General features: G+C 70.0%; 82 protein-coding genes and 2 pseudogenes. 49 read left to right on the forward strand and 35 right to left on the reverse strand.

Going from position 1 to position 113,099, the window contains the following annotated elements:
* The 4 genes from KY661_RS30490 to lspA (KY661_RS30505) all read right to left on the reverse strand — a co-directional run.
* Positions 1-936: hypothetical protein (locus tag KY661_RS30490; protein ID WP_225413544.1), on the reverse strand; the 936-nt coding region annotated here is incomplete at its 3' end.
* 41 nt (positions 937-977) lie between these two features.
* Positions 978-2,276, reverse strand: coding sequence for a prolipoprotein diacylglyceryl transferase (locus tag KY661_RS30495; protein WP_225413545.1), 1,299 nt, complete (start codon positions 2,274-2,276; stop codon positions 978-980).
* A 121-nt stretch (positions 2,277-2,397) separates the two neighbouring features.
* Positions 2,398-3,003 (reverse strand): signal peptidase II, encoded by a 606-nt coding sequence (lspA, locus tag KY661_RS30500; RefSeq protein ID WP_225413546.1) that lies wholly within the window; start codon positions 3,001-3,003, stop codon positions 2,398-2,400.
* Between the two features lie 33 nt (positions 3,004-3,036).
* Positions 3,037-3,666, reverse strand: a complete 630-nt coding sequence (gene lspA, locus KY661_RS30505) for a signal peptidase II (protein ID WP_225413547.1) — start codon at positions 3,664-3,666, stop codon at positions 3,037-3,039.
* Positions 3,667-3,800: 134 nt separating this feature from the next.
* Here lspA (KY661_RS30505) and KY661_RS30510 point away from each other — a divergent pair, with 134 nt between their 5' ends.
* Complete coding sequence (locus KY661_RS30510; protein ID WP_225413548.1) at positions 3,801-4,139, forward strand: hypothetical protein; 339 nt, start codon at positions 3,801-3,803, stop codon at positions 4,137-4,139.
* Here KY661_RS30510 and KY661_RS30515 read toward each other — a convergent pair.
* Positions 4,136-6,547, reverse strand: coding sequence for an endonuclease/exonuclease/phosphatase family protein (locus KY661_RS30515; protein WP_225413549.1), 2,412 nt, complete (start codon positions 6,545-6,547; stop codon positions 4,136-4,138). The genes KY661_RS30510 and KY661_RS30515 overlap by 4 nt on opposite strands.
* Positions 6,548-6,771: 224 nt before the next feature.
* Here KY661_RS30515 and KY661_RS30520 point away from each other — a divergent pair, with 224 nt between their 5' ends.
* From KY661_RS30520 to KY661_RS30530, 3 genes are all read left to right on the forward strand, one after another.
* Entirely contained in the window at positions 6,772-7,524 is a 753-nt protein-coding gene (locus KY661_RS30520) for a Mut7-C ubiquitin/RNAse domain-containing protein (protein ID WP_225413550.1), read from the forward strand.
* Positions 7,525-9,272: 1,748 nt separating this feature from the next.
* Positions 9,273-11,078, forward strand: coding sequence for an immunoglobulin-like domain-containing protein (locus tag KY661_RS37630; protein ID WP_225413551.1), 1,806 nt, complete (start codon positions 9,273-9,275; stop codon positions 11,076-11,078).
* Positions 11,079-11,173: 95 nt separating this feature from the next.
* Positions 11,174-12,853, forward strand: a complete 1,680-nt coding sequence (locus KY661_RS30530; RefSeq protein WP_225413552.1) for a hypothetical protein — start codon at positions 11,174-11,176, stop codon at positions 12,851-12,853.
* A 2-nt stretch (positions 12,854-12,855) separates the two neighbouring features.
* Here the strand turns inward: KY661_RS30530 and KY661_RS30535 are convergent, their stop codons facing one another.
* On the reverse strand, positions 12,856-15,246 hold the full coding sequence (locus KY661_RS30535; RefSeq protein ID WP_225413553.1) for a class I tRNA ligase family protein: 2,391 nt from the start codon (positions 15,244-15,246) through the stop codon (positions 12,856-12,858).
* 52 nt (positions 15,247-15,298) lie between these two features.
* Complete coding sequence (locus KY661_RS30540; protein WP_225413554.1) at positions 15,299-16,630, reverse strand: sigma 54-interacting transcriptional regulator; 1,332 nt, start codon at positions 16,628-16,630, stop codon at positions 15,299-15,301.
* Between the two features lie 177 nt (positions 16,631-16,807).
* Here KY661_RS30540 and KY661_RS30545 point away from each other — a divergent pair, with 177 nt between their 5' ends.
* The gene (locus KY661_RS30545) at positions 16,808-17,827 is read left to right on the forward strand and encodes an ATP-grasp domain-containing protein (RefSeq protein WP_075010115.1); all 1,020 of its coding nucleotides are present in this window, start codon (positions 16,808-16,810) and stop codon (positions 17,825-17,827) included.
* A gap of 119 nt (positions 17,828-17,946) precedes the next feature.
* On the forward strand, positions 17,947-18,624 hold the full coding sequence (locus KY661_RS30550) for a DsbA family oxidoreductase (RefSeq protein ID WP_225413555.1): 678 nt from the start codon (positions 17,947-17,949) through the stop codon (positions 18,622-18,624).
* A gap of 49 nt (positions 18,625-18,673) precedes the next feature.
* On the opposite strand, the gene KY661_RS30555 is transcribed toward KY661_RS30550, so the two are convergent.
* Positions 18,674-19,582, reverse strand: a complete 909-nt coding sequence (locus KY661_RS30555) for a hypothetical protein (protein ID WP_225413556.1) — start codon at positions 19,580-19,582, stop codon at positions 18,674-18,676.
* Positions 19,583-19,833: 251 nt separating this feature from the next.
* Between KY661_RS30555 and KY661_RS30560 the strand changes: the two genes are divergently transcribed.
* From KY661_RS30560 to KY661_RS37410, 3 genes are all read left to right on the forward strand, one after another.
* On the forward strand, positions 19,834-21,003 hold the full coding sequence (locus KY661_RS30560) for a hypothetical protein (protein ID WP_225413557.1): 1,170 nt from the start codon (positions 19,834-19,836) through the stop codon (positions 21,001-21,003).
* A gap of 79 nt (positions 21,004-21,082) precedes the next feature.
* Positions 21,083-21,940, forward strand: coding sequence for a carboxypeptidase regulatory-like domain-containing protein (locus tag KY661_RS30565; protein WP_225413558.1), 858 nt, complete (start codon positions 21,083-21,085; stop codon positions 21,938-21,940).
* 122 nt (positions 21,941-22,062) lie between these two features.
* Positions 22,063-24,033: a PAS domain-containing sensor histidine kinase gene (locus KY661_RS37410; protein ID WP_263437496.1), complete on the forward strand. Its 1,971-nt coding sequence runs from the start codon at positions 22,063-22,065 to the stop codon at positions 24,031-24,033.
* A gap of 6 nt (positions 24,034-24,039) precedes the next feature.
* On the opposite strand, the gene KY661_RS30580 is transcribed toward KY661_RS37410, so the two are convergent.
* Positions 24,040-25,137, reverse strand: coding sequence for a TolB family protein (locus KY661_RS30580; protein WP_225413559.1), 1,098 nt, complete (start codon positions 25,135-25,137; stop codon positions 24,040-24,042).
* Between the two features lie 9 nt (positions 25,138-25,146).
* Positions 25,147-26,751 carry a golvesin C-terminal-like domain-containing protein gene (locus tag KY661_RS30585; RefSeq protein ID WP_225413560.1) on the reverse strand — a complete coding sequence of 535 codons (1,605 nt, stop codon included), beginning with the start codon at positions 26,749-26,751 and terminating at the stop codon, positions 25,147-25,149.
* A 191-nt stretch (positions 26,752-26,942) separates the two neighbouring features.
* Between KY661_RS30585 and KY661_RS30590 the strand changes: the two genes are divergently transcribed.
* Positions 26,943-27,680, forward strand: a complete 738-nt coding sequence (locus KY661_RS30590; protein WP_225413561.1) for a metallophosphoesterase — start codon at positions 26,943-26,945, stop codon at positions 27,678-27,680.
* A 12-nt stretch (positions 27,681-27,692) separates the two neighbouring features.
* On the opposite strand, the gene KY661_RS30595 is transcribed toward KY661_RS30590, so the two are convergent.
* Together KY661_RS30595 and KY661_RS30600 are read right to left on the reverse strand one after the other, a co-directional pair.
* Complete coding sequence (locus KY661_RS30595) at positions 27,693-30,668, reverse strand: ATP-binding protein (protein ID WP_225413562.1); 2,976 nt, start codon at positions 30,666-30,668, stop codon at positions 27,693-27,695.
* The gene (locus tag KY661_RS30600) at positions 30,665-33,652 is read right to left on the reverse strand and encodes an ATP-binding protein (protein ID WP_225413563.1); all 2,988 of its coding nucleotides are present in this window, start codon (positions 33,650-33,652) and stop codon (positions 30,665-30,667) included. Before KY661_RS30600 ends, KY661_RS30595 begins: the two co-directional genes overlap by 4 nt.
* Before the next feature lie 242 nt (positions 33,653-33,894).
* On the opposite strand from KY661_RS30600, the gene KY661_RS30605 reads away from it, so the two are divergent.
* The gene (locus tag KY661_RS30605) at positions 33,895-34,467 is read left to right on the forward strand and encodes an imm11 family protein (protein ID WP_225413564.1); all 573 of its coding nucleotides are present in this window, start codon (positions 33,895-33,897) and stop codon (positions 34,465-34,467) included.
* A 19-nt stretch (positions 34,468-34,486) separates the two neighbouring features.
* On the opposite strand, the gene KY661_RS30610 is transcribed toward KY661_RS30605, so the two are convergent.
* From KY661_RS30610 to KY661_RS30630, 5 genes are all read right to left on the reverse strand, one after another.
* Positions 34,487-35,011: a hypothetical protein gene (locus tag KY661_RS30610; protein ID WP_225413565.1), complete on the reverse strand. Its 525-nt coding sequence runs from the start codon at positions 35,009-35,011 to the stop codon at positions 34,487-34,489.
* 133 nt (positions 35,012-35,144) lie between these two features.
* On the reverse strand, positions 35,145-35,675 hold the full coding sequence (locus KY661_RS30615) for a Wall-associated protein precursor (RefSeq protein WP_225413566.1): 531 nt from the start codon (positions 35,673-35,675) through the stop codon (positions 35,145-35,147).
* Positions 35,676-35,705: 30 nt separating this feature from the next.
* Positions 35,706-37,628 carry a potassium transporter Kup gene (locus tag KY661_RS30620; RefSeq protein ID WP_225413567.1) on the reverse strand — a complete coding sequence of 641 codons (1,923 nt, stop codon included), beginning with the start codon at positions 37,626-37,628 and terminating at the stop codon, positions 35,706-35,708.
* Positions 37,629-37,777: 149 nt separating this feature from the next.
* Positions 37,778-38,221, reverse strand: coding sequence for a group II truncated hemoglobin (locus KY661_RS30625; protein WP_225413568.1), 444 nt, complete (start codon positions 38,219-38,221; stop codon positions 37,778-37,780).
* Between the two features lie 37 nt (positions 38,222-38,258).
* Entirely contained in the window at positions 38,259-39,149 is an 891-nt protein-coding gene (locus KY661_RS30630; protein ID WP_225413569.1) for a 5'-3' exonuclease, read from the reverse strand.
* Positions 39,150-39,287: 138 nt separating this feature from the next.
* Here KY661_RS30630 and KY661_RS30635 point away from each other — a divergent pair, with 138 nt between their 5' ends.
* From KY661_RS30635 to KY661_RS30645, 3 genes are all read left to right on the forward strand, one after another.
* Positions 39,288-39,650, forward strand: coding sequence for a DUF4398 domain-containing protein (locus KY661_RS30635; RefSeq protein WP_225413570.1), 363 nt, complete (start codon positions 39,288-39,290; stop codon positions 39,648-39,650).
* A gap of 18 nt (positions 39,651-39,668) precedes the next feature.
* Positions 39,669-40,793 (forward strand): OmpA family protein, encoded by a 1,125-nt coding sequence (locus KY661_RS30640; RefSeq protein ID WP_225413571.1) that lies wholly within the window; start codon positions 39,669-39,671, stop codon positions 40,791-40,793.
* Positions 40,794-40,863: 70 nt separating this feature from the next.
* Positions 40,864-41,508 (forward strand): GNAT family N-acetyltransferase, encoded by a 645-nt coding sequence (locus KY661_RS30645; RefSeq protein WP_225413572.1) that lies wholly within the window; start codon positions 40,864-40,866, stop codon positions 41,506-41,508.
* Between the two features lie 3 nt (positions 41,509-41,511).
* On the opposite strand, the gene KY661_RS30650 is transcribed toward KY661_RS30645, so the two are convergent.
* Positions 41,512-42,264 (reverse strand): DUF1338 domain-containing protein, encoded by a 753-nt coding sequence (locus tag KY661_RS30650; protein ID WP_225413573.1) that lies wholly within the window; start codon positions 42,262-42,264, stop codon positions 41,512-41,514.
* 191 nt (positions 42,265-42,455) lie between these two features.
* Between KY661_RS30650 and KY661_RS30655 the strand changes: the two genes are divergently transcribed.
* The 6 genes from KY661_RS30655 (at position 42,456) to KY661_RS30680 (ending at position 47,465) form a co-directional block, all read left to right on the forward strand.
* Positions 42,456-42,710, forward strand: a complete 255-nt coding sequence (locus tag KY661_RS30655; RefSeq protein WP_225413574.1) for a hypothetical protein — start codon at positions 42,456-42,458, stop codon at positions 42,708-42,710.
* A 176-nt stretch (positions 42,711-42,886) separates the two neighbouring features.
* Positions 42,887-43,546, forward strand: a complete 660-nt coding sequence (locus KY661_RS30660) for a TetR/AcrR family transcriptional regulator (protein WP_225413575.1) — start codon at positions 42,887-42,889, stop codon at positions 43,544-43,546.
* Complete coding sequence (locus KY661_RS30665) at positions 43,543-44,343, forward strand: CoA transferase subunit A (RefSeq protein WP_225413576.1); 801 nt, start codon at positions 43,543-43,545, stop codon at positions 44,341-44,343. Before KY661_RS30660 ends, KY661_RS30665 begins: the two co-directional genes overlap by 4 nt.
* Positions 44,340-45,080 (forward strand): CoA-transferase subunit beta, encoded by a 741-nt coding sequence (locus KY661_RS30670; RefSeq protein ID WP_225413577.1) that lies wholly within the window; start codon positions 44,340-44,342, stop codon positions 45,078-45,080. Before KY661_RS30665 ends, KY661_RS30670 begins: the two co-directional genes overlap by 4 nt.
* 31 nt (positions 45,081-45,111) lie before the next feature.
* Entirely contained in the window at positions 45,112-46,152 is a 1,041-nt protein-coding gene (locus tag KY661_RS30675; RefSeq protein ID WP_093524571.1) for an alcohol dehydrogenase catalytic domain-containing protein, read from the forward strand.
* A gap of 53 nt (positions 46,153-46,205) precedes the next feature.
* Positions 46,206-47,465, forward strand: coding sequence for a hydroxymethylglutaryl-CoA synthase family protein (locus KY661_RS30680; protein ID WP_225413578.1), 1,260 nt, complete (start codon positions 46,206-46,208; stop codon positions 47,463-47,465).
* A 60-nt stretch (positions 47,466-47,525) separates the two neighbouring features.
* On the opposite strand, the gene KY661_RS30685 is transcribed toward KY661_RS30680, so the two are convergent.
* Positions 47,526-49,340 carry a hypothetical protein gene (locus KY661_RS30685; protein WP_225413579.1) on the reverse strand — a complete coding sequence of 605 codons (1,815 nt, stop codon included), beginning with the start codon at positions 49,338-49,340 and terminating at the stop codon, positions 47,526-47,528.
* A gap of 101 nt (positions 49,341-49,441) precedes the next feature.
* Between KY661_RS30685 and KY661_RS30690 the strand changes: the two genes are divergently transcribed.
* From KY661_RS30690 to KY661_RS37815, 4 genes and pseudogenes are all read left to right on the forward strand, one after another.
* Positions 49,442-50,032, forward strand: coding sequence for a hypothetical protein (locus tag KY661_RS30690; RefSeq protein ID WP_225413580.1), 591 nt, complete (start codon positions 49,442-49,444; stop codon positions 50,030-50,032).
* Complete coding sequence (locus tag KY661_RS30695; protein ID WP_225413581.1) at positions 50,029-51,891, forward strand: sulfatase-like hydrolase/transferase; 1,863 nt, start codon at positions 50,029-50,031, stop codon at positions 51,889-51,891. The genes KY661_RS30690 and KY661_RS30695 overlap by 4 nt, the downstream gene beginning before the upstream one ends.
* Positions 51,888-53,183 (forward strand): ATP-grasp domain-containing protein, encoded by a 1,296-nt coding sequence (locus KY661_RS30700; RefSeq protein WP_225413582.1) that lies wholly within the window; start codon positions 51,888-51,890, stop codon positions 53,181-53,183. Before KY661_RS30695 ends, KY661_RS30700 begins: the two co-directional genes overlap by 4 nt.
* A gap of 397 nt (positions 53,184-53,580) precedes the next feature.
* A pseudogene (locus KY661_RS37815) lies at positions 53,581-53,880 on the forward strand (transposase); the annotation flags it as partial.
* Positions 53,881-54,189: 309 nt separating this feature from the next.
* Here the strand turns inward: KY661_RS37815 and KY661_RS30710 are convergent.
* Both KY661_RS30710 and KY661_RS30715 read right to left on the reverse strand, forming a co-directional pair.
* Positions 54,190-54,660 carry a DUF3997 domain-containing protein gene (locus KY661_RS30710; RefSeq protein ID WP_225413583.1) on the reverse strand — a complete coding sequence of 157 codons (471 nt, stop codon included), beginning with the start codon at positions 54,658-54,660 and terminating at the stop codon, positions 54,190-54,192.
* A 17-nt stretch (positions 54,661-54,677) separates the two neighbouring features.
* Positions 54,678-55,322, reverse strand: a complete 645-nt coding sequence (locus tag KY661_RS30715; protein ID WP_225413584.1) for a hypothetical protein — start codon at positions 55,320-55,322, stop codon at positions 54,678-54,680.
* Positions 55,323-55,750: 428 nt separating this feature from the next.
* On the opposite strand from KY661_RS30715, the gene KY661_RS30720 reads away from it, so the two are divergent.
* Positions 55,751-57,118 (forward strand): B12-binding domain-containing radical SAM protein, encoded by a 1,368-nt coding sequence (locus KY661_RS30720; protein ID WP_225413585.1) that lies wholly within the window; start codon positions 55,751-55,753, stop codon positions 57,116-57,118.
* 200 nt (positions 57,119-57,318) lie between these two features.
* Here KY661_RS30720 and KY661_RS30725 read toward each other — a convergent pair whose 3' ends face one another.
* From KY661_RS30725 to bglX, 3 genes are all read right to left on the reverse strand, one after another.
* Positions 57,319-58,230: a quinone oxidoreductase family protein gene (locus tag KY661_RS30725; RefSeq protein WP_225413586.1), complete on the reverse strand. Its 912-nt coding sequence runs from the start codon at positions 58,228-58,230 to the stop codon at positions 57,319-57,321.
* A gap of 27 nt (positions 58,231-58,257) precedes the next feature.
* Positions 58,258-59,061: a GNAT family N-acetyltransferase gene (locus tag KY661_RS30730; RefSeq protein ID WP_225413587.1), complete on the reverse strand. Its 804-nt coding sequence runs from the start codon at positions 59,059-59,061 to the stop codon at positions 58,258-58,260.
* Between the two features lie 66 nt (positions 59,062-59,127).
* Positions 59,128-61,440, reverse strand: a complete 2,313-nt coding sequence (gene bglX, locus KY661_RS30735) for a beta-glucosidase BglX (protein WP_225413588.1) — start codon at positions 61,438-61,440, stop codon at positions 59,128-59,130.
* Positions 61,441-61,767: 327 nt separating this feature from the next.
* Here bglX and KY661_RS30740 point away from each other — a divergent pair, with 327 nt between their 5' ends.
* From KY661_RS30740 to KY661_RS30755, 4 genes are all read left to right on the forward strand, one after another.
* A complete protein-coding gene (locus KY661_RS30740) occupies positions 61,768-63,849 on the forward strand; it encodes a M20/M25/M40 family metallo-hydrolase (protein ID WP_225413589.1) in 2,082 nt (693 codons plus the stop codon).
* 764 nt (positions 63,850-64,613) lie between these two features.
* Entirely contained in the window at positions 64,614-65,402 is a 789-nt protein-coding gene (locus tag KY661_RS30745; protein WP_225413590.1) for a DUSAM domain-containing protein, read from the forward strand.
* An 87-nt stretch (positions 65,403-65,489) separates the two neighbouring features.
* A complete protein-coding gene (locus KY661_RS30750; protein WP_225413591.1) occupies positions 65,490-66,569 on the forward strand; it encodes an alpha/beta hydrolase-fold protein in 1,080 nt (359 codons plus the stop codon).
* 66 nt (positions 66,570-66,635) lie between these two features.
* Complete coding sequence (locus KY661_RS30755) at positions 66,636-70,058, forward strand: WD40 repeat domain-containing serine/threonine-protein kinase (protein WP_225413592.1); 3,423 nt, start codon at positions 66,636-66,638, stop codon at positions 70,056-70,058.
* Between the two features lie 60 nt (positions 70,059-70,118).
* Here the strand turns inward: KY661_RS30755 and KY661_RS30760 are convergent, their stop codons facing one another.
* Together KY661_RS30760 and KY661_RS30765 are read right to left on the reverse strand one after the other, a co-directional pair.
* Positions 70,119-72,989: a choice-of-anchor A family protein gene (locus KY661_RS30760; RefSeq protein ID WP_225413593.1), complete on the reverse strand. Its 2,871-nt coding sequence runs from the start codon at positions 72,987-72,989 to the stop codon at positions 70,119-70,121.
* Positions 72,990-73,071: 82 nt separating this feature from the next.
* Positions 73,072-74,976: a PEP/pyruvate-binding domain-containing protein gene (locus KY661_RS30765; protein ID WP_225413594.1), complete on the reverse strand. Its 1,905-nt coding sequence runs from the start codon at positions 74,974-74,976 to the stop codon at positions 73,072-73,074.
* A gap of 118 nt (positions 74,977-75,094) precedes the next feature.
* Between KY661_RS30765 and KY661_RS30770 the strand changes: the two genes are divergently transcribed.
* Together KY661_RS30770 and KY661_RS30775 are read left to right on the forward strand one after the other, a co-directional pair.
* On the forward strand, positions 75,095-75,532 hold the full coding sequence (locus KY661_RS30770; protein WP_225413595.1) for a DUF488 domain-containing protein: 438 nt from the start codon (positions 75,095-75,097) through the stop codon (positions 75,530-75,532).
* A 19-nt stretch (positions 75,533-75,551) separates the two neighbouring features.
* Positions 75,552-76,808 carry a DEAD/DEAH box helicase gene (locus KY661_RS30775; RefSeq protein ID WP_225413596.1) on the forward strand — a complete coding sequence of 419 codons (1,257 nt, stop codon included), beginning with the start codon at positions 75,552-75,554 and terminating at the stop codon, positions 76,806-76,808.
* A gap of 10 nt (positions 76,809-76,818) precedes the next feature.
* Here KY661_RS30775 and KY661_RS30780 read toward each other — a convergent pair whose 3' ends face one another.
* Complete coding sequence (locus KY661_RS30780; RefSeq protein WP_225413597.1) at positions 76,819-77,847, reverse strand: zinc-binding alcohol dehydrogenase family protein; 1,029 nt, start codon at positions 77,845-77,847, stop codon at positions 76,819-76,821.
* A 194-nt stretch (positions 77,848-78,041) separates the two neighbouring features.
* On the opposite strand from KY661_RS30780, the gene KY661_RS30785 reads away from it, so the two are divergent.
* The 3 genes from KY661_RS30785 to KY661_RS30795 are packed head-to-tail and all read left to right on the forward strand — an operon-like array spanning position 78,042 to position 81,442.
* Complete coding sequence (locus KY661_RS30785; RefSeq protein WP_225413598.1) at positions 78,042-78,407, forward strand: hypothetical protein; 366 nt, start codon at positions 78,042-78,044, stop codon at positions 78,405-78,407.
* The gene (locus tag KY661_RS30790; RefSeq protein WP_225413599.1) at positions 78,404-80,143 is read left to right on the forward strand and encodes a DUF885 domain-containing protein; all 1,740 of its coding nucleotides are present in this window, start codon (positions 78,404-78,406) and stop codon (positions 80,141-80,143) included. The genes KY661_RS30785 and KY661_RS30790 overlap by 4 nt, the downstream gene beginning before the upstream one ends.
* 45 nt (positions 80,144-80,188) lie before the next feature.
* Positions 80,189-81,442, forward strand: a complete 1,254-nt coding sequence (locus KY661_RS30795; protein WP_225413600.1) for a dipeptidase — start codon at positions 80,189-80,191, stop codon at positions 81,440-81,442.
* 11 nt (positions 81,443-81,453) lie between these two features.
* On the opposite strand, the gene KY661_RS30800 is transcribed toward KY661_RS30795, so the two are convergent.
* The 3 genes from KY661_RS30800 to KY661_RS30810 all read right to left on the reverse strand — a co-directional run bounded on the left by KY661_RS30800 (position 81,454) and on the right by KY661_RS30810 (position 87,045).
* On the reverse strand, positions 81,454-82,680 hold the full coding sequence (locus tag KY661_RS30800) for an imm11 family protein (RefSeq protein ID WP_225413601.1): 1,227 nt from the start codon (positions 82,678-82,680) through the stop codon (positions 81,454-81,456).
* 24 nt (positions 82,681-82,704) lie between these two features.
* Entirely contained in the window at positions 82,705-83,748 is a 1,044-nt protein-coding gene (locus KY661_RS30805; RefSeq protein ID WP_225413602.1) for a hypothetical protein, read from the reverse strand.
* A 1,110-nt stretch (positions 83,749-84,858) separates the two neighbouring features.
* Positions 84,859-87,045, reverse strand: coding sequence for a molybdopterin-dependent oxidoreductase (locus KY661_RS30810; protein WP_398577273.1), 2,187 nt, complete (start codon positions 87,043-87,045; stop codon positions 84,859-84,861).
* An 86-nt stretch (positions 87,046-87,131) separates the two neighbouring features.
* Here KY661_RS30810 and KY661_RS30815 point away from each other — a divergent pair, with 86 nt between their 5' ends.
* Positions 87,132-89,738 carry a right-handed parallel beta-helix repeat-containing protein gene (locus KY661_RS30815; protein ID WP_225413604.1) on the forward strand — a complete coding sequence of 869 codons (2,607 nt, stop codon included), beginning with the start codon at positions 87,132-87,134 and terminating at the stop codon, positions 89,736-89,738.
* A 30-nt stretch (positions 89,739-89,768) separates the two neighbouring features.
* On the opposite strand, the gene KY661_RS30820 is transcribed toward KY661_RS30815, so the two are convergent.
* Positions 89,769-91,706: a trehalase family glycosidase gene (locus KY661_RS30820; RefSeq protein WP_225413605.1), complete on the reverse strand. Its 1,938-nt coding sequence runs from the start codon at positions 91,704-91,706 to the stop codon at positions 89,769-89,771.
* Between the two features lie 126 nt (positions 91,707-91,832).
* The gene (locus KY661_RS30825) at positions 91,833-92,876 is read right to left on the reverse strand and encodes a glycoside hydrolase family 18 protein (protein WP_225413606.1); all 1,044 of its coding nucleotides are present in this window, start codon (positions 92,874-92,876) and stop codon (positions 91,833-91,835) included.
* A 148-nt stretch (positions 92,877-93,024) separates the two neighbouring features.
* Here KY661_RS30825 and KY661_RS30830 point away from each other — a divergent pair, with 148 nt between their 5' ends.
* The gene (locus KY661_RS30830) at positions 93,025-94,137 is read left to right on the forward strand and encodes an XdhC family protein (protein ID WP_225413607.1); all 1,113 of its coding nucleotides are present in this window, start codon (positions 93,025-93,027) and stop codon (positions 94,135-94,137) included.
* Entirely contained in the window at positions 94,134-94,721 is a 588-nt protein-coding gene (locus KY661_RS30835) for a nucleotidyltransferase family protein (protein ID WP_225413608.1), read from the forward strand. The genes KY661_RS30830 and KY661_RS30835 overlap by 4 nt, the downstream gene beginning before the upstream one ends.
* Here the strand turns inward: KY661_RS30835 and KY661_RS30840 are convergent.
* Both KY661_RS30840 and KY661_RS30845 read right to left on the reverse strand, forming a co-directional pair.
* The gene (locus tag KY661_RS30840; protein ID WP_225413609.1) at positions 94,699-95,157 is read right to left on the reverse strand and encodes a hypothetical protein; all 459 of its coding nucleotides are present in this window, start codon (positions 95,155-95,157) and stop codon (positions 94,699-94,701) included. The genes KY661_RS30835 and KY661_RS30840 overlap by 23 nt on opposite strands.
* 177 nt (positions 95,158-95,334) lie before the next feature.
* Positions 95,335-95,856, reverse strand: a complete 522-nt coding sequence (locus tag KY661_RS30845; RefSeq protein ID WP_075010692.1) for a hypothetical protein — start codon at positions 95,854-95,856, stop codon at positions 95,335-95,337.
* Positions 95,857-96,163: 307 nt separating this feature from the next.
* On the opposite strand from KY661_RS30845, the gene KY661_RS30850 reads away from it, so the two are divergent.
* The 3 genes from KY661_RS30850 to KY661_RS30860 all read left to right on the forward strand — a co-directional run bounded on the left by KY661_RS30850 (position 96,164) and on the right by KY661_RS30860 (position 98,746).
* Positions 96,164-96,697, forward strand: a complete 534-nt coding sequence (locus tag KY661_RS30850; RefSeq protein ID WP_225413610.1) for a phage tail protein — start codon at positions 96,164-96,166, stop codon at positions 96,695-96,697.
* A gap of 355 nt (positions 96,698-97,052) precedes the next feature.
* Entirely contained in the window at positions 97,053-98,114 is a 1,062-nt protein-coding gene (locus KY661_RS30855; RefSeq protein WP_398577274.1) for an AI-2E family transporter, read from the forward strand.
* A gap of 29 nt (positions 98,115-98,143) precedes the next feature.
* Complete coding sequence (locus tag KY661_RS30860; protein WP_225413612.1) at positions 98,144-98,746, forward strand: DedA family protein; 603 nt, start codon at positions 98,144-98,146, stop codon at positions 98,744-98,746.
* Here KY661_RS30860 and KY661_RS30865 read toward each other — a convergent pair.
* Entirely contained in the window at positions 98,706-99,482 is a 777-nt protein-coding gene (locus tag KY661_RS30865) for a transposase (protein WP_225413613.1), read from the reverse strand. The two genes, KY661_RS30860 and KY661_RS30865, sit on opposite strands and share 41 nt — an antisense overlap.
* A 209-nt stretch (positions 99,483-99,691) precedes the next feature.
* Between KY661_RS30865 and KY661_RS30870 the strand changes: the two genes are divergently transcribed.
* The 9 genes and pseudogenes from KY661_RS30870 to KY661_RS30910 form a co-directional block, all read left to right on the forward strand.
* Complete coding sequence (locus tag KY661_RS30870; RefSeq protein WP_225413614.1) at positions 99,692-100,510, forward strand: peptidoglycan recognition protein family protein; 819 nt, start codon at positions 99,692-99,694, stop codon at positions 100,508-100,510.
* 110 nt (positions 100,511-100,620) lie between these two features.
* Complete coding sequence (locus tag KY661_RS30875) at positions 100,621-100,950, forward strand: hypothetical protein (RefSeq protein WP_225413615.1); 330 nt, start codon at positions 100,621-100,623, stop codon at positions 100,948-100,950.
* Between the two features lie 119 nt (positions 100,951-101,069).
* Positions 101,070-102,311, forward strand: a complete 1,242-nt coding sequence (locus KY661_RS30880) for a TolC family protein (RefSeq protein WP_225413616.1) — start codon at positions 101,070-101,072, stop codon at positions 102,309-102,311.
* Complete coding sequence (locus KY661_RS30885) at positions 102,308-103,525, forward strand: efflux RND transporter periplasmic adaptor subunit (protein ID WP_225413617.1); 1,218 nt, start codon at positions 102,308-102,310, stop codon at positions 103,523-103,525. The genes KY661_RS30880 and KY661_RS30885 overlap by 4 nt, the downstream gene beginning before the upstream one ends.
* A 12-nt stretch (positions 103,526-103,537) precedes the next feature.
* Entirely contained in the window at positions 103,538-106,636 is a 3,099-nt protein-coding gene (locus KY661_RS30890; protein WP_225413618.1) for an efflux RND transporter permease subunit, read from the forward strand.
* A gap of 75 nt (positions 106,637-106,711) precedes the next feature.
* The gene (locus KY661_RS30895) at positions 106,712-108,985 is read left to right on the forward strand and encodes an NADP-dependent malic enzyme (RefSeq protein WP_225413619.1); all 2,274 of its coding nucleotides are present in this window, start codon (positions 106,712-106,714) and stop codon (positions 108,983-108,985) included.
* Between the two features lie 94 nt (positions 108,986-109,079).
* A complete protein-coding gene (locus tag KY661_RS30900) occupies positions 109,080-110,624 on the forward strand; it encodes a DEAD/DEAH box helicase (RefSeq protein WP_225413620.1) in 1,545 nt (514 codons plus the stop codon).
* Positions 110,621-112,000: a restriction endonuclease gene (locus tag KY661_RS30905; protein WP_225413621.1), complete on the forward strand. Its 1,380-nt coding sequence runs from the start codon at positions 110,621-110,623 to the stop codon at positions 111,998-112,000. The genes KY661_RS30900 and KY661_RS30905 overlap by 4 nt, the downstream gene beginning before the upstream one ends.
* A 199-nt stretch (positions 112,001-112,199) precedes the next feature.
* A pseudogene (locus KY661_RS30910) lies at positions 112,200-113,099 on the forward strand (hypothetical protein); the annotation flags it as partial.

A 113,099-nucleotide genomic window follows, 5' to 3' on the forward strand; every position in this document is an offset into this window, starting at 1 on the left:
TCCTCCCGGCGCCCCGGGGGCCGCGGGCCGCGCCGGTGTTGCGGGGGCCACGGCGGGGGGACGGGCCGCGCTTCCCGGAGCCGCGGCGGCCGGGGCCCTCACGGGCGCCACGGCGGGTGCCACCACCGGGGCCACCGAGGGCATGGACGGCACGGCGGGAACCACGGGGGCGATGCTGGGCGTGCCCCGGAAGGGCGTGCCCGCCGCGGGCGCCACGGCTGGAATGGAGGGCGCCACCACCGGGGCGATGCTGGGCGTGCCCCGGAAGGGCGTGCCCGCCATGGGCGCCACGGCCGGAATGGAGGGCACCGGCGCCACGGGCGCCATCGACGGAATGGAGGGCACCGGCGCCACGGCGGGCGCGCCCCGGAACGAGACGCCCCCGGCGGCGGGCTCCACCGGCTGGGGCACGAAGGCGGGCTTGGCCACCTTCGTGGGCAGCGGCTCGTTGGGGATGATGTCCGACACATCCTCCAGGTCCGCGTCGGACAGCTCCTCCGTCAGCTCATGGGCCTCCTTGCGGATGCCGGTGCTGGCGGACTTCTGCGCGCGGCGCTTGGCCTTGAGCAGGTCGCGCTTGTAGGTGCCCGCCTCGATTTCCTGGAGGGTGCGCATCCACAACCGCTCGTAGGTGAGGAACTTGTTCTGGAGCGAGTTGAGGCGGAACTTCGCGGCGGTGTTCCGCACGTTGCTGCCCTTGAGCTTCATCAACCGCTTCTTGAAGTCCTCATGGGCCCGGCTGGGCGGAAAGCGCTCGTTGCCGAGGAAGTACTGCTCGTAGGTGGCCCGCAGGGCCGCCAGCTCCTCCTCGAGCTCCGAGGTCTCCTGGAGGGCCAGCTCGCTGTTGGACTTCTTCTGCCCGGCCTTGTCGTCCCCCAGCAACTTGGAGGGGGCGGACTTGGCGGCGGACGAGGATTTTCCGGGCTCCGGTGGCATTCGGCCTCAGAGTGTCCCCAAGACGGGGCCCCTTATCAACCTCAGGCAGGGCTGGGCGTGGGCCCGAGCCCCGCCGCCGTGCTCCCCCGCCTGCTGCGCTGGTAGAGAAGAGTTGCGCCAAAGGTGAACATGCACAGGGAGATGAACTGGCTGGTGGACACGTTGTACCAGGCCTCCAGTGGCACCCAATGTGCGAGGGAAGGCGCATGCCCGGCCAGCAGCCCGTGCAGGGTGCCGCGCTCGGTGTCCCCGCGGAACAGCTCCACCGTGGAGCGCAGCACCGCGTAGGCCATGAGCCACAGGGAGAAAATCTGCCCGTGGAAGCGCCGGTGGCGGCGCAGGGCCAGCAGCGCCACGAAGAGCAGCGCCTGCCCCAGGGACTCGAAGAGCTGCGTGGGGTGCACCGGCAGGGTGGTGCCGTGCTGGGCCGCCCACTCGGAGATGCGCACCGCGCCGGGGGCCGCCTGGTGCAGCACCTCGCCGGTGGCCTCCACCACATAGCGCCCGTCCTTCACCTGGGAGTGGAAGGCGTTGCTGCCGTTGCCCGTCAAATGCCCGAACAGGTCCTGCGCCACGCGCGCGCCCGGAAAGCGCACCGCCAACGGGGCGTCCGCGCCCGCCGTACCGCCCCAACAGCACCCCGCGCAGAAGCAGCCCAGCCGCCCCAGCGCCTGGCCCAGGGAGACGGTGGGCAGGGCCACGTCCGCCAGCCGCAGGAAGTCCAGGCCGTGCACGCGCGCGAAGACGTAGGCCGCCCCCGCCGCGCCGATGAGGCCGCCGTAGAACACGAGCCCCCCGCCCAGGGAGAAGATGCTCGTCCAGTTGCTGGCGTAGTCCTTCCAGTTGACGAGGATGAAAAGCACGCGGCTGCCCACCAGGCCCCCCACGAGCACCCAGAGGGCCAAGTCCAGCACCTGCTCGCGCCGGCGCGGCCCCTCCACGTCCACGAAGCCCCGCCCCTCCACCCACGCCACCCGCCGCCACTCGTCCCGCGCCAGCCGGGCCGCCACGCTCACCGCGCAGGCGAAGCCCAGGGCGAGCAGCACCCCGTAGGTGTGCACCGGAATGCCGTCCCCCTTGCCGCCCGGAAAGGCGCTCGCGGGCAGCGCGTACTGGAGGCCATAGAAGGCCAGCGCCGCGCCGATGCCGCCAAAGAGCGCCGCGCGCTGCGCCCGGTCCGCGGCGGTGGGCGGAGGCCGGGGGCCTGGGCCCTTCCCCGCGCCGAGCGCGCCCCGCCACCCGTTGCGGGCGATGTAGCCCACCAGGGCCAGGGCCGCGGCGTACAGCAGCACCTGGGACCAGAGCGATTCGAACGAGAGGCGGAAGAGGATGGGGAGCATGGGTCCTGCCAGGGGGGACGGCGGCCCGGAGCCTACCGCCGGGCGAGGCCTTCGGAACGCCCCGGGCCCCCCGCCTGTTCCCGGCCGCCCCGGGAGGGGGCGGGCGGACGGCGCGGAAACCTCAGGTGCGCGCGGGCTCCGCCGGGCGCTCCTTGCGCACGAAGGCGTCGATGACGAGCAGGCCCACGCCCACGCAGATGGCCATGTCCGCGACGTTGAAGGAGGGCCAGTACGCCTTGTCCATCCAGTGCGCCTGGATGAAGTCCACCACGAAGCCGCGGGCCACGCGGTCGATGTAGTTGCCCAGCGCCCCGCCCAGCACGAGGCTCAGGCCCCACAGCGCCCACTTCTCCGCCGGGTCCGTGCCGGTCAGCTTGGTGAAGTAGTAGCCGATGAGCAGCACCGCCCCGATGCTCACCACGTGGAACAGCGGCCCCCGGGTGCTGGCCGGCAGGTTGCGGAACATGCCCCAGGCGGCGCCCGGGTTCTCCTCGTAGCGCAGGCGCAGGAAGGACTCGGACACGTCAATGAAGCGCTTGGAGCGGAAGTGCCGCCCATCCATGCCCAGCGGCGGGGGCTCGCCGTACATCGCCTTCAGGCGCTCGCCGGTGGTCTGCGCTCCGTCGAAGCGCGTGGTGAGCTCGCCCACGACGGCGTATTTCGTCCACTGGTCCAGGACGATGAGGACCAGCGTGACGACAAGGAGGATGAGGTATTTGCGCGGCACGGGGGGCGGCTTACACCACAAGCCCCCCGCCCGTCACGGATTGGGGCTCTGGGTGAGCGGCCGGGAGGGGGCCTCGGCCGGGCGGCGCAGGCTCAGCGAGTCCAGCAACATGAGCGCCACGCCCACACAGATGGCGGCATCCGCCACGTTGAAGGTCGGCCAGCGCATGCCCGGCTGGTTGCGCCAGTGCCAGTCGATGAAGTCGATGACGTAGCCGCGCAGCAGCCGGTCCAGGAAGTTGCCCAGGGCGCCGCCGGCCACCAGCGCCAGCGCCAGGCGCACCAGGCGCTGCGAGGGCTCCGAGCGCACATACATGACGAAGATGAAGGTGAGCGCCACCAGGCTCACCACGTGGAAGAAGATGCGGCGCACCGTCTCCGGCAGGTCTCCGAACATGCCCCAGGCGGCACCGGGGTTCTCCACGTAGCGGAAGTGCCAGTAGTCCTCGATGAAACGGTAGGGCCGGGTGGCCCGGTAGCGGCCCCCTTCGGTGGGCGGCTGGTTGTCCAGGTTCTGCTCCGAGACGAACCCCTGCAGCCGGGACACCCCGGTCCGGCCATCCAGGGCATCCGTCAGGCGGGCGACCGCGAGGTACTTGGTGACCTGATCGGCGGCGAGCACCGCGAAGGCCACGAGGATCAGGAAGCGCAGGGAGTTCTTCATCCTCCCTGACCTCTAACCTGCCCGCCCAAGTCCTGACAACCCAGGATGCCTGCCTGCTGTCCACCAGGGGGCCCCCGGTTTCCCGGCGCCCGGGGTTCGGGCATGGTGAGGCCATGTCTTCTGTTGAGCCTCCCGTGAAGCCTACCTCGACCGACACGGCCGCCTCTGCCCCGGCCCCCAAGCCCTCGCTGCTCACCCGCTTCAAGACGCTGGTGGTGGAGTACGGCCCGCTGGCCATCCTCCTCAACTTCGCCATCTTCTTTCTGACGGTGGGAGGCTTCTTCCTGGCCTTCAAGCTCGGGTTCCGGGCGGAGAGCACGGAGGCCACCGCGGGCACCCTGGCGGCGGCGTACGCGGCTTCCCAGGTGGTGAAGCCGTTCCGCCTGGCCGCCGTCTTCGCGCTCACGCCCCTGGTGGGGCGTGTGCCCTTCGTGGCGCGCTGGATTCAGCGCACCCGGCAGCCCAGCGCCTAGTTCAGCGGCACCAGGAAGTCCTTGATGACGCCCATGTGCTGCATGTTGGAGGCGGCACTGTCGCTCTGCTGAACCGGGGCGATCTCCGAGAGCGGCGTGTAGACGCGGCTGTCGAGCACCAGTCCGTTGGCGAAGCTGCTGGCACCAAGGACGGTCGCCGTCTGGTAGGCGCGCAGGTCCGCGTCCACCAGCACGTGGTCATACGGCTTGCTGCGGCCCGCGTTGGTGCCGTCCTTGCCGTTCTTGTCCACCGGGTGAGGGCCGTCGGTCACCACCACCTGCTTGAAGGTGCTGAAGCAGGACTCCGAGCGGCTGTCGGTGTTGAAGTCACCGCCGACGGCCAGGTAGTCCCCCGCCGGCACGTTCGCCTTGATCTTCTCGACGATCGAGACGGCCTCCGTGTTGCGGGTCGTCGCGTTGCGCGTGAGCAGGTGCACGCTCACCACCCAGAGATCCTTCGGCCCCGGGATGTCGATGCGCGCCCAGGCGAAGTCGCGGTTGTCGACCTCCGGATCCTTCCACTCGCCCGAGGCGATGATGGGGTAGCGGCTGATGATGCCGTTGGGGATCTGCGCGCCGGCCTCCTGGTAGTAATAGAAGCCGGGGCCGAAGGTGGTGTTCACCAGGTCGCTGATGGAGCCCGACTTGTAGTTGAACTCCTGGATCATCACGATGTCGGGATTCACGCCCTGCATCAACCGGATGCCAGGGGCCTCATAGGCCTGGTAGTTGCCACTGCTGATGTTGGCCGCCATGAGCCGGATGCGCGCGGTGCCCGCATCAGGCGTGCCCGCGTCCTGCGCGGGACCCGCGTCGATGCCCGAGTCCGGCGTGCCCGCATCCTCAGCAGGGCCCGCGTCCTGCGCGGGACCCGCGTCGATGCCCGAGTCCGGCGTGCCCGCATCCTCAGCAGGGCCCGCGTCCGGAGCAGGGCCCCCGTCGATGCCCGAGTCCGGCGTGCCCGCGTCCGTGCCCGCGTCCGGCGTACCCGTGTCCCCGCCCAGCGGCACCAGGAAGTCCTTGATGACACCCATGTGCTGCATGTTGGAGGCGGCGCTGTCGCTCTGCTGAACCGGAGCGATCTCCGAGAGCGGCGTGTAGACACGGCTGTCGAGCACCAGCCCGCTGGCGAAGCTGCTGGCGCCGATGACGGTCGCCGTCTGGTAGGCGCGCAGGTCCGCGTCCACCAGCACGTGGTCATACGGCTTGCCACGGCTCGCGTTCGTATTGGAGTTGCCGTTCTTGTCCGCCGGGTGGGGGCCGTCGATGTCCACCACCTGCTTGAAGGTGTTGAAGCAGGACTCCGAGCGGCTGTCGGTGTTGAAGTCACCGCCGATGGCCAGGTAGTCCCCCGCCGGCACGTTGGCCTTGATCTTCTCGACGATCGAGACCGCCTCCGTGTTGCGGGTCGTCGCGTTGCGCGTGAGCAGGTGCACGCTCACCACCCAGAGGTCCTTGGGCCCCGGGATGTCGATGCGTGCCCAGGCGAAGTCGCGGTTGTCGACCTCCGGATCCTTCCACTCGCCCGAGGCGATGATGGGGTAACGGCTGATGATGCCGTTGGGGATCTGCGCGCCGGCCTCCTGGTAGTAATAGAAGCCAGGGCCGAAGGTGGTGTTCACCAGGTCGCTGATGGAGCCCGACTTGTAGTTGAACTCCTGGATCATCACGATGTCGGGCTGGGCGCCCTGCATCAGCCGGATGCCGGGGGCCTCGTACGCCTGGTAGTTGCCGCTGCTGATGTTGGCCGCCATGAGCCGGATGCGCGCGGTGCCCGCATCGGGCGTGCCCGCGTCCGTGCCCGAATCCGGCGTGCCTGCGTCGATGCCCGAGTCCGGAGAGCCCGCGTCCGTGCCCGAATCCGGAGGGCCCGCGTCCGGAGCCGAGCCCCCGTCCGTGCCCGCGTCCGGCAGACCCGCGTCCGGAGCCGAACCCCCGTCCGTGCCCGAATCCGGCAGACCCGCGTCCTCCTCCTTGCCGCCATCCGTGCCAGGGCCCGCATCCGGCTCTTCCACGGGGCCCGGGCCACCGTCCGGACTCGTCCCCGGACCGCCATCGGAAGTCCCACCATCGGAGGCGCCCGCATCCGGCGGGGTGCACGCATCCTGGGGCAGGCAGAAGCCGCCGGTGCCTCCGTCCTCACCGTGCGGACAGCACGCGAGGGAAGGATCCGCGCAGCCGGTGGCCGGCTCGCAGGAGTCCACGCACAACGAGCGCTCATAGGCCTCGACGAACCGGCAGCTCTGGCCCACGCCACAGACACCCGCGTCCTGCTCGTCGCACTCGACCCACGTACCGCCATCCGCCAGCGGCGGCGGAGGGGGCGCGGGGTCCGAGCCACCGCACCCTTGCGCCACCAGCATCAGCGTCAGCCCCGCCCCCAGCATCCCCAGCAACGTCTTCTTCATAAGAACAGCCAATTCCTTGCTACCGGGGGAGAGCGGGCCGAACGCCGCGCCGGTACGCGGCCACCGGACGGATTATACGGAACGAGACATTCCTCGCCAGCCACCCCGTAAAATTCCGCTGAGAATGACTCAGCGTCCCAGATAGGCATGACACGACGTGACGCATACCCGTCCGGAAGGGCTGGCCCTTCTCAAGCCTTGAGAGGCTGGGAGAAACGGCGGCGATGATGCCAAAGCAGGTGACGGTGCGCCTCTACGGGGCGTTGAACGACTTCCTCCCGCCCGAGCGGCGAGGAGCCGAGTTCACCCACGCGTTCACGGGGAGCCCGTCGATCAAAGACTTGCTCGAGTCGCTGGGGCCACCGCACCCGGAGGTGGACCTCATTCTGGTGGACGGCCAGGCGGTGGACTTCGGGCACCGCGTCGAGCCGGGCACGCGTGTGGTGGCCTATCCCCCCTTTCATGCCCTGGACGTGACGGCGATGGCGCGGGTGGGGGTGCCCCTGCCCTCCGCGATGCGCTTCGTGCTCGACGTGGGGTTGGGGCGGCTCGCGGGCTTCCTGCGGATGCTCGGCTTCGACACGCTCTGGCGCAACGACGCCGGGGACTCCGAGCTCGCCCGGGTGTCTCACGAGGAGGAGCGCATCCTGCTCACCCGGGACCTGGGGCTGCTCAAGCGCACCGAGGTCCGGCACGGCTACTTCCCCCGCCACGCGGACCCGGGGCACCAGCTGGTGGAGGTGGTGCGCCGGTTTCAGCTCGCCTCCCGGATGCAACCCTTCACCCGGTGCATGGCGTGCAATGGCGTGCTCACGGTGGCCCGGCGGGACGACGTGCTGGAGCGCATTCCGCCCCGCGTGGCCGCCTCGCACACCGAGTTCCAGCAGTGCCCGTCGTGCCAGCGCGTCTACTGGGCTGGGACCCATTACCAACGAATGCAGGCCCTGGTCGAAAAGCTCCGCCAACTGGGCATTTGACTGTTCAGGCGCCACCAGCGTTCTGTTCCGTGGATTGCCTTCGTCTTGCGCCCTGGCGCCATACTCGCGCCAGGGGGGAACAAATGATCCATTCGCAGCGCTGCGCAGCGTGGGCCTTCGCGTGCCTGGGGCTCCTGGCTTGTACCGAAGCCATCGACACGAAACAGCTTGAGTTCCAAGAAACACCGCGGGCCGGGAGTGATGCCGCGCTCGAAGGAGGCGGGAGCGTCCACCTGGAGCCCAACGTCATCCGGGGCAAGGCACGGTTGACCAACCAGAATCCCGTGATCCTGGAGCTGCTCGCGACCGATCCCTGGCGAAAGGGCTACGTGCTCGCCACCAGCACAGCCCCCAAGGGCTTCACTGCGGAAGTCCCGCTCTTTCCCCTCACGAATCCCACGGAGTTCTCCTTCGAGCTGCTGGTGGAGGCTGGGGCGGGCGGTACATCCGGGGTGACCTACGACGTGACGGCGCGGCGCAGCGACGCGGTCAACTACCCAGAAATCGGGTACACCTTCCCCAAAGCAACGGGCGTGAAAATCCGCCCGAGGCACATCCAGCCCGAGGCCACAGACATCACCGTTGAAGGCTGCATCGGAATGGCCCAACTCCAATTTGGGACGGATGCGACATGCCAGACACCTGTCAACGTATCGAACATATCCCTGGCCAACCACTACTCAGCGTTCACCAAGAACGGACGAACCATCAGCTATCTTCCTGGGGGCTTGACACTGCCTTCAACCGTTCAATTCACGGTCAAGACCCCTCAGGGCGACTGGTTTCAACACAAGCAGCTCACCATGACGGCGGCCTGTGATGAAGTGGTCTCTTACTGCATTGTCCCGCAGCTTTCTCCGCCCCCCAAGGGAAGTCTGACGGGGCCAATCGACTTTTCCAGTGAAACCATCCGTTCAAGCACTCTCTATCTTGCCAGCCCCGGCGCCTACCGGAACTACCACCTCAATCCACCACGGGCACCTGTAGGGTCGCCTGACCTTTGGTGGAAATTAGAGGGCTTATTCGAGGGCGACTACCAACTGAGCTTGGCAGTGTGGCTGCGCTCAGGACGTGAATTCACCAACATTAGGCTGCCTCTTGAACTCACCAGCCGAATCATGGGGGGACAGACAGGGCACCTGACGGACCTGGTCAACGGAGAAGTCCGGTATCCCTTTGTCATTCACCCTCCCCACTTCGAGGGCAGCGTGCTGCTCTCGGATCCCTTTGTCCCACTCCATCCAGGCAGTTACAGCACACTCCAAACGCTCGTCTTTGCCGCAGACGAGGACAAGAACGGTGACGGGATTCCCGACAACCCCCATGTCAGCGCTGGAACCGCACAAGCAGCATCGGGTGCCAATGGGCGGCTTTTCTCACAAACGTCCTTCCCTGGCGTATTCAATCCGGGCACTGGAGAGCTGACCTCAACGTACCAACTCACTGTCGGTGATGCCTATGACCGCCATCAACAATGGAATTTATTTCCACTCCACCTTGCCTTTTCTCCCCAGGGGCTCTTGGTAAGCACCTGGCCTGGGAAGTATGATCCGGCTCGATTCCGCTACGGCACATTGGATGTGAAGCCCGCGAAACACTCAGCGACGCTGGGGCCTGGAGACAGATTCCGCGTCGACCATGAATACTGCTTCAGCGAAGTCCAGGTGCAATACGACACGGAGCTTGGGCGCCTTTACAACCCAGGTGCCGCCATCAGCGGCCAGTTCAAAGGAAAGGATTGGCGCAATGTGGACGTCAATTACGGTGTAGCGGGCACGTTCTGGGGCACGCCCGCCGTCTGGAATCCTCCCTCGACCATTGATCCACGGCAGTACGCGGAAACGAGCGGCTCGCTGACGATGGCCTTGCCTCAAGGCGCTTACACGATCAGTCCACAAGCCACGATGGTCAGCGACTCGGGCGAGTCCAACACGGCCCGCTTCGCCCCGCTGTCGGTCAATCTCGGCTGCGGGCAGCGCGTCAAGCTGGTGCCCCCGCTGTCCGTCATCGTCAACCCGCTGCCGGGGTGTGCCACGGGCGCCCAGGTCCCTGTCACGGGCGTGGTGAAGAGCCGGCCCGCGGCCGTGGATCGCATCTGGTACCAGTTGAACGGCGGCCCGGAGGTCACCCTCTGCACGAACTGTGGCCTGGATCCGGCCTTCTCCTTCCAGGCGGACCTCCAGTCCTGTGGCAACAACCTCCAGGTGTTCGCGCACAGCGCGGGGCTCAAGGAGCCCGCCTTTGGCTCGCTTCAAATCGTCTGGGACGACCCGGCGGATGGGCCGAGCTGCCCGGACACGTACTGCGTGAACCACCAGCCCAACGCGCGCTGCCGCAGCGTCACCGTCCCACTGGACGCCGCCTGCTCCCAAGGCACGGGCGCCATCGATGATGGCTCGTTCGACCCCGACGGCTGGGACACGGTGTCCTGTCAGCAGATGCCCGAGGGCCCCTTCCCGGCAGGCACCCACCGGGTGCGGCTGACCTGCACGGACACGCTCGGATTGTCGGACACGTGCGAGGCGGACATCACCGTGCGGGACATGACGCCCCCGCAAATCTCGTGTCCGGCGGCTCAGGAGTATCAATGCACGGACCGGGGCGCCGTGGCCTCCTCCACCGCCAGCGCCGTGGACAACTGCGGGGCTCCCCCGAGCGTGACGTGCGCGCCTGCCGCCGGTCAGCCTCTTCCCTTGGGCACCACGCACGTCACCTGCACCGCCTCGGACGCCGCGGGCAACCGGGCGAGCTGCGCCTTCCCCGCGAACGTCGCGGATACCCAAGCCCCCGTGCTCGCGTGGGCGGGCGCGGACCCGCTGGTGATGGGCTGTGGGGACTCCCCCACCACGGGCGTGACCGCCACGGATGCCTGCGAGGGAGACCTCTCCCACGCCGTGAAGGTGCTCGGCCTGAACCTGAATCAGCCCGGCACCTACTCCGTTCACTATGAGGTGAGCGACTCGGCCGGCCACACGGCCCAGGCCGGGCCTCGCACCGTGACGGTCCTCGACTCCAGCCAGCTCGTCCTCTCCCTCCACGGGAACCCCGAGCCGGTGCTCGAATGCGGCGTGGACACCTGGATGGATCCGGGCGCTTCCGCCACCGAGGGCTGCCTTCCCTTGGACGTCCACACCTACAACTCCGGAGACGATGACGGCGATGGGGTGCCCGGCTCGCAGGACCCGGATGACCATGGCCCAGGTCCGAACGTGGGCGCGGAGGGCCTCTACCCGGTGCAGTACATCGCCTGGAACGCGCAGGGCCACACCGTGAGCGCCCTTCGCTCCGTTCACGTCGAGGACCGGACCGCGCCCGTGCTCACCCTGAGGGGTGCCCTCCACCTCACGCACCCCTGTGGCAGTCCGTGGATCGACCCGGGCGTCGTGGCCACGGACGCCTGCTATGGCGACCTCTCCGCGTCCGTGACCCACACGGGCTACGTCAACGGATGGGCCGAGGGCCTCTACAAGGTGCGTTACGAGGCGCGCGACAGTGGAGGCAACGCGGCCCCCGTCTTGGAGCGCACCGTGGAGGTGACCGGCTGCCCCTGGTGAGCGCCGCCGGGCCCGAAGGATTTGGCGCGGGGAGGATGCCCCCCGTATCATCCCCGCCATCCAAGCAAATCATGCCTAAACAGCAAGGCCCTCGCATGCGCTTTCCTCCCCGTCCCGCCCCTTCGCGCTCACGTCCCCCGCTGCCGATGCTCCTCGCCCTGCTGGCCCTGGGGCCCGCCTGTGGCGAGGCCCTCCCGGGAGATTCCTCCGAGGAGGCCCTCCGGCCCAGCCCCGGCATCGCCGCGCTCGCCAGCGCCAACCTGTACGACTCCTTCACCCGCGCCAACAGCACCACCTCCCTCGGCAGCCTGGAGACGGGCAGCCAGGGCTGGAGCGTCACGCCCTCCACCGCGAAGTGGGGCATCCTCTCCAACCGGGCGTATCTCGCCACGGATGACGGCACCTGGAACGACCACTACGCCACCGTCCAGGGCACCGCCAACGGCCGCGTGCGCGTCACCCTGGCGGTGCTGGGCCAGTACTCGGGCCTCACCTTCCGCTTCATCGACCGGAGCAACTGCTGGAAGCTCGCCACGGACACCAGCGCGGGGAAGTACTTCCTCACGAAGTTCGTGGGCGGCACCCAGACCTTCCCGCTCCAGATTGCCCAGGCGCCCGCCGCCGGAGACGTGCTGGAAGTGCGCCTCTCCGGCACCCGCATCGACGTGTTCATCAACGGCGTGCTGAAGGGCGGCGTTGACGACGCGAGCCACCAGAGCGCCACCCGCGTGGGCCTGCTCGGCAGCCAGGACAACCTCGCCCGGTATGACGGCTTCACGGTCTACACGGCTGGCACCCGCGACGCCACGCTCCAGCCCTTCGTGTCGAGCTCCGTGTGGAACCTGCCCATCGGCACCGGCGCCACGTACGCGGACACCACCGACCCCGCCACGAAGGACTTCATCGCCACCAGCATCAACGGCATGACGATTCACACCTGGGCCAACTGGGATGTCTACTCCCACCCCATCTCTTTCGCCTCGTCCAGCGACCCCTGGGCCACGGTGACGGACACCAACGACTCCTGGCGCAGCGGGGCCTACTTCCTGCCCGCCACGGCCCCCATCGCCAGCGGCAGCGACAAGCACATGCACGTCATCAACCCGGCGCGCACGGTGATTGACGAGGCCTGGTCCGTCACCCGGGTGTCCCCCACCGCGTACAAGGCGGGGCGCCACCACACGATTGATCTCTTCGGCCACGGCATCGGGCCGCAGAACGGCGTGCGCGCGTATGGCGGCTCGGCGGTGGGCGGGCTCATCCGCGCCTGGGAGACCACGCCCACGCACCCGAAGTACACGGGCAAGATTCAGCACGCGCTCGCGGTCGCGGTCGACCGCGTGCAGCTCTTCTACCAGTGCTGCGGCAAGAGCGGCTACGACGCGAACGGCTACGGCACCGCGAAGGGCTACGTCTGGCCCGCCACCGAGCAGGACTGGGGCAGCGAGACCACCTACAAGGGCAACGTCCCCATGGGGGCCTACTTCGCCATTCCGCCCTCCGTGGACCTCAACACGCTGGGCCTCACGGCGGAGGGCAAGATGATCGCCCAGGCCCTCCAGGACTACGGGGCCTACGTCACGGACGCCACGGGCGCCACCGTCGCCTTCTATGTGGAGCCCACCGCCCCGTCCTCGTTCGTGAGCAACCTGCGCCGTGACTTGCCGCTCATCCGCTCGAAGATGCGGCGGGTGACGAACAACAGCGCCTCCACCCCGAACGGCCCGGGCACCCGGCGCGTGCCCCTGCTGCCGGAGCTCGCCCCCGCGCCCTGACCTTACGGAGCGGGCTCCGGAGCCACGGCCGGCTCCGGAAAGCCCGCGAGGAAGACGCTCTCCGCACGCGGGCCGGGCAGGGCCTGCCACACCGCTTCCGCCGTGAAGCTCAGCACCGGGGCCAGCAGCCGCACCAGCGTGGACACCACCGCGTACAGCATGGCCTGGGCGCTGCGCCGCGCCGGGCCCTCCTGGGACAGGGGCTCCCGGAGCGCCTCCAGGGACGCGGCGGACAGCGAGTCCTCGCAGAACGCCCTCACCGTCTCGATGACGAGGTGGAACGCGCCCTGCTCGTAGGCCTGGCGGATTTGCGCCACTCCTTCCGCCAGCCACTCGCGGATCCGCGCCTCCTGCGGCAGCACGGAGTCAGAGGCCCCTCCGGGCTCGAAGCCCTCCAGGTGGCTCAAGGCACGGTGCAGCGCCTCCCTCACCTTCGCGGCGTCCTGCCGCAGCCCTTCGAGGAGGCTGTCCGACAGGGGCACCTCCGCGTGATAGCTGTGGGTGGCCGCCCACAGCCGCAAGGTCTCCGCGCCGTAGACCTCAAGGGCCCGCTCCACCGGCAGCGTGCCGTCCGTGGCGCTGACGGCGCCGTGCGTGAAGCAGGCCCGCGAGGGCACCTGGCCCCGCGTCCCCGCCCACACCAGCCAGGAGCGGCGGAACGTCTCGCCCCGGGAATCGCTTCGCGCCACGCAGAGATCCGCGGGCCCGTGCGGGTGACGCGCCAGCACCGCCGGGAGCATGCACGCCGCGTCGAAGCCCGCGTCCAGGAGCTCCGTCTCCCGCCGGAACGTGCTCCCTCCGCACCCCGCGCACCGGACGCCCGCGCCCAGGAACGTTTCCACCGGCGTGCGGAACCAGACCTCCACGCCCTCCTGCGCCACGGCCGAGGCCACCCGCTCCATCACCTCGGGCGAGGCGATGGCCTCGCCGCACCCCTCGCAGAAGGCCACGGGCAGGGGAACGCCCCAGCGCCGCGGCTGGCCGAGGCTCCAGTCCTTCTGCCCTTCCAACCCGCGCCGCAGGCGGCCGAGCCCCTCCTCCGGCATCCACTGCACCCGGTCCACCGCCTCCAGCGCCTGCGCGCGGAGCGCCGGGTGCCCCTCCGGCGCCCGGTCCATCGAAAGCACCCACTGGGGCAGCGCCACGAGGAAGGCCGGCTGGAGGCAGGTCCGGCACCGGGGCGCCGGGTGCTCCACCGTGTCCGTCTTCGCGTTGAGCAGCGCGCCCCGCTCCTCCAACAGGTCAACGATGCGCGCGTCCGCTTCGAACACCTTCTGCCCCTGGAGCGCCGCGCCCACCGAGCCGTCGTAGCGCCCGTCCAGGCCCACGGGACTGGGGCGCCCCTCGCCGTCCTCACCGGCGGCAGGCGCGGTGGGCACCAGCCCCGTGCCCGCCTCGTCCGTCACATGCGGGCTCAGCACCACCCGGCCCGTCCGCTCCAGCCAGGGGTGCTGGTAGGTGAGGTGCTGCAAGTCCTCGCCGCTCGCGTAGGCGAGGATGCGCCGGAAGTCCTCGAAGCCCACCGTCTCCACATCCCCGCCGCGCAGGCGCGCCGTCTTCTTCACCAGCTCGTCGCCCTTCACCTCGGCCAGCACCTTCGCCAGCAGCGGCCGCGCGGCGCAGATGACCCGCTCGCCGAGCTGGTAGAAGACGTACTCGAAGTCCGCGTGCACCGAGAGCGTCTCGTGGACCGGCAGCGTCCACGGCGCGGCCGTCCAGCCCAGGAAGAAGACCTCCCGTCCCTCCAGCATCGGCATCCGCCCGGCCAGCTCCGGCCCCGCGCGGAAGGCCACATATAAGGAGGGGCTCTGGCGGGGCACCTCCTCCACCTCCTCCTCGGACAGCACCGTCTGGCAGTGCGCGCAGCCGTACGCCCAGCGGCGCCGCCGGGACAGCAGCCCCCGGCGCGCGAGCGTGGCCAGCTCCCGAAGCTCCTGGGCCGCGGCGGCCGGGTCCATCGTCCGGTAGGGCGCCTCCCAGTCCGCGAACACCCCCATCCGCTGGTACGCCGCCGTCTGAAGGCGGATGCCCTCCAGCGCCTGCGCGCGGCACCGCGCCTGGAAGTCCTCGCGGGACAGCGCCCCCGGGTCCACGCCTTCCGCCTGGAGCCGCTGCGCCACCGCCTGCTCCAGGGCCCGCCCGTGCGTGCTCCAGCCGGGGACCACGCGGCACGGGCGCCCGGAGAGGTTGCGGAACTTCGCGGCGATGTCCGTGAGCAGCCGGCCCAGCGCGGCGTCCAACGGCACGGGGCCTGCCACCTCCGAAGGCCCGTCCACCAGCACGAAGGGCTCGGCCCCGGCGTTCTTCTCCAGGAGCCGGGCCCCGATGCCGCGCTCGGCCCACCCACGGGCCAGCCGCGCTTCGCTCTCCAGCGGGTTCAGGGAGTCGCTCATGGGCCCGGGGCCGTAACACGCCCCCCGGGAGCCCCGCAACGGCGGGGGCCCCTCAGCGCGGCTTCATCCCCTTCGCGTCGAGCTGGTACTTCTTCACCAGCCGCTCGATGGACTTGCGGTGCAGCCCGCTCTCGCGCGCCGCGCGGGACAGGTTGCCCTCGCAGCGGCCCAGCACGCTGGTGATGTACTCGCGCTCGAAGTTCTCCAAGAGCTGCTCCTTCGCGTCCTTGAAGGCCAGGTGCTCGTTGAAGGGCAGCGGCCCCTCGCGGGCCTGGCCCCGCACGCGCGCGGGCAGGTGCGAGGGAAGAATCTCCTCCCCATCCGAGAAGGTGAGCACGTGCGAGAGCACGTTCATCAGCTCGCGCACGTTGCCCGGCCACGCGTAGGCCATGAGCAGGCCCAGCGCCTCGGAGGAGAAGCGCTTGCGGCCGTGGCGCTCCACCACCTCGGGCTCGGCCAGCGCCCGCTTGAGGATGAGCGGAATGTCATCCCGGCGCTGGCGCAGCGGCGGCAGCGGGATGTGGATGACGGAGAGGCGGAAGTACAGGTCCTCCCGGAAGTTGCCCGCGGCGATCTCCTTGAGCAGATCCCGGTTCGTGGCGGCGATGACGCGGCAGTCCACGCCAATCACGTCGTTGCCGCCCACGCGCCGCACCTCGCGGTTCTCCAGCGCGCGCAGCAGCTTGGGCTGCAAGTCCAGGCGCAGCTCGCCCAGCTCGTCCAGGAAGATGGTGCCCCCTTGCGCGCGCTCGAAGGCGCCGGGGCGGCTGTTCACCGCGCCGGTGAAGGCCCCCTTCTCGTGGCCGAACAGCTCGCTCTCGATGAGGTTGGGCGGAATGGCGCCGCAGTCGAGCACCACCATGGGGCCCTTGCGGCGCTCGGACAGCTCGTGGACGGCGCGCGCCACCAGCTCCTTCCCCGTGCCCGTCTCCCCCTGGATGATGACCGACACGTTCATCGGGGCGATGCGCTGGATGAGCCCGAAGATTTGCCGCATCTTCGCGCTCTGTCCCACCATGCCGCACAGCTTGCCCTCCTCCTCAGGCGAGCCTGAGGCCTCCTCCGTCACCGGGGTGAAGGTGACGACGCTGGAGCCGGCGCGGACCTGGGAGGCGGGTGAGAGGTAGGCCCGCTCGATGCGGCGGCCATCCAGGAAGGTGCCGTTGGTGGAGTCGAGATCCACCAGGAGGTAGCCGCGCTCGGTGAATTGGATTTCGAAGTGGTGGCGGCTCGCGGTGCGGTCCTCCACGAGGACCAGGTCATTGTCCGGGTGCGCGCCCACCGTGAGCCGCTCCTTGCCCGTCACCACGCAGCGGCCCTCGTCGGGCCCTGCCACCACGAGCAACCGGCACGTGTGGGGGCCCGTGCCCGGCGGGGGGTTCATCACCACCGTCTGTGAGGAAGGAGGGCCCAGGGCTTTGCCAGGGCCAGTGCTTCCGGAGGAGGGGGCCACCTCCCCCAGGGGGGGGTCTTGAGAAGTCATCCGGAGCGGAGGATACCAAACAGGAGCCTCAGAGCTGCTCGGTCCCTCCCTTGCCCGTGCTAGGCTCCCGCGCCCTGCATGCCCCCCTCCAAGGCGAAGAAGAAAAAGGTGCGAGCCCCCGCCCGCACCGAGGCCTCTCCCCGTGCCCTGGTGCCCCCGGCCCGTTCCCCGCGGCGCACGGCGAAGAAGACGGTGGTGCTCCTGTCGCGCAAGCGCTCGCTGTACTCCACCGGCCGGCTGGTGGAGGCCATCAAGAAGCGGGGCCACCGGCCGCTGGTGCTCGACACGCTGCGCTGCACCATGCTCCTGGCGAAGGACCAGCCGCGGATGATGTACCGGGGCGTGGAGATCCGCGGCGTGGACGTGGTGATTCCGCGCATCGGCGCCTCCATCACCGCCTACGGGCTGGCGGTGGTGACGCACTTCGAGATGATGCAGGTGCCGGTGGTGAACGAGGCCGGGTCCATCCTGCGCAGCCGCGACAAGCTGCGGTGCCTGCAGCACCTGTCGCGCGCGGGGCTGGACATCCCCCGCACGGTGATGGCGCATGACCGCAGCAACGTGCGCAAGCTGGTGGAGGAGGTGGGCGGCATGCCCCTCATCATCAAGCTCATCCGGGGCACGCAAGGGGTGGGCGTGATGATTGCCCACACGCTCACGGAGGTGCAGAGCATCGTGGACACCTTCTGGGACCTGGGCCAGGAAATCGTCCTCCAGGAGTTCGTCGCCGAGAGCAAGGGCAAGGACGTGCGCGCCCTGGTGGTGGGCAACCGGGTGGTGGGGGCGATGCGGCGCCAGGCGAAGAAGGGCGAGTTCCGCTCCAACATCCACCGGGGGGGCGAGGGCCAGCCCATCGAGCTGCCCCCTGCCTACGTGGAGGCTGCCGTCACCGCGGCGCGCATCACCGGGCTGGGCATCGCCGGGGTGGACATGCTGGAGGGGTATGCGGGACCCCGGCTGATGGAAATCAACTCGAGCCCGGGCTTCGAGGGGCTGGAGGCCGCCACGGGCCAGGACATCGCCGGGGCGATGGTGGACTACGCCCTGGAATTCGCGGAGACCAGGCGGGGAGGCGAGCGCGTCCGGCAGCCGTTGTGAACAGAGGTGCCGGGCATCCAAGCCCTCCACTTCGTGCGTCCTGCGGGAATGAGCGTCGGGGGCGGATGTCAGGAGGGGATTGGCAGTTGGAGGGCGCCCCTCTAATCTGGGCACCCTTGATGAAAACCCTGCTGCCCAAGACGCTGCAGATTACTGTGTACCAGGATGTGCTGTGCGCCTGGTGCTACATCGCCGACATGCGGTTGGAGACACTGCGCCACGAGTTTGGTGACGCCGTCCGCTGGCGTGTGAGGCCCTACCCGCTGCGCGTCCAGGACGCGCGCCCCACGGAACGCGAGCTGAGAGGCTTGTCCGAGGAGGTGAAGCGCGCCAGCAACGAGCCGGAGCCCGTGGCGCGGCTGCTCACCACGGACCTGTGGCTGGGAGGAGACCCTCCCCGCTCCAGCCTCCCGGGACTGGCGGCGCTGGAGGCCGCGCGGCTCCAGGGGCCCCAGGCGCGTGCGTTCATGGCCAAGGCCATGCAGCGCGCGGCGCTGGAGCAGGGCGTGAACGTGTCGCGCACGGACGTGGTGTTCGAGCTGGCCAGCCGCGTGGGCCTGGCGATGAACGACTTCTCCGCGGCGTTCCACTCGGAGGAGACGCGCCGGCTCATCCTCGACGAGCACCGCCTGGCCGCGAGCCGCGGCGTGCGCGGCGTGCCCACCGTCATCATCGGCGGGCGGTGGATGGTCTGTGGCCTGCGCGAGGTGGCCGAGTACCGCGAGCACATCCTCGCGTGCATGGGCAAGATCGCCACGCCCCGCCCGGGCAGCACGATCGAGCGGCTGGTGCACTGAAGGCCGCCGCGCGGCGAGGGCTCCTCCTTCCGGGGAGCCCTTGGCGCGCTCAGCCCCGCGGGGTGGCCCCGGAGCGCAGGGACAGGTAGAGCGCCGCGATCAGCAGGTAGCTCATCCCCATCGCCGGGAAGAAGCCCACACAGCACGCGAGCACGCCCACGAACAGCAGCACCATGTTCATGAGCCCGAAGCCCACGACGGCGAGCCGATGGCCGCGCATATAGGCGTAGCAGTTGCGGAGGGCCTGCATCGCCGAGGGGTGCTCCTCGTAGGCCAGCTCGGGCTGGAGCAGGTACAGCGGCAGGGTGAGGTAGACGAGCACGGGCACGAGCAGCCCCCCCACGCATACCGCGGCGACGAGGCGGGTCGAATCCCAGGTGATGTCCTCGAAGGAAGGCGGGAACGTGTCCAGGGGCACGGCGATCACGAACAGGATCGCGGCCATGAGGCCCATGAGGAGGGCGACCCCCAGGAAGACGATCAGCAGCGAGACGAGGTAGGCGCCGAGCTTGTGAAACTGGCTGAACAGCCGGCCGATGTCGGCGCGCCGTCCGTGGAGCACATCGAGCAGCATGCGCATCACGCCCAGCCCCAGCACGCCCTGCACCACGTTCTGCACGAAGAAGGAGACCACGGTCAGGCTCACCCCGAGGACCACGCTGTCCACCGCCTGGCCAATCATCGGCAGGACGTTGCCCACGAGCTGCACGATGAGGGTAATGCCCAGCACCACGAGCACCGAGACGGAGAGCATCACCCACTCCCGCTTGAAGATCGGGAAGCAGTAGTCCCACAGCCCGCTGAGGCTCCAGGTGTCGCGGGTGAAGGGGAACTCCTGGTCCCCCGTGCGCGCCCGGCAGGTGGGGCAGCTCGACTGAAAGCCGCCTCCCGTGCACGTGGCGCACATGAAGTTGCCGCACCGCGTGCAGGTGCCCTGGGCCGGCGCCTCCGGATGCAAGGCGCAATGCGCGCCTGCCTGGTGACCCCCACCCCAATCCATCTCCGGCATCGGCTCTCCCTCGCGGCCGGAAAGGGACCGTCCCCCCGGTAGCCCGCGCAAGTCCCCTATATCCCAGGGATTCGCGGGGCCTCCAGGGATTGAACGCCCGGGGCGGGGGAGGACTGAATTTCCGGGGCCCCCGTGCGTCTTTCGGGATGCCGTCGTAAGACAGAAGCGGACCGGAGGCCCTGGTCCGGGAGACTCCTCACATGCGTCGCCTCCTTGCCCTCGTCGTCCCGTTGGCCCTGCTGGCAGGCACCGGCTGCGTCGTCACGCCCTACCACAGCCACCGGAGCGCCTACCGCGCCGTGAGCGTGGTGGAGTACCGGTACGGCGGCGTGCACCCCATCCCGCACGCGGGCGGCTGGTGCAACGAATCCGCCTACCACGTGCACGACTACGAGCCGGAGCCCGAGTACTACGCCTACACGAACGACGTGTACACGTACCGGGGCCCCACGCTCGTGTGGTACCTGGATCTGCACCCCATCCCGAGCGGTGGGTACTGCCACCTGAGCGGGCGGCACCACCACGACTACCACGCGCGGCAGTACGACGGCTGGTCCCACTCGTGGGACCGCAAGCGCGAAGTCTACGTGTACAACTCGCCCCGCGGCAGGCATGGCGCCTCGCCCGCCCCGGGCTACCGGGCGCCGAGCCCCGTGCAGCACGCCCGCCCCACCCCTCCTCCGAGCAACGGCGACCGGTGGGGCCGCAACCCTCCGCCGGGCGGCGTGGGCCATGGCGGCTCGACGCCTCCGGGCGGCGGCTGGGGCACCCCGCGTCCTCCCTCGAACGGTGGCAACTACCCGCCCCCGTCCTCGCCTCCGCCCACGGGCGGCGGTAACGGCGGCGGCTACGGCAACGGCGGCGGCAACAACGGCGGCGGCCATGGCCACGGTGGCGACAACAACGGCGGCGGTAACAACGGCGGCGGCTACGGCAACGGCGGCGGCAACAGCGGCGGTGGCTCCGGCAACGGCGGCGGCAACAGCGGCGGTGGCTCCGGCAACGGCGGTGGCAACAGCGGCGGCGGCTCCGGCAACGGTGGCGGCAACAGCGGCGGCGGCAACAGCGGTGGCGGGTGGGGCCGTCCCGGCAGCGGCAGCGGCGGTGGCAACAGCGGCGGTGGCAACAGCGGCGGTGGCAACAGCGGCGGCGGCAACAGTGGCAACGGGGGCTATCAGCGCCCCGGAAGCAGCCAGGGCGGCCGTGGCGGCGAAGGCCGGGGCAGCAGCAGCGGCGGCAGCTGGGGCAGTGGTGGCAGCAGCGGCGGCAGCTCGCGCGGCAGCAGCTCCTCGCCTCCGCCGGGCCGTGGCTCCCAGGGCTCTGGCTCGGGCCGCAGCTCCTCCTCCGGAGGCAGCAGCGGCCGCTGGTAGCCCATTCGTTCGCCACGGGACGATTGACTCCGGGGTGGATTGCCACCCCTCCGGCCCGTGAAAATCTTGGCAAGCAGCCATGAAGCGTCCTTGTCTGCTTGCTCTCTGTTCTCTGCTGGGCTGGGGCCTTTCGGCCTGTGGTGACGGCACCAACCCGGACCCTGGCCTGCTCACCGAAGATGCCCAGCCGGTGGATCTGGATCACCTCCGCGTCACCGTGCGCGGCCAGGTGGAACTCTTCCCCGAGGCGGCCCAGCGGCTGGCCGTCCAGGGTGAGTCCCCGCCCTCGCTGGCGGGCCTCCCGGTACACATCGACGAGCCCCTGCGCGTGGCGGTGAATGATCCGGCGGCCTCCTTCGGCACGGGCCTCACCACCGAGGGCGGCGCGTTCGACATCTCCGGCGTGCCGGTGAAGGACATTCACACGAGCCTCGCCGCGAGCCTGGCGCACCCGGGCCTGGTGCCCACCTCCACCATCGTCTTCGACACGGCCTTCACGGGCTCCCGGCCGCGCACGGACATCGCCAACGCGCGCGCCTGGGCCGTGCCCGTGTCCTTCCAGGACGCGCTCACCCAGGCGGTGGGCGAGGGGGCCATCGGCACGCACTCCCAGGGCCTGGCGCGGACCCTGTGGGAGGCGGGCTTCATCCTCGGCCGCGTGGTGGATGCCCAGGGCCAGCCGGTCGCCGGCGCCCGCGTCCAGGCCGAGCCCGGAGAGCTGGCCGATCGCCTCTACTACCCGTCCGAGGACTTCACCCAGGCGGGCCAGGAGGGCACGAGCCGCCATGGCCTCTTCGTGTACGTGCACTCGGGCCTGGGCGCCGAAGCGTTCCGGCTCACCGTGCACGGCACCGAGGCCTACCCGTGGCGCACCGCGGGCGCCATGCCCGGACGGGCCCTGGTGCTCACCCTGCACCCGGGTGGCCGCGCGCCCTGAGCCGCGCCGCATCCCCCGCCCAACGTTTCCCGGAAAGAGGGGGTTTGGCCCTTGACGCTCTCCGTCAAGGGCGCAATCGTTTCCCCCCATAGAGGGCGCTGCATTCCTGGGGGGGATGCGCCATGTCCGCCGAGTCCGGTTCTCGCGACGTCCGCATTATCCAGAGCCTCGTGTGGGCCGCGTCACTGGGCGTGGCGTTGGTGGGGGTCCCCGTGCTGCTCGGCCACCCCAAGGCCCTGGTGCCCAGCCTCGGTGTCCCGGAAATCCACACCGCGCTGGGACTGCTCTGCGGTGGCTTCGCGCTCGGCCTGCTCCACCCCAAGGCCCCGGGGCGGCTGCGCTGGCTGCTGGGCATGGGCTGCGCGGGCCTCCTGTTCCTCCTGGGCGCCGCCACCCTCCTGCACCACTTCAGCGGCCTGGAGTCCCACGCGCTGCGCCTCGTTCCGTGGGGGCCCCGGGTCCCGGCGCGGGTGCCGGATGCGTCCGCCGCGGGCACCGCCTTCTGCTTCCTGCTGATCGGCGGCGCGCTGCTGCTGCTGGGCCGGGGCACCGAGGAGGCCGCGCGGTGGGCGGACCTCTTCATCCTGCCGGCCCTCATCACCACGCTGCTGGCCTTCAACGGCTACTTCCATGACGCGCTGCTGCTGCTGCCCCCGCACTTCCTGCAGCAGACGGGCATGGGGCTGCCCGCCTCGGCCGCGCTGGTGCTCCTGTGCCTGGGGCTGCTGTGCGCCCGGCCGGACCAGGGGCTGATGGTCCACATCACCCAGGACACCCTCGGGGGGTTCCTGGCCCGCAGGCTCGTGCCGGTGACGCTGCTGGGGCCGCCGCTGTTCGGCGCGCTGCTCAAGGTGCTCGACACGTACGGGCACCTGGACGCGTCGATGAAGATTCCGCTCTTCGCCACCATGGCGAGCGTGAGCGGCGTGGGGCTCGTGCTGCTGTCCACCACGGCCCTGGACCGCATCGACACCGAGCGCCGCCACGCCAGCGCCCGCGCCGACCACGAGCGCAACCTGCTGCGCACCGTGGTGGACAACGCCCCGGTGGGCATCCTCTTCGTGGATGCCGTGACGCAGGAGGTGCAGGCCAACTCCGCCTTCCAGTCCCTCGTGGGCCAGCCGCTGCGGCCCGGCGGAGGCCCGCGGCAGTTTCTCGGGCACCTGCGCCACCCGGACGGGCGGCCCGTGGCCACCGAGGAGTTCCCCACCTCCCGGGGGCTCCGCGGCCAGACGGTCTCCCCCGAGGAGTACGTCATCGTCCAGCCGGACCGGCAGCTGCCCGTGCTCACCTCGGCCGCGCCCGTGCACGAGCCCTCCGGCCACGTGCGCGGCGTCATCGTCACCCTGCAGGACATCACCGCCCGGCGCGAGCTGGAGCGCCTGCGCGAGGAGTACGTGGGGCTCATCTCGCACGACCTGCGCAACCCCCTGCAGCTCATCACCCTCCGGGCGAGCCTCCTGCAGCGCAAGCTCCAGGAGCGGGCGCTGCCCTCCGAGGCGGCCCTGGCCGAGGCCCTGCTGCAGAACACCCAGCAGATGAGCGGCATGGTGGAGGAGCTGCTCGAGAGCTGCCGGCTGGAGGCCCACCAGGTGGAGCTGCACCGGGAGCCCACGGACATCCGCCACTTCCTGGAGGCGGTGCTCGACCGGGACATCGCCCCGGATGCCCGCGAGCGCCTGCGCCTGGAGACAGCCGCCCCCGTCTCGCACATCCTCATGGACGTGCACCGCATGGAGCGCGTGATGGTGAACCTGCTGACCAACGCGCTCAAGTACAGCCGGCCCGCCACCCCCGTGGTGGTGCACCTGGAGCAGACGGGCCCCTGGGTGGAGGTCTCCGTGACGGACCAGGGCGTGGGCCTGTCCGCCGAGAGCGTCACCCACCTCTTCGAGAAGTACTACCGCACGCGCGAGGGCCGCAGCTCGGATGGCATGGGGCTGGGGCTGGGGCTCTACATCAGCAAGCTCATCGTCGAGGCGCACGGCGGCGCCATCCGCGTGGCGAGCACCCCGGGCCAGGGCACCACCTTCACCTTCACCCTGCCCCGGCTCGTGGGCGGCGCGGAGCCCGCGCAGCGCCCGGCCTCCTGAGGCCCCTCAGCGCGGCACGAACCAGCGCGGCAGCCAGTCGGGCCCCTTCGCCGTGGTCAGCCGCGTCTGCCCGCTGCCATCCGCGCGCATCAGCCACAGGTCCACATCCCCCTGCCGCTCCGCGACGAACACCAGGTGCTTGCCGTCCGGGCTCCACGCGGGCGCATCGTCCCGGCTCTGGCCGTCCGTGAGCGCCACCGGCGCGCCGCCCTCCACCGGGGCCACCCACAGGCGGCTCTTCGCCTCCGGCAGCCGCTCCACGAAGGCCACGTGCCGGCTGTCCGGGCTCCACGCCAGCTCGCGCTCGTCGAGCTTCGTGGCCTCGCCGGACACCGCGCGCAGGGACGTGCCGTCCGGGCGCACCACGTAGTAGCGCTCCCGGCCCTCGCGGTTGCTGATGAACGCGAGCCACTTTCCGTCCGGGCTCCAGCGCGGCTCCCGGTCCTCCTTGTGGAACACCGTGAGCCGGCGCTCGTCCGTGCCGTCCGCCTTCATCACGTAGATTTCCGGGTCTCCCTCCCGGCTGGAGACGAACGCCACCTCCGTGCCGTCCGGCGAGACGGCCGGCTCGAAGCAGCCCTCCTTCACCTGCGTCAGGGGCCGCTCCTCCGTGTCCGCCTTGGGCTCCAGGCGCACCAAGTCACTGAAGCTGCGCGCGTCCGACTCGGCCACCAGCCAGCGGCCATCCGGGGACCAGCTCGGGTTGCGCGCCCGGGCGCGGGGCGCATGCAGCGGCACCGGCGCCCCGCCCTCCAGCGGCTGCACGCGCAGCTGCTCCAGGTGGAACCCGTTCACCATGCGCGTGGCGATGACGAGCAGCGACTTGCCGTCCGGCGCGGGCGCCGCGGGGAAGTCATCCTCCTCGGGGCTCTTCGTGAGCTGCGTCTCCTCCCCGGAGGGCTTCACCAGCCAGATGTCCTTCTGGCCCGCCCGCTCGGAGATGAAGGCGATGGTGCCCGGAAGGGCCCGCCGCTCCTCCTCGGAGAGCGGACCCGGGCCGGACGCCGCGCGGCCACACGTGCCCGCGCGGCACCCCAGGCCCACCAGGGCGAGCACGGCGGCCCGCCGCGCCCACCCCCATTTGCCGCGTGTGCCCAGGTGCATGCCCATGGCCTAGCGCACGCGGATGGCGTCGGCGATGACAACCGAGGGACTGGCCGTCCAGCGGCTGACCTTCACCGTGTTCCACCCGGCCGGGAAGCTCCACGCGCCCAGCGTGTTCCACTGGCCGCCGCCCGTCTGCTGGTTCACGTTCACCGTGGCCAGCTGCGTGCCGCTGGCGTTGGAGATGACGAAGGGCGTGGAGGCGGAGCGGTTGGTGCCCGCGGTCCACCACGCGCTGATGCTCTTCGTGGCCGCGGCCGGCAGGTAGAAGGAGAACTCCGCCGCGTCGGAGACGTTCTGGATCGACGCGTAGGCGTAGTTGCCGCCGTAGGAGCCCGACGTGGAGGAGGTGACCGTCCAGTTCGCGGACGCCGTGAACTTCGCCGCCGAGGCGTTGTTGTTGGCGTTGTTGGAGTCCACGATGATGTCGGTGGCGCAGAGGTCCTGAACGCGCTTCAGGTACGCGTCCCACGGCCAGTTCTTGCCCGGATCCGTGCGGGTGGCCGGCTGGAGCTTGCCGTGCGCCACGATGTGGTAGCTGTCCCGCAGGATGCCCTGGTCGCGGGAGATGTCGCACGAGAGCTTCGCCGAGGCTTCAATCTGCCCCGCCGGGAAGCTCGTCTGGCTGGCGCTGCCGCCGTGCTCGATGCCCACCGAGAAGTGGTTCACCGAGACGGTGTTCAGGTTGCAATCCTGGCCGCTGTTGAGCGTGCAGTCATAGGAGGCGCCGATGTGCCAGCCGCGGCTCGCCTCGGTCACGAGCTGGGAGATCTCCGAGCCGTCCTCCTTCACCACGTAGTGCGCGCTCACCCCCGAGGCCGTGTTCGTCAGCCAGCTCCAGCAGCTCGTGTAGCTGCTCTCGCACGTGTGGATGATGATCATCGAGATGTCCGTGCCCGCGGGACGCGCGCCGAAGTTCTCGGATGGCCGCCACACGGCCGGGGCGTAGTCCGGCCCGGCCGCCAGGGCGCGCAGCGCGGGCAGGGCGAACTTCGCCTGCACCTCGGTGGGCATGAGGGAGGCCCTCACCGTGCCGTCCGCCGCCTCGGCCACCACGCCCTGGCGCAGCGTGGCGAACACGTCGTTGTGCACGTACTCGGCCTGCCCGTCCGTGCGGGAGATGCCGCTGAAGCGCGCCACCGCCGGCGCCCAGTCCCCCAGGTCCGCCCGGTCCACCTTCAGCGCCTCGGCGTCGGCCGACAGCAGCGCCGCGCCCGCGCGGATGTTCGCCCGCGCCTGCGTGCGCGCCGCCTCCACGGACACGCCCGCCAGGGCCGCCCCGCGCTCCAGCCGCTCGCCCCGCAGCGCCATCACCCCGTAGGCCGGCGCCAGCCCCTCGAACTCGCTCAGCCCCTCCCACATCTGCCAGCGCGTCTCCGAGAAGGAGATGGCCTTGAGCAGGTTCGCCGGCACGTTGAACTCGCGCGCGGCCTGCTCGAACAGCGGATCCAACCCCCCCGGCGTGCCCCGCCCGGCGGCCTCACGCGCCGCGTCAGCCACCGCGCTGCTGGAAGAGGGCTGCGCCGCCTCGGGGCCCTCGGGCGTCTGGGGGCCACAGGCCGCCAGGGCCAAGGCCGCGGCGGCGGCCGCGAACGGGTTGCGCATCGGGTTCATGAACACTCCGGGGGATACGGTGGGAGAGAGTCGCTACCCCAGTACGGCCCTTGGACGCCTTCGGCCTTCGCCCAGAAGCCCTGGATGTCACAACTGTACTGTTTCGATACAAGGGTGCGGTAAACAGATTTCAACTTCTCCCCCCGCGTGTCAATGCCGCCCGGAGGCAGGGGGCTTGGTATGAGGGGGCCATGCGTCTCTTCGCCATCGGCGACACCCACCTGCCCTCCACCCGGAACAAGGACATGCACCGCTTCGGGTGGGCGGAGCACCCCCTGCCCCTGCAGCGCGCGTGGGACGAGAAGGTGCGCCCCGAGGACATCGTCATCGTCGCGGGGGACATCTCCTGGGCCACGCGGCCGCCGGAGGTGCTGGAGGACCTGAAGTGGCTGAACGAGCGGCCCGGGCGCAAGGTGCTGGTACGCGGCAACCATGACTACTGGTGGGGGGACTCGGCCTCGAAGCTGCGCAAGCTGCTGGAGCCCTTCTCCACGCTGGAGGCCTTCCTGCAGAACTGCGCGGTGGTGATGGGGCCGTGGCTCATCGCCGGCACGCGCCTGTGGACCGCGCCCGAGGCCCCGCCCATGCCCGGCGGGGAGATGGGGGACGAGGCCGCGGACCTGAGCTACGTGGAGCGCGAGACGCGCCGGCTGAACACCTCCATTGAAGACGCGCTGAAGAAGGAGAAGCAGAGCCCCACGCCGCTGCGGCGCGTGGTGGCGGTGCACTTCCCGCCCGTCTACGCCAACGAGCGGCCCACCGCCTTCAGCGGCCCCATCGAGGCCTTCCAGCCCAAGGTGTGCGTCTACGGCCACCTGCACGCGGCGGGCATCGCCGCGGGCTTCACCGGCGAGCGCGCCGGGGTGCGCTACGTGCTGGCCTCGTGCGACGCGGCGGGCTTCTCCCCGGTGCTGCTCGACGAGGCGTGAGCCCCGTCTGCCTCACCTCTTGCCCGGCGGCTTGAGCGCCGGGGCATCCAGGGGCAGCTCCACCATGAACGTGGCGCCACCGCCGGGCGTGTCCGTCACGGTGATGGCGCCGCCATGGGCCTCCACCACCTGCCGGGAGACCCACAGCCCCAGCCCCAGCCCGCCGTAGTGGCGCACGGGCACCGCGCGCTCGAAGCGGTTGAAGATGCGCGCGCGGTTCTCGGGCGCCACGCCAATGCCGTGGTCCACCACCTCCAGGCGCGCGAAGGGGCCCACGTGCCACAACCGCACCTCTAAGGGCTTGCCCGCGCCGTACTTGATGGCGTTGGACAGGAGGTTCTGCACGAGCTGCCCCATGCGCATCGCATCCAGCCGCCCGGGCAGGCTCGCCTCCGACTCGAGCGTGAGCGAGCACCCCTGCCGGGCCATCTCCTCGCGCTGCTGGGCGACGCCGTCCGCCACGAGCGCGGCCAAATCCAGGGGCTCGGGCTTGAGCTGCAACCGGCCCGTGGCCACCAGGGAGATGTCGAGCATCGTCTCGATGAGGCCCGCGAGCCGCTGCGTCTGCCGGCGCACCGCGAAGAAGCGCTCGCCTACCTGCGCGCGCACCTCCGCGGGCAGGGTCCGCTCCAGCGCCTCGGTCTGCAGCCGCAGCGCCGCCAGGGGCGTCTTCAGCTCATGGCTCGCCACGGACAGGAAGTCGTCCCGGGCGTGCACCGCCTCCTGGAGGCTCAGCGCGTTGGCCTCGCGCACGGCGGCCTCCCGGCGCAGGCGGGCCATCTCCAGGTTGGAGCGCACCCGCGCCAGCAGCTCCCGGGCGCTGAAGGGCTTCACCAGGTAGTCGTCCGCGCCCGCCTCCAGCCCCTCCACGGAGGACTCCTCCCCGGCCCGGGCCGACAGCATGATGAAGGGCACCGCCTTCCACTCGGGCTTCGCCCGCACCTCATGCAAGAGGCCAAAGCCGCCCAGCCGCGGCAACATCACATCCGAGAGGATGAGCTCCGGCGTCCGCGCCCGGAGCGACTCCAGCGCCTCCATGCCGTCCGCCACGGCCACCACCTCGAACGAGGGCTGGAGCAGCCCCGTGATGTAGGCGCGCATGTCCGCGTTGTCGTCCACCACCAGGACCCGCGCGGCCAGCGGGGCCTCCCGGGGCAACGGGGCCGGGGCGGGGCCGGGCTCCTTCAGCCAGCCCAGGGCCTCCTCGAGGTAGGAAGCACCCTGTCCCGCGGGGGCGTTCCCGGGGCCTCCTGAGCGCACGTGCTCCCGGGGCAGGTGCTCCTTGCCGAGCGGCACGCGGACCGTGAAGGTGCTGCCCTGGCCCAGCACGCTGTGCACGGCGATGTGCCCCCCGTGCAGCTTCACCAGCTCCTGCACCAGGGCCAGGCCAATGCCGCTGCCCTCGTGGCTGCGCGCGCGGGCGCCCTCCACGCGGTGGAAGCGCTCGAACACGTGCGGCAGGGCCTCCTCCGCGATGCCGGTGCCAGTGTCCCGGACGGCCAGGACGGCATCGGCGCCCTCCGCGCGGAGGGACACGGTGATGCCCCCCTCGAAGGTGTACTTGAGCGCGTTGGACAGGAGGTTGAAGACGACCTTCTCCCAGGCCTCCCGGTCCACCCAGACGGGCCCGGGCAGCGCCGGCAGCGCCAGGGAGAGCTTGAGCCCGGCGCGCCGGATGGCCGACTCGAAGTGGCTCACCAGCTCGGCGGTGAAGTGCGGCAGGTCCGTGGCCTGATACACCGCCTTGGCCCGGCCCGCCTCCAGCCGTGAGAAGTCGAGCAGCGTGTTGACGAGCTTGAGCAGCCGCCCCCCGCTGCGGTGCACCAGCGAGAGCCGGTCGCGGTGGCGCGGCGGCAGGGCCTCCTCCCCGTCGGCCAGCGCATCCTCCAGCGGCCCCAGCATGAGCGTCAGGGGCGTGCGCAGCTCGTGGCTGATGTTGCTGAAGAAGGCCGTCTTCGCCTCATCCAACGTCTGCAGTTGCTCCGCGCGCCGCTTCTCCTCCTCGTAGGCGCGCACCCGGGCCACCTCCGCGGCCACCTGGCGCGCGAGCAGCTGCAGGAACTCCCGGTAGTCCTCATCCAGCGCGAGCCGGGGGCTCAAGCCCGCCACGAGCACCGCGGTGGTTTCCCCGCTGCGCTCCCAGGAGAGGGGGATCGCCAGCGCGCGGGAGACCGGCTCCGGCCAGGGCCCTACGTCGAGCGCGCCGAAGCGCTCGCCCAGGTCCTCCAGCAGCACCGGCTGGCCCGAGCGCACCACCTCCTGGACGGGCCAGACCGGGACGTCGGCGAGGTTCAGCCGCGCCGGGGCCGGGGCGCTTCCCGGCTCCAGCCCCGTGCAGGAGACGAGCCGGGCGCGGGGGGCGCCGTGGGACTCCACCTGGTAGAGCAGCGAGAAGGGCAGGTCCGCGCGGGGCTGCGCCAGCAGGGACTGCACGGCCTGGAAGACGCCCTCCACGCTCTTCTCCAGCGCGGTGCGGATGGACAGCTCGCGGATGGCGCGCATGCGCCGCTCGGCCAGCGTCTGCCGCGTCGTCTCGTTCGCGAGGATGAAGATGCCCGCGAAGTGGCCCGCCTCGTCCTGGGTCGGAATGTAGGACCAGGTGACGAAGCACTCCTCGGGAAAGCCCCGCCGCTCCAGGAAGAGGATCTGCTCCTGGGTGTACGACGCCTGCCGTGAGGTGCGGACCTGATCGAGCATGGGGCCGAGGACGTTCCACGACTCGCTCAGCACCTGCTCCGCGGCGGCCCCCAGGGCCGCGGGGTGCTTGGTGCCGAACACGGGACGGAACGCATCATTATAGAGCAGCACGTACGCCTCGCCCCAGAACAGGGCCGCGGGGTAGGGCGAGGCGAGCATGGTGCTCACCGAGGTGCGCAGCGCGGGGGGCCAGCCGGCCACGGGCCCCAGGGGCGTCTGGCTCCAGTCGAAGGTGCGCATGAACGCCCCCATCTCCCCGCCGCCCGCGAGGACGTGCGCCGTGCCGCTCATGGGGGGCCTCCCGCGCCGCTCGCGGCCACCGTGAGGGGCATGCGCACCGTGAACCGCGTCCCTTCCCCTTCCACGGACTTCACCTCCACGCGGCCCCCATGGGCCCTCACGATGTGGTCCACGATATAGAGCCCCAGTCCCACGCTGCGTCCCACGGTGTTGCGTTCCTTGTCCCCGCGCTGCATGGGCTGGAACAGCCGCGGCACCAGCTCCGCCGGAATCGGCGCCCCCTCGTTGTGGACCTCCAGCACCCCCTCCGTCCCCTCCTCGTCCGCCCGCACGTGCACGGGCGTGCCCGGGGGGCTGTAGTGCAGGGCGTTGCTGATGAGGTTGGTGAGCACCTGCGCCGTCCGGTCCCCATCCCAGAAGGCCCGCCCCGCCCCGCCCCGCTCCAGCGCGATGACCCGCTCGGGGTACGCCACCTGGAGCTCATCCACCACCTGCTGGCTCAGGGCATGGAAGTCGAGCACCTGCGGCTGGAGGGGGAGCCCCCCGCCCAGCCGGGCCTGCGTGAAGTCGAGCAGGTCGCGGATCATCCGGTTGGCGCGCTCCGCGGACGCGAAGATGCGGCCGATGGGCCGGCGCTGGCGCTCCTCCAGGTCCGTGCGGCGCAGGAGCGTCGCGGCCGACATGGTGATGGCGGCCAGGGGGTTGCGCAAGTCGTGGCTGACGATGCCGATGAGGTGCTGCTCGAAGTCGGCGCGCTCGCGGGCCAGGCGCTCCCGCGCGGCGCGCTCGCGGGCCAGGCGCAGGGCGCCCTCCACCCGGGCCAGCAGCTCCCGGGCGCTGAAGGGCTTCACGAGGTAGTCATCGGCCCCCGCCTGGAGCCCGCCCACCGTGGCCTCCTCGCCCGCGCGCGCGGACAGGAGGATGAAGGGCACGGCCGCGGTCCTCGGGTTCGCGCGGAACTCGCGCAAGAGCCCGAAGCCATCCAGCCCCGGCATCATCACATCCGAGAGCACCAGGTCCGGCACGCGGGCCCCGGCCGCCGTGAGCGCCGCCCGGCCTTCCGCCACCGCCTCGACGGTGAAGCGCGACTCCAGGAGCCGCCGCACGTAGTCGCGCATGTCCGCGTTGTCGTCGGCGAGCAGGATATGGCCCTGGGGCGCCTGGCTCCGGGCCCGGGGGACCTCGGGGGGCGGCACCGGGGCCTCCTCCGGCTCCGGCCGCGCGCTGCCCAGCCACCCGGTGGCCTCGTTGAGGAAGGGGGCCACCCGCGCGCTGGCGGGGGCCGCGGCGCGCGAGGCGGCGAGCCGCTCCCGCGGCAGGTGGGCGGAGCCGGCCGGCAGGGACACGGTGAAGGTGCTGCCCTGGCCCAGGGTGCTCTCGGCCCGGACGGTGCCGCCGTGCAGCCTCACCAGCTCCTGCACCAGGGACAGGCCGATGCCGCTGCCCTCGTGGCTGCGGCCCTTGGCGCCGTGGACGCGGTGGAAGCGCTCGAAGACGCGCGGCAGCTCCTCGGGGGGAATGCCCGTGCCGGTGTCCCACACGGACAGCTCCACGTGGTCCTCCCGCCACCGCAGCGCGACACCAATCTCTCCCTCGAAGGTGAACTTGAGCGCGTTGGAGACGAGGTTGAGAACAACCTTCTCCCACATCTCCGGATCCACCCACACGGGGGAGGGCAGCGGAGGACACTCCACCACGAGGCGCAGCCCGGCCTTGGCCACGGCGGAGTCGAACGCGCTGGCCAGGCCCACGGTGAGGGCGGCGAGGTCCGTGGGCTGGTAGCTGGCCTGCATGCGGCCTGCTTCCAGGCGGCTGAAGTCCAGCAGCGTGTTGACGAGCTTGAAGAGGCGCAGGCCGTTGCGGTGGACGCGCTCCAGCGCCTCGCGCTCCTCGCGCGCCAGCCGGTCCGAGGCGAGCACGTCCTCCACGGGGCCGAGCATGAGCGTGAGCGGGGTGCGGAACTCGTGGCTCACGTTGCTGAAGAAGACGGTCTTGGAGCGGTCCAGCTCGGCGAGCGTCTCCGCGCGGCGCTTCTCCTCCTCGTAGGCGCGCGCGTTGGCGATGGCCGTGGCGATGTGGCCGGCGACGAGCCTCATGAAGCCCCGGTACTGCGCGTCATACTCGAGGCGGATGCTCAGGCCCGCGATGAGAAAGCCCGGAGCGCCCCCCTCGGCCCCGCCCTCCAGGGGGAGCACCACCGCCTGGGTGGCGGCGCGCGGCGCCTCGGGCTGGAGCGCCAGGCCCAGGTGCTGAGACAGGGCCGCGAGCGCCAGGGGCTCACGCGACGAGAGCCCTCCGGCCAGGGGCCCGCCCTCCTTGAACAGCTCCAGGCCGAGCCGCCCGGGCGGGGGCGCGTGCCCGGCGGGGAGCCCGGTGGAGGCGGCCAGGGAGAGCTGCTTGCCATCCTGCTCGCACAGGTAGAGGAGCACGAAGGGCACGTCATTGGGGTTGTCGCCGAGCGCCCGGACCGCGCGCTGGGCCGCGTCCTCGACGCGCTTGGCCTGGAAGGAGCTGGCGGAGACTTGTTGGAGGGTGTGCAGGCGCCGCTCGCTGAGCACCTGGCTGGTGGTCTCCTGGGCGGTGACGAGCACGCCGCCATAGCGCCCGGAGCCCTCGGGGATGGGGCTGTACGAGAAGGTGAAGTAGGTCTCCTCGCTGAAGCCCTTGCGGTGCATGGGGAGGAAGAAGTGCTCGGCCCACTCGGAGGTGCCGTGGCGCAGGACGCGCTCGTGCAGGGGGCCCACGAAGCTCCAGATCTCCGGCCAGACCTTGGAGGCGGGGGCGCCCAGGAAGGCGGGGTGCTTGTCGCCGAGGATGGGGCGGTAGGCGTCGTTGTAGAGCTGGAGCAGGCGCTCGCCCCAGCGGATCGCCATGGGAAAGCGGTTGCTGAGCACCACGCCCACCATGGTGCGCAGCGCAGGGGGCCAGGTGTCCACGGGACCGAGCTCCGTCTTCGCCCAGTCGAAGGAGCGCATGAGGGCGCCCATCTCGCCACCCTCCGCGAAGACTTCCTCGGCTGTGCTACCGGAACTCATGCCTCCATCCTTCCGAGCTGGGCCGCGCGGGCATGCACGCACCGGCATACCAGGGCCCCCCTCCGGGGGGACTGAAAACTTGGGGCGCCCTCCGCCATCCGCACTGTTCCGAACGGCTCATCCCCCGAAGAGCACCCAGGCAGGCAGCCATGGGTATCGAGGGTGGGTAAGAGCAACCCCAACCGGGGAGTGTTCCGGTGACTCGCTGGTCACCCAAGGCGCACCGCGCTAGGAACTTCGCCATGCCAGAGCGGTACTTCCGGCTGACGGATGATGTCAGCATCCCCGGGCGGTGGGAGCTGGGGGGGCCCGTGGATCAGCAGGGGCGAGAGGTGGACGACCCGTGGATGTTCAAAACCGGGGTCCCGGTCCATCTGGATGGCCGCATCAGGGTGCCCGTCACGCTTCGCGGGAGTCCCCTCGACTTCTCCCTCGCGGGGATTGGCGCCACTCCGGTCATGCACCTCAAGGCAGCCTCGCTGCTGAAAGAGCTGGCCCCCCATCATGTTCAGCTTTTCCCAGTGGATATTGATGGGCAACCGGATCAGTTCGTCATCCTGAATGCCACCCGCGTGGCGAAGTGCATCGACGACGAAGCATCCGAGGAAGTGTCCTACTGGGCGCCGGAAGATGGACGGCCCGAAAAGGTGGGGCAGTACCAAGGGGTCCATGGGATGCGCGTCGATCCGTCAAAGATCGTCAAGGTCAAGATCTTCCGCACGTGGGGATGGACCATCGCGCTCATCGTCTCCGAGGAACTCAAGGCAGCCCTCGAACGAACCGGAGCCACAGGAACGAGATTCAAAGAGGTGTAATGCGTTGCTGCAGGCGCCATTACCCGCCGGAGGACAAACCGTGAGGCTCCCGGATGTACTCCTCCGTGGGAATCAGCGTCATATTCGTCCAGCTCTGACGTGTCACCAGCTCCGCGAAGCGCTCGGACACGAGGAGCACGCCGGGCAGGCCCCGCGCCCGGAACACGTCCTCGCCTGCCCAAGAGCCCGGCTCCAGCACGAAGCCATGAATGGTCTCCAGGTCCGCGAACCTGCATTCGGAGCACGTTCTGGCCTTCGCGTACCGCAGCCGGCTGCGCTGATCATCCAGATAGCCTCGTCCAAAGCAGGGGGTGACGACGCGATAAGCAGGCACCACGGCAGGCTTGAGGCCTTTGCGCATCCTGCGCACCCGCGTCACATCCACGGGATGGAAGCCCTCTAGCCCAGTCAAGCCCTCCGCTTGGAACACCGTGGCCATGCGCTCAGAGATCAAGAAGCTGTCGCCGGGCCCTCGGACGAAGTCTCCCAAGTGCTCGCCGTAGAGCTCCAACTCCACACGGTAGGGCGGCAACCACGTCAGCATCCCAAGGAAGCCTCCACATTTCGCGCATTGAGGAGCCTCTCCCAAGTTGTCAGGCCCTGCTGTATCGAATTGCGTGTCGTAAGGCCCGTGTAGTCCATCCTTCAGTACGAAAAAACTTGGACTGAAGGAACGCTCAGAAGCCATTTGGGAACCTCTCACGCATGTCCGGGCGGCTGTAGATCTCACGAAGACGCTGCTCGAATTGCTGCCGTGTCGCCCTCGTATTCTCCACGAGCCATTCAACAATCTCGCGATCTACAGCGCGGTGCCAGCTTTGGTAACCACAGTGCGCTTGCTCGTCCTTTGCCTTGGCGACGAACCGGCTATCCCGAGGCTTGTACAAACCTCGAAGGTTTGGGTGCCGGTCCAACTGCTTGGCGATGACACGGGAGATGACGTGGTGATTCTGGCCCTTGCAATCCGGGGGCTCCGGAGCACTGGCGGCAACCTCCGCTTCCGCGTTGGACGCCTGCGCGTCCCTCGACTCTTCCGCGGCTTTCAGTACCCGGTAGGCCCGCTCGGCCTCGGCCGCCTTCTTCGGATCCACCTGCCGAAGGGCCGCGCACGCACTCGCCATCCCTTGCTTGCACGAAGAGACCAGTGAGGTCTCCCCAGGCACTGCGGGGACCTGAGACGTCAGCAGCAGCAGGATCAACGCGAGCATTCACCGCCCCCTCGCAGGCACCGCTCGCCGCTACAGTTCCACCTGCGTACCCAGCTCCACCACGCGGTTGGGCGGAATGCGGAAGTAGGACGTGGCGCTGCGCGCGTTGCGGCTCATCCACGCGAAGAGCGCCTCGCGCCAGATCGCCATCCCCGGCTTCTTCGAGGGAATCAATGTCTCGCGTCCCAGGAAGAACGAGGTGCTCATCAGCTGGAACTGCAACCCCTGCTCCCGTCCCCGCTTGAGGATGTCCGGAATGCTCGGGTTCTCCATGAAGCCGTAGCGCGCAATCACTCGCACGAAGCCCTGCTCCAGCGGCTCCACCTCCACCCGCTCCGAGGGGGGCACGTGCGGCACCTCTTCCGAGAGGATGGTCAACAGCACCACCTGCTCGTGCAGCACCTTGTTGTGCTTCAGGTTGTGCAACAGCGCCGGCGGCGTGCCCTCGGGGTTGCCCGTCATGAACACCGCCGTGCCCTGCACCCGGTGCGGCGAATGGTCCCCGCTCAGGCTGTCCAGGAGCCCCTTCAGCTCCATGCTCGCCTCGCGCAGCTTGGCCGCCAGAATCTCCCGCCCGCGCTTCCACGTCGTCAGCAGCGTGAAGAGCAGCGCCGCCAGGAGCAGCGGGAACCAGCCCCCATCCGGAATCTTCACCGCGTTGGCGCAGAAGAACGACACATCCACCGCCAGGAACAGCCCCACCAGCGGCAGCGCCACCCGGCGCTTCCAGCCCCAGCGCTCCCGCGCCACCACGTACGCCAGCACCGTGGTGATGGTCGCCGTGCCCGCCACCGCGATGCCATACGCCGCCGCCAGCGCGCTGGAGGAGCGGAAGCCCAGCACCAGGCACACCACCCCGCCCAGCAGCAGGAAGTTCAGCCCCGGCAGGTAAATTTGCCCCATCTCCTCCGCCGAGGTGTGCACCACCTCCATGCGCGGGCAGTACCCCAGCTGCATCGCCTGCCGTGTCAGCGAGAAGACGCCCGAGATGAGCGCCTGCGAGGCGATGACCGCCGCCATCATCGCCAGCCCCACCAGCGGGTAGAGCGCCCACGAGGGCGCCAGCAGGTAGAACGGGTTGCGCGCCGCCTCCGGTGCCCGGAGGAGCAGCGCCCCCTGCCCCAGGTAGTTGAGCATCAGCGCCGGCAGCACCAGCGTGAACCACGCCATGCGGATGGGCTTGCGGCCGAAGTGCCCCATGTCCGCGTAGAGCGCCTCGCCGCCCGTCACCACCAGGAACACCGAGCCCAGCACCAGGAAACCGTGCGCCCCGTTGTGCAGGAAGAAGCGCACCCCGTGCACCGGCGACAGCGCCCCCAGCACCGCCAGGTTCTGCAGCAGCTCCTTCACGCCCAGCACCGCCAGCGTGACGAACCACAGCGTCATCACCGGCCCGAACAGGGCGCCAATGTCCGCCGTGCCCTTGCGCTGCAACACGAAGAGCCCCAGCAGGATGATGAGGCTGATGGGCAGCAGGTACGGCTGGAAGAGCGGCGTGGCCACGCTCAGGCCCTCCACCGCGCTCAGCACCGACATGGCCGGGGTGATGATGCCATCCCCATACAGCAGCGCCGCGCCGAACAGCCCCAGCGCCACCAGCACCGGCCGCGCCGGGTGCGGCGAGCGCACGCCCCGGGGCCGCTGCAGCACCAGCGCCATCAACGCCAGGATGCCGCCCTCGCCCCGGTTGTCCGCCCGCATCACGAACAGCAGGTACTTCATCGAGATGAGGAGGAACAACGACCAGAAGAGCAGCGAGAGCACCCCCATCACGTTCTCGGGCGTCGGGGCGATGCTGTGCGGCCCGCTGAAGCACTCTCGCAACGCGTACAGCGGACTCGTGCCGATGTCCCCGTAGACGATGCCCAGGGCCCCCAGGGCCAGCGTCGCCGTGCGTTTGAAGGTGTCCGGTGCCTCGGGAAGGGGCTCCGGCGCTGCTGTGGTCGCGTTCACCCACCCCGCTTTAGCCGAACCCACGCCCGGAGCAACCGGCAGACAGGCCAAAGCCCTCACATTCCAGCTTCAGCGGAATCCCGACCCCGCTTGTCCGTGAAATGGGGAACCTCTGGGGGCCTCGGCGCCCCATGGGCCCCCAGGAAAGCTCAGCCCTCGGTGTTGCGCAGGAAGTCGCCGGTGTGCTGGAAGCGCTCTTCCAGGAAGCGCCGCAGGCCCCCCGTCACGCCGCGCGCATCCATCGCCTTGCGCATGCAGCGCAGCCACGCATCGCGCATGGCGATGTCCACCGGCACGTGGCCATGGCGCATGCGCAGGCGCGGGTGGCCGTGGCGCTCCACGTAGTGCTGGGGGCCGCCCAGCCAGCCCACCAGGAACAGGCCGAAGCGCTCCCGCGTGCCCGCGTTCACCCGGCCGTGCGCATCGAGCGCGTGCAGCTTGGCGAGCGCCGGCTCGTCCGCGTCCATGGCGTCATAGAAGGCGCCCGCCAGCGCCATGACCTGCGCCTCGCCGCCGATGCGTTGGAAGGGGGTGTCCTCCAGCGAGGGAATCCAGTCGTCTTCGGTGGGGAGCGTCTTGAGCTGAGGAAGCATGGATGGTGTCAACCCGGCAGGAGCCGGGCGCATTCTCTCAGATGCCGCCCGTCTCCGCCCACCGTTTGGGACGGGCCTTGAGGGTGGTGAGCCCCAGCCGGTCGCACATCGCCTCGAAGGGGGCCCGGGGCACCCCCTTCCACGCGAGCGCCTCCAGGGACTCCTTCAGCGGCGCGTCCGTCACCAGCGTGGCGAGCCGGCGGTAGAGCAGGGCCTCCTCGCGGTGCTCCCGGAGCGTGGCCGCCAGCCGGTCCGCGCCGCGCGGGCGCACCGACCAGTCCGCCGCCTCGGCCGGGATGGCCTCCAGGTGGCCATAGGCCGTGAGCAACGCGGCGGCGCCCTTCCCGCCGAAGCCCGGCAGCCCGGGGATGCCGTCCGCGTCGTCCCCCACCAGCGCCAGCAGATCCGGCACGCTCGCCGGGGGCACGCCGAGCTTCGCGCGCACCCCTTCCGCGTCCAGTTCCTTCTCCTGGCGCCGGTCCACCTGCACCACGCGCTGGCCGCGCACGCACTGGCCCAGGTCCTTGTCCGGGGTGAGCAGCCGCACCTGCTCCACCTGATCCGCCCAGCGCGCCGCCGCGGTGGCGAGCGCGTCATCCGCCTCGTGGTCCTTCATGGACCAGGCGGTGACGCCCAGCGCGCGCACGGCCTCCTCGGCCAGGTCGAACTGCGCGAGCAGCTCCGGGGGCACGCCCTCCTCGGACTTGTAGCCCGCGAAGAGCGCGTTGCGGAACGAGCGGATGGGGTTGTCGAAGGCCACGGCCAGGTGCGTCACCGCCTCGGCCTTGTCGTGCAGGAGCGCGAGCAGCGAGGACATCAACCCCACGGTGGCCTTCACGTCCTGCCCATCCGGCGCCTCATGCCCCGGGCGGGGCGAGAAGTGCGCGCGAAACAGCTCATACGTTCCGTCAACCAGGTGCAGGCGCATGGGGGAGACCTTGGCAACCGGGCAGGCTGGAGAGCAAGCGTCCTCGCGCGAGGCGGGTTGCTGGCCTGTCCTTCCATCCCCACCTCATGGGCCATGGGGTGGCCCGGCATCCCGGGCGTTTTGCCCGGAGGGAAGACCATGCGCAACACGCTTCTGGCCGCGGTCCTGGCACTGGGCGCTTCGGCGTGTGCCACGGCCCAGGTGAAGTCCGAGGCCCCCACGGCCCGGCTGGCCGAGTCCACCGCGACGGTGCGCGCGGCGCGGGAGGCCGGGGCGGCCGGGGTGCCCGAGGCCGCCACCTACCTGGGGTTCGCCCAGCAGCAGGTGCTCCAGGCCGAGGCGCTGATGGCCCGGGGCGAGCACGAGGCGGCGGACCTTCAGTTGCGGCAGGCGGTGGCGGATGCGCGGCTGGCGTTCGCGCTGGCCCAGGCGGTGCCACTGGAAAACGAAGCGCGGCAACTGGCCGAACAGGCCGAGCGCCTGCGGCGCGGACTGCGCTGAAGCGAGGGGAGTCACGGCATGCAACGGTGGAAGCGATGGGTGTGGGGCTGTGCGGGGGCCGCCGGACTGATGTCGGGGTGCATGGCACACGGCCCGCCGCCACGGGAGCTCGTGGATGCCCGGACGGCCTACCAGCGCGTCTCGGTGAACCCCACGGTGCGCCAGCAGAGCGCGGAGCCGCTGACGGAGGCGTACCACGCGCTGCTCGCGGCCGAGCGCGAGTACGACCGCTCCAAGGACTCGGCGAAGACGCGCTCGCTGGCGTACGTGGCGCTGCGCAAGGCGCAGCTCGCGGAGACCCAGGCCAGCATCGCCGTGGCCCAGCACCAGCGGTCCGTGGCCGCCCAGGCGCTGCGGCAGACGCAGGAGGCGCAGCGCCGGCAGTCCCAGGCCCAGCTCGACGCGGCCCAGCAGCAGCTGCTGGAGGCCCGGCGGCTCCGGGATGAGGCGGCGCAGCTCGCCGAGGCGCGGCGCCTCCAGTCGCAGACCGCCCAGCTCCAGCAGGAGGCCCAGCGCCGCCAGGAGGAGATGGACCGGCTCGCCCAGGCCCAGCGCCAGCAGAGCGAGGCCTCCGCCCAATCCCAGCGCCTGGCCCAGGTGGAGCAGGAGCTGGAGGCGGAGCGGCGCGCGCGCGCCGAGGCCGAGGCCCGCGCCACCCAGGAGCGCGAGGCCCGGGCCCAGGCCGAGGCCCAGGCCGCCACGGCCCTGGAGAACCTCGCGCGCCAGGGCGAGGTGAAGGTGAGCGAGGACGCGCGCGGCACGGTGCTGACGCTCTCGGGCAGCGTGCTGTTCGCCTCGGGGGCCACGGACCTGCTGCCCTCCGCGCGAGACAGGCTCGTCGAGGTGGCCGAGGCCCTGAAGCCCACCGGCAACACCCTTACCATCGAGGGCCACACGGATGCCCAGGGCTCGGACCACACCAATGAAATGTTGTCCCTGCGCCGCGCGGAGCGCGTCCGGGACTTCCTCGTCACGCAGGGCGTGCCCGCCGGGCGCGTCGAGGTGCGCGGCATGGGCGAGTACCGCCCGGTGGCCAGCAACGGCACCGCCGAGGGGCGCGCCAACAACCGCCGCGTAGAAATCATCCTCCAGCGCGACGAGCCCACCGGCATCGGCGGCAGCGGTCCGGGGGTGCCACGCTGACCCCCACTTTCCGACATAACCGGAAAATCACGCTATCTCTCAAATTCTCTTTTCAGTTAGTCTCCGGGACATGGGTACGAATCGTCTCGTCCTGGAGGGGCCCCGGGGCTTCTCCCGCTCCGGCCCGGCCCATGAGTTCGGCCCGGTGGTGCTGGACACCGAGCGGCTGCGGCTCGTGATGCTGCCGCCGGATGCCGCCGGACGTGTGCTGGCCTACCACCAGGTGAACGAGAAGCACCTGGGCCCTGTCTCGCCCGCGCGCCCGCCCACGTTCTTCACGCTGATGTACTGGCGGACGCGGCTGGCGCAGGACCGGGAGGACTTCCGCAACGACATGGCGCTGCGGCTCTACCTGCTGCCGAAGGACGCGCCGGCGTCCACCGCCCCGGTGCTGGGCACGGTGAGCTTCACGAGCATCCGCCGCGGCCCCCTCCAGAACTGCGAGCTGGGGTACGGGCTGGACTTCCGGTACGAGGGCAAGGGGCTGATGACCGAGGCGCTCCGGGCCGCGTGCGCCTACGCCTTCGAGGCCCTGGGCCTGCACCGCATCCAGGCCACCCACCTGCCGGAGAACCTGCGCAGCGCGGCGGTGCTGCGCCGGCTGGGGTTCGCGGTGGACGGCTACGCGCGGGACTACCTGTTCATCAACGGGCGCTGGAGGGACCACATCCTCACCTCGCTCGTGGCCCCGCCCGCCACGTCCCCGGAGCCCTGAGCGTCAGCGGGCGCGCTGGGTCATCTCGAAGAGCGCGCGCGCCTGCGGCCCCAGGAAGCCGTCGAACCCGGCCGCGCGCTGGGCGATCTCGAAGTAGGCGTAGGGCCAGGCGCGCGGGCCCCCCTCCTGGAGCGCCACGCCGAGCGGCGCCGCGTGGGTGGCGGTCTGCCGCAGCACCCCGCCCCGCTCCCCCTCGATGGCCGCCTTCATCGGCACGCCCGCCTCCCGCATGCGCTGCTGCCACGCCTCCACGTCATCCACCGCGCCGGTGAAGTGGTTCACCTTGCGGCCGAACGCCAGCAGCCACGCGCCGTACTGGGACTCCTGCTCCAGCTCCAGCAGCGCGGCCTCCCGGGGCGGCGGCGGCGCCCCGAACCAGCCGGCCAGCGCCTCCACGTCCCCGGGCGGCGGCGGATCCTCGGGCAGCATGGCGAGCAGTTCCCGGGCGCGGGGCGACAGCTCCTCCGCCTTGAGCTCGGAGAGGAACACCCGGGGCAGCCCCTCCGGGTGGGCCATGTAGAGGGCGGACAGGTGCGTCTCCGGGAAGGTGTACTCCCCGGCGCGCTTCCAGCCCAGGCGCGCGAAAATCGCCTCGAAGCGGGCCATGCCTCCGCCCGGCCGGGCCAGGGAGCGGAAGGCCACGTGGTCATTCCGGAAGCTGCCGCCCGACAGCTCCACGAAGGTCCGCGCGAAGGGCACTTCGGCGGCGTAGCGGTTCCACAGCAACTCCAGGAGGCGCGAGGCGTCAGGGCTCATGGGGGTTGCAAAGACTGTCACAGCCCCAACGCCCACCGGCCACAAACTTCTGCCAGTGAGCCTCTCACCTACACAGGGGTCCAGAGGGGGGGGAGGGGGGGGCCTTGCGCGGCGGAGCCAATTGCTGGCTTATTCCGCCCTCGGTGAGGGACCGGATGCGCGGCCGACAGCGACGCACTTTAGATGATCTGTTGCGCGAAGCAGACCTTCGCGAGAACGATGGAATCTTCCTCAGGGCCACGGCCCTCTGGAAGTGGGCCCTGTGGCTCGAACCCAAGCGGACGGATCTCCACGAACGCCTGGCCAGTACCTACGAACGCATGGACCTGCGCATCGAAGCGCGGGAGCACCTGCGCAAGGCCGCCTCGCACTACACCATCATGGGCGATGTGGACCGGCTGGTGCGCACCATGGAGCGCCTCCAGGTGCTCTCCCCGGGCAAGTAACCCGCCCCTCGCCGCCCGCCCCGCCGCGGGCGGCTGATCCCCGCTTCTCCCCCCGCCAGCCCCTGTCTTGTCCTCGATTCACCGCGCGCCTGCGGTGTTGACCTTGTGCGTCAGCCTGTGTTACCGACCGGTCGGTAGGTCAATTCCGGCCGGGCCGCTCAGGTGGAGGACAATTCATGACACCCGTGGGACGCAAGCCGGATGACGGGGAGCGGTACCGGTTCATCCTGGAGACGGCCGCGCGGCTCATCTGCGAGCGCAGCTACGAGGGCACCTCCATGCAGGAGATCGCCGCGGCGTGCCGGATGACGAAGGCGGGGCTCTACCACCACATCCAGAACAAGGAGCAGCTGCTCTTCGCCATCATGAACTACGGCATGGACCTGTTCGAGGAGCAGGTCCTGGCAAAGGTGCGCGACATCGCGGACCCGGTGGAGCGGCTGCGCTCGTGCATGCGGCGCAACATCGAGCTGGTGACGCAAGGGGTGAGCAAGGAGGTCATCATCATCCTGCACGAGCACGCCACGCTCACGGGCGAGGCGCGCGAGTACATCGACGGGCGCAAGAAGCGCTACGTGCGCTTCATCGAGGACGCGTTCGCCGAGGCGGTGAAGGCCGGCCGCTTCCGCCCCATGGACCCCACCATCGTGGCCTTCTCGTTCCTGGGCATGGTGCTGTGGGTCTACAAGTGGTTCAAGCCGGACGGCCGGCTGACCGAGCAGCAGATCTCCGACGGCATGGTGGATCTGTTCTTCGTGGGGCTCGCGCCCGCGGGCACGGCGGCCCCGGGACTGTCGCTGCTCCCCCCCCCCGCTCCGAAAGAGGAGGCATCATGAAAACCCACGGCTGGCGGCCCCTGGCCGAGGCGGTTGCATCCATTCCGGACGGCGCGTGGCTCGCCCCCGGCGGCTTCATGCTCGGCCGGGCGCCCATGGCGCTGGTGCTGGAGCTGATCGCCCAGCAGCGCCGGGGCCTGCGCGTCCTGTCGCTGCCCAACCCCCTGCCCGCCGAGTTCCTCGTGGCCGGCGGGTGCCTGGCCCACGTGGAGCTGCCCTTCGGCGCGCTCAACCTGGAGGGCCGGGTGCGCCCCATGCCCTGCCTCAAGCGCGCCATCGAGCAGAACCGCCTGTCCTGGCGCGAGCACGATGGGTACCGCGTGGTGCAGCGGCTGCGCGCTGCGGCCATGGGGCTGCCGTTCCTGCCCGCCCCGGACACGGACGTGTCGGCGCTGGCCTCGGCCGAGCCCCCGCGCACGGTGGTGGACCCCTTCACCGGCCAGAGCCTCCCCGTCGAGCAGGCCTTCTACCCGGACGTGGCGCTGGTGCACGCGCAGGCCGCGGACGAGCGCGGCAACCTCTTCATCGAGGACCCCACCACGGACCTGCTCGTGGCGGGCGCCGCGCGCCGGGTCATCGCCACCGCCGAGACGCGCGTGCCCAAGCTGTCGCGCGTCACCGTGCCCGGCTTCCAGGTGGAGAGCGTGTCGCTTGTCCCGCGCGGCGCGCTGCCCACCGGGTGCCTGGGCCTGTACCCGCATGATGACGCCGCGCTCGCGCGCTACCTGGAGCTGGCGGAGGCCGGCCGCGAAGCCGAGTTCCTCGATGGCCTGCTGGCCGCCCGGAGGGCCGCATGAGCACCCCTGTTGAAGCCACCCCCGCCGAGACGGTCGTCGCCCTGCTCGCGCGCGAAATCGAGGATGGCGCCGTGGTCGCCACGGGCGTCGCCTCGCCCCTGGCCATCCTCGCCATCGCCGTGGCGCGCGCCACCCACGCGCCCCGCCTCACGTACCTGGCGTGCGTGGGCGCGTTGGATCCGGACCTGCCCACGCTGTTGCCCTCCTCGGAGGACCTGGGCTACCTGCTCGGGCGCTCGGCGGAGGTCACCATCGCGGACCTCTTCGACCACTCCCGGCGCGGCCGGGTGGACACCGTCTTCTTCGGCGCGGCCGAGGTGGATGCCCGGGGCCGCACGAACATGACGGCCGCGGGCAGCCTGGAGCGCCCCCGGGTGAAGTTCCCCGGCGTGGCCGGCGCCGCCACGCTCCGCCAGTGGGTGCGCAGGCCCGTCTTGATTGTCCCCCGGCAGTCGCGCCGCAACCTCGTGCCCGAGGTGCAGGTGGCCACCACGCAGGATCCGCGCCGCCCAGTGCGCCTCATCTCGGACCTGGGCGTCTTCGAGCTGGGCGCGGAAGGGGCGCGCCTGCACGCCCGCCACGCCTGGGCCACCCCCGCGGGCATCTCCGAGCGCACCGGCTTCAGCTTCTCGGTGGCCTCGCCGCTGCCCGTCACCCCTCCGCCGGATGCGCGCACGCTGGAGGCCATCCGCACCATCGATTCTCACGGCTTCCGCGACCAGCTCGTCGGGGCCTGACACCGCACCCCAACCCAGGGAGTCATCAGGAATGAAGGCTGTCGTTCTTCGAGAGTTTGGCGCCGCGAGCAACCTGCGGATGGAGAGCGTGCCCATGCCCCGTCCCGGCCGGGGCGAGCTGCTCGTCCGGGTGCGCGCCTGCGGGGTGTGCTACCACGACGTCATCAACCGCCGGGGCAACCTGCCGCGCACGCACGTGCCCGCCATCCTCGGCCACGAGGCGGCCGGCGAGGTGGTGGAAGTGGGCCCCGACACCCCGGGCTGGAAGGTGGGAGACCGGGTGGCCACGCTCCAGCGCATGTCCTGCGGGGACTGCGCGCTGTGCCGCACCGGCCGCAACAGCCTGTGCCGCAAGGACAACCGCTTCTTCGGCGAGGAGCTGCCCGGCGGCTACGCGCAGTACCTCGTGGCCCCCGTGCTCGGCGTGGGCCGGGTGCCGGAGAACATGCCCTGGGAGGTGGCCGCCACCGCGTGCTGCACCACCGGCACCGCGGTGCACACCGTGCGCACCCGCGGCCGGGTGCAGCCGGGCGAGACGGTGCTCATCACCGGCGCCAGCGGCGGCGTGGGGCTGTCCGCGGTGCAGCTGTGCAAAGCGGACGGGGCGCGCGTCATCGCCGTCACCTCCGGCGAGGCCAAGGCCCAGGCGCTGCACGAGGCCGGCGCCGCCGAGGTCATCATCTCCCGCGGACTCGACTTCGCCGCCGAGGTGCGCAAGCGCACCGGGGGCGAGGGCGTGAACATGGCCGTGGAAATCGTCGGCAGCGCCACCTTCGACCAGACGCTCAAGTCGCTGGCCCCCGGGGGCCGCCTGGTGGTGGTGGGCAACCTCGAGTCCGGCGTGGTCAACCTCAACCCCGGCCTCGTCATCGTGAAGGAGCTGGAAATCATCGGCGCCTACGCCACCACGAGCGCCGAGCTGGATGACGCGCTGAAGCTCACCGCCGCCGGCACCGTGCGCCCCTTCGTCTCCGAGGCCGTGCCCCTGGCCGACGCCGGCCGGGCCCACTTCCGCCTGGAAAACCGGGAAATCGCGGGACGCCTGGTTCTGATCCCCCCCGATTTACAGTGAAGTCAGATTAGATTACTATGACTGGACAGTCTCCGCCAGGAAGAGAACAGACGATGAAGAAACAGGTTGGAATCGAAGCGTTGGCCATCGCCGTCCCCCGCCGCTACGTGGACATCGAGGAGCTGGCGCGCGCCCGTGGGGTGGATCCTGCCAAGTACACCGCGGGGCTGGGCGCCAAGGAGATGGCGGTCGCGGACCCGGGCGAGGATGCGGTGGCGCTGGCGGCGTCGGCCGCGGCCCGGCTGATGCGCACCCACGCGGTGGACCCGGCCAAGCTGGGCATGCTGGTGGTGGGCACCGAGACGGGCGTGGACCACTCCAAGCCGGTGGCCTCCCACGTCCAGGGGCTCCTGAAGCTGCCCAGCAGCATGCGCGTGTATGACTCGCAGCACGCCTGCTACGGCGGCACCGCGGGCCTGATGGCGGCGGTGGAGTGGATTGCCTCGGGCGCGGCCGGCGGCCGCTCGGCGATGGTCATCTGCTCGGACATCGCCCGGTACGGGCTCAACACGCCCGGCGAGCCCACGCAGGGTGGCGGCGCGGTGGCGCTGCTCGTCTCCGAGCAGCCGGACCTGCTCGCCGTGGACGTGGGGCTCAACGGCGCGTGCAGCATGGACGTGTACGACTTCTGGCGCCCCATCGGCCGCCGCGAGGCGGTGGTGGACGGGCACTACTCCATCAAGTGCTACACGGACGCGCTCTCGGGGGCGTACCGCAACTGGCGCGAGCGGGCGCTGGCGCACGAGGTGGTGCGCTGGGGCGCGACGATGCCCGGCGAGCAGCTCGCGCGCATCCTCTACCACGTGCCGTTCTGCAAGATGGCGCGCAAGGCGCACACCCAGCTGCGGCTGTGCGACATCGAGGACGCGCCCAACGCCCCGGCCTCCACGCCCGAGGGGCGCGAGGAGCTGGCCAAGTCGAGCGCGAGCTACAACGCCCAGGTGGCCAGCTCGCTGGACCTGAACGCGCGCGTGGGCAACGTGTACACCGCCTCGCTGTACCTGGCGCTCGCGGGCCTGCTGAACACGGAGGGCGCGGCGCTCGCGGGCCAGCGCGTGGGCCTGCTGTCCTACGGCAGCGGCTGCGCCTCGGAGTTCTACTCCGGCGTGGTGGGCGACAAGGCGGCGAAGCGCATGGCGACCACCAACGTGGAGGCGGTCATGGCCAAGCGCGAGCGCGTCTCGGTGGCGGAGTACGAGCGCATCATGAACCTGTCCTACGAGACCCCCGAGCCCCTGCCGCCCCAGGCGGGCGAGTTCCGGCTCTCGGAGATCCGCGACCACAAGCGCCTCTACACCCAGGGCCCAGCCTAACGGTTTCACCCCGGGGCCCAGAGGCGCAGCGTTCGCCTCTGGGCCGTGGGTTCGCAGGGCCTACTTCTGCGGCGAGACGCCCTGGGTGCACTGGCGCAGGAGCTGCTCGGCGCCGAGCCGGTTGATGAGGTTGGAGAGGTTCTCCAGGGAGGCCTTGTCCACCTGCTCGTCGGCCTTGGGCACATCCAGCACGAGCCGCCGCTCCCGGGGCGCCACGCCCCCCTCCACCACCGGGAAGTCCAGGCGGGCCAAGAGCTCGCAGGGCTCCGTCACGAGTCCCCCCGAAGGCGGCTTCACCGTCTGCGTGGAGCGCAGGGACAGCGTGTACTGCTGCGTCACCTCGTCCCGGCTGACGCGGGCCTCCACGGGCACATCGCGCCCGCCGGGGCACTTCAGCACATCGGCCTGCACGGCCATCTCCCGCTGCCGGTCGATGGGGTTGCCCACGTCGTTGAGATCAAACGGCACCTCCCACTTCCAGCGCACCAGCGCCCCCGAGGGCTCGGGCGTGGGCACCAGCGAGGCGAACCGGGGCGTCCACTGGGGGTTGGGGTTCGACTGGAACTGGAGGTTCTCCGGGGTGAAGGACAGCGCCACGCGCTCCCCGCCCACGGTGATGGCCAAATCACTCGTGAGGGTGTAGCGAATGGCGGGCGGGCCGGAGGCGACGATGAAGCTGTTCTTCGGCATGCCCCGGACGACGAAGGTGCACTGCGGCACGCCCTGGGTGGTGTTCACCGAGGGCAGCCCCAGCACCGAGGGCAGGCCGTCGTAGAGCGCCGGGGTGACGCCGCTCACCTCCCAGCGCGCCAGACACATCGTGGAGGGAATCCCCGCCAGGGTGAAGCGGTGCTCGTGCACCTTGCCGCTGGTGAGCCGCTCGGGCGGCTCCAGCCCCGTGGGCGTGTAGAGGGTGCGGAACGCGGCCTGGATGGCCTTGGGGTCCTCCAGGGGCCGGAACGCGCTCTCATTCAAGGAAGGGATGAGCGTCTTGAAGCTCTCCTCGCTGTACTCGCTGCTGCCCTCGTAGCGCGAGGCCGAGGAGAGCCGGCCCGAGAGGACGCCCGTGCCCCCGCCCACGCTCGCGTCGATGCTGAGCTTCGTGCCGGTGGTCTGCGCCGCCGCGCCGAGCAGCACCGCGCCCTTGAAGGCCTTGAGCACATAGGCGGGGCCCGAGAGCAGCTCCGGCGAGCGCCGGTAGCGCTCCCACAGGAGCATCCGCGCGTAGACGGAGCGCGCGCCGCCGCCGTCCAGCATGTCCGCGAAGGGGGACTCGAAGAAGCCGGTGGCGAGGCTCGCGCGGCCTCCGGAGCTGAGCTGGGCATCAAGCGCCGACTGCACCGAGGCGAGCGGCAGGGAGATGCCGCCCCCGGAGTTGGCGCTCACGTACGTGGCACACGACTGCCGATAAAGGATGGCGTCGATGCCGGGCGTGCTGCGCGGAAGAATGTCGAAGGCCAGCTCCTCGGTGACGACGTCCTGCTCGGTGAGCAGGTGCTGCTCATTGAGGAGGGGCACGCCGGCGCGGGGCGCGGACGCATGGGCCATGTACGCCTGCCGCTCGTCCTCGGTGAACGGGTAGAGGAACAGGAGCGAGGAGTGCCAGGCCTGGGTGATGGGAATCACGTCCAGTTCCTGCTGGGTCATCGCGAAGTTGTTGGGCAGGAAGTTCCGGCCCTCGTAGTCCCCGGGCTTCACCTTCTCACTCGAGGGCACGACGCGGCACTGCTGCACCAACGTCTTGAAGCGGTGATTCAGGTGCTCTCCCATGGACCCCTGCACGTAGGTGACCTTCCGGAAGTGCTTGTCCATGAACCCACAGCCGCTGGCGCACAGCGCGCCCAGCAGGCTTACAGCCGCGACGTATCCCCTCACGTGGCCCTCCGATCGAGATGTTCCTCTCGGCTCACTGAAACACACCCGCATCGTTTCTCCCAAGGCTGACACTCCTGGGCGGCGCGCTGCTGGGTTGTGCCTTGGACGTTCCCACATACACTGCCGCCGTGCAGACCCCCGGCCATGCGGTCCTCAACCTCGCGCTCCTGAGCGGCGGGGCCTCCTCCGCGCTCGTGCTGCCCATCGTCGCGGGCGCCGTGGCGCCGGACGTGCCCATCGTGGTGCTCTACCTGCGCGAGAAGTACCTCCGGGGCCTGCCCGATGAGCGCATCTGGAGCGAGAGCTACCAGCGCCCCTTCTGGCTCAACCTGATCCACGGCGCCCACTCCATCCCGCTGACGCTCCTGGGCGCGCTCGTCTTCTGGGCCCTGGGGCTCCCCGCCCTGGCGGCCTTCTTCGCCAGCGCGCTGCTGCACGCGCTGGGCGACTTGCCCGTCCACGCCCAGGATGCGCACCGCCACTTCCTGCCGTTCAGCCACTACCGCTTCATCAGCCCGCTGTCCTACTGGGACGTGCGCCACCACGCCCGTATCGTGGCCCTCGTCGAGGCGCTCCTGGTCATCGGGGCCGCGGGGGTGCTGGGGGCCGGCGCCTCGGCGGTGGGCCGGACGGTGCTCGCCGCCGTGGCGGTCTGGTACCTGGTCAATTACTGGAAGAACTTTCTGAGATGACACCGCTGCTGGCCACCTTCGCGGGACGCTGGGTGGAGCTGGCCGCGGCGGCCGCCGCCCTGGCCGTGCTGGTGAAGGCGGTGAAGTACCGTGACTTCACCGGCAGCGCCGCGCTGGGACGCGATGACCTGGGGTGGGTGGCGCTGCTGGGCTTGGGGCTCTCGGGCCTGGCCCTGCTCGGCCCGGTGGGGTGCGTGCTTGGGGTCCTGGCCGGAACGCTGCTGGTTTCCGCGCTCTGGCTGGATGCCGTGCTCTTCCGCATCTTCACCATCGAGCTGGGGCCGGGCGGGGTCGGCAGCGTCATCCTCTCGGTGCTCTACCGGGAGCTGGCCGAGCTGGCCTTCGCCCGCCGGTTCTTCTCCGCGCACCGGCTCTTCGCCGCGCTGCCGTTGGCCGCGCTGGTGCTCCTGGGGGCGGTGCTGTTCACGCCCCCCGGTGCCCTCCGGCTGGCCGCCATGGCCCTGCCCACCGCCTGGCTGCTGCTGTGCGCCACCTTCAGCGTGCCCCCGCGGGCGCGCCAGCAGCTCTTCGCCGCCAGTGCCGCCCTCGTGGCCTCCGCTGGGGTGGAATGGCTCCTCCCCCACGCCGCCTGGGCGCTGGCCGCCGTACCGCTGGGCATGATGGGCTGGGCGTGGCTTCCGCCGTCGCGCCGCGCCGCCCCGGATGCCCTCCGCCACTTCGTCATCGAGCGGGCCTGGCCCGATCCCCCGGACTTCCAGCCCCGGCCGGAGCATGCGCCGCTCCTGGCGCAGACACCTCGCGCACCCCGCGCGAGCGAGGGGCACGGCCTGCTCCGGGGGTGTGACGTGGTGCTCTTCACCTTCGAGTCCGTGGGCCGGGCGCACCTCTCCGCCCTCACGCCGGGAGGGGCACCGGCGGCCTTCTTCGAGCGGCTGCTGCCAGGAGCGCTCCGCTCCCGCCATCACGCGTGCGTGTCTCCCACCACCAACAACGCCCACGCCGCGCTCTACACCAGTGGGTACGGCGCCGGGGCCTCGGCCTGCCTGGACGCGCTGCGGAAGGCGGGGTACCGCACGGCCTACCTCTCCACGGCCCACACGGGGGACTACGGCCTGCGGCCCATCCTGGACGCGGCGGGCTTCGAGCACGTCATCGACCGTGACGCGCTGGCCCCGCCGGGGGGCCCCACGCCGCCGGATCAGCTCCTGCTCTCGGCGGGGATGGACCGTCTGCAAGAAGCGCTGCGAGGCCACCGGCCCTTCTTCCTCCACGTGCATGCCACCCACACCCATGTGCCCTACCGGGTGGCCGAGCCCGAACGCTTCCACCGCTTCGACATGCGCGAGGACCGGGGCCGGTTCTTCAACGGCATCGAGGAGAGCGATTGGCTCTTCGGCGCCCTGCTGGAGGAACTGCGGCGGCGGGGGCTCACCGAGGACCCCTTGGTGGTGATCAGCAGCGACCATGGGCAGGCCTTCGGGGGCCTGGGCTACCAGTCCCATGGCAGCGCGGTGACGCGGGAGGAGCTGGACGTCCCCTTGCTGTTCCACCACGGGCGGCTGCCCGCGCGAGAGGCCGCCTGCTCCTCGCACTTCGACGTGCTCCCCACCGTGCTGGATTTGGTGGGAGTTCAAACCGAAACGCCCCTCTTCGGGGGCTCTCTGATGTTGGAGGACAAACGGCCTGAGCTGCTGGTGTGGGCGGGGCACCCGTCGCGCCGGACCACGTCCCACGCGGGCTTGCTGCTGGCGGAAGAGAAGTGGATGGTGGACCTGGCGCTGGACCGCTGCCTGCGCATGGACTGGCGGGACGAGCACGTGGAAGAGCTGAGCGGCGCCGAGAAGGACTACGTGCAGGCCCTGGTCTTCCGGCTGATGCGCTTGCGAGGTGTCACGTGACCGCTGTCTCCCCGCTGTCTCCCGCGAGGCCCCGGGTGCTCGTGCTCTGCCCAGGGCCGTGGGACAAGCAAGCCCTGGGGGCCCGCTTCGACGCCCGCTACGAGCTGCTCTACGCCGGCGAGGAGCTCATTGAGACGCCCTCGCTGTGGGACGGCGTGCGCTTCAACGTCTTCCGCTGGGTGGATCAGACGGTGAAGGCCTGGAGGGGCCAGGGGCTCGCGGGGGTGGTGGGCACCGGGGACTACCCGGGCTGCATGCTGGCGTCGCTGGTGGGGGAGCAACTCGGGCTGCCGGTGCCGCCCCCGGCGGCCGTGGTGCAGTTGAGCCACAAGTATTACAGCCGCCGCATCCAGCAGAAGCTGGTGCCGGAGGCCACGCCCGGCTTCGAGCCGTTGGATCCATTCGGAGGCCCACCGAAGCTCCAGCAGCTCGGGTATCCGCTGTTCATCAAGCCCGTGAAGGGCACCATGTCCATCCGGGCCCAGCGGGTCCACAACGCGGGAGAGTTCCGCCAGGCGGTACACTTCTCGTGGCGCGAGCGGATGACGAAGCACCTGCTGCTGCGCCCCTTCCAGCACCTGCTGGAGCGGTACACGGATGGCAAGGTCCCCGCCTGGCACTTCATCGGCGAGACGCTGCTGGAGGGCACGCAGGTGACGGTGGACGGCTTCGTCGAGCGGGGCCGGGCGGTGGTGATGGGCATCGTGGACTCGGTGATGTACCCGGGGACCATCAGCTTCCAGCGCTTCGAGTCCCCCTCGGGGCTGCCGGGCCCGGTGCAGGAGCACATGCGCCAGGTGGCGGTGCGCCTGATGGAGGGCAGCGGCTTCAACCACGCGTGCTTCAACATCGAGATGTTCTACGACCCGGCGCAGGACCGGGTGTCCGTCATCGAGGTGAACCCGCGGATGTCCTACCAGTTCGCGGACCTCTACGAGCGCCTGGCGGGCATGAACACCTACGAGGCGCAGCTCGCGCTGGCGGTGGGGCAGCCCGTGCCGTGGCGCGCGGCCTCCGGCCAGGCGGGGGCCGCGGCGAGCTTCGTCCTCCGGCGCTTCAGCGATGCGCGCGTGGAGCAGGTGCCCTCAGCGGAGGAGATCGCCCAGGTGAAGGAGCGCTTTCCCGGCACCATCATCCAGGTGCTGTGCGCCCCGGGGGAGCGGCTCTCGGACCACGACCAGGACGTGGGCAGCTACCGCTACGGCATCATCAACCTCGGAGCGCCCAGCCGCGACGAGCTCTTCGAGCGCTACCAGCAGGTGGAGCGGATGCTCACCTTCCGCTTCAGCTGAAGAGACTATGTCAGTAGCGCACTCACTCGTGAATGAGGCCGCTGGTGCGCTGGGAGAATCGCGAGGACACCTTCTAGCCATGGTTCACCTTGGGCTTGCCCCGATTGGGTGGCTCTCCCGCACTTTGTGTGGAGCCAGCCCGAGCCACTGGCCGAGGCAGCAAGCTGCCGTTGAAGCGGTTACAATCGAGGATGACATCGTTGTATTCGATACCGGGCTGCCACGTGGAGCGAGCGGCACGCAGCGGCCCAGCTCAAGCCGTAAGGTCCCGTTTCCCCCCACAACAGCCACGTTCGGCACCCCATCGACCTGCCATCCGCAGAGTGCTCAGTTCAGCGCAAGCTGAGGGTACGCCGCTTCTACTGCCGCAATCCCGGAAGCCCATCGCGTGGTCGACGTGCGGCCTGACCGTTCGGCATCCACAGTGAGTCAATGGCTCCAGCGGCATCGCGGAGTCCAAGTCATCACCCGGGACCGCTCCAGCGAGTATGCACGGGCAGCCCAAGCAGGCGCCCCCCAAGCCCAGCAGGTCGCAGACCGCTGGCACCTGCTGCTCAATGGACGGCACATGGTGGAGCGCTGGCTCACAGGTGCGCACGCGCGCCTCCGGGCGCTGCCTTGCGTGCCGAAGTCGCCCGCTGCACCGAGGCCCCGTCGTTCCAGCTTCCCAAGGACGCGCAGCGAGATGAGCGCGGGTGAAGAGAGCCGGGCACGCCGCCTGGCCACGCACCAAGAGGTGCGCCGCCGCCACCTGGCCGGGGAGCCTCTGCTGACCAAGCACGCCAACACATCCAGAGCGAACGTCCTGCGCAGCAGCCCGGCCCAGTCCAAACGGGGGGTGCGCTCCTTCCTCGGCCCCCACCGTCGCGGCAAAGGCGGGGCTCTCCTCTTCCAACCCCGGCTCCACCCCCGCTTGAGGGAGCTGCTGCGCCGCATTGGCCACTGCCCGCTTTGTCAGGGCCCCGCGCTCAGCCTCGCGGGCCCTCTCGCATCTGACCGAGTAGTACTACTCAAGGTCTTCAAAAACCAAGGTGAAGTCCAAGCCACTTGGAACGGCTTGCGCCGAGCGCTCGGCGCTAAACTGAGCCGCTGTCAAAGGACCATATACCTCTCCATTGGAGACACGCAGGATGTAGAAGTTCGCCGCGTGAGTGCCCTTGCGAGGACCAGCACCAAGTTGATGCTGCTTGGCAATGATGAAGTCATTGTTCCACCCCACCGCAAAAACCGTCTCGCCCACAACGCCGACGGCATTTCCTCCTGGCAACATTCGGCTGATGTTCATCTGCTCACGGACATCCACGGCAAGCAGGATGTAATCTCCCGCGAGTTCCTTTTTGTACTCCCACCCATGTACGAGGCTGGACACAAGGAGAATGGCGACGAGGAGCCCACCGAGTCCGACGAGGAGCCCACCGAGCCATTTGACGATGCTGATAGAACCTGAGGTGGACGCCGGTGACTCCAAGCGCTTCATCAACGCATCCCTATTGACTAAAGATATTCTTCGAACCGGTTCACGTCGATGGGTTCGTCCCAGGAAATAATCTGCGTGATGTTCCCCATGAACGTTGGGATGCTCCCGTTGCCCCGTTCATAATTTTTGACGAATGGTATGTGATACAGGAACGAATGGATGGACGTGACGTTCGTACAAACGATTTCCATTTGCGTTGCCCGCCGCTCAGGATAGATCTCTACTTTATAATTCCCAATAAATTGCTCAACAGCGTCATCCCAAGCACGAATGGGACCCATGACTGGGTTGAATCCTGCGCTATAATTCGTCAATGGGTTGTGAACCAGCAAGCCAGGTGACTTTTTATAAAGTTTAGCCCGCTCCTTATAGAAATAGCTTTTAGCCTCCTTCACACCGTATGCATCCTGCATGCGCACCGCCATGACACTGCGAGAACCAAACTCGCGAGTTTGTGGCCCGACGCCAAACAGGAATTCAAGAAACAGTCCGGAGATGACCGTGGTAGCGACGCCTGAAGCGACCATCTGTTGCGTTTCGCGGGTCAGCACCGACTTCGACACCTCAAAACCAGCGATGATGCTGCCTTTGACAATGCGATCCTCGTTCTCATGAAGGGCTCGCTTGAGTCCTTTGAGAGCATGCATCTTGATGAGCCTCAAGATCCAATCGACCAGGGGGTTGCTTTCTGTTGGGCTTACTCCCATGCTGGAAAACCTCCGCGCTCTGCCTCTACAATCATCCTACTCGGTTGAGCATGAGCATAGGAAGGACAGGAGCCCTATTGGGCGTAGCGAGCGGGAGCAGAGCGGGAGGTGAGGGACGCTGATGGGTAGCCCATGAGCCACACCGACAACTCTGTTCCACTCGGAGCGGGAGCAGGGCGCGCAGGATGCTGACGCAGCGTCTCCAGTTCGACAGGCCGCTCCCTCTCTTCCTCTCACACGGGGACGGCGATCAGCTACCCTAGATGCAACGTCGCAGAAGCGCCTTGTCCTGGAGAATCTACTGAATTTTCCAGTTCCACACTCGTCGGAAGCGGCAGGAAGTTGTCGGCGCCGTTGAGCGTTTCGAGCAAACCCGGGGGCACATGTCCGCGCATGTCGTCGAGGTCATTCCTGTTTCTCCTTGGTCTCGGCGAGTCATCTTGGTGTCTATCGATTGGACCCGAGAAAAGGACCCTCGCCTTCCGCTAGGGCACGCCTCCATCGTTGCCGCACTGCTGAAGGCGAAAGTGGATGTGCGAGCGTTCTCTTTCGCCATCAACCTCGCTGGTTTCAACGAAGCGCACATCCTTCGGAACATCCTCGACAGTGCCCAGGGGTGCCAGCCGGAGCAGGTGGACGTGGGCCTTGGCGTCTATGTGTGGAACGACCCTGTGGTGAAGAGGCTTCTGGTGGCGCTCCGACGGAACGGCTTCCGAGGGCGCATCATCCTCGGAGGGCCACAGATTTCTTACGCGGGAGCGGGCCTTGAGCAGCTCTATCCCGAGGCGGATGCGTTCGTCCGGGGGTATGGCGAGGAGGCCATGGTGGCACTCGCCTCCTCGGCCGAGCGCATCCGGTTCATGGGAGTCCACTGGGCAGGGCAGGTGGATTCCGGTCTCCAAGCCCAAGCGCAGCTGGAGACGCTAGCCTCCCCCTTCCTCGGTAGCGTGATCAACCTTTCCGGGGAGCAACGGTTCATTCGGTGGGAGACGCAGCGCGGATGTCCCTTCCGCTGCTCGTTCTGCCAGCATCGGGAAGCGGGCAGCCGGCTGCGACGCCGGGACATTCCCCTGGCGCGGCTGGAGCGCGAGATAGAACTGTTTGTCCGCTCGGGAGTGAGCGATATCGCCGTGTTGGATCCGCTCTTCAACCTGGGGGATCACTCTCTGGCGGTGCTGAAGACATTTAGGAGGCTCGGTTACGGTGGGCGGCTGTCGGTGCAGTGCCACTTCTCGACGCTGGATGACGAGTTCCTCGACGCTTGCGAAGGGCTCGACATGCGGCTCGAATTTGGTCTTCAGACCATCCACGAGCGGGAGGCTCGGGCGGTGGAGCGGGTGAATCACCTAGAGAAGGTGGTGGAAGGCATCCGCAAGCTCCATGAGCGCAGCATCACCTTCGAGGTCTCCATCATCTTCGGTCTCCCCGAGCAGACGTTGGATTCCTTCCAGAGGACGGTCGACTTCTGCCTGCGGCAGCGGGTGCCAGTACTCAAGGCGTTTCCTCTCATGTTGTTGCGAGGGACCGCTCTGGAGCGAGAGCGGACACGGTGGGGACTTGAGGAGAGCAGCGAGCCCATCCCCAGCGTCATCCGCAGCCACACATTTGACGAGCAGGAGTGGCGACGGATGGAGGAGATCGCGGCAGCACTTCGCCGGACAGAGGGCAAGCATCCTGCTTGTGTCGAAGCTTTGGAGGAATCGATGGTCTCCTCCCCGGACACTGCTGGCTGGTGGTCGCCTGCTGCGTAGGCGCGATTCCCCCTGACAGACGAGCCTCCAAACAGGGGCTGAAGCGCGTGCGAGTCCTCGACCTGCGTGTCAAGCTACGCCGCAGCGGCGGCATCCTCTTGATTGATCAACCTCGGAGCGCCCAGCCGCGACGAGCTCTTCGAGCGCTACCAGCAGGTGGAGCGGATGCTCACCTTCCGCTTCAGCTGAAGCGCTGCGGTCTACGGCACGAGCACCACGCGCCCTCGCACCGCCCTCTCTTCAATGAGCGCATGGGCGCGCGCCGCCTCGGCAAGCGGGAGCACCCGCGTGGGCGGCGGTGGGAGCCGCAGGCGGATCAGCTCCTGCGTGGCCCTGCGCAGCACGGTCCCATCGAGCGTCTCGGTCGAGTAGCCGGTGAGGGCGCGCCCGTCGAGCAGGCTCCAGACATCGAAGGCCACGTCGCCCCCGGCCGCCGCGCCGACGATGCAGTAGCGGCCTTCCGGGCGCAGCGCGGAGACAAGCGTGGGAAAGAGCGGCCCCGCGACGCTGTCCAGCACCGCGTCAGCGCTCCCGGGCTGCGGCGCCGGTGAACCACGCTCCAAGGCGATGACCTCCGCGCCCAGCGCGCGGCCAATCCCAGCCGCCACGGCACCAACGCCGCCCGTCGCCCCTGAGATGACGAGCGTCTTGCCGCCCAGGGGGCCCAGCCTTCGCATGCCCTCGATGGCCGTCACGCCGGCAAGCCCGATGGCAGCGAAGGCCACGGCGTCCAGACCAGCCGGCAACGGCGCGAGCACATTGGCCGGGACGGTGAAGTACTCGGCGTAGCCGCCATCACGCTCCGCCCGCACACCGCCGAAGCCCTGCATCGCCGTCCAGGCGCGGTCCCCCACGGCGAACTCGCTCACACCGTCCGCCACCTCGACAACTTCGCCAACGGCCTCCAGCCCCGGCACGTAGGGAAAGCGCGGCTCCCTCAGGATGGGCCACTGGCCGGCACGGATCTGAAGATCCGAGTGGTTGACGGCCGAGGCGAGCGTGCGCAGCCGCACCTCGCCGCGGACGAGCGGCGCGAGCGGGATCTCCTCGACCCCGAGGACTTCCGGCGGACCGTTCCGCCGCATCACGACCGCACGCGATTTCGTGGCCATGGGGCTCAACCTCTCCCAGGGGGTGGCTCAGCGTCCAGGACTTCGAGGCGAGTACAGCCCGAAGCGCGTCACTTCCCGGTAGCCCAGGCGCTGGTAGACCGGGAACCCCGCCAGGGTGGCATGCAGCGCCGTCCGCTCCAGTCCCCACAGGCGCTTCGCGTCCTGGAGCGCCAGGCGGATGAGCGCCTCCGCGTACCCCTTGCCCTGGAAGTCCGGCCGCGTGGCCACGTAGCCAATATAGGCCACATTCCCCAGCCGCAGCACCGCGGTCGAGGCCACGTACTGTCCCTTCTCATAGCCCAGGTACCCCCGGCTCTCGCCCTGGAAGAGGGCGGGAATGGCGAGGGACTGCCGGGCCGTGTCCAGGGACGCGCCATAAGCCGCCGCGTGAATGTCGGCGATGTGCTGGGCCCCCTTCGCATCGGTGACGAACCGGAGGTCCAACGCGGGCAGGGGCCGGACGGGGGGCGCGAGCTGCTCGGCCACCATGCCCACGGACTCCATGGCGAGCGCCAGTCCGCGCTGGTCGCACAGCCCAGTGGCCCGGGAGCGCAGGGGCGGCGGCAGCCAATCCCACGCGAGCGCGAACATCCACGCGAGCCCGCGCGGCGTGAAGTAACCGGCCGCCGCATCCAGCGCCCCCGTCAGCCCCGCCTCGGTGCCCTCCGGCTCGGGCTGGAAGGCGATGTTCATGATGGACCAGGGCACATGGCATGCGGCGATGAGCACCCCGGGTTGCTGGACGATCTCCCCCTTCGGACAGGCGCGTGCGTAGAACTTCCAGGCTTCGTGAAACAGGGTGTTGGATTCGAGGACATCGGCGGTGGACATGGCTCGCTCCGGTCGGACCTCCTGAGCGAACCCCACCCGTCCATGCCGGCGAAATGCCCCGGGGGCTCACTCCATCATGAAGTCGACATGTGCACGGGCCTCGGAGCTGTCGCCCACCCACACATCATAGTGGGTGCCCGGCTCCACGACGCGCTCCGAGCGGGCATTGACGAAGGAGAGCTCCTCGAAGCCCAGTGGGAAGACCACCTCCCGGGCCTCCCCGGGGGCCAGGTGCACCCGCGCGAAGCCCGCGAGCTGGCGCACGGGCTGCGCGGTGCTCGCGCCCCTCACCTGAAGGTAGAGCTGCGCCACCACCGTGCCCTCCACCGCGCCCGTGTTGCGCACCTGGGCCGTCACCTGGAGCGCCGCGCCCTGCCGAGGCACCGCCGCCGCCTTCAGCCCCTTCGCGCTCAGCGCGGGCGCCGAGAACGCGAAGTCCGTGTACGAGAGGCCATACCCGAACGGGTAGAGCGGCGCGTTCTGCTCATCGATGTAGCGGGAGATGTACTTGTTCTCCGAGGCCGTGGGCGGGCGCGTCAGGTCCGCGGCCCCCGGCGGACGTCCGGTGCTGAGCTGGTTGTAATAGAGCGGCACCTGCCCCACGCCGCGCGGCAGCGTCACCGGCAACCGGCCACTGAAGTTGACCGCGCCCGAGAGGAGATTGACCAGGGCATTGCCCGCCTCGATGCCCGGGTACCACGCCTCCACGATGGCCCGGGCGTGCGCCTGCAAGCCCGTGAGCACGAGCGGGTGGCCGTTGAACAGCACGAGGATGACGGGCTTGCCCGTGGCCGCCAGCGCCGCGAGCAGCTGCTCCTGGTTGCCGGGCAGGCCCAGCGACGTCCGGGAGGCGGCCTCTCCCGTCATGGACCACGCCTCCTCGCCCAGGGCGGCGATCACCACGTCCGCGGAGGCGGCCGCCTTCACCGCCTCCTGAAAGTCCTCGATGCCTTGCGAGAGGATGCCCGTTCCCTTCGCGTACACCACCCGGCCCTTCCACCGGCGCTCCAGCGCGTCCCGCAGGGTAACGTGCTCCCGGGCATCGCCCCGGGCCGGCCAGCAGCCCATCATGTTGATCCGCGAGTCCGCCAGCGGCCCCACGACGGCAATCCGCTGGACCGAGTCCCTCAGCGGCAACACGCGGCCCTCGTTCTTCAAGAGGACGATGGACGCCTCGGCCATGCGCCGGGCCTGCTCGCGCGACTCCGGGGTGGGCTGGGGAGGCTCGGCCGTCTCGTCCGCATAGGGCCGCTCGAACAGCCCCAGCGCGAACTTCACGCGCAGCACGCGGCGCACCGCCTCGTCCACCACCGCCTCGCTCACCTGGCCCGAGCGCACCAGCCGGGGCAGCTCGGGGGCATAGAGGTTGCCCTCCATGTCCATCTCCACGCCGGCCGTGAGCGCCTGGCGGGCCGCCGCCGCGCCATCCAGCGCGGTGCCGTGGTTCACCAGCTCCTGGACGGAGTTCCAGTCGCTGACCACGAAGCCGTTGAAGCCCCACTCCTGCCGCAGGATGCCGGTGAGCAGGTACGGGTTGCCCGTGGCGGGCACGCCGTTGAGCGTGTTGAAGGAGGACATCAGGGTCGCCGCGCCCGCCTCGACCGCGGCCTGGTAGGGCCGCAGGTACACCTGGCGCAGGCTCACGTCCGACAGGTCCACCGAGTGGTAGTCCCGCCCCGCCTCCGCCGCCCCGTAGGCGGCGAAGTGCTTCACCGAGGCAGCCACCGCCGTGGGCGCGGCCAGCGACGCGCCCTGGTACCCCCGGACGTAGGCCCGCGCCAGGGCGGCGCCCAGGTAGGGGTCCTCTCCCGAGCCCTCCACGATGCGGCCCCAGCGCGCATCCCGCGCGATGTCGGTCATCGGGGAGAACACCCAGCGGATGCCATCGGCGGCGGCCTCCGTGGCGGCCAAGCGCATGGCCTGCTCCACCAACGCCGGGTCGAAGCTCGACGCCATGCCCAGCGGCACCGGAAACAGGGTGCGGTGGCCGTGAATCACGTCGAAGCCAAACAGCAGCGGAATCTTCAGGCGGCTGTGCTCCACCGCGAGGCGCTGCAGCCGGTTGGTCTCCTTCGCCCCCACGAGGTTCAGGAACGCGCCCACCGCGCCCGCGCGCACCATCTGCTCGTGGTCCGCGCGGCCCGTGCCCGGCCCCGTGGGCACGCCCTGGGAGTACTGGGCCAGCTGCCCCACCTTCTCCTCCAGGGTCATCTGGCGCAGCAGCGCCTCCACCCGCGCGTTCAGCTCCGCCCCGGCCAGCTCCGCGTTGGACGGGGCCCGCGCCGGGGGCGTCTTGCCCGCACACGCCCCAAGGGCGACGGCCAGCACCAGGCCCATCCCCCCCGTCCATCCCCCGTGCCCTAGGCGTTGCTCCTTCATGTCGGTCGGCTCCCTCCGTGGCTCACGTCATTGGGGACTCAAGCTTCCCCTGGAAATTCCGCTCCACCCGGCAAACAGTCCGTTTTAACGGATTGACTCCCTGCCGGTTCCCCCGGACGATTGGACCCCCGGACACTCCCGCCCGCCCGGCCCGCGCCGCGGACAATCACCCTTCCGTGCATCTTCCAGGACGTCTTCCCTCCTGTCTTCTCCGTCCACCGCGAGACTTCTCTCCGGGGGCGGATGACTCTTCTCGCAGTCACGTTACAGTCTGCCTGGACCTCTGGCCTGCTGCTGGAGAGGTCTTCACCGGTTGGAGGTATATCCATGAAGCTCAAAGGTCTTGCCCCGGCAGCTCTGCTGCTGTGGGGTGCTGCTCCCGCGCTCGCGCACGGCCCCGCCATTGCCCGTCCCATCCAGCAGCCCGCCGAGGACCGGGAGCTGTGGATTACCCTGGCCACGGACTCGCTCGATGAGGTGCAAGCCACGCTGCGCGCCTCGGGCATGGCGCCCGCCACCCTGCCGCGCACGCAGAACAACGTGTCGATGATGAAGGTGCGCGAGTCGGCGCTCTTCCGCATCTCCGAGATGATGCACGAGCGGTACAAGCGCTGCGCGGGCTTCCTGGCCCACGAGACGGAGGCGGAGGCCACCGAGGCGATGAAGCGCGCGGGCGCCCCGGAGCTGCCCTACCTGACCGCGGTCGACTACACGCTGAACAACGCGGACACGGCGAACGCGCTCATCGGGGACCTGCACGAGCCGAACGTGCTGGCCACCATCACCACCCTGTCCAGCTACCCGACGCGCTACTACAAGTCGGCCTCGGGCGCCGAAGCGGCCCTGAAGCTGAAGCAGATCTGGTCGGACTTCGCCGCGTCCCGGCCGGATGTCACGGTGGAGGAGTTCGTCCACACGAACTACAACCAGCGCTCCATCATCCTGACCATCCCGGGCACCACCCAGGCCAGCGAGGTGGTGGTGCTGGGCGGGCACCTGGACTCGACGGTGGGCTCGAGCGGCTCCAACCCGAACGCCCCTTCGCCCGGCGCGGATGACGATGCCTCGGGCATCGCGTCGCTCACCGAGGTGATTCGCGCGGCGCTGGCCCAGGACTACCGGCCCGAGCGCACGGTGAAGTTCATCGGCTACGCGGCGGAAGAGGCGGGCCTGCTGGGCTCGCAGGACATCGCCAAGCGGCACAAGAGCCAGGGCATCAACGTGGTGGGCGTGCTCCAGCTGGACATGACCAACTACAAGGGCACCGCCAGCGCCGACGTCGGCCTCATCACCGATTACACGAACCTGGCGCAGAACACGTTCCTGCGAAACATCATCGGCACGTACACCTCCGAGCTGAAAATCCTCGACACCAAGTGCAACTACGGGTGCTCGGATCACGCCTCGTGGCACGGCCAGGGCTTCCCGGCGTCCTTCCCCTTCGAGGCCACCTTCGCTGACAGCAACGACTACATCCACACGGCGAACGACACGCTGGCGCAGAGCGGCAACAACGCGAACCACGCTCTGAAGTTCTCGAAGATCGCGGCCGCCTACATGGCGGAGCTGGCCAAGGGCACGGTGCAGAGCACTGTGGGGGACATCCAGGCGCCCACGGTGGCGCTCACGGGTCCGTCCACGGCCGCCCCCCTGTCGGGCCCGGTGACGCTCACCGCCACCGCGTCCGACAACGTGGGCGTGACGCGGGTGGACTTCCTCGTGGACGGTGCCGTGAAGGGCTCGGACACCACCGCCCCCTACAGCTTCGTCTGGGACACGGCCACCGTCCTCAATGGGACGCACACCCTCTCCGTGCAGGCCGTGGACGCCCGGCAGAACGCGGGCACGGGCACCCCCGTCTCGGTGGTGGTGAACAACCCGAGCACCGTGGCGGAGCTGCACCCCGCGCTGAAGGCCCCCGCGTGCACCGCGGTGAGCGCCAAGTGCGACTCGGGAACCCTGCTCGTGGGCCGCGGCACCCTGGGGCCCGAGCGCAACGCGCCCAACACGGTCAACAGCTCGTGCGCGGATCAGTCCTCGGGAAGCTTCCACGTGGACGAGTCGAATGACCGGCTCGTCGTGTCGACGGTGGACGGTTCGCCGTTCGCGCCGGGCAAGACGGTGAAGATCGAAGCCACGGTGTGGGCCTACGCCAGCAGTCCGTCCTCGGACAAGCTGGACCTGTACTACGCGGCGGATGCCAACGCGCCGGTGTGGGTCTCGCTGGGCACGCTGACGCCCACGAGCGGCCGGGCGCAGACGCTGACGAAGACCTACACGCTGCCCTCGGGCGGCGCGCTGCAAGCGGTGCGGGCGCGCTTCCGGTACGAGGGGAAGGTGGAAGTGTCCGCCTGTGGCCTCACCAAGTACGACGACCACGACGACCTGGTGTTCGCCGTCACGAAGTAAAACGCTGGGGACATGTGACTTCCGGCACATGTCCCTGTCAGCGGCGGTCTGTAGAGTGAGGTTCATCGGCGGTGGCTTCCGCCGGTCTGTGTCCCCCTCCCTCTCGTCTCCTCTTCAGGAGAAGGCCAAGAGCAAGGGTACCCGTTCACGGGTCATCGTGTGGGTTGTCTGAGACGTGCTTGCATCTCGGGGAGCCGTCCAGAGCAGCCGCGCAACATGAGGCGGTCTGTATCCCCCGCTGCCCCACGTTGCCGTGAACGGGTACCTTTCTCACCCATGGAAGCCGCGAAACCACCGGCCCGCTTCTGGGCACCTGGGTTGCTGGGGCTGCTCCTCGGGCTGATGGGCGGCTGCGCCCCCGGGGTCCACGCCACCGCCCTTCGGCCGTCCGCGCCACCCGTCTACCTGGCACCGCGCACCTGCTGGGACACGGTGAGCTGCTGTGTCGAGAGGAACCCCTTCACGGCGCTGGAAAGCTGCGGAGCGGACCCCGTCCGGGCGGCCAGCATTCTCAAGACCCTGGCCGAGGCTTACGCGGTCCTGGAAACCCCTCCAGAGAGCGAAGCAACAGAGGCCTCGCAAACCGAAGCAGCGGCGCAACCGATCCCGAGATGGCGGCAAAAGTGCATCATGACGTACGTGCAGTGCGTCGATAAGAAGTGGAACGCCAAGTGCGATGACTGCCTGCGGACCTGTGTAGGCCAGCGGAAATGGCCGGAAGACAGGTGCCCCAGTCCGAAGAACCAGCATTAGAAAGTGGCTCCATGAGCAACAAGACCGGCTGGGCCGCCCTGGAAGCGCTGGCTCAGCGCGTGTTGGACCAGGGAGAGCCCTTGGAACTCACGGCCAGCGTACGCGCCGTGTTGCGGCGGTCTGCCCGAGACGTCGCCATCCCCCTTCAGGACATCCAGCAAGCGCTGCGCAGCCCGCGCACGTCCAAGGCGTTGCTCCGGAAGGTACACAAGCGCATCGAGGAGGGGGCTTGGCGGTTGATGGTGGCGGAGCACCGCGCCCACCGCCTACAAGATGCAGGGGACCTGGAGGGAGCCCGCCGGCAGTTGGAGCGGGTACTCACGGTCGAACGGGTACCGCGCTACCGCAAGCAGGCGGAAATCCTGCTGGCCCAGATCGTCCGGCTTCAAAGAGCCGCGAACCATGGGCGCGTGGATCCGAAGCTCTCCGACCGGTCTCAGCTTGCGTGCCTTCTGTACCGCATCCAGCAGGGCAAGCCGCTGAAGCTGACCGGGGACATGCGCTCCTTCCTTCAACGTGCCGCCGCAGAAGTGGCCTTCGGCGAGGCCGAGACAGCAAAGGCCCTGGCGAGTTCCCAGAGCGCAGAGACCTTGCTCCGGAAAATCATGGCCCGCCTGCGCAATGGGTCAAAGCGGCTCGAACGCGCCGTCTCGCGAATGCTGGACCTGCGGGAGGCGGGCGACCTGGAAGGAGCACGTCAGCAGATGCGCGACGTACTGGCCGTGGAGACCGTGCCGATGTACCGCCAAGCCGCCGAGGAGAACTTGGCGGGCCTGGATGAACCGCTCCCGGCATCGTGACCTCCAACGTTTCAGCAGGAAACGGCCCGGGCTTGCCCGGGCGTCACGGACTGTCCCCGGCAGGCGCCTCGTGAGAGAAGCCCCCTCATGGACAGCCACCTTCTGAAAGAGCGGGCCCTCGCCGAGGGCTCGCCCATCATCGACTCCCGCTCCGCCACTTTCGTCTGGCGCGGTCCCCAGCGCGTCTTCGTCTCGGGCGACTTCCAGGACTGGAGCGAGCCCCTCCCGCTGGAGCGCGTGGGCCCTGGCCTCTGGGCCCGCACCCTCGAGCTGCCCCACGACGCCTACGTCGAGTACGCCTTCACCGATGCCAAGGGCAAGCGGGTGAAGGATCCGCTCAACCCGCTCCTCGTCGACAACGGCATTGGCGGCCGCAACCACTTCTTCTACATGCCCGGCAGCGCCCCCACCCCGCTGGGCCACCGCGCGCGGGGCGTGCCCCGGGGCCGCGTCACCCGCCACAAAGTGGAGACCTCCGAGTTCGCCATCGGCACCTCGCGCCAGGTGGTGCTCTACCAGCCGCCCGTCTCCGCCCCCTGCCCCCTGGTGGTGGTGCTCGATGGGCTCGACTACCTGAAGCTCGCCAGCCTCACCACCGTGGTGGACAACCTCATCCACACAGGCCGCATCCGCCCCGTGGCGCTCGCGATGGTGGCCAACGGCGGCTCGGCCCGCACCGTGGAGTACTTCTGCAGCGAGGCCACCCGCTACTTCCTCCTGCGCAAGGTGCTGCCCCTGGCCCACGAGAAGCTCCGGCTCGTGGACGAGCAGCGCCAGCCCGGCGCCCATGGCGTGCTGGGCGCCTCGCTCGGGGGCCTCATGGCCCTGTACATGGGCCTGCGCTCCCCGGAAGTCTTCGGCCACGTGCTCAGCCAGTCGGGCGCCTTCGCCATCCCCGGCGAGGGGGACACCAACGTCTTCCCGCTCGCCCAGGTTCCCCCCACCGCCCCGCTCCAGGTGTGGATGGACTGCGGCGTCTTCGAGCAGCTGCGCGAGGGCAACCAGCGCATGCTCCCCGTGCTCACCGAGGCCGGGCACCGCGCCGAGTACTGGGAGTACAACGGCGGCCACAGCTACGCGGCCTGGCGCGACGACGTGTGGCGCGGCCTCGAGTGGCTCTTCCCGCCCCAGAACCTGAAAAATTCCAGACGGGCTGGAGGTAAATAAGCACCTGCGGCATGCTGGCGGCGTCTCTCCCACCCCTGTCCCCGGTGGGAGGTTGCCGACACCGCCGTGCCGAAACGTCCCCTCATGAGCCCGGCAGAGCTGCCGGGGAACCTGCCTGCCGCCGGGAGGGAGCCCTCACCCCTGGAGACGGCCCTCACCCTGCCGGGACGCACGTCCCCCCCGGCGGTGGACCTGCCCACGCTGCCCCTGCCCGCGCTGGAGGCGGACCGCTACGCGCTGCACGGGGAGCTGGCGCGCGGGGGCATCGGCCGCATCTTCCGCGCGAGGGACCGGCGCCTGGACCGGCCCGTGGCCATCAAGGAGCTGCTCGTGCCCGGCCAGGACACCGAGGCGCGCTTCATCGCCGAGGCCCTCGTCACCGCGCGCCTCCAGCACCCCTCCATCGTCCCCGTCTACGAGGCCGGGCGCTGGCCCACCGGCGAGCCCTTCTTCGCGATGAAGCTCGTGGCGGGCCGCTCGCTGGCGGAGCTCCTCGCCGGGAAGAAGACGCTGCAGGAGCGGCTCGCGCTGCTGCCCCACGTGCTCGCGGTGGCCGAGGCCATCGCCTACGCCCACTCCGAGCGCATCATCCACCGCGACCTCAAGCCGGCCAACGTGCTGGTGGGCGACTTCGGGGAGACGGTGGTCATCGACTGGGGGCTCGCCAAGGACCTGAGCCGCGAGGGCGCCGAGCCGGAGGCGGCCCCGCGCACCGAGCCATCTCCCTCCCAGGACGGGAGCCTCACGCGGCAGGGCACCGTCATCGGCACCCCGGCGTACATGCCCCCGGAGCAGGCCGCGGCCCGCCCGGTGGACGAGCGCGCGGATGTGTACGCCCTGGGCGCCATCCTCTACCACCTGCTGGCGGGCGCGCAGCCCTACGACGGCGGCTCCTCGAACCAGATCCTCGACCAGGTGGTGAAGCACCCGCCCCCGCCGCTCGGGCAGCGCCAGCGCGGGATTCCCGAGGACCTGCTGGCCCTGGTGGCCAAGGCGATGGCGCGCGAGCCCGCCCAGCGCTACGCCACCGCGCGCGAGCTGGCGGAGGACCTGCGGCGCTTCCAGACGGGCCAGATTGTCGGCGCCCACGTGTACTCGCTGCGCGAGCGGACGCTGCGCTTCGTGCGCCGCTACCGCTCGGCGGTGGCGGTGACGGGGGTGGCGCTGCTGGTGCTGGCCAGCGTGGGCACGGTGAGCGTGCGGCGGGTCATCGCCGAGCGGGACCGGGCCGAGCGCAAGCAGGCGGAGGCCGAGGCGGCCCGGAGCGACGCGGAGCGCACGCGGCGGCTGGCCCTGGAGCGGGCCGATGAGCTCACCCTGCTCCACGCCCGGGCCGCGGTGGAGAAGGACCCCAACGAGACCATCGCCTGGCTGCGCAGCCTCTCGCCCCAGTTCACCCGGTGGCCCGCCGTGCGCCTGCTCGCCGCGGAGGCGCAGGCGCGTGGCCTGGCCACCGTGCTGCGCGGCCACACGCAGACGCTGGACGACATGGCCTTCACCCAGGACGGCCGGCGCCTCGTCTCGTGCAGCGACGACCACACCGTGCGCGTCTGGGAGCTGGCGCGGGGCGAGTCCCGCGTCCTCACCGGGCACACGGACGAGGTGTGGCGGCTGGAGCTCTCGCCGGATCACCGCTTCGCCGTCACCGCCAGCAAGGACCGCACCGCGCGCCGGTGGGAGCTGGACACGGGGCAGAGCCAGGTGTTCGCCGGCCACACGGGGCCCGTGGACGGCATCGCCCTCACCCCGGACGGGCGGCACCTGCTCACCAGCAACCGGGGCGATGACTTGCTGCGGCGCTGGAACGTGGCCACCGGCACCCTGGAGCGGACCTTCAAGACGGGGATGGGCCCGCTCGGCCAGCTCAAGATTTCGCCCGATGGGCGGTATGTCCTCGTCCACTCCCTGCGGCAGCCCCGCGCGCAGCTCTGGGACCTGAAGCAGGGCACCTCGCGCACGCTGGAGCACGGGGGCCCCTTGCGCGTCATCGCCTTCTCCCCGCGCGGGGACACCGCGGTGACCGGAGGCGAGGACCAGACCCTGCGCCTGTGGAACGTGCGCACCGGCCAGGCGCGGGTGCTCGGCGAGAAGCTCGGCGTGCTCTGGGCGCTGGCCTACGCCCCGGACGGGAAGTCCCTGGCGGCGGGCACGGCCGAGGGCCACGTGCGGCTGTGGGAGCTGGCCACCGGCCAGGACCGGCTGCTGGGCCAGCACGAAGGGCGCGTCAACCGGCTCACCTTCTCCCCGGATGGACAGCACCTGGCCTCCGGCAGCGACGACCGCACGGCCCGGGTGTGGGAGCCCCGCACGGGCCTGAGCCGCACGCTGCACGGCCACACGAGCGCCGTGCACCTCATCGCCTTCACCCCGGAGGGGCGGCAGCTCGCCGTGAGCGGCTACGACGGCACGGCCCGCATCTACGCCCTGAGCACGACCGCCGGCCGGGTGCTGGCCCGGGCCCAGGCGCCCCTGCGCACCCTGGCGGTGTCCCCCGAGGGGCGGCACCTGGCCGCCGCGGGCACGGACGGCTCCCTGCGCCTCATCGATGCGTCCACCGGAGGCACCCACCTGCTGGAAGCCTCTGGCCCGGAGGGTGCCCGGAAAGCCCCGCTGGCCTTCTCCCCCGAGGGGCAGTGGCTGGCCCAGGGCAGCCGCTCGGGGAAGATTCAGCTGTGGGAGGCCGCCACGGGACAGGCCCTGCGCGCGATGGAGGGCCACACGGCCTCCGTGTCCGCCCTGGCCTTCTCCGAGACCCACCGCCAGCTCGCCTCCGCGGACCTGACGGGCGAGGTGCGGCTGTGGGAGCTGGCCACCGGCCAGGGCCGCGTCCTGGGAAGGCACGCGGGCGCCGTCCAGCGGCTCACCTTCTCGCCGGACGGAAGCCTCCTCGCCTCGGGAAGCGTGGACGCCACGGTCCGGCGGTGGGACTTGCGCCAGGGAGGCTTCCAGGAGCTGCGGGGCCACGAGGACGCGGTGGGCCCGCTGCGCTTCTCCCCGGATGGGCGGCAGCTCGTCAGTGGCGGCATGGACCACACGCTGCGCCTGTGGGACCTGGCGCGAGGCCAGAGCCTCCGGGTGGACGTCAGCGGCAATGGCGTCCTGGAGCTGCTGCCGGCCCCTGGCGGGCAGCTGATCAGCGCCAGCTTGAAGGACAGCATGGTGCGGCGCTGGGAGGGCGGCACGGGCAAGGCCCTGCCCCCGCTGCGAGGACACCAGGGGGACATCACCGGGCTGGCGCTCTCACCGGATGGGCGGCGCCTGGCCTCGGCGAGCGCGGACCGGACGGTGCGGCTGTGGGAGCTGGAGAGCGGCGAGAGCCGGGTGCTCCGGGGACACGCGGCGCAGGTGACGGGCGTGGGCTTCCTGGATGACCAGACCGTCGTCTCCCTCAGCGAGGACGGCACGGTGCGGCTCTGGCCGGACGAGCTGCCCATGAGCCCCAAGGCCCTGCGCGCCTGGCTGGAGCAGGCGGCGGCCCCTCCGCCCTGAAACCACCGGGAGGCAGGGGAGACCGGACCTCGGTCCCCCGCTCCCGGTGTCAGGCGGGCCTTACTGGCCCAGCACCCAGTGCACGGAGTTGTTCAGCAGCCTCCGGGCCACGTCGGGCGGAACCGTGGGGCCGATATACGGTGCCCCGTTGTAGGGCGTCGTGTCGATGCCGTTGTAGAAGCCCACGTTGATCGTCACCAACCGGCCCCCCTGGCCATTGGGGTTCTCCTGGGCCGTGATGACCGGCCCCACGGAGCTGCCGTTGCCGTACACCGCCGAGGCGAGCACCGGGAGTCCGCCCACCGCCTTGACCTGCTTCACATCGATGTCGAGCGGATAGCGGAACGACAGTCCCTCGAGCCCCGCAGCGACCGGATGGCCCGAGGCGTGAATGCTCACGGTGTGCAGCGCGGTCACCCCATTGCTCTGATACGTGAGCCGCGTCAGGTTCTCCCACGTCGCCTGAGAGGCACCGCCCTGCTGGGTCCAGGTGATGTCATCGCCGGAGACGATCAACCGGCCGCCCTGAGCGAAGTAGGTGCTCAGTGTGTTGGCGGTGGTGACGCTCGCGACGGGACCGGTGAACGTCAGCAGGAGGACGGCGTTGTAGCCCTCCAACTGCGCGGGCGTCAGCCCTCCCGGGCCGATCTCCAGCCCCGTGTAGTCAATCCCCAGCGCGCCCAGGTAGCTCTTCACCAGGGCATACTCCTCGCTGCCTCCCGCCCAGATCGAGGGCTGGTAGGCCAGCAGGACCTTGAACGAGGAGCCCTCCTCGCAGATGTCCCGGTCTCCCAGCGGGTTGAGATGTCCCTCGGCATTGCCCGTGAGGGACTTGGCATAGATGCCGCCATCGAAGCTGCCATTCGTGAAGTTCACGTGGGCGTTCGGGGCGAGCAGCGTGCCCCACAGGCCATAGCCCTGAGCGTTGATGGACGTGGCATCCACGAAGTTGAAGAGCACGCCCCGCTGATCGATTCCGCCGCTGAACGCGTGGCCGCCGGCCAGCGTGGCCGAGGCACCGTGGATGTTGAGCACCGCCAGGGAGCCTGCGGGCGCATCGATGGACAGCAGCACGGCACCGGTGAAGTCACTGGCGTTCACGTGGAACACGTTCACCTCCGGCGACGTGCCGCTCAGCATGAGACCGCCCCAGGACTCGCGCCGGGCAACCCCGTTGGCCGCCAGGCCGGCGAGCCGCGTGGACAGCGCGCGAAGCTCCGCCCCCCGCGCGGCGAAGTCCACCGGGGTGCCCTGGGCAGGCGCGCCCCGGACATACGTCACGTTGTTGGCGCCGTAGGTGCCCCCGTAGGCGGCATCGCCCCAGACGCCACCGTGGGAGAGCGTCAGGTTGCCACCCGCCACCAGCACCGGCGCGGTGTCCGAGGACGGCAGCCGCCAGCCCACGGAGAAGTTCGTCATGGAGACGTTGCCCCCGGCGGCCACGCGGCCCTCCACGTCCGTGCCCAGGGTGTAGTCGCCCGTCAGGAACACGTTGTAGTCATTCAGGCGGACCTCGATGCACGTGGGCGGGGGCTGGCACACCAGCTCCACCATGGCCGAGGCGGTGTTGTTGCCCTCGCTGCACTCCACCTCGCGCCCCTGGCCCGAGCCGTTGTCATCCGCCACGGCGAAGATGGGCAGCGGCCCACCGGGGATGGGGTCCACCACGATGGAGGCCACGGCCTGGCCGCCCGCGGGGATGCCCTCCGCCAGCGTGGCCACGCCGAGCACGGAGCCCTGCGGGCCCGGCGTGACGGCATAGAAGGTGACCTGGAGGCCGGGGGCCACGGCGGCAGGCCCCGCGTTGGCCACCTGGGCGCTCAGCGTGAAGCGCTGCGATGCCACGTCACACGTGCCCGCCACCTGGGAGGTGATGAGGTCCACCGGCCCGGGGCAGGAATCGCACACGTTGCCCAGCCCATCGCCGTCCGAGTCCGTCTGGTCCGGGTTGGGCAGGGTGGGGCAGTTGTCGTTCTCGTCGCAGGCGCCATCGCCATCGACGTCCGTGCACGCGTCGCACGCATCGCCGAAGCCGTCGCCATCCGAGTCCGTCTGGTCGGGGTTGGGCACCGAGAGGCAGTTGTCATCCTCGTCCAGCACCCCGTCGTTGTCGCTGTCGCTGGAGAAGCCGTTGCGGCAGCACGCCACGCCGCCCGTCGAGGGCTTGGAGTGCACGATGGTGAAGGTCTCGCAGTAGCCCGTGTCGTCGGCGGCGCCCGGCAGGTTGCAGGACCAGCCCTGGCCCCCGATGGCACTGCACAGGTTCGCCGAGAACCGGTTGAGCGGGTTGCACGCGCCGGAGGGAATCTCGCCGTAGTTGCCGCAGCCGAACACGTCGTTGGAGACCTGCTCCGTCTGCAGACACCCCGCCTGGCAGGTGCGCGAGCTGCACGCACTGTCGGCCCGCGTCCCGGTGGCGCACTCGCCGCAGCCCGTGCTGCTCTGGCGGGTGAGGAACAGGAGCGGCGGATCGCCGGGCCGCGTCGCGCCCCCGCATCCGGACACCGAGGCATTCTTCACGTCATTGGCGTCCAAGCACACGTGCCAGCCGGGAGCGCACAGGTCGGCCACGTTGCAGCCCGCGCCCGAGGGGTTGGTGCTGTCATCTCCCGCCGCGCGGCCGCAGGCGGGGTTGCGCGTGTCCTGCGGCGTCAGGCCCGGACAGGACGGGGCCTCTTCCGGGGCGAACAGCGACACGCCGGGCACCGTCCACGCGCCGCTACAGCCGGCGATGTTGGGGTAGGCCCCGGAATCCACGAACCCCTCGCGCTGGCCATCCGCGCAACCACTCGCGTTCACCGAGGCAGAGACGGCCGAAGGATTGGCTCGCGCCGAATCCCCCAGGTCCTGCGTGGGGCCGCAACCCAAGACAAACAATTCAAGCGAGAGGAGTGCTGAGAGAACACCCCGTGAAAGCTGCTTTGAAAGCATATACCGTCCAGGGCCTTTGACTGCTCACGCCCTGGGTCAAACCATCACTCTTCGCGTTCAACTACGTCAAGTAAATCCAATCTCAGCGCACTGCGTCGATGAAGGGCCGAGCCTGGACAATCCAGACTTTATTGCCTTCCAGTACCCATTCAATATCGAGCGGCCCGCTGCGGGGAAACACCTTCACCAGCTTCGCCGCGGCGAGCGACAGCTCCCGGGCGCGCACCTCCGAGAGCACGGGCTCCTCGGCCCCCGTGGGCACTTCCTTGATTCCGCCCTGCGCGTCGAACACGAGCATGGTGGAATCCTCCGAGCGAGACATCACCCGCGCCCCCGGGTAACGGATGTCATACAGCACCTGCTCGGGCACGGTGGTGCCTGACACCACGCTCAGCCCCAACCCCCGCTTCGCATTGATGGTGAATGTATGATTGTCACTCAAATCATACAGGTTCTTCGTCACCAGCACGCCGGCGGAGGTGGCGTTGACCCCCGCCTGCACCAGCACGGCCGAGTACACGGACGAGGGGGGAATACCGAAGCGGCGGCGCTCCTCCACGGCGTGGAAGTTCCACAGCGAGGCCCAGACCTGCTTGATGGCCGCGCCCAGCGCCTCGCGCCCCAGCACGTTGGGCACCGTGTCGTAGAGGCCCGCGCCGTTGAAGCCCTTCAGGTCCTCGGCGTTGGTGGAGGAGCGCACGAAGACGCCCGCGCCGCCGAGCCGCTCGCGCACGTGCGCCTCCACCTGGTCCAGCAGCGCCTCGTCGATGGGCGCGGCGGCGATCCGGGCGCGGAAGGCCTCCAGCTGCTCCCGGCGCCAGGCGGCCTCTTCCTGGAAGCGCGGCTCGGCGAGCAGGGTCCCCAGCGCGGTGTCGAGCCCGTGGCGCTTCAGGTGCTCCCGGTAGAAGACGAACGGGATGCCGAACCCCTCCGGCACGGAGATCTCCTTGCCGCGCCGGTAGAGAATCTCCCCCAGGTTCGCCGCCTTGGTGCCGAAGAGCCGGGCATCCCCGGCGCGCATCTTCTGGAGCGGCCGCAGGTCCCGGACCTTCAGGTTGGCGGCGGGCACCCGGACCTTGCGCGCGGACTCGCGGGCCTGCTTCCAGGTGGCGGCCTCGCGCTCGGTGGCGGGGCGCAGGGTGTGCGTGGCGCCCCGGACGTCGAGCTGCACGAGCTGTCCATCCAGCGCGGCGTAGCGCGTGACGGCATCCTTGAGCGTGGCGTTGGGGATGCCCCAGGCGCGCGCGCGCAGGTTCACGTGGGACAGCGGGGTGGAGAAGCGCGTGGAGAGCACACCGGCCACGGGCGGCAGGTCCGGGTAGGACTCCTGGAGGACGACGATGTCCTCGGGCTCGAAGAGGAGCGACTCGTAGGAGGTGCCCTCCGGCACGATGCGCAGGCGCCCGGTGGCCTTGCCGGTGTTGAAGGCCCGGTAGTCGGACTTCTTGTAGAGCGAGTCGCTGGTGACGGTGGAGATGTCGGTCAGCTCCGCGAGCAGGGCCTCCTGGCGCGTGGAGTCCGGCCGGAATGCCAGATCCTGGATGAAGAACGTCTCCTTCAGGCGCTGCTGGGTGCGGCGCACGTCCGCGGCGCGGATCTTGTCGCTCTCCCAGTAGCTGAAGGTCCACTGCTTCGCGGTGCGGTGGTGGGTGATGTAGCCCAGGATGTAGCTGGGCTTGTCCTCGCGGTAGTTCCGGAAGTAGGCGGTCCGCTCTTCCTCACTCATGGGCCGGCGCAGGATGGCCCGGATGACGAAGTCCTGGTGCAGCCGGTAGAGGTTGACGTCGAAGAAGTAGACGCGGTCCGTCTTCACATCGATGAGGAACTTGCCGATCTCCTCGGTCTCCACCGGGTGGGCGTAGAGCGAGAAGGTGGCCTCGTCACGAATCTCGTGCACGTAGGGCGGATGCTTCCGGGGGGCCCCAGCCACGGAGGGCAGGGCCAGCAGGAGTCCCAGCAGCATCAGGAAGGGAGCGGACTGTCGCATGTCGCACGCACTCTACCGTCCCGGGCCCACGGGCCGGGAGCGGGGGCCCCGTTCCCACCTTCTGAGAGGATGACGGATAGCATGGAGGGGCCCGCCTGCCCGGCCGCCTCAGGAGACCATGAAGCTCTACACGATTGGGTTCACCCAGAAGAGCGCCCAGCAGTTCTTCGAGGCGCTGAAGCGCGCGGGGGTGAAGAAGCTCGTCGACACCCGGCTGAACACCACCTCCCAGCTCTCCGCCTTCGCCAAGCGGGACGACCTGCGCTACTTCCTCCAGGCGCTCTGCGGGGCCAGCTACCACCCCTTTCCGAGCCTCGCCCCCACGCAGGGGATGCTCGATGACCTCAAGAAGCACCGGGGGGCCTGGGAGGACTACGCGCCCCGGTTCCAGGCGCTGATGCGCGAGCGCCAGGCCATCGAGGCGCTGGAGCGCTCCTTCTTCGAGGAGCCCTGCTGCCTGCTGTGCAGCGAGGCGAGTCCGGAGCACTGCCACCGGCGCCTGGTGGCGGAGGCGCTTCAACGCCGGTGGAAGGAGATCGAGATCATCCACCTCTGAAGGTGATACTCCCGGTGCCGTGAGCTCTCCCTTCGCCCAGCTCGGCCTCTCTCCGGCCTCCCTCGAGGCCCTGCAGCGCGCGCGCTTCACGCAGCCGACGCCCATCCAGGCGCGGGCCATCCCCCCGGGGCTGGCGGGCAAGGATGTCGTCGGGTGCGCGGCCACGGGCACGGGCAAGACGGCCGCCTACGTGCTACCTCTGGTAGAGCGCTTCTCGGGGCGCAAGGGGCTCTTGGGGCTGGTGCTGGCCCCCACCCGGGAGCTGGTGCAGCAGATCGCCGAGCCGGTGCGCCTGTTCGCCGAGCCCCATGGGTTGACTCACACGGTCATCGTGGGCGGCGAGGACATGGCGGCCCAGGTGGAGGCGCTGAAGGCCCACCCCACGTTCGTGCTGGCCACGCCGGGGCGGCTGGTGGACCTGATGGCCTCCCAGGCGGTGGCGTTTCCCAAGCTGGAGGCGCTGGTGCTGGACGAGGCGGACCGGATGCTGGACATGGGGTTCCAGTTCCAGCTCGAAACCATCCTGAAGGCGCTGCCCCGGCGGCGGCAGACGCTGCTGTTCTCGGCGACGCTGGGGCCGGACGTGACGCGCTTCGTGCGCGAGCGGCTGTACCAGCCGGTGCGCGTGGAAGTTACCCGCAGCGGCACGCCCGCCGAGCGCGCCGAGCAGCGGCTGTACAACGTGAAGGCGGAGGAGAAGTCCGCGCTGCTGCTCACGCTGATGCGGAAAAACGAGGGCACGGCGCTCATCTTCACCCGGACGAAGGAGCGCGCGGACAAGGTCCACAAGGCGCTGCAACGCGCGGGCTACCCGTGCGAGGTGCTGCACGCGGACCGCACACAGGCCCAGCGCAAGCAAGCGCTGGACGCCTTCCGCCAGGGCACGTGCCGCTGCCTGGTGGCCACGGACATCGCGGCACGCGGGCTGGACGTGGAGGCGGTGGGGCACGTCATCAACTATGACTTGCCGCACGCGCCGGAGGACTACGTGCACCGCATTGGCCGCACGGCGCGGGCCCAGGCGAGCGGCGTGGCCACCACGTTCGCCACCCCGAGAGACAACCCCACGCTCGCGCGCATCGAGAGCATCATGCGCGCGAAGGTGCCGCGCCGGCCGGTGCCACGCGAGGACCCTGTCTTCCAGGAGGAGTGGCAGCGCCACCTCGCGGCCCAGAAGGACCCGGGGCCTCCCCAGCAGGACCACGGCGTCTCGAAGCGCGAGCCCAGCCAGGAGCCGGGACGGCACGCCCGCTCGCACAAGCGCAAGTCCCCGTAGCCACCGCGCCTCACACGGGCGCGAGCACCGTCTTGCCCATGGCCCGGCCGCTCTCGCTGAGCGCGTGGGCCTCGGCCAGCGCCGCCACCGTCCAGGGCAGCTTCTTCACCAGCGTGGTGCGCAGCGTCCCGGCATCCAGCAGCATGGAGACGTGGTCCAGGATGGCGCCCTGCGCCTCCGGTGAGGCGCGGAGCAGCGGGCGCGCGAACACCGCCTCGAACACCACCGAGAGGCGCCGCAGGAAGAGCGGGGCCAGGTTCGCGGGCTTGGTCATGGGCTGCAAGCAGCACATCTTTCCCAGCGGGGCCATCAGCGCCACCAGCGCATCGAAGTTGGTGTTCGGGTCGGCGGTGTTCAGCACGTAGTCCACCGCGGGAATCCCTTGCGAGGCGAGCTGCTCCTTCATGTTCTTGTAATGATCGATGACCCCGGAGGCGCCCATCAGCCGGCAGTGCTCCGCGCTCTCCCGCCGGGAGGCCGTCGCAATCACTTGCAGGCCACACACGCGGGAGAGGATTTGAATGCCCAGGGAGCCCACGCCTCCCGCGCCGCCCACGACCAGGGCCCGCTGGGGAGGGCCCATCCGGGGCTCGCGGGGAATGCCGCAGCCTTCGATCATCCCCTCCCAGACCGCCAGCGCCGCCAGGGGAATGGCGGCGGACTCCGCGAAGGACAGCGAGGCGGGCTTTCGTCCGGCCATGCGCGCGTCCACCGCCACGTACTCGGCATGGCAGCCCCGGCGGGACAGGTCTCCCGCGAAGAAGACCTCGTCTCCGGGACGGAAGCGCCCTCCCACCGCCGAGCCCACCTCCTCCACCATGCCGGCGCCGTCCCAGCCCGTGACGCGCACCTCCTCCTGCTGGAACTGGCCATGGCCCGCGGCGTTGCTGCGCACCCTCGTGTCCACGGGGTTGATGCCCACCGCCTTGACGCGCACCAGCAGGTCGGTGGCCCGGAGCTCGGGAACGGGAAGGATGACTTCCTTCAAGACCTCCGTCCCACCGAACTGCGCCTGTCCCAATGCCTTCATCAGCCTCATGCGTGCCGGCCTCCCGAGGAGGGGCCGGACCCAAGCACAAGGCACCGTCCGCCGAACAAAAAAACCCTCAGGGGCCTCAACTTTTTGAGAAGGCCTCACGCGCGGGGCCCGCTAACAGCGGGAGATCTGGTGTCCTCCCCGTGGCCCGCCCCTTGCTGTTCCCTCTTCCAGCACGCTTTTCAAAAGGAAGACCCATGATGACGCGACTGTTGCTGTGTGTTCTGGCCCTGAGTGCCGCGAGTGCCTGTGGAAGCGAGCCGGATGAGCCGCTGCGCCAGGGCCGGTTGACCCTGCGCGAAGGAAGCTCCCTGGATGAGCTGGCCGAATGTGGCGTGGACCTGCCCTCCTGTTCCCTCCCGCACCGGAACTGTGTGTACATGACCTTGGATGGCGTGACGAAGGCACGCTGTGTGGATTTGAAAACCCTCTGTACCGACTACCTCGCGTGTACGGGGGGAACGGAGTGCGCCATCCTGGAATCCTTCCCCTCGCAGGCGGTGTGCGCGGGCACCTGCGACGGCGACGCCTGCGACGAGCCCGTGTCAAACTCGGGGCCATGAGCTTTTCCCGTCCCGCCTGTCGCCTCCTCCCGTGCCTTGTCCTGCTGTGGGCCGCCGGGAGCGCGCACGCCGCGCCCTCTGCCTCCGAAGAAGTCCAGGCGCTCGCCACCCAGATGGTGGCCCTGAGCCTGGAGGCGGATCCCACCCTCGCGTACTTCAACGGGCTGACCCCGCCCACGCATGGCCGCTTCGCGGACCACAGCCCCAAGGCGCTGCGGGCCCTGGAGCGTCAGGAGGACGCGCTCTGGGCCCGGCTGAACGCCCTCGATGCGAAGGCGCTCCAGGGGACGGACCTCTCCACATACGCCATTCTCCGGGAGATGCTGGAGGCCAACCGCGGCCTGCGCGTCTGCCACGCCGAGCAATGGGCCGTCTCGCACATGTTCGGCTGGCAGCTCCAGTTCCCGGAGTTCGCCGAGAAGCAGCCCATCGAGACCGCGGCGCTGCGCGAGCAAGCCCTCCAGCGGTGGCGCTCGGTTCCCCGCTATGTCGATACGGAGATTTCCCAGCTCCGCGCGGGGCTCGCCCAGGGGTACTCGGTGCCCAAGTCCGTGGTGCGCCGGGTCCTCAAGCAGCTCGACGGTCTGCTCGCCGCCAAGCCCGGGGACTCGGCCTTCGCCTCCCCCGCCCAGCGCTCGGGCGACGTGGCCTTCCAGAAGGCCTTCACCGCCGTCATCACCACCCGCGTCTATCCCGCCCTCCAGAAGTACCGCCAGTTCCTGAAGAAGACGTATCTGCCCAAGGCCCGCGACAGCCTCGGGCTGTCCGCGCTGCCCAACGGCAAGGCGTGCTACGCGGCGTACCTGCGCGTCTTCACGACGCTCGACCGCTCGCCCCAGGAGGTGTTCGAGCTCGGGCAGCAGACGGTCGCGAAGAACGTCGCCGAGGTGAAGGCCCTGGGACAGAAGGCCTTCGGCACCAGCGACTTCGCGGAGATCATCGCCCGGCTGAGGACGGACCCCGCCAACCGCTTCACCTCCGAGGAGGAGGTCTTCCGCTACTCGCGGGAGCTCGTCGAGAAGGCCCAGCAGGTGTGCACGGGCAGCTTCCTGAAGATGCCCACCCACGCCCTGGAGGTGCGCCCCTACCCGGACTACATGAAGGGCTCGGGGGTCAGCTCGCATTACGAGTTCGAGCCGGATCCGGCGAAGCCCTCGCGCTACATGTTGCAGCTCGATGACTGGAAGGAGCAGCTGCGCTCGGATGCGGCGATCACCGCACTGCACGAGGCCTGGCCCGGACACCACCTGCAAGCCGCCACCGCGTACGCCGCGGCCCAGAGCGATCTCTCCCGGCTGGCGTTCAACTCCGCGTACGCCGAAGGGTGGGCCCGCTACGCGGAAGCCCTCTCGGAGGAGCTGGGGCTCTATGACAGCGACACCGCCAAGATTGCCCGCCGCGCCTGGCCCGCGCGCGGCATGGTGGCAGATCCCGGCCTCCACCTCTATGGATGGACGCGCGAGCAGGTGACGGCCTACGCGAAGGAGACGGGCCGCTTCAACCAGGCCGTGGCCGAGGAGCTGGCGGACCGCATCGCGGTGCTGCCCGGACAGTTGACGGCCTATGACTCGGGAGGCCTGGAGTTCCGCGCGCTGCGCACCCAGGCGGAAGCGGCGCTCGGGCCCCGGTTCGATCTGCGCCAGTTCCATCAGGTGGTGCTGGAAAATGGCACCCTCCCGCTCCTGCAACTGCGCGCCAATGTGGAGGCGTGGATTCAGCGCCAGCAGCCGCGCTGAGCCGCCATCTCGTCAAAGCCAATCCAGTGCGGTAAGCGGCAGGCCATGCGCCCTCTCCCATCCCTTGCCTGCCTTGCCGCGCTCACCACCCTGTCCTGCGCTCACGGTTCGAATCCGGCGGGCGCGCCCGGGCCCACGGACCTTGAGGCCCGGGCACGCGCGCTGGCCCAGCGGATCATCATCGCCGATGGACACGTCGACGTGCCCTACCGCCTCCAGGAGACGCTGGGGCCGGATGGCGAGCCCACCGAGGACATCTCCCAGCGCACCCAGGGCGGTGACTTCGACTACCCGCGCGCGGTGGAGGGAGGGCTGGATGTGCCCTTCATGTCCATCTACATCCCGGCCGATCTCCAGCAGACGCCGGGCGCCTCCAAGACGCTGGCGGACACGCTGATCGACCGGGTGGAGCAGATCGCCCGGAAGTCGCCGGAGAAGTTCGCGATGGCGCACTCGGTGGAGGAGGCCCAGCGCAACACGAAGGAAGGGAAGATCTCGTTCGCGCTGGGCATCGAGAACGGCTCGGCTCTGGAGGACTCGCTGGCGAACGTGGAGCACTTCCAGCGCCGGGGCGTGCGCTACATCACCCTGACCCACTCGAAGGACAACCTCCTCAGCGATGCCTCGTTCAACACGGGCAAGCGGACCTGGAACGGGCTCAGCCCCTTCGGGCGTGAGGTGGTGGCCGAGATGAACCGCGTGGGCATCATGGTGGACGTGGCGCACCTGTCGGATGACGCCATCCGGCAGGCGGTGGAGCTCAGCCAGGTGCCCGTCATCGCCTCGCACTCGTCGTGCCGCCACTTCACGCCGGGCTTCGAGCGCAACATCAGCGACGCGCTGATTCGCGCGGTGGCCTCAAAGGGGGGCGTGGTGATGATCAACTTCGGCTCCAGCTTCCTCACCGCCGAAGCCAATGCCTCCCTGGAGAAGTTTCACAAGGCCATCCAGGCTTTCATGGAAGGCAAGGGCATCAAGTCCTTTGGAGCCCCCGAGGTGGGGGCCTTCATCAAGTCCTATTTGGCCGAGCACCCGGTCACCCTGGCGCGGGTGGAGGACGTGGCGGACCACATCGAGCACGTGGTGAAACTGGTGGGCATTGACCACGTGGGGCTGGGCTCGGACTTCGACGGGGTGGGGCCCACGTTGCCCACAGGGCTCAAGGACGTCTCGCAGTACCCGAACCTCTTCCGAGTGCTGCTGGAGCGCGGCCACAGCGAGGCGGACATCGAGAAGATCGCCTCCGGCAACGTCTTCCGCGTCTGGAAGCAGGCCGCGGCCCACGCCGCCTCGAAGTAGCCGGGCCTCGGCTACACCACGGAACGCCGCCATGCGCGGCACAGGTGCCTGTGTCCCGCCTGCTCAAAGCGCCGCAGTAACTCCTGACGGCCTGTCTTCCCGTGTGTCAGGAGGTATTCCAGCTCCTCGGGCAGCAGCGCCTTGACGGTCACGAGCTTCACCGCTCCAGCGGGCAGGTTGAAGTCCCCTGGAAGAGTGTTCGACGCCAGACCCAGCAGCACCCCCACCCGGCCCTCTTTCGTCACGAGCGGGCTGGGCATGTCCTGTCCAGACACCTCCATGGACATGAAGCCCGCCTTCACCCCTGTGCGGACTCGCTCGTGCATCACCACTTCATCGGCCACTCGCGCCAGGAGCTGCAAAGGCCAGCCCTTCGCGGCCTCCTCAAGGGACTCGTCTACTTCCAGGCCCAGCTCCAAGCCGAACCCCACGGATGGTTCCGCGTCCTCTCGGAAGGGATCCGATAGCCCATCCGTGACCCACAGAGTGCTGCCTCCTGGGCGATGAATGACGCGCCAGACCTCCCGATGGGCAGGCCACGAATCCCCTCCAGCAATGGGAACGAGGGCCTCTTCGTCCAGCCGCCCCAGGGTGCGCCAGAACGCCTCACGGGCGGCAACCGCCTGCTCCAGCATCTCCTGCTCCTTCGGATGGGGGGCCCCCGGCCCCGTGACCTCCGTGAACTTCATCCCCGAGATGCCCGCGCGTTCCAAGGCCTCTTTGATCTGCTCGGACACGATGAGCGCGACGTGCCATCCCCAGGTGCGAAACACTTGGGCATCGCCCACTTTCGTTGGGTCGATGCACATTCCCGAAACAGAGGAATAGGTGCCGGTCTTCTCCGGCAGCCCATCCTCCTCGGTCCAGTACGCCACCTCCCCGGAAGCGCTGTCATCGATGCACTTCACCACACGGATGACGTTCAGGATGAAGTAGGGCTCCGATTGCCCCTGGATGTTCACCGGAATGAGCTGCACATCCTCAGAGGCCAGCTCCGAGAAAACGGACGCTGCGCGCGCATGAACCACAGGGATGCCGAAAGCTGCGTGAGAAAAATCGAGTGGCGTTCCCGGAGACCTGACGGGACCCACCGGGGTTTCCGGAAAGTGCGCGGGCTCGCCTCTCTTGAGCAGCCAAGGCCACACCTCCTTGCCTTTCTGCGGGTCGATGAGCTTCCCCAGGTCCCATCGTCCGGAGAGATCAACGTCGTCAGCGAGATCGAAGTACCGCATCGACATGATGCATTCCTAGCGTCACTCGCTTCACTTCGGCCAGAACGTCACCGCGCGGGCTGTCTCGGAACTCCAGACCCGCTTGTTGCCCCGGTACATCCGGGGGTGGCCCCCGGAATCGGAGAGCGAGATGAGCAGGTAGGGCCCTCGGGCCCGCAGGCTCATCATGTCATTGGCCTGGTACGCATAGGACGGCAGGGCCACCACCCTGCCCCGCTCCAGCCGCCGGACGAGTCCCGTGGCCAGCATGTCGTTTCCAAACGGCGTGCCCCAAACGGCCAGCGAGTGTGAGCCGCTCTTGAACTCCACCCATTGCCCCTCGGGCTGCTCGGGCGACAGCTCGTAGAGCTGATCGAGCACCGCATCATCCTCGATGTCCCGGGGCTCGAAGCGCGGATCCAGGGCACGGATGGACCGCTCTCCCAGTTCCTTGCGGTGCTCCAGGGCCGCGGTGCCCAGGGTCTCGGACGAAGCCTTCATCTCCAGCTGCGTCCACTTGCCCTCCTGGAAGAGGAAGGCCAAGGCCCGCAGGGGCTTCTTGCCTCCACCGACGCCCCGGGCTTTCCCCGCGCCATCCAGTTCCACCACGCGGGAGTTCGACACCTCTTCCGTTGGAAGTCCCTGGAGGCTGAGCCCCAGCAGTCTGCCCTTGGCATCGAAGCCGTACTCGATGAGTTCTCCCACCGGCGGCAACGGCAGCTCCTCAGCCGTGCCCGTGGCGAGATCCACGAGGAACAGCCGGTCCCGGAACGCCTGGGAGGGAAAGGGCTCGGGGAAGGTGGGCTTGCCGACGACGGGCATGCTGACCGCCCCTCGCCAGAACCGCACCGCGCCCCGCTTGCCATCCTGGCTCAGTGCCGTGCTGCCACCCTGGCAGCCCGCCGGAAGCCGCGCGAGCACCTGGCTCGCCGCGGAGATCGGCTCGAACTTCCGCCACTCGCAGGCGCCTGCTTCCACAGGCTCCAGCAAGGACAGTGTGGTCTCCGCCGTGGGAAGGGCTGGGCCCGCCGCATGACCCGGGAGCACGGGCGTCAGCAGGAACGCGGTCAGCAGGGAAAATGGGAGTGTCTTCACGATGCACCCTTTCGCCTGCCCATCATGGCGCGCTCGCGAAGACAGCGACAGGGCCGCACGACGGGGATCCGCAGAACATGGACGCAGGAAGATTCACGCTGATAGCGTCCCATGACCTTCGCGACAGGAACTCATGAGCTGGCTCCGAGGAGGATGCGTGATGGTGCTCATGGCGCTGCCCGGTTGCCCGGAAGTTTGCGAAGGCCCGTACAGGGAGCCTGACAAATGCCGCGAGTGCGGCGGGTGAACGGACGCGCCCTCATTGGCATGGGCGTGGGAGTGCTTCTTCCGCTGCCGCTCGTGCTCCTGCTGGGAATGCTCCTTCGTCCCTCTCCTCCTTCAGACGCCCGCGTCAGCCCCATGCTCGACACCGAGCAGCGCATGCGGTTGGCAACATACGGACGTACCTGTGAATCGAGCAGTGCGTGCGAGCCCCCTTTGGGATGCCTCTATGAGCTCCGCCATGGGCACGCCTACTGCACCGACAGCCAGTGCCTCGCGGATGCCCAGTGTCCCGAAGGAGAGGTCTGCCGCGCGTTCGCCACGGGGGAGCAAGGCCCGCTCGTGCGCATCTGCGTCCCCGTGGGTGTGCGGCAAGAAGGCGAGGGCTGCTTCAAAGTCCCGGTAGACCAGCAGAGTGCTTGTGCGGCAGGGCTTCTGTGCGGGGGGAAGGACAATTGGTGCGCCCGCCCGTGCCACCTGGACGTTCCCACCGAGTGCCCCGAAGGCTTCTTCTGCGCGGACACCACGCCCCAATCGGTCTGTCTGCCGACCTGCGAGAAGCGGGGATGTCCCTCAGGCGAGCAGTGCATCCGGTTCGAGGAGGGCGCCTCCCTGTGCGCGAGCGTGTATGGCACCTCCTGCCAGCAGGTGCCTTGTCCCGAAGGCCAGCGATGTACCCTGCGCACGGATCCGCCGCAGCCGGGGAAAGCGTGGATGCGGTGTGTCGCGGAATGCGGTGAGAATCATCCGCCCTGTCCCGCCGGGATGATTTGTGACGACTGGCAGTGCATCCCTGGCTGTGATCCTCAGGGCCCTGCCCTCTGCGCCGAAGGGTTTCGATGCCGGCAAGCCTGGCCGGACGCGCCCTTCGCCTGTCATCCGGATTGGTCACCCGTTCCGTGAAGTCTGGGCCCGGGCTACCCGTACTGGGACTCCGCTGAGCGCGGCATTGCCGCTGAGCGCATCCACCCGCTGCTCGTCCGTCAAATCGTTGAGGCTCTCGCCCGCGTGCTCTGCCGCCACCGTGGACGGCATCCCCTTGCGCCGGTGCCCATAGCCGTGCGGCAGGCTCACCACGCCCCGCATCACCTCGTCTGTCACCACCACCGGCACGGACACCTCTCCCACCCTGGAGGTCACCACCGCCTCGTCCCCTTCCCCCAGCCCCGCCGCCTTCGCGTCCTCCGGGTGGATCATCAGCGTGCAGCGCGGCTTGCCCGTCATCAGCTTCGGCACGCGGTGCATCCAGGAGTTGTTGTCCCGGAGGTGCCGCCGGCCGATCAGCAGCAGCTCGCCCGGCCCAGGCACCACCGCCCCGTCCAGCAGTTCCCGCAGCCGCTTCACGTCCTCCACGAAGGGCGCGGGTGCCAGGTGGATGCGGCGGTCCTTCGTCTGCAACCGTCCCGGCAGGCTCGGCTTCAGCGGCCCCAGGTCCACCCCGTGCGGCGCCCGCCGGAGTGCCTTCAAGCTCAGGCTTCCGCGCAGCCCTCGCGCGCGCAGCCCGTAAGGCCCCGCTCGCAGGCCGATCTCCAGGATGCCCTCCGTCCCCATCCGCCGCAGGGCCTGGTACGCCAGCGCTCCTCGCACGCTCCGGCCCTTGCGAAGCACCGCCAGCCGGTGTTGCAGCTCCAGGAGGATCCGCCAGTCGTGCATCGCGCCCGGCCCCGGCTCGAACAGCGGGGGCGCATACCGGGCGGTGTTCCTCACGGCGAACACGTGGAACACCACGTCGTACTGGCTCCGCTCCAGGGGCGAGGGCGGCGGCAGGATGTAGTGCGCATGCCGCGTCGTCTCGTTGAGGTACGGGTCCAGGGACACCATGAAGTCCAGCGACGGCAGCGCCTGCTCCAGCCTCGCGCCGTTGGGCGAGGAGAGCACCGGGTTGCCCGCCACCGTCACCAGCGCGCGCACCTGCCCCGCGCCCTCGGTGAGGATTTCATCGGCCAGCGTGGCCACGGGCAGCTCCCCCGAGGATTCGGGCAGCCCCCGCACCCGGCTCTTCCACCGCCCGAAGCCGCCCCGGCCCACGCGGATGGCCCCGGGTCCGCCCACCACGTCGAACGCGGGCAGCGTGAACAGCGCGCCCCCCTCCCGGTCGAAGTTGCCACTCACGATGTTCAGGGTATTGATGAGCCACTGGCACAGCCCCCCGAACGCCTGCGTGGACACCCCCATGCGCCCGTAGCACACCGCCGTCTCCGCTTGAGCGAAGGCCGCGGCCACGCGCCGGATGTCCGCCGCGGGAATCCCCGTCGCCCCCTCCACGCGCTCCGGCGGGAAGTCCTCCGCCAGCGCGCGCACCGTCTCCAGCCCGCCGGTAAACGCCTCCAGCCGGCCCAACCGGGGCGCCTTCAGCACCTCGTGGAGCACCGCGAACAGGAACAGCGCATCCGTGCCAGGACGGATGAAGAGGTGCTCGTCCGCGATGCCCGCCGTCTCCGTGCGGCGCGGATCCACCACCACCACCTTCCCCCCGCGCTGCTGAATGGCCCGGAGCCGCGCCCGCACATCCGGCGCCGTCATCATGCTCCCATTGGAGGCCAGGGGGTTCGCCCCCAGCATCAGCAGGTACTGGGTGCGGTCCAGGTCCGGAATCGGGATGAGCAGCTGGTGCCCCAACATCAGGTGTGAGGCCAGGTGGTGCGGCAACTGGTCCACCGACGTGGCGCTGTATTTGTTGCGCGAGCCCAGGGTGCGCAGGAACCCAGGCACGAAGAGCAGCACCCCCGTGTTGTGCGAGCCCGGGTTGCCCAGGTACGTGGCCACCGCTTCCTTGCCGTGCGCCCGCTGCGTCTCGTGGAGCCGCCGCGCCACCGCGTCCAGCGCCTCCTCCCAGGACACCTGCTCCCAGCCAGTCGCGGTGCGCCGCACGGGGTGGCGCAGCCGCTCCGGGTCCTCATACAAGTCCTTGAGCGCCAGCGCCTTGGGGCAGATGTGGCCCCGGCTGAAGGGGTCCTCGGTGTCCCCCCGGATGGAGGTGATGCGGCCCTCCTCCACCTCGATGCGGATTCCGCACAAAGCCTCACAGAGGTTGCATGCACGAAAGTGGGTCTGTGTCCCGGCCATGGGTGCCATGGCCAGCAGCCTACCCTCCCGCATGAGCTCCCGGAAAAGAGGCTAGAGTCGACGCTCCCGTCTTCGATTCATTCCGGGGGTATTGGATGTCCCATCGACGCAGTCCCTTCTCAGTTCTGATCGCCACGCTGTCCTTGCTGGCCGCGTGCTCGCCCTCGAATGCCCCCCAGGCACCGCTCGGCGCGGCCCGCTTCGTCGTCGCCACGCTCGCCCCACAGGACGTGACGCGCGTGGACGTCACCGTGCAAGCCGAGGATGTGTCCCCCATCGTGTTGCCCCTGGAGAAGCAAGGTGAAGTCTGGGTGGGGCTCCTCAGCGAGCTGCCCGCGGGCGCCGGCCGCCGCTTCCGCGCCGAGGCCTTCGACGGGGCGGGCCTCAAGCGCTACGAGGGCGAGCTCACCGGCGTCACCATCGTGGAAGGGGAAACCGTCCAGGTGAGCATCCTCGCCCAGGAGGTACAGCGGCCCGTTCCGTTCGAGAACGAGTCACCGCTCATCGACTCGCTCATCGTCACCCGCCCCACCGTGCGGCCCGGCAGCACGGTGACCCTCCGCGCCGCCGCGCATGACCCCAACCCGGGCGACACCTTCACCTCCGAGTGGACGGCCACCGGCGGCACCTTCGGCAGCCCTGCCGCGCTCGAGTCCACCTGGACGGCGCCCAGCACCCTGGGGCCCGTGACGCTCACCTTGCGCGTGACGGATGACCGGGGCGCCACGTCCGCTCTGAGCTTCGTCCTCCAGGTCGAGGGGAGCTCGGAGTTAGAGGGAGGCAGCGCCGCCATCACCGTGCGCTTCAACGCCTGGCCCCGCGTCAACGCCCTGAGCGCCGCCCCCGCCCAGGTGCGCCCGAACCAGCCCCTCACCGTCACCGCCACCGCGGAGGACGCGGACACCCCCGCGGCCTCCCTCTCCTACGCGTGGACGGCGAGCTGCCCCGGCACCTGGTCTTCCGCCCAGTCCCGGGTGGCGCAGTTCACCCCCAGCACGCAGCCGGCGCAGACCACCTGCAACAACTGCCAGCTCACCGTCACCGTCTCGGACGCGCAGGGCGGCTCCACCACCGGCACGCTGGGCATCTGCGTGGGACAGACGCCGGGGCTCCAGTTCATGCCCTACATCGAGGACAGCTGGCAGTCGGCTACCTCCGTGGGCCCGGGAGACCTGCTCACCTTCCGCGCGCTGGGCGCCGAGGCGAACCACCAACCGCTGAGCTTCACCTGGACGGGGCCCGGCGTGCTCAGCACCCCTCGCACTCCCGCCACGGACACGAGCGAAATCACCTGGACGGCCCCCTCGTGTCTGCCCCCCGGGCCGCACGCGGTGACGGTGACGGCCACCAACCCCTCGGGGCTGTCCGGCTCCCAGCGCCTGCCCTTTCTGTGGACGGGCCCCACGTGCAGCCAGCCCGTCTGCACCTTCTCGATTGCCCCGGAGCTGACGACGCTCGTGCTCAGCAGCCACTGTCTGGTGGATGCGCCGGTGTACATCCCCAACGGCTACCGCCTCGAGGGCACGGGCCACTCGCTCACGGCGGTGGATCCGCCCGGGGGCCGCTTTCAAGGCGCCGTGCTCCGCAACCGGGGCAGCACCGCCTACATCAGCTCCGTCACCGTGCGCGCCCAGGGGCTCGGGGACATCTGCTACGACGGGGCTGCGCGGCTGCGCGGCATTCTCTTCGAGGATGCCTCCGGCACCATCACCAGCACCCAGGTGCTGAACATCCGCAAGGCCGAGGGAGCCAGTGGGTGCCAGGAGGGCACCGCCATCGAGATCCTCGCCACGGGGAACCAGCCCTCCCGCCCCCAGGTGGACATCGTCAACAACCTCCTGTCGGGCTACCAGAAGACGGGCATCTCCCTCTCCGGGCCGGTGGATGCCATCGTCGCCAGCAACATCGTGGAGGGCCGGGGACGAATCACCAACATCGTCCAGCAGGGCATCCACTTCAAGCTGGGCGCCCAGGGCGCGGTGATGGGCAACGTGGTGAAGGACCATGCCTATGGCGGCTCGGATGACATCGCCCCCGGCATCCTGGTGACCGGCGGTGGCTATTACGGCGGGCCCCTCTGCAAGGACCTGCTCATCGAGGGCAACACGCTCACGGGGAATGATCTCGGCATCTACCTGTCCCAGCTCGAGGCGAACGGCAGCGCGCCCGCGAGCCCCACGCGCATCCGCGTGGCGTTCAACACGCTGAGCCACCCGAGCGTGACCAACGGCTACGTCTACCAGGCGGCCGTCGCGGACTCGGGCACCGGCAACATCATCACCTCCAACACCATCTCGGGCGCGGGGTATGACCCCGCCACGCAGCCGGGCGCGACCTTCGCCGTGGACGTGTCCGCGGGCGCCGCCTCGCAGCTCGTCTTCCTCACCGCGGCGCAGTCCGTGCCCGTGGGCGCGTGCTCGGGCAGCCTCACCGTGCAGAGCCAGGATGCGGCCGGCAACCTTGCCGTCCCCGCCCCCGCCACCGTCTCCCTCGCCGCCCAGGGCGAGGCCTCCGCCGGGGTGAGCTTCCACTCCGACCCGGCCTGCACGAGCGCGCCGCTGACGGGCCTGAACCTGGCCAACCCGCACGCCGAGGGGACGTTCTACTTCAAGGGCACCCAGACGGGCACGGTGGGCGTGGTGGCCACGCTCGGTGGCCGCACCGTCTCCCAGTACCAGGGCCTCTTCGTGCCCCTCCACTGAGGAGGGACACGGCCCGCGCTCCTGCGCGCCTCAGCCGATGGCGCGCAGGGGCTCATTGCCCCGGTGCCGCACATCGCTGGGGCCCGGAAGCGTCTCGGCGGGCACCCCGACGTCGAGCAGCTCGCGCAGTTGCGCGGGCAGGCCGTCGAGCAGCAGCAGCACCGAGGCGTTCGTCCACGCGAAGCCCAGCGTCCGCTCCTTCCGGGGCGAGAGGTACGCGCCGCGGTCCGCGCCCTGGTTGCCGTACTCGACGGACACGTTCACCGAGCGGCGCACCACGTCGTACTTCTCCTTGATGAGGCCGTTGTGCTCCCCGGCGGTGTCCAGCACCATGGACAGCCAGCGGTAGGCCACCAGGTCCGCCTCGGCGTCGAAGCCGTACCGGCGCAGCCCCTCCACCGCGATGAGCTGATGGGGCGCCCAGCCAAAGGGCCAGTCCCACTGCAGGTCCTCGCCGCCCGCCGCCTCGCGCGAGGGGCGGCTCGTGGCGGACAGGCCGCCGGCCTGGAGGAAGCGCGGAACGGAAGCGGCCACCGCGGCGGCCTCCTTGCGCGAGGCCCAGCCCGTCCACAGCGGGTAGAAGGTGGCCACGGACTCGTAGGCCGAGCGCTTGCCCGCCATGAAGTCGTGGTCGAAGAACATCCCCTTCGACTCGTCCCAGAAGCGCGCGCGCATGGTGCGCGCCCGGGCCCGGGCCGCCTTCTCGTAGGACGCCGCCCGGAGCGAGTTCTCCCCCTCCAGCAGCCGCAGGATGTGCGCCAGGTCCTGCTCGTACTGGAAGAGCAGCGAGTTGAGGCACACCGGCTCGTAGTGGTGCGTGGCCTGGCCGAAGCGGTGGCACATGTCCCAGCCGCTCTCGCGGATGGCCCGGTCATGCCGGTGGAACTCCGCGCTGTCCGGGCGCGGCTCGTCGTAGAAGGCCGACAAGTCCTCCGCGTCGGGCCCTTCCGCGTCGTCCTTGAAGCGCGACAGCCCGCTGGGCGTGCCGCGGGGGCCGGTGCGGAACACCGTCTCCAGCTCCTTCATGGCCATCTTCGCCACGCGCTGGAGCATCTTGCGGTCCGGCCGCACCTCGTGCAGCTCCAGCGCCAGCCGGGGCATCAGCGGCGGCTGCGTGCGCGACAGGTGGTAGCTGAGGTTGGAGTTGGAAATCTTCCCGTAGTGCTCGATGGCGTAGAGCTGGTTCTCGAGCATGTCGCGCGCCAGCTCCGCGCGCCCGGAGGCCAGCGCCCCCCGCCCGTTGAAGTAGCTGTCCCAGCCGAACATCTGCACGAAGCGGCCACCCGGGACGATGTACGGACGCGGCAGGTACGCCATGCCCGGCTCGCGCATGAGCCGCACCCAGTCCCCTTGCGTCTTCGGCGGGGCGAGCGGCACCACCTCCAGGCCCGTGCGCACCGCCTGCGCGCGCAGCTTCTTGAGCGCCTTGCGGTCCGCGGCGGGCACGTACACGCGCCGCCGGCCCTCGGGGCTCTTCACCGGCATCACCCGCAGCGCGGCCTCGAGGTCCTCCACCCGGTCCGAGCGCCGGAGGAGCCCGTCCCAGCCTTGATCAATCAGCCGCCGCAGCGCCGCGGTGCGCCGCTCCAAGAGGCGCGTGGCCGGCAGGCCCGGCAGCTCGCCGCGGCCCTGGAGAATCTCCTCGGCGAGCACGTCCGCGGCGTGCGACAGCCGCTCCGCGCCGGACAGCTCTAGGCGCACGCCCGGGCCCAGGAGGAAGTCCACCGCGAAGCGCAGGTTGCTGGAGCGCGCGCGCTCCGCATCCTTGGCGGTGATGCGCCCATCCCGGTCGAGATCCAACGCCATCAACACCTCGTACGCCAGGCGCGCGGTGAACGCGCTCGGCGACAAGGGGCTGGCGGCGGAGGGCGCCACGAGGGCGTGGCTCGGCTCGGCAGACAGGGCGGACAGAGGCGCTGCCCCCAGCACATGGGGCAACACAGAACGAGACGGAGGGAGAGACGGCATACCGGGAATCACCTCGCGCAACGGCTTGCACCGTACACGAGTTTTCCCTTTCGTCATCTCCCGCTTCGCGCGTTCGCGGGCCTCCCGCGAGTTGCTCTGAACCCCAATTATTGGGCCTCAAATCGATCAGCGGTTGTGTGGCTTCCGCTCCAGGGCGGCGGCGGCCTCCAGCAATCCCATCGCATGGAGCACCGGATCGTTGAGCGAGGAGCCCGGGGGCGCCGCGCGGCCTTCGGGTGAGCAAACCCAGACATCCGCGGGCGGGGGTGGCCGCTGGCCCGGCCGGTAGGTGGCGATGAGCCGCGAGAAGCCAAACCCCTGGCTGCGGTCGTCTGCGGCCTCCCACCCGGAGACACACCCCAGGGTGCGCTCCTGTGCGAAGGCCACCAGCCGCCGCAGGTGCTCCAGGGTGAAGGTCCTCCCCCCCGGGTGGAGGCCCAGCAGGGGACGCGCCCCCAGGCGCCGCCACACCTTGCGTACATCCCACTTGAGGAAGGCCGCCGAGAGGTGCCGGTGCATGCCGTACAGGGCCCGCGTCCAGCACGCATCGGCCTCCAGGGGCGCCCCCGGCCCGAACTCCTTCACCCAGCCGTTGATCAACGCCGGCTCCACGCCGCTGCGCGCCAGCGTGTGGAGGAACCGGACCGCCGCGCCGCTGAAGCCCTCCCGCACGCCCGGCACCACCACGCCCGGCAGGGTGTAGGAGACCTGGAGCCCCGGCAGCAGGGCCCGCAGCCGGGACACCACCTGGGCATGCCGCTCCGGGCCCACGGGCTCGTCGAGGAAGGCGCCCTGGACGTGGAAGTCGAGGTGCCGCACCCCGTGGTGGCGGACCATGGCCTCGTAGCAGGCGGCCACCTTCGGGACGTCGGCCTCCCGGGCTTCGAGCAGCCCGGCCGCGCCACCGCCGACGGACAGGATGGCCATGCCCCCCCGCGCCTGGAACGCCTGGATGTCCGGCTGGTAGCCACACGCGAGGGAGGCCTCGCCCATCCGAAGGAAGAAGCCGTCCAGGCCCGACTCGGCCGGGTAGGCGGTACACGCCGGGGTGGGCCCCCGGGTGAAGTCCACGGCCATCGCCCGCGGCACGTCCCAGTCCCCCGGCTCCACCCCCCACGGCGTTTCCTCCCGCGCGTCCCTGGCGTGCGCGAAGCGTTCATTTCCACTCATACGTGAGGGCCTCCCCCTGGGCGTCGTGACGGTGGAGGAGCGTTGTGGCACGGACGCGAAGCGGAGAGGATTGGCCGGCCGGCAGGGGGCACTGTTGGGCCCGCGCCACTAGAGGGCGTACACTCGCGCCCCCTCGGAAGGATGACCTGTGAAGGATCTGGATGACATCCTGCGGGCCCGCGCCCGGGCGCCTGGCCCCTATGTGATGGCCACGGTGGTGGCCGTGGCGGGCTCGGCGTACCGGCGCCCCGGCGCGCGCATGCTGATGGCCGAGAGCGGCTGGCTGGCCGGTGGGGTGAGCGGCGGGTGCCTGGAGGGTGACATCGTCCGCAAGGCGTTCTTCTGGACGGCCCAGGGCCCCCACCTGCTGCGCTACGACTCCACGGGCGAGGGCGCCGACGACGAGGGCGGCCTGTCCTTCGCGCTCGGGTGCAACGGCGTGGTGGACGTGCTGCTGGAGCGCTGGGAGCCGGGGCCGGTGGATCCGCTCGCCTTCGCCGAGGAGGCGCGGCGGAAGGAGAAGCGCGCGGTGGTGGCCACGGTGTACCGCGGCCCCGCGCACGCCGTGGGCGCCCGGCTGCTCTTGCGCGAGGACGGCGTGGAGGCCAGCACCCTGTCAGGCCTGCTGCGCGAGGCGGTGCATGCCGCGGCCGGGGAGGCCCTCGCCCAGGGGCGCACCTGGAGCGGCCCCTGCGGCGGCGCGGACGTGCTGGTGGAGGTGGTGGAGCCCCCCGCGCCCGTGGTGCTGTTCGGCGGCGGCTTCGACGTGGTGCCCATGAGCGCGCAGGCCGCGGGCCTGGGCTTTCACGTCACGGTGGTGGCCGACAAGCCGCTGGACACGCTGCGGCGGCGCTTTCCCCGCGCCCACGCGGTGGTGGCCTCCAAGGCCAGCGAGGTGCTGGACAAGGTGCCCCTCACCCCGCGCACCCTCGCGGTGCTGATGACCCACAGCCTGCCGCAGGACCGGCTGCTGCTGCCCCAGTTGCTGACCCGGCCGCTGCGCTACCTGGGCGTGCTGGGCCCCCGCTCCCGCACGGAGAAGCTGCTCGCCGGGCTGCCCTTCCCCCCCACCCCGGCGCAGCTCGGCATGCTGCACGCCCCGGTGGGGCTGGACGTGGGCGCCGAGGGAGCGGACGAGGTGGCCCTGTCCATCGCCGCGGAGCTGCGCGCCGTGCTCTCCGGGCGCGAGGGGGGTAAGCTGCGCGAGCGCCAGGCCCCCATCCACGCGCCGGCCCCGCCGCTGGCGCGGAGGCTCGCGTGAGGGTGGGCGGGGTGGTGCTGGCCGCGGGGAGCTCCTCGCGGCTGGGCCGGCCCAAGCAGCTCCTCCTCCACGAGGGCCAAACCCTGGTGCGGCGCACCGCCGAGGCCGCCGTGGCCGCGGGCCTCCTCCCCGTCATCGCCGTGCTGGGCGCGCACCCCGAGGCCGTGGCCGCGGAGCTGGCGGGACTGCCGGTGCACCCGGTGCTCAACCCGGACTGGGCGGCGGGCATGGGCCTGTCGCTGCGCGTGGGCCTGCGGGCCCTGCCCCCCGAGGTGGACGCGGCGCTCGTGGTGCTGTGCGATCAGCTCCGCGTGGATGCCGCCCACCTGGCCGCCCTGGTGGACACCTTCACGCGCACCCACGCCCCCATCGTCGCCTCGGGTTACGCGGGCGCGCGCGGGGTGCCCGCGCTGTTCTCCCGGGCGCTCTTCGCGGAGCTGGAGGCCCTGGCCCCGGAAGAGGGGGCGCGGCGGGTCATCGCGCGCGAGCCCTCGCGCGTGGTGGAGGTGGCGCTCCCCGGGGGGGACGAGGACATCGACACCGCCGCGGACCTCTCCCGCCTTACCGGAACTCCACGGGACTGACGTCCCCCTTGCCGCCCCCCAGGTAGGCGTGGAGCGCCCGCCAGGACTGGAACGCCGGGGGCTCCTGCGCGAGCGCGCTCGGGTACATGGCGCCCTGGTGGGTGTGCAGCCGGATGCTCCAGCGGCCCGGCAGCATCGCCACGCGCTCCACCTCGGCCAGCTCCACGCGCGGCAACGAGACGACGTGCGAGGGGAACAGGTAGTGCAGCAGCACCTCCTCCTCGTGCAGCTCCACCCGGTAGAAGCCGCTCAGCACCGTGGCGTACACCGTGCCGAACAGGAACGCGAACAGCAGGAGGCTGGCCACCGTCGCCACCGGGCCGCGCACCCGGGGCTCCTCGTGGAACACGGCCCGGCCGCCGGAGGCCCTCACCAGCACCGCATAGAGGCCCGCCGCGAGCCCCAGGGCCAGGAGCAGGAAAACGACACAGGCCACCCTCGCCCCTGATGCACTGACCAGCTCGTACACCGCCGTTGCTCCTGACCGCATCTCGCACGCTCCGCGCCCAAGGACGCACGGGTGCCCCCGCGCTGACGGGGGCCCCGGACATTACCCCTCCCCTCTGACGCTCCCTGCCGTCAGAGACTTAACCGGGGGCGGGCGCGCGGGCCGTCAGTTCACGTAGCTCGGCAGCATGGGCAGCCCGTGGAAGAAGCGGCGTCCACTTTCGAACTGGCGGATGAACGCCGCCCGGTCGTGCAGGAACACCTCCGCCATCACTTCCTCCCCGGCATCCCGGAAAAACGCCGCGCGGGCCTCGTCACAGGCCATCTCGTACTCGACCAGCAGTGCTTCCCACTCTTCCGGGATGTCCTCCGGCGCCCAGAAGGTGTCCACCTCCAGGCCCGCGTCGCGCTCCATCGCCTCCAGCTCGCCGTTGAGCGCGCGCACCCGCGCATCCGCGGCGAGCGCCTCGTCCGCCATGGCGAGCAGGATGTGGGCCACCAGGAAGAAGCCCGCATCCAGGGGCACCGTGCCCGTGTCCCGGGCCTCCTGGAACGTCAGGAGCAACTGCGCGTCCAGCCCGGCCTCTTCCACGTCCTCGGCCGTGCGGCGGGCGAGGTGGCGCAGCGCCTCCTCGACTTCGCTGGGCGTTTCCGGAGGACAGGACTTTCCCCACCGTGTGTTTTTCATGGTTTCTCCAGGCCGACTGTCCACAGCGTCTCATGGGACTCCGACGTCCCCGGAAGACGCGCCTACAGCGGTTGTCCTGGAGCGCGCCGGCCCCCGGGCCCACGCCCATTCAACACATCGTGCGACCGCACGGCCGAAATCTGCATTTTCCCCCCCCGCGTACCTCGGAGCCGGGATTCCAGCTGGGAATCTGGCGCGGCGCCGTGAACCCAGCGTGCGGCAGGTGCGCCACGGACTCCATGGACCCGCCGGGAGGGCTGTCTCGCTCCCGACGCTTGCGGAGCGCTTCCTTGGAAAGGAAACACACATGTCCGAGCCACTCCTCGGCGAAATCCGGATGTTCGGTGGCCATTCCGCGCCGCCCGGGTGGGCGTTGTGCAATGGGCAGCTCTTGCCCATCTCGCTCCACCCCTCGCTCTTCTCGCTGCTGGGCACGAGCTACGGGGGCGATGGGCGCAACACCTTCGCCCTGCCGGACCTGCGAGGGCGCCTGCCCATGCACTGGGGCACGGGGCCGGGCCTGTCGGCGCGCACGCTGGGGACGCGCGGGGGCGCGGAGACGGTGACGTTGACCTCCAGCCAGATGCCCTCGCATGCGCACAAGCTCTCGGCCTACGCGGGCGAGGGCGATGCCAGCGTGCCCGAGGGGTGTGTGCCCGCGGTGCTGGTGAATGGCGCCACGGACGAGCCCGCGCACCTCTACAGCACCGTGCCCAACACGAGCATGAACGCCAAGGCCATTGGCATCGCGGGAGGAGGCCAGCCCCACGACAACCTGCCGCCCTTCCAGTGCGTGAGCTTCATCATCGCCATCCAGGGCCACCTGCCGCCGAACGGATGACGCGGCCAGGCCACCGGCGAAAAATAATGGGCCCCGGACCACTCCCTCTCTAGTGGTCCGGGAACCCATCTCTCCAGGCCCAGGTCCTTCGAGGACCCGGAGAGGGGGACGACGACATGCATCCGGCGCGCGCAGCACCGTGAGTTTCCGGCGCCTTCCGGCGTCCGTGCAGGGTCTTTGACGTTCAGCAGGATCCTTGGATCTCCGCGGATTTAATTTTTCTGTTTTTGGCCCTTTTCCCTCCCTCGGGGCTTGTCCCGCCGCCAGGGCGGCCCCATGCAAGGGGCCACGCATCCAGCGGCAAAGCGAGGCGATGGTGGCAGAGGGCGGTTCTACCGGTTGGCAGAAATCCCAGGTGACGTTGCGCACGGCCTTCACGGTGGGCTTCGCCCTGCTGGCGATGGGGGTGCTCACCGTGCTGGTGATGAAGACGCGCGTGGCGATGACGCTCACGGGCATCGCCACCCTGCTGGCCCTGGCGCTGGAGCACGGCGTGTCCCTGCTGCAGCGCAAGGGGATGCGGCGGGGGCTCGCCATCGCCCTGGTGATGGTCTCGGTGCTGGCGCTCGTGGGGGGGCTGGGCATGCTGCTCATCCCTGCGGCGATGACCCAAGGCGAGGCGCTGCTGACCCAGTTGCCTACATTGATGGCGGAGGTGCGCTCGTACCGGCTGTTCCGGGTGCTGAACAAGCACTTCGGCATGCTGATGCAGCTGGGTGGGGACGTGGCCACGGCGGGGGCCACGGCGGGCGCGGTGGCGTCGCCCGCGGCGAGCACGCTGTCGCTCACGCCGGTGCTGGAGGCCATTGGCGGGGCGGTGAGCGTGGTGGGCGGCATCGTCACCATCTTCTTCCTGGTGGTGTTCATGCTGGCGTTCGGCCGGGGCATGCCCCGCTGGCTCATCGAGCAGCTGCCGGTGGCGCACCGCGAGCGCTACGAGCGGGTCATGCTCAAGGTGTACCAGGCCACGGGCGGCTACCTGTCGGGGCTGTCGCTCATCTGCACCATCAACGCCACGCTCACCACGGTGGTGCTGGCGGTGCTGGGGCTGCCCTTCTTCCTGCCGCTGGGCATCGTCAGCGGCTTCTCCAGCATGGTGCCGTACGCGGGGCCGGTGGTGGCCGGAGGCTTCATCACGCTGCTCACGTGGGTGACGGGCGGGTGGTTCAAGGGGATGGTGGTGCTCATCTACTTCCTCATCTACGGGCAGCTGGAGGGCAACGTGCTGGCGCCGCTGGTGTTCCGGCGCACGGTGCACGTCAACCCGCTGCTCACGCTGCTGGCGGTGCTGTTCTGCGTGGAGCTGGCCGGCATCATCGGCGCGATGGTGGCGGTGCCGGTGGTGGCCACGGTGCAGATCATCGTCCGCGAGCTGCTGCAGCTCCGGCAGGAGCGGCGCGCCAGCTCGCTGGTTTAGTGGCCATTGGTTGCCGGGGGGGAACACACATGGAGCACGGACTGCTGGGGCTGCTGCTCACCCATGGCTCGTATGCACTGCTGTTCGTGGCGCTGCTGGCCGGCGGGGTGGGGCTGCCCCTCCCGGAGGACATCGTGCTGCTCACGGGGGGAACCCTGGCCCACCTGGGCGTGGTGAAGCTGCCGGTGGTCATCGGGGTGTGCTTCGCCGGGGTGCTCAGCGGGGACCTGCTGCTGTTCCACACGGCGCGCAAGCTGGGGCCCGGCATCTATGAGAAGCGCTGGATGAGGGCGCTGCTCACGCCCGGGCGCCGCACGCGCATCTCCGGGCTCTACGCCCGCTTCGGGGGGCGGGTCATCTTCCTCGGCCGGTACCTGTCCGTGCTGCGCGTGCCCCTGTTCGCGATGGCGGCCATCCAGGGGATGAAGACGCGCACGTTCCTCCTCTGGGATGCGCTGGCCCTGAGCCTCAGCGCGCCGCTGCTGGTGAGCCTCGGCTATCTCTTCTCCCACAGCGTCAGCCGGGTGACGGCGGGCGTGTGCCATGCGGAGCATGTGCTCGCCATCGTGGCGGTGGGGCTCTTCGCGGCCTTCATCCTCGTGCACACGCTGCGGGCCCGGCGCGCGGGCTGAGCCGTTCTCCCGCGAGGCGCTGCGCGGCCGCGGCCCCCTGGGACACGCCGTGCAGGGGGGCGAGGCACTCGGCCAGCCTGTCATCCACCTGCGCGATGGAGCCGCGCAGCGCGTCCACCTGCGCCAGGTGGAGCTTCAACATGAACCGGTGGTGCGCCGCCAGGGGCGCCTCCGGCGTGCCGCCGGGGGCCTCGCTGGGCGCGCCGGCCTCCCGGGCCATGAACTCCTGCAGGATGGCCCGGCCGCTGAGGCCCGGCCCGGCTCCCGTCGCCTGCATGCTCGCGTCGCTCAGCACCTTCTGAATGTGGAGGTGGTGCTGCGCCATCTCCCGGGCGAACAGGCGGCGGGCCCGGCAGAGGTCTCTCACCTCCGGCAGGGGCTCCAGGGGCACGGGGCGGCCGTGGATCTGCCCATGCGCCAGCAGCTCCGCCAGCGACAGGGCGTCCTCCGTCCCGGGCCCACCCGCCGAGGCACTCAGGGGCTCGGCGAGCACCAGCTCGAGCTGCCCTTCCAGCAGATACCAGGCGTGCTTCCAGGACTCCCCCGTGGCCCGCATGACGACGCACCGGCAGCCATAGGAGCCCAGCCACTCCGCCAGCGCTCCCAGCCCCGAGGGCGTGGCCTCGAAGCGCTGGAGCTCTTGAATGATCCTCCCAGCCGCCACGATGCGGACCACGGCGGCCACGGCTTCTTCCTGAAACTCCACCGCGGCACAGCGGGGGTAGATGACTTTCATGTCCAGCTCCAAGGGCGCTTCCGGAAGCGAGGGGGCTCTTCCTTTCCGCTCCGTACGGAATCGTTGAGTCCCTATTCACTTGGAGTCATCGGCTTTGACCCAGCGTCAGTTTCCGGGGGAAACGCGGTGATCCAGCAACTTCAGGTTCTCAAACGCCGATAATTCAGGCTCAGGGGGTCTTCTGGCCTCTCCCCCTTCCGAGAAATCACATGACCGTCCAGCGCACCTCTGCTCCCGTTGCCCAGCGCGCCGTTACCGCCACCGCCGCCGCCACGGTGACCGCCCCCCCCGCCGGCATCAGCCGGGGCGACACGGGCCCCAACGTCAAGAGGCTCCAGGATGCGCTGGTGAAGACCGGCTACATGACCCGGGCCCAGGTCAACACGGGCTACGGCACCTTCGGTCCCCAGACCGAGGCGGCGGTCAAGAAGTTCCAGGCCGACAAGAAGCTGCCCACCACGGGCTACTACGGCGACATGACCCACGCGGCGCTGAAGAAGGCGCTCGCCGGCGGGGTGCAGGGCCCCACCCCTCCCACCCAGCCGGGCGGCAAGTTCACCAAGCCGGCCGTCATCAGCGCGCCCTCCCCCAACTTCAATGAGCGCGGGGGCAAGGACATCGACACCATCGTCATGCACCACACCGCGTCCAACAACGGCGCGGGCGACCTGGCCCACATGCGCAACCCCGCCAGCGAGGTGTCGGCCCACTACATGGTCGACCGGGATGGGAAGATCTACCAGCTCGTCAACGACAGCAAGCGCGCCTGGCACGCGGGCAAGGGCGAGCTGCACGGCGTGCCCACGGACGTGAACGGCCGCTCCATCGGCATCGAGATCGTCAACGACGGCAGCGGCAAGACGCCCTTCACCGAGGCCCAGTACAAGGCGCTCCACCAGCTCGTCGGCTACCTCAAGCAGGAGCACAACGTGCCCACGAAGAACGTCGTCGGGCACAAGGACGTGGCCGTTCCCAAGGGCCGCAAGAGCGACCCGGCCCCCAACTTCGACTGGAGCCGGCTGCCCTGAGCCCCTCCCGGGCCTCCCATGGCCCCGGAGATGGAGCGGTCTGTCGTGCAGGCAGCCTCGCGGTTCTCCGGGTTTGCACGGGGTGACGGCGGAGGGTAAATACCCCCTCCGTGCTGCGCGTGCTGCTCATTGCCGCCGTCCTGTCAGGCCTCGTCCCCTCGCTGGGGGAGGCCGTCGAGATGGTGGTGCATTACGCGGCCACCGGGCACGTGGCGCACTTCGAGCCCCACGAGACGGACCTGGGCGCGGAGGGCAAGGAGCACGGCTGCGGCCCCATCGCCCACCACTGCGGCTGCTGCGTGAGCCAGTGGGTGCTGCTCCCCTCGGTGCCTGGATGGGCCCCCGGTCCCCAGGAGCCCGAAGCGCCGTTCCTCGCACCCGAGCAGCGCATCGCCCCCGGGGTGATGCGGCGCCTGTTGCGTCCCCCCATCGCGGCCTGAGCGTGGCGTTCGTCTGACGGCTTCCGGGGCCTCGTGGCCCGGGCAGGCCGTGCGTCCGTTGCTCCCTCTCTGCCGCGCGTCCGCTGCCCTTGCCGGCCGCCTCGCGCCGTAGGCCGCTCATGCTTTCGCGCGGAGTCTCCGCCTCGCCCCTGCTGTGCCTGTATCTCTATGGGTTTCTCTCGCTGTCCGAGGCCTCCGCCGGGCCGCTGACGCTCGAGCAGGCCGTCGCGCTCGCGCTGGAGCGGAGCCCCGTCCTCGTCTCACTGGAGGCCGGGGTGGCCCGGGCCCAGGCGCAGGCCCAGAACGATGCCCGCTTCTTTCAAGCCAACCCCGAGCTCTCCGCGGCGGCGGGCCCGCGCCTGCGCGAGGGCGGAAACACCCTGGAGCTGGGCGTGGGCCTCAGCCAGCAGGTGGAGCTCTTCGGGCAGCCCTCCGCCCGGAAGGAGGCCGCCCGGGCCCTCGTCACCGCGAGCGAGGCCCAGCTCCGGGCCCGGCGCGTGGAGCTCGTGGCCGAGGTCCGCACGGCGTTTGCCCGTGCCCGGGCCGCGGGACAGGAGGTGCGCCTCGCCGAGGATGCCCGCACGCTGGCCGCCGAAGCGCTGAGCGCGGCGGAAGAGCGGCTGGAGGCAGGCGCCGCCTCCCGCCTGGAGGTCAACACGGCCCGCGTCGAGGCAGGCCGCGCCGCCCGTGAGCACAACCGCGCCGTCTTCCGCCATGCCTCGGCCCTCAACGCCCTGGGCCTGCTCATCGGGCTCGACGAGGCCGTGGAGATTCACGCCCAGGACACGCCCCTTCCAGACAGCCCGCAGGCGCTGCCGCTGCCCACCTTGCTAGACCAAGCCCTCCGTGATCGGGCCGATCTCCAGGCAGCACGCGCGGAGCTGGAAGCCAGCCAGGCCCAGCAGCGGTTGAGCCAAAGGGCGGCGCTGCCCAGCCCTCGGGCGGGCATCAGCTACGGCCGCGAGGAGGAGGCCCACATCGTCCAGGGCACCCTGTCCATCGAGCTGCCGGTGTTCGACCGCAACCAGGCTGGACGCGGCACCAGCGCCGCACGCGTCACCGAGGCGGCGCGCACCCTGGAGGCGGTGGAGCGGCTCGCGCGCGCGGAGGTGCGGCTGGCGCTCGTGCGCTATCAGACCGCCGAGTCCTCCCTGCGCCTCTTCGGCGAGAACGCCCAGCAGTCGCTCCAGGAGAACCTGGCCCTGGCCACGGAGGGCTACCGGGCCGGCAAGATGGACTTCCTGGAGCTGCTCGTCATCCGCCGGGAAACGCTGGAAGCCCGGCGCGACCACATCGAAGCGATGGAGGAGTTCAGCACCGCGCAGGCCCAGCTCCAGCGGGTCATCGGGAGCCTTCCATGAGAGCCTCTGCCCTGCTGTCCGTGCTGGGGCTCGTCCTGCTTCCGGGCTGCCAGAAGGAGCCGCCCCCCGCCGCCCACCCCGCCGAAGCGCCGCATGACGAGGCGCATGGCCATGGGAACGAAGCAACCCACGCGGAGGCCATCACCCTGACGCCGGAGGCCGTGCGCAACGCGCGCTTGCAGACCGCCGAGGCCCAGCGCAAGCCGCTCGCCGTGGGGCTCACCGTCCCGGCGCGCCTGGCCTTTCCCCAGCGCGGCGTGGCCCAGGTGGCCGCCCGCGTCCCCGGGCGCATCGCCAGCATCGAGGTGGACCTGGGGGACCGCGTGAAGAAGGGCCAGGTGCTCGGCTACCTGGAGAGCCCGGACCTGGGCCGGGCCCGCGCGGACTACCTGGCCGCCACCATGAAGGCCCAGGTGGCCGCGGAGAACTTCCGCCGCGAGAAGGAGCTGTTCGCCAAGGGCATCACCAGCGAGCGCGAGATGCGCGAGGCGGAGGGCACCTACGTCACCATCGAGGCGGACCGCAACGCCGCCGATGCCCGGCTGCACGCGCTGAGCCTCACGGATCAGGAAATCAAGGCGCTCCGGTCCGATGAGCACTACAGCACCCGCTTTCCCGCGCGCGCCCCGCTCGATGGCACCGTGGTGGACATCCCCGTCACCGTGGGCCAGGAGGTGGGCGGCACCACGCCGCTGTTCACCGTGGGCGACCTGTCCACGCTCTGGGCGCTGCTGGAGGTCTCCGAGGCGCAGCTCGCCACCGTCCGCCAGGGGCAGGCCGTGGACCTGGCCGTCCAGGCGATCCCCGGCCAGCGCTTCCAGGGCAAGGTGACGTACATCGGGGACATCGTGGACGAAAAGACCCGCACCACCCCCGTGCGCGTCGTGCTTCCCAACACCGAGGGCAACCTCAAGCCCGGGATGTTCGCCACCGCGGAGATCAGCACCGGCGGCACCGCCCCAGGCGCCACGGGAACCGAGCAGGTCGTCGTGCCCCGCGAGGCCGTGCAGCAGGTGGCCGGCGAACAGGTCGTCTTCGTCCCCCAGGGGCCCCACCAGTTCCAGGCGGTGGATGTCCGGACCGGCGCCTCCTCGGCCACGGAGATCGAAATCCTCGAAGGGCTCGAACCGGGCACCGCCGTGGTGACGCAGGGCGCCTTCATCCTCAAGTCCGAGCTCTCCAAGGAGAGCATGGGCGAAGGCCACTCCCACTAGAGGGCCCGCGCCATGTTCGATCAACTCATCCGGCTTTCGATCCGGAACCGCTTCATCGTCCTGCTGCTGTCGGCGGCCGTCATCGTCTTCGGCCTCCGGGCCCTGAGCCAGCTGCCCATCGACGCGGTGCCCGACGTCACCAACGTGCAGGTGCAGGTGCTCACCTCCGCGCCGGGGCTGGGCCCCGTGGAGGTGGAGCGGTTCATCACCGTGCCCGTCGAGACGGCCATGGGCGGCCTGCCCCACACGGAGGAGCTCCGCTCCGTCTCCAAGTTCGGCCTGTCCGCCGTCACCCTCGTCTTCGAGGACGGCACGGACATCTACTTCGCCCGCCAGCTCGTGAGCGAGCGGCTCCAGGAGGCCCGGGAGAACATCCCCGAGGGCTACGGCACCCCGGAGATGGGCCCCACCGCCTCCGGGCTCGGCGAAATCTACCAGTTCGAGGTCCAGGGCCCGGGCATGAGCCCCATGGCGCTGCGCGAGATTCTCGACTGGCAGCTCATCCCCCGGCTGCGCGCGGTGCCGGGCGTGGTGGAGGTGAATGCCTTCGGTGGCGAGCTGAAGACCTATGAAGTCCAGCTCGAGCCCTCGCGCCTGACGGCCTATGGCCTGTCGCTCCAGCAGGTGTTCGACGCCCTGGAGCGCAACAACGCCAACGCGGGCGGCGCCTACATCGCCCGGGGTCCCGAGCAGGTGCTCATCCGGGGCGAGGGCCTGGTGGAGACGCTGGAGGACATCGGCCACATCGTCGTGGCCACCTCGTCCGGGGGCGTGCCCGTGTACGTGCGGGACATCGCCGAGGTGAAGTACGCCCCGCTCGTGCGCCAGGGAGCCGTCACGCGCGACGGGCGCGGCGAGGCGGTGACGGGCATCGTGATGATGCGCCTCGGGGAGAACTCCCGCACCGTCGTCCAGCACGTGAAGGGGGCCGTGGAGCGCATCCGCCCCACCCTGCCGCCGGGCGTCACCATTGACACGTTCTACGACCGGACGGAGCTGGTGCGGCAGACGCTCCAGACGGTGGCCACGAACCTGCTGGAGGGCGGGCTGCTCGTCATCGTGGTGCTCTTCCTGATGCTGCGCAACCTGCGCGCGGGGCTGCTCGTGGCGAGCATCATCCCCCTGTGCATGCTCGCCGCCTTCATCGGCATGCGGGCGCTGGGCATCTCCGGCAACCTCATGTCCCTGGGGGCCATCGACTTCGGCCTCATCGTGGATGGCGCGCTCATCATCGTGGAGAACGCGGTGCGCCACATCGCCACGGAGAACCACCGGCTCGGCCGTGCGCTCACCCGCGCGGAGCGCGATGAGGTGGTCTGCCGCGCGGCGGTGGAGATCCGCGGCGCGGCGGCCTTCGGCGAAATCATCATCGGCATCGTCTACCTTCCGGTCCTCACGCTCTCGGGCATCGAGGGGAAGATGTTCGTGCCCATGGCCACCACCGTCCTGTGTGCCCTGGGCGCCGCGTTCGTCTTCTCGCTCACCCTCGTCCCGGCGCTCGCCTCGCTCGTGCTGCCGCTCCGGGTGACGGAGAAGGAGAGCCCCCTGGTCACCGGCGCCCGGAAGCTCTACGCGCCCGCCCTGCGCGCGTGCATGGCGCACCGCCGGGCGGTGGTGGCAGGCGCCGTGGGCGTGCTCGGGCTCAGCCTGGCGCTCGTGCCATTCCTGGGGGCGGAGTTCATGCCCCGCCTGGACGAGGGAGCCCTGGCGCTCCAGGCCTGGCGCGTGCCCTCGGTGTCCCTGGAGGAGTCCGTGCGGCAGACCACGCTCATCGAGAAGGTGCTCAAGCGCTTTCCCGAGGTGCGCACGGTGGTCTCCAAGACGGGCCGCGCGGAGATCGCCACGGACCCCATGGGCGTGGAGATCAGCGACATCTTCGTGATGCTCAAGCCCCGGGACGCATGGACCACCGGCCATGACCGGGAGGCGCTCATCGCCGCCTTCGACGCGGCCCTGAAGAAGGAGGTGCCCGGCAGCCTCTTCTCCTACTCCCAGCCCATCGAGCTGCGGGTGAGCGAGCTCATCTCCGGGGTGCGCTCGGACGTGGCGCTCAAGCTGTACGGCGAGGACCTGGAGGTCCTCAAGCGCACGGGGGACAAGCTCGCGGCGGTGCTCGCCCGGGTGCCCGGCGCCGCGGACGTGAAGGCCGAGCAGATCGCCGGCCTGCCCGTGGCGCGTGTCCAGGTGGACCGGCAGGCCATCTCCCGGTACGGCATCAACGCCCGGGACGTGCTCGATGCCATCGAGACGCTGGGCGGCAAGCAGGTGGGCGTGGTGCTGGAGGGCCAGAAGCGCTTCGCCCTCCAGGTGCGCTTCGCCCCCAGCGCCCGCCAGCACGTGGAACAACTGGGCAGCATCCAGGTCACCAGCCCCACCGGGCAGTTCGTGCCCCTGTCCCAGATTGCCCGCATCGAGGTGGACGAGGGACCCGCCCAGGTGAGCCGCGAGAACCTCCAGCGGCGCCTCACCCTGGAGGCCAACGTGCGGGGGCGGGACATCCAGGGCTTCGTCGGCACCGCGCAGGAGGCCATCGCGCGGGAGGTGCCGCTGCCCCCGGGCTACTGGCTGGAGTGGGGCGGGCAGTTCGAGAACCTCCAGACGGCCAGCGCCCGGCTCGCCGTGGTGGTGCCCTTCACCCTGCTGCTCATCTTCGTGCTGCTCTACCTCACGTTCCAGGCGGTGCGGCCCGCGCTCCTCATCTACCTCAACATCCCCTTCGCGGTGACCGGAGGCCTGGTGGCGCTGGCGGTGCGCGGCATGCCGCTGTCCATCTCCGCGGCGGTGGGCTTCATCGCCCTGTTCGGCGTGGCAGTGCTCAACGGCCTGGTGCTGGTGTCCGCCATCCGCCGGCTGCGCCAGGACGGCCAGCCCGCCGCGGCGGCGGCGCACGAGGCGGCCCACCTCCGGCTGCGGCCCGTGCTCACCACCGCGCTCGTGGCCAGCCTGGGCTTCCTCCCCATGGCCCTGTCCACCGGCGCCGGCGCCGAGGTGCAGAAGCCCCTGGCCACCGTCGTCATCGGCGGGCTGCTCAGCTCCACGCTGCTCACCCTGCTGGTGCTGCCCACCGTCTATGCGTGGTTCGATCCGGACCGGGCGCAGGCTCCCACATGATGCGCCATGTCAGAGGCGCTGGGGGTGCCACGGAGTTCCCCCAAGGCTGCCGCGCCAAGGTAGAAGCGGCGCCCCATGGACGACGATTTCCGCAAAGCAGCCCTCGACTACCACCGCCTGCCCCGGCCGGGGAAGCTGGCCATCGAGCCCACCAAGCGCATGGCGACCCAGCGCGACCTGGGCCTTGCCTACTCCCCCGGAGTCGCCGCCGCGTGTGAGGCCATCGTCGCCGACCCCGAGGCCGCGAGAGACCTGACCGCGCGCGGCAACCTGGTGGCGGTCATCACCAACGGCACGGCCGTGCTGGGGCTTGGCAACATCGGCGCCCTGGCGGGCAAGCCGGTCATGGAGGGCAAGGCGGTCCTCTTCAAGAAGTTCGCCGGCATCGACGTGTTCGACCTGGAGGTCAACGAGAGCGATCCCTCGCGCTTCGTGGACGTGGTCGCCTCGCTGGAGCCCACCTTCGGCGGCATCAACCTGGAGGACATCAAGGCCCCCGAGTGCTTCATCATCGAGCGCGCCCTGCGCGAGCGGATGAAGATTCCCGTCTTCCACGACGACCAGCACGGCACCGCCATCGTCTGCGCGGCGGCCATCCGCAACGGGCTCGTGCTCCAGGGCAAGCGGCTGGAGGAGATCAAACTCGTCACCTCGGGCGCGGGCGCCGCGGCGCTGGCGTGCGTCGATCTGCTCGTGGAGATGGGCCTGCCCATCGAGAACGTGACGCTCACCGACATCAAGGGCGTGGTCCACGCCGACCGCGGCGACCCGATGGCGCCGAACATGGCCCGCTACGCCCGGCGCACCGACGCGCGCATCCTTCCGGACGTGCTCGGCGGGGCCGACGTGTTCCTCGGGCTGTCCGCGCCGCGCGTGCTCAAGGCCGAGTGGCTGCCGCTGCTCGCCCCCAAGCCGCTCATCCTCGCGCTCGCCAACCCCGAGCCGGAGATCCGGCCCGACGTGGTCCGCGCCGCGCGGCCGGATGCCATCGTCGCCTCGGGACGGACGGACTTCGCCAACCAGGTCAACAACGTGCTGTGCTTCCCCTTCGTGTTCCGGGGCGCGCTGGACGTGGGCGCCACGGAGATCAACGAGGCGATGAAGCGGGCGGCCGCCGAGGCCATCGCCGAGCTGGCGCGGGCGGAGGCCAGCGAGGTGGTGGCCGCGGCCTACGGCGGGGCGGCCCCCGTGTTCGGCCCCCAGTACATCATCCCCAAGCCGTTCGACCCGCGGCTCATCCTGAAAATTGCCCCCGCGGTGGCCAAGGCCGCCATGGACTCCGGGGTGGCGCGTCGGCCCATCGCGGACTTCGACGCCTACCACCGGGAGCTGGAGCTGTTCGTCTACCGCTCGGGCCAGCTCATGCGGCCGGTGTTCGAGGTGGCCCGCCGGGCGCCGGGGCGCGTGGCCTACGCCGAGGGCGAGGACGAGCGCGTGCTGCGCGCGGTGCAGACCGTGGTGGATGACCGCATCGCCCAGCCGGTGCTGATCGGCCGGCGCGCCGTCATCGAGGCCAAGGTGCGGGAGCTGGGCCTGCGGCTCGACGTGGGCCGCCAGGTGCGCGTGCTGGATCCCAACGAGGACGCGGCGGTGTTCGACCCGCTGGTGCACCGCTACCAGCACCTCGTGGGCCGCCGCGGCGTGCCCCCCGAGGCGGCGGCCCGGCGCGTGGCGCGCAGGCCCACGGTGACGGCGGCCATGCTGCTGGAGGCGGGCGTGGTGGACGCGGCGCTGTGCGGCGGCAATGGCGACTGGGGCCGGCAGATGAGCGAGGTGCTGCCCATCATCTCCAAGAGCGAGGGCGTCAGCCGCATCTACGCGCTCTCCTGCCTCATCCTCCCCAAGGGCGCGCTGTTCTTCTGCGACACCCACGTCAACCTGGACCCCACGGCCGAGCAGGTGGCGGAGATGACGCTCATGGCCGCGGACGCCGTGCGCCACTTCGGGCTCGTGCCGAAGGCCGCGCTGCTGTCCCACTCCAGCTTCGGCGCCAGCAACTCGCAGAGCGCGCGCAAGATGCGCCAGGCCCTGAAGCTCATCCGCGCCCGGGCGCCCCACCTGGAGCTCGACGGCGAGATGCACGCCGACGCGGCGCTCAGCGAGGCGCTGCGCGGCCGGCTCGTCTCGGACAGCCCCCTGACGGGCTCGGCCAACCTGCTGGTCATGCCCACCCTGGACGCGGCCAACATCGGCCTGACGCTGCTCTCGGCCGCCACCGAGGCGCTCCTGGTGGGCCCCATGCTGCTGGGCATGTCCAAGCCGCTCCACGTGCTCGTGCCCCGCGTCACCGCGCGCGGCATCGTCAACATGACCGCCCTGGCCGTGGCCCAAATGCAGCAGAAGAGCTGATTCCGGCCCCCCCGAGAATCCCCCCAAAGGGGGGGCCACAAACCGTGCGAGCCCTGTTAACCCGTCCCCTTCCCATCACGTTTGGAGGAGACCCATGCAGTTCAGCCTGCCGACGGATCACGGCTTGTCCCAGGCGGTTCAGGACGATCCAGATCTCTTACCGCGCGCCTCCGATGGCGCGCCCTCCCTGACCGATGTCCAGCACGCAGCCCTGGCGGCAGGCGTCGCGCGCGGAACATCCCTGCTCGTTGTCGCACCCACGTCCACGGGCAAAACCCACATTGGAATGTGGGCACTCATGGGTTGGCTGTTCGCCGCCCCGTCCCGGCATGCCGTCTATCTGGTGACCCACCGCGCGCTGGCCCGCCAGAAGTTCGAGGAACTGACGGACCGGCTCTGCGGCCGCCACTTCGGGGGAGACAAGAGCTGCATCGTCCTCGCCAATGGAGACATCGTGGAAGATGGCAATGGCCACACGCCCACGGAGCCGCTCCAAGCCCTCGTGTTAGTGGCCACCTACGAGAAATACCTCGCGATGATCTCGGGCTCGGGCATCCGCGAGGACATGTCTCCAAGCCTAATCATCTGTGACGAGATCCAAATCCTCGGAGACGAAAGCCGCGGCCGGAACATCGAGATCCTGCTAACCCTGCTGAAAAGGGGGCGTTGGGGACAACTGGTGGCGCTGTCGGCGGTACTCGACGCACGGGACGCTCATGACTTGAGGGACTGGCTGGGGGTGAAGCTCATTCACCTCGGCACCCGCGAGAAGCATCTCCACTACGAGTGCCGCACGCCCACCAGCATCCGCTCGTTCCGGACGGACCAACCGGGTGTGGGGATTCAAGAGCGGGCACGCGCCGAGGCCACCCCATACGAGACGCCGCCGATCATCGCCCAGCTGCTCCGCCAGCCGACCCAACTGCCCGCCATCGTCTTCTGCACGTCCAAAAAGCGGGTCTACGAGGCGGCTTCAGCCCACGCGCGGACTCTCCGGCTGACCGTTTCTCCCTCGCAGCCGCTGCTTCCTGGCTTGAAGGAGGCCACCTCCGCAGCGAGGGATCTCTCCTGTTATATCCCGAGGGGATTCGCCTTTCACACGGCGGATCTCCTTGAGGAGGAGCGGCACCTCGTCGAGCACAAGATTTCCTCGGGTGACCTCCAGCTCGTCTTCGCCACCAGCACTCTGGCCGCTGGGGTCAACTTTCCCTTCAAGACCGCCCTCTTCGACGAGTGGACGCGCTGGAACACGCGCACCCGCAGCCGCGAGCCTTTGCCCTCGAGTGAATTCCAGAACATGGCGGGGCGGGTCGGCCGCATGGGAACCCAGGCTACCCACGGAAGCATCCTCCTGACCTCCACGGATGGCTTCACCGACAAGCGAAACACCAACGTCTATCTACAGCCAGATCAGACCACCCCGCTCACCCCACGCATCACGCCTCAGGCCTTCCATCAGCTCGCTCTTCAACTCGTCGCTTCGGGCATGTGCACAACCGAGGAAGAGCTGGCCACCTTGCTCTTGAGCAGCTTCAGCGCCACCCGGGAGCTTCACGCGAACAAGACGGGCTTGAGCCACTGGCACCGTCAGCTGAACACCTCCGTGGCCGCCCTCCGGGATTGGGGATTCATTTTATGACACGCCTGCATATCACCGAAGTCGGCAAGCAGATCGCCCTGAGCGGCCTCCTTCCCGAGACGGCCGACTACTTGCTGAACTACGTCTCCAGCCACCAAGCCCTCCTCTGTGGGATGCTTCCGGACGAGGGCCATAGGCCGGGCGACCTGGACGGGTTCAATTATTGTCTGACCAACGCCTGTCTCACGTCTCCCGAGTTCGCGAGCGCATTCCATACCCGCTCCGTGCCCTATGGCTTTGGCGAGACCACGGACAATGAACCCGTGAAACGCTACGCCGCCCACCTCGCGGAAGTCCCCTGGCAGCCCTACCGGAGCGCGGCGAACGCCGCCACATTGCTCATCGACTGGCTGGAAGGGGTCGACCTGGGCGCACTTGAGGGCACCTATCCTGGCCTCCGGGCCGGCGCCATCCAAGCCTTGTGCCGCGATCTCGCCTGGTGCCTGTCGGGACTTGCCAACATCCTGGCGGCAGCCACCCGTGCCAACCTGTCCCATGACGAGCGGCCGGCCTGTATGCGGGAGCTGACGCCCCAAGCCCTCAAGAACCTGCGCCGGTTGCCAGCGTCCATCCGCTTGCTGATCCGGCGTCTCGTGGCCGGCCTGCCCACCCCCGCGCTCTGGCTGACCGAGCTGGAAACCCCCACCGGGGAGCGCTCTGTCTCCCGGGCGGAGGCCATCGGGCTCCACCAAGTCGGCTTGAGCGCCCTGGAGAGCCTTTGCCGCACTTCCCGCTGGCAGGACCTTGTAGACCTCCTGACGTCCATGGGAGCGGCCCAGCCCAAGAAGCGTGCCGCCGAACTTCAGGAACTGGCCCGCGCGTGGCACGGAAAGAGGCGAGAGCGCGCCTTTCAGCACCAACTCCAGCGTTTGGAAGCAGCGGATCAGCCTCTGATGACCCGCTTGTATGAGAGCCGGGAGAAGGAGTTCGAAGCGGCCGTCGAAGCCCTCATGACGCGCGCTGGGGTCCGTTACACCCTGTTCGACACCGGCCGCAGACCCGGGGCGTTCGACTACCTGCTGCACATCGACGGTCGGCCCGATGTCATCCTCGAATGCAAGACCAAGCAGGGGGAAAACCTCGTGGACCTCACCGCCGCCCGGACCGTGCTCGGCAGTGCGGCCCAGTACGGCCACCGGGAGACTTTCTGCATCACGCTGTGCCAGCCCGGGATCGATCCCAACGTGATTGAGAGCCTGCAAGCCTGCACGCTCCTGTGCCTCGTCGAGACACACAATTTCGCAGAAGCCTTGACGCGCCTCATGACGAACTCGCTGACTCCGCAGGCCTTCCACGACTGGCTCACCCAACCAGGACAGGCCACCTCGGACATGCTCCTCGCGTACATGAGCCCAACCGCTGAAACTGCGGACTGAACCTTTGGAGAGGCCTGTCGGCACGGCTCAAGCGCGGCTTACATCTCCTTACAGAAGGAAATACAAACGTTGCAAAACAGTATCTTCACCTTTTTCCAATATTAACGCATGGTGCCATTCACCCCTGGTCCCAGGGATTTCTCCTCTTGGAGGAGAAGGCAAAGCCCTCCCTCTGGCTTTGCCGTGGAGGGTCCCATCGATGACGAGCATCCGTTCCAACGCCCCCCGAAACGCGCCGGTCCGCCCCAAGGAAGACAAGCCCGAGACCAAGACGGAGGCCACGCCGCAAGCCAAACCCAATGAGGTGGACCCGGCGAAGGCGGTGGCTCAGCCCACGCTCGAGCCCGCCAAGAAGGATGACTTCGCCGAGACCCCGGCGGACGCGGCCCAGCCGCTGGAGCTGATGAGCAATGCCAGCTCGAAGATCAGCGCCGCGCCCACCTCCAGCGCCACGGGGCAGACGCAGGAGCCGGCCGAGGAGCAGAACGCGCCCGTGGACCTGGCCTCGCCCGAGGAGCCGACGATCCGCACCGCGGCCCAGACCGTCACCGGCGGCACCGCGGCGGCGCCCGATGCCCTGCGCGGGCTGGATGCCCCCACGGACCTGGCCTCCCCGGAGAAGCCGGCCCTGAGCCCCGTGGCCCGGACGGTCACCAGCGGCACGGCGGTCCTCGATGACGCGCAGGACAAGGCCGCCGTGGCCGACGCCTCGCAGCAGGCGCCCCTCACGAATGCAGTGACGGGCCTGGCTCCGGCCCCTACCACCGCCACCCTGCCCGTGGGCGCCAAGCAGCCCTCGCTCCTGAAGGCCACCCCCACCGGGACGCAGGACGTGTTCTCCACGAATCCGGCCAGCACGGCCCAGACCACGAACCTGCGGCTCGGCAGCACCCCCACGACGGGGGGCACGGCGGTTCCCCCCACCTCGGGCACGGAGCAGCCCGTGGAGCTGGGCGGCGTGACGGGCCTCGCCAAGCCGAACGTCCTGCTCAAGGCGACGGGGGCCCCCAACACGGTCTCCGCCGCCGCCACCCCCGAGGCCTCCTCCGTCGTCCCCGAGACGCCGCTGCTCAACGGCCAGCAGCGCGCCCAGCAGGAG

It is taken from the genome of Allostigmatella hybrida (assembly GCF_020103775.1).
In the GTDB taxonomy this organism is placed as follows: Bacteria; Myxococcota; Myxococcia; order Myxococcales; family Myxococcaceae; genus Hyalangium; species Hyalangium aurantiaca.

What these genes read in the sequence shown, in the direction of transcription:
- KY661_RS30585 (WP_225413560.1), bottom strand. Translation starts at nt 26,751, where the DNA reads ATGAACCCGATGCGCAACCCGTTCGCGGCCGCCGCCGCGGCCTTGGCC.
- KY661_RS30815 (WP_225413604.1), top strand. Translation starts at nt 87,132, where the DNA reads ATGTCCCATCGACGCAGTCCCTTCTCAGTTCTGATCGCCACGCTGTCC.
- KY661_RS30785 (WP_225413598.1), top strand. Translation starts at nt 78,042, where the DNA reads ATGATGACGCGACTGTTGCTGTGTGTTCTGGCCCTGAGTGCCGCGAGT.
- KY661_RS30650 (WP_225413573.1), bottom strand. Translation starts at nt 42,264, where the DNA reads ATGAGCCCTGACGCCTCGCGCCTCCTGGAGTTGCTGTGGAACCGCTAC.
- KY661_RS30765 (WP_225413594.1), bottom strand. Translation starts at nt 74,976, where the DNA reads ATGCGACAGTCCGCTCCCTTCCTGATGCTGCTGGGACTCCTGCTGGCC.
- KY661_RS30745 (WP_225413590.1), top strand. Translation starts at nt 64,614, where the DNA reads ATGAGCAACAAGACCGGCTGGGCCGCCCTGGAAGCGCTGGCTCAGCGC.
- KY661_RS30540 (WP_225413554.1), bottom strand. Translation starts at nt 16,630, where the DNA reads ATGAACCCCCCGCCGGGCACGGGCCCCCACACGTGCCGGTTGCTCGTG.
- KY661_RS30595 (WP_225413562.1), bottom strand. Translation starts at nt 30,668, where the DNA reads ATGAGCGGCACGGCGCACGTCCTCGCGGGCGGCGGGGAGATGGGGGCG.
- KY661_RS30675 (WP_093524571.1), top strand. Translation starts at nt 45,112, where the DNA reads ATGAAGGCTGTCGTTCTTCGAGAGTTTGGCGCCGCGAGCAACCTGCGG.
- KY661_RS30770 (WP_225413595.1), top strand. Translation starts at nt 75,095, where the DNA reads ATGAAGCTCTACACGATTGGGTTCACCCAGAAGAGCGCCCAGCAGTTC.
- KY661_RS30605 (WP_225413564.1), top strand. Translation starts at nt 33,895, where the DNA reads ATGCCAGAGCGGTACTTCCGGCTGACGGATGATGTCAGCATCCCCGGG.
- KY661_RS30560 (WP_225413557.1), top strand. Translation starts at nt 19,834, where the DNA reads ATGCGTCGCCTCCTTGCCCTCGTCGTCCCGTTGGCCCTGCTGGCAGGC.
- KY661_RS30720 (WP_225413585.1), top strand. Translation starts at nt 55,751, where the DNA reads ATGTCCGCGCATGTCGTCGAGGTCATTCCTGTTTCTCCTTGGTCTCGG.
- KY661_RS30750 (WP_225413591.1), top strand. Translation starts at nt 65,490, where the DNA reads ATGGACAGCCACCTTCTGAAAGAGCGGGCCCTCGCCGAGGGCTCGCCC.
- KY661_RS30565 (WP_225413558.1), top strand. Translation starts at nt 21,083, where the DNA reads ATGAAGCGTCCTTGTCTGCTTGCTCTCTGTTCTCTGCTGGGCTGGGGC.
- KY661_RS30725 (WP_225413586.1), bottom strand. Translation starts at nt 58,230, where the DNA reads ATGGCCACGAAATCGCGTGCGGTCGTGATGCGGCGGAACGGTCCGCCG.
- KY661_RS30665 (WP_225413576.1), top strand. Translation starts at nt 43,543, where the DNA reads ATGAAAACCCACGGCTGGCGGCCCCTGGCCGAGGCGGTTGCATCCATT.
- KY661_RS30695 (WP_225413581.1), top strand. Translation starts at nt 50,029, where the DNA reads ATGACACCGCTGCTGGCCACCTTCGCGGGACGCTGGGTGGAGCTGGCC.
- KY661_RS30610 (WP_225413565.1), bottom strand. Translation starts at nt 35,011, where the DNA reads ATGCTGACGTGGTTGCCGCCCTACCGTGTGGAGTTGGAGCTCTACGGC.
- KY661_RS30640 (WP_225413571.1), top strand. Translation starts at nt 39,669, where the DNA reads ATGCAACGGTGGAAGCGATGGGTGTGGGGCTGTGCGGGGGCCGCCGGA.
- KY661_RS30905 (WP_225413621.1), top strand. Translation starts at nt 110,621, where the DNA reads ATGACACGCCTGCATATCACCGAAGTCGGCAAGCAGATCGCCCTGAGC.
- KY661_RS30535 (WP_225413553.1), bottom strand. Translation starts at nt 15,246, where the DNA reads ATGAGCGACTCCCTGAACCCGCTGGAGAGCGAAGCGCGGCTGGCCCGT.
- bglX (WP_225413588.1), bottom strand. Translation starts at nt 61,440, where the DNA reads ATGAAGGAGCAACGCCTAGGGCACGGGGGATGGACGGGGGGGATGGGC.
- KY661_RS30825 (WP_225413606.1), bottom strand. Translation starts at nt 92,876, where the DNA reads ATGAGTGGAAATGAACGCTTCGCGCACGCCAGGGACGCGCGGGAGGAA.
- KY661_RS30850 (WP_225413610.1), top strand. Translation starts at nt 96,164, where the DNA reads ATGTCCGAGCCACTCCTCGGCGAAATCCGGATGTTCGGTGGCCATTCC.
- KY661_RS30545 (WP_075010115.1), top strand. Translation starts at nt 16,808, where the DNA reads ATGCCCCCCTCCAAGGCGAAGAAGAAAAAGGTGCGAGCCCCCGCCCGC.
- KY661_RS30625 (WP_225413568.1), bottom strand. Translation starts at nt 38,221, where the DNA reads ATGCTTCCTCAGCTCAAGACGCTCCCCACCGAAGACGACTGGATTCCC.
- lspA (WP_225413547.1), bottom strand. Translation starts at nt 3,666, where the DNA reads ATGAAGAACTCCCTGCGCTTCCTGATCCTCGTGGCCTTCGCGGTGCTC.
- KY661_RS30880 (WP_225413616.1), top strand. Translation starts at nt 101,070, where the DNA reads ATGCTTTCGCGCGGAGTCTCCGCCTCGCCCCTGCTGTGCCTGTATCTC.
- KY661_RS30670 (WP_225413577.1), top strand. Translation starts at nt 44,340, where the DNA reads ATGAGCACCCCTGTTGAAGCCACCCCCGCCGAGACGGTCGTCGCCCTG.
- KY661_RS30900 (WP_225413620.1), top strand. Translation starts at nt 109,080, where the DNA reads ATGCAGTTCAGCCTGCCGACGGATCACGGCTTGTCCCAGGCGGTTCAG.
- KY661_RS30800 (WP_225413601.1), bottom strand. Translation starts at nt 82,680, where the DNA reads ATGTCGATGCGGTACTTCGATCTCGCTGACGACGTTGATCTCTCCGGA.
- KY661_RS30820 (WP_225413605.1), bottom strand. Translation starts at nt 91,706, where the DNA reads ATGCCGTCTCTCCCTCCGTCTCGTTCTGTGTTGCCCCATGTGCTGGGG.
- KY661_RS30890 (WP_225413618.1), top strand. Translation starts at nt 103,538, where the DNA reads ATGTTCGATCAACTCATCCGGCTTTCGATCCGGAACCGCTTCATCGTC.
- KY661_RS30680 (WP_225413578.1), top strand. Translation starts at nt 46,206, where the DNA reads ATGAAGAAACAGGTTGGAATCGAAGCGTTGGCCATCGCCGTCCCCCGC.
- KY661_RS30790 (WP_225413599.1), top strand. Translation starts at nt 78,404, where the DNA reads ATGAGCTTTTCCCGTCCCGCCTGTCGCCTCCTCCCGTGCCTTGTCCTG.
- KY661_RS30740 (WP_225413589.1), top strand. Translation starts at nt 61,768, where the DNA reads ATGAAGCTCAAAGGTCTTGCCCCGGCAGCTCTGCTGCTGTGGGGTGCT.
- KY661_RS30635 (WP_225413570.1), top strand. Translation starts at nt 39,288, where the DNA reads ATGCGCAACACGCTTCTGGCCGCGGTCCTGGCACTGGGCGCTTCGGCG.
- KY661_RS30660 (WP_225413575.1), top strand. Translation starts at nt 42,887, where the DNA reads ATGACACCCGTGGGACGCAAGCCGGATGACGGGGAGCGGTACCGGTTC.
- KY661_RS30860 (WP_225413612.1), top strand. Translation starts at nt 98,144, where the DNA reads ATGGAGCACGGACTGCTGGGGCTGCTGCTCACCCATGGCTCGTATGCA.
- KY661_RS30870 (WP_225413614.1), top strand. Translation starts at nt 99,692, where the DNA reads ATGACCGTCCAGCGCACCTCTGCTCCCGTTGCCCAGCGCGCCGTTACC.
- KY661_RS30530 (WP_225413552.1), top strand. Translation starts at nt 11,174, where the DNA reads ATGCGCTTTCCTCCCCGTCCCGCCCCTTCGCGCTCACGTCCCCCGCTG.
- KY661_RS30885 (WP_225413617.1), top strand. Translation starts at nt 102,308, where the DNA reads ATGAGAGCCTCTGCCCTGCTGTCCGTGCTGGGGCTCGTCCTGCTTCCG.
- KY661_RS30845 (WP_075010692.1), bottom strand. Translation starts at nt 95,856, where the DNA reads ATGAAAAACACACGGTGGGGAAAGTCCTGTCCTCCGGAAACGCCCAGC.
- KY661_RS30780 (WP_225413597.1), bottom strand. Translation starts at nt 77,847, where the DNA reads ATGAGGCTGATGAAGGCATTGGGACAGGCGCAGTTCGGTGGGACGGAG.
- KY661_RS30520 (WP_225413550.1), top strand. Translation starts at nt 6,772, where the DNA reads ATGATGCCAAAGCAGGTGACGGTGCGCCTCTACGGGGCGTTGAACGAC.
- KY661_RS30615 (WP_225413566.1), bottom strand. Translation starts at nt 35,675, where the DNA reads ATGCTCGCGTTGATCCTGCTGCTGCTGACGTCTCAGGTCCCCGCAGTG.
- KY661_RS30590 (WP_225413561.1), top strand. Translation starts at nt 26,943, where the DNA reads ATGCGTCTCTTCGCCATCGGCGACACCCACCTGCCCTCCACCCGGAAC.
- KY661_RS30710 (WP_225413583.1), bottom strand. Translation starts at nt 54,660, where the DNA reads ATGAAGCGCTTGGAGTCACCGGCGTCCACCTCAGGTTCTATCAGCATC.
- KY661_RS37410 (WP_263437496.1), top strand. Translation starts at nt 22,063, where the DNA reads ATGTCCGCCGAGTCCGGTTCTCGCGACGTCCGCATTATCCAGAGCCTC.
- KY661_RS30630 (WP_225413569.1), bottom strand. Translation starts at nt 39,149, where the DNA reads ATGCGCCTGCACCTGGTTGACGGAACGTATGAGCTGTTTCGCGCGCAC.
- KY661_RS30495 (WP_225413545.1), bottom strand. Translation starts at nt 2,276, where the DNA reads ATGCTCCCCATCCTCTTCCGCCTCTCGTTCGAATCGCTCTGGTCCCAG.
- KY661_RS30895 (WP_225413619.1), top strand. Translation starts at nt 106,712, where the DNA reads ATGGACGACGATTTCCGCAAAGCAGCCCTCGACTACCACCGCCTGCCC.
- KY661_RS30600 (WP_225413563.1), bottom strand. Translation starts at nt 33,652, where the DNA reads ATGAGTTCCGGTAGCACAGCCGAGGAAGTCTTCGCGGAGGGTGGCGAG.
- KY661_RS30865 (WP_225413613.1), bottom strand. Translation starts at nt 99,482, where the DNA reads ATGAAAGTCATCTACCCCCGCTGTGCCGCGGTGGAGTTTCAGGAAGAA.
- KY661_RS30550 (WP_225413555.1), top strand. Translation starts at nt 17,947, where the DNA reads ATGAAAACCCTGCTGCCCAAGACGCTGCAGATTACTGTGTACCAGGAT.
- KY661_RS30795 (WP_225413600.1), top strand. Translation starts at nt 80,189, where the DNA reads ATGCGCCCTCTCCCATCCCTTGCCTGCCTTGCCGCGCTCACCACCCTG.
- KY661_RS30810 (WP_398577273.1), bottom strand. Translation starts at nt 87,045, where the DNA reads ATGGCACCCATGGCCGGGACACAGACCCACTTTCGTGCATGCAACCTC.
- KY661_RS30580 (WP_225413559.1), bottom strand. Translation starts at nt 25,137, where the DNA reads ATGCACCTGGGCACACGCGGCAAATGGGGGTGGGCGCGGCGGGCCGCC.
- KY661_RS30730 (WP_225413587.1), bottom strand. Translation starts at nt 59,061, where the DNA reads ATGTCCACCGCCGATGTCCTCGAATCCAACACCCTGTTTCACGAAGCC.
- KY661_RS30645 (WP_225413572.1), top strand. Translation starts at nt 40,864, where the DNA reads ATGGGTACGAATCGTCTCGTCCTGGAGGGGCCCCGGGGCTTCTCCCGC.
- KY661_RS30515 (WP_225413549.1), bottom strand. Translation starts at nt 6,547, where the DNA reads ATGAAGAAGACGTTGCTGGGGATGCTGGGGGCGGGGCTGACGCTGATG.
- KY661_RS30760 (WP_225413593.1), bottom strand. Translation starts at nt 72,989, where the DNA reads ATGCTTTCAAAGCAGCTTTCACGGGGTGTTCTCTCAGCACTCCTCTCG.